Below are 113,776 nucleotides of genomic sequence, written 5' to 3' on the forward strand. Positions count from 1 at the left end.
CGCAGCGGCCGCAGCGTCGGCGCAGGCCAGCGGTGGCGGTGGCGGCGGCCAGACCTGGGCCAGCATCGATACCGATGGCAACGGCACCATCAGCAAGGCCGAGGCGCAGGTGAACGCGGGCCTGGCCCAGGTGTTCGATCAGGCCGATGCCAACAAGGACGGGGAACTGAGCCCCGATGAGTACAAGGCCTACGTGGCGGCCCAGCAGGGCGCCGCGGCCGGCGGCAACGCCGCGCCGGGCCGCTGATCCAACACCGTCGGGACAACCGGTGCATGGGGACCCGGGCGGCTTCGGCCGCCCGGGTTTTTTCTGCGTGCCGGGGGCCTGTATCCTTGTGCGATGAACACTTCCATGCCCGCGCCGTCGCGCGCTATTGGCCTGGTCGGTTTTGACGGTGACGATACGCTGTGGAAGAGCGAGGACTACTACCGCAAGGCCGAGCAGGATTATCTGGACCTGCTGTCGCGCTACATCGACGTGCACGACACCCGCACCGCGCGCCACCTGCTGGAAGTACAGCAGCGCAACCTGGGCGTGTTCGGTTACGGGGTAAAGGGCATGGCGCTGTCGATGATCGAAGCGGCCATCGACATCACCGGCCAGCGCATCGAAGCCAAGGACATCCAGCGCATCCTGGACATCGGCCATGACACCCTGCGCCACCCGGTCGAACTGATCGACGGCGTGCGCGAATCGGTGGCGGCCATCGCCGAACACTACCCGGTGGTGCTGATCACCAAGGGCGATCTTTTCCACCAGGAAGCGAAGATCGATGTCGCCCGCCTGCACGATCTGTTCCCGCGCATCGAGATCGTGTCCGAGAAGGACCCGCAGACCTACGCCCGCGTGCTGGCCGAATTCGAACTGCCGATCTCGCAGTTCGTGATGGTCGGCAACTCGCTGCGCTCGGATATCGAGCCGGTGGTCACCCTGGGTGGCTGGGGCATCCATACCCCGTACGCGGTTACCTGGGCCCACGAAACCGAGCACGGCGTGGCCGAGGACGAGCCGCGCATGGTCACCGCCGATACCGCCTGGGACTGGCCGGCTGCGCTGGCCGCCATTGAGGCCAAGGCCGCAGCGGCCTGACAGGGCGCTGCGGCTGCGGCAGAATCGGGGCATGAACCTGATCCTGCGCGCGCTGCTGTCGATTCTGCTGCTGGTGCCGGCCACCGTGCTGGCCCAGCAGACCGCCGAACGTTCGGCGGCCTATGAAGTGAACAGCGGCGACAGCTGGCTGGATGCCCAGCTTCAGGACATCAACCATTACGCCGAGCGCTACCCCGACGCCTTCCTGGACGAAGTCTCGCGCTATGCCGACGTGCCGCGCGCCTACGTCAGCGCGCTGTTCACCGCCCACGGCTGGCAGGCTGGCGACATCTACTTCGCCTGCTTCTGGGCCAGGGCCAGCGGCCAGACCTGCCGCGACAGCGTGCGCGCCTTCAGCCAGAACCCGGAAGGCGGCTGGGAAGCGGTGGTCGAGCGCATGCCGGTGAAGCCGACCAATCTGCACCTGCGCGCCGTGCGCCACGCCGTAGTGGCCAGCTTCGAGCACTGGGACCGGCCGATCACCCTCGATACCACCCTGAAGCGCCAGCTCGGCCGGTAGCGCCGGGCCGTGCCCGGTGGGGGTCTGGTAGGCGCGAACCTCGGTTCGCACGTCTTTGCCCCGGCCCCTGCCAGATCGGTGCGAACCAAGGTTCGCACCTACCAAAGCAGTCCCCGGCTGCTGCCATGCCCGGCAGTTGCCCGGTAGGTGCGAACCTTGGTTCGCACGTCTTTGCCCCGGCTGCTGCCATGCCCGGCAGTTGCCCGGTAGGTGCGAACCTTGGTTCGCACGCCCCTATCCGTCATGCTGCTGTGCGTCTCGCCGCGGCCACGCGCTGCGGCGACAATAGGGATTCGCGTTGTTCCCCGTTCCCGTGATCGAGTAACCGATGAGCGCCTCTTTCGTTTCGCCTGATCTGATCCGCCGCCTGTTCGCCCAGGCCATGTCCCGCATGTACCGCACCGAAGTGCCGCTGTACGGCGCGCTGGTGGACCTGGTGGAGCGCATCAACTCGCAGGTTCTGGAAAGCGACCCCGCGCTGGCCGCGCAGCTGCAGCGCAACGATGAACGTGCGCGCCTGGACGAAGAGCGCCATGGCGCCATCCGCGTCGGCACCGTGCAGGAACTGGCCACCCTGCGCCGCCTGTTCGCGGTGATGGGCATGTACCCGGTGGGTTACTACGACCTGTCGGTGGCCGGCGTGCCGGTGCATTCCACTGCCTTCCGTCCGCTGACCGCTGCCGCGTTGGCGCAGAACCCGTTCCGCGTGTTCACCTCGCTGCTGCGGCTGGAACTGATCGAAGACGAAACCCTGCGCGCCGAATCCGCGCGCATCCTCGAGCGCCGCCGTATCTTCACCGACGGCGTGCTGGCGCTGATCGACCAGGCCGAGCGTGACGGTGGCCTGTCGCAGGCCGATGCCGAACGCTTCGTGGCCGAGGCACTGGAAACCTTCCGCTGGCACGGCGATGCCACCGTGGATCTGCCCACCTACCACGCCCTGCACAACGCGCACCGCTTGGTAGCGGACGTGGTCAGCTTCCGTGGCCCGCATATCAACCACCTGACCCCGCGCACGCTGGATATCGACGCCGCACAGGGCGCGATGATCGAACAGGGCATGGCCGCCAAGGCGGTGATCGAGGGCCCACCGCGCCGCGCCTGCCCGATCCTGCTGCGGCAGACCAGCTTCAAGGCGCTGGAAGAGGCCGTGCATTTCCCGGATGCGGAAGGCGGCGACGCCGGCACCCATACCGCGCGCTTCGGCGAGATCGAGCAGCGCGGTCTGGCGCTGACCCCGAAGGGCCGCGCGCTGTACGACCAGCTGCTGGCGCAGGCGCGCGATGCCGGCGGTGCCGGCAGCACCGGCGACGACTACGGCCAGCGCCTGCAGGCGGTGTTCGCCAGCTTCCCCGACGACCATGACACGCTGCGCCAGGAAGGCCTGGGCTACTACCGCTACCAGCTGACCGAGGCCGGGCGTGCCGCGCCGGAGCGCGTGGCCGATCTACCGGCCGAAGTGCTGGTGGCGGCGGGCCTGGCCACCGCCGACCCGATCGTCTACGAAGATTTCCTGCCGGTCAGTGCGGCAGGCATCTTCCAGTCGAACCTGGGCGGCGAAGAACAGCGCGCCTACGCCGCGCACGCCAACCGCGAAGCCTTCGAACAGGCGCTGGGCGTAGCGGTGAATGACGAGTTCGAGATCTACGAGCGGCTGCAGGCTGAATCGCTGGCGGCGTTGCGCGGTTGATGCAGGGGTGGGGTCAGAGCCCTTTCCGTTGGAAAGGGATCCGACCCCGACGCGGGCCATGACCGGGGTCAGCCCTTCATCGTGCCGGTATCCAGCCAGCGCTGGTGCCACGACAGCGCTTCGGGCAACAGGTGCGGGGTGTGCTTGCCGTAGCTTTCGCGGCTGGCACGGTCGAAGTAATCCTGCAGCTGCGGGCGGAAATCCGGGTGCGCGCAGTTGTCGATCAGTACCTGCGCGCGCTTGCGCGGGGTCAGCCCACGCAGGTCGGCCAAGCCCTGTTCGGTCACGATCACCGACACGTCGTGCTCGGTGTGGTCCACGTGGCTGGCCATCGGCACGATCGCCGAAATGCTGCCGTTCTTCGCCGTGGACGGGCTCAGGAACGCCGACAGGAAGCCATTGCGGGCGAAATCACCCGAACCGCCAATGCCGTTCATGATGCGCGTGCCCATCACGTGGGTGGAATTCACGTTGCCGTAGATATCCACCTCAATCATGCCGTTCATGCCAATGCAGCCCAGGCGGCGCACCAGTTCGGGGTGGTTGGAGATTTCCTGCGTGCGCATGATGATGCGCTCGCGGTAGAAATCGATGTGTTCCTTGAACGTCTCGTTGGCCTGCGGGCTGAGCGCGAAGCCGGTGCACGAGGCATAGCTCAGCACGCCGTCACGCAGCAGGTCCAGCATGCCGTCCTGGATCACTTCGGTGAACGCGGCCAGATCGCGGAAGCCACTCCTGGCCAGCCCGGCCAGCACGGCGTTGGGAATATTGCCCACGCCCGATTGCAGCGGCAGCAGGTTCGGCGGCAGCCGGCCCTTCTTCACTTCATGCTTCAGGAATTCGATCAGGTGCGAGGCGATCTGCTCGCTGGTGGCATCGATCGGGCTGAACGGGCTGTTGCGGTCCGGGCCGTTGGTGCGCACCACGGCCACGATCTTGTCCGGGTCACAGCGCAGCGCGGTATCGCCAATGCGGTCGTTGGCGTTCACCAGCGGAATCGGCTTGCGGTGCGGCGGCAGGGCGGTGCCGTAGTAGATGTCATGCATGCCATCCACGCCGGCCGGCTGCCACTCGTTCACCTCGACGATCACCTTCTTCGCCAGGTCCAGCCAGGTCTTGTTGTTGCCCACCGAAGTGGACGGCACCAGCGAACCATCTTCGCGGATGGCCGACACTTCGATCACCGCGGTATCGATCTCGCCGTAGAAACCGAACCACACGTGCTGGGCCACGTGGCTCAGGTGGATGTCGATGTAATCCAGCTTGCCCTCGTTGATGCGGTTGCGCGCATCCGGGTCGCTCTGGAAGGGCATGCGCATGGCGATGCCATCGGCCTTGGCCAGCGCGCCATCCAGCTCCGGCGCGGTGGAGGCGCCGGTCATCAGCTTGATCTGGAAGGGATGGCCCTGGGCGTGCACCGCTTCGATGCGGCGGGCCAGTTCCACGGGAACGGCCTTGGGGTAACCGGAGCCGGTGAAGCCGCTCATGGCCACGGTTTCACCGGGCTGGATCAGCGCGGCTGCGGCCTCGGCAGAGACCACGCGGTCACGAAGACGCGCGTTGGCGATGCGATCAACAGACATGACGACAGTGTTTCTGGGGGGAAAGCTCGATTATCGGCCATCCCCCCCGGTACGGGGCGTTCTACCTTCGTGGAATGGCTTTTCCGGGGCCGCGTTCACCATACCCAGCAGTTTTGTTTTGCAGTGCAGCGTGCATTGTCCGTCCGCAGCCCGCACGATGGCCCTGCATCCCGACGTGGGGGAGGGAGCAGAGCCCGCTGGCAGTTCGCTGCAAGCGGGCTTTTTTATTGCCCGTCGCCCAAGCTGAATACGCGAAGGCGGGGGTCGGATCCTTTTGCCAACGGCAAACGGCTCCGACCCCACCGCAACCCTCGGCCCCTTGGGGTCAGAGCCCTTTGCCGCTGGCAAAGGGATCCGACCCCGCTGCCATGCCAGCCGTTGGCAAAGGCATCCGGCCCCGCGAGAATCGGGGCATGACCGTTGCCCCCGCCGAAGTGCCCGCCTCCCTGCAGCCCCTGGTAGACCGCGCGCTGGCGCGCCTGGCCCAGGCCGTGCCCGAACCCATTGCCGCCGAACGGCTGCCGTTCCTGGCGCAACTGGCGGTGGCCAGCGATTTCGCCCTGGACACGCTGGTGCGCCAGCCCGGCCTGCTGGCGCAGCTGGCCGCGCCGGGCTGCCCGCCGGTGCCGGCGCCGGTGCTCGACCCGCTGCAGCCCAGCGACTGGCCGGCGCAGCTGCGGCGCTGGCGCACCGCCATGTCCACCCGGTTGATCTGGCGCGACCTGGCCGGCCTGGACGACGTGCCGCAGACCTTGGCCGGCGCCACCGTGCTGGCCGAAGACTGCCTGCGGCTGGCCCTGCAGGCGCTGCAGCAGGAATTCGCCCAGCGCCACGGCGTGGTGCGCGATGCCGATGGCCAGCCGCTGCAGCTGGTGGTGTTCGGCCTGGGCAAGCTGGGCGGCGGCGAACTCAACTTCAGTTCGGATATCGACCTGGTCTACGCCTACCCGCACGGCGGCGAATCGGACGGCCCACGCCCGCTGGCCGCCGAGGAATACTTCGCCCGCCTTGGCCAGCGCCTGGCCAAGCTGCTGGACGACACCACCGTTGATGGCTTCAGCCACCGCGTGGACCTGCGCCTGCGCCCGTTCGGCAGTGCTGGCCGGGTCGCGCTGTCCTTCGCCGCCATGGACCAGTATTTCCAGCGCGAAGGCCGCGACTGGGAACGCTACGCCTGGCTGAAGGCGCGCACCGTGGCCGGCGATATCGCTGCCGGCGAGGCCTGGCTGCAGAGCCTGCGCCCGTTCGTGTACCGGCGTTACCTGGATTTCACCGCGCTGGACGGCCTACGCGAGATGAAGGCGGCGATCACCGCCGAAGTCGCCCGGCGCGAGCTGCACGAAGACATCAAGCGCGGTGCCGGAGGCATCCGCGAAATCGAATTCCTGTGCCAGGCGTTGCAGTTGATCCGCGGTGGCCGCGAGCCGGTGCTGCGCGAGCGCCGCCTGCTGGTGGCGCTGCAGGCACTGGTGAACGCCGGGCAGATTGCCCCCGACGATGGCGCGGCGCTGCGCGAGGCTTACCTGTTCCTGCGCCGGCTGGAAAACCGCCTGCAGATGCTGCGCGACGCCCAGACCCACGTGCTGCCCGGCGACCCGCTGGACCGCGAGCGCATCGCCACGGGCCTGGGCTACCCGCATTGGGACGCACTGCGCGCCGCGCTGGCCAAACAGCAGCAGCGGGTCAGCACCGAATTCGCCGCCTTGCTGGCGCCGCGCCAGGGCCAGGCCGCGCCCGATGCGCTGGCCAGCTACTGGCGCAGCCTGCCCGAGGGCAGCAATGCCGAACTGCTGGCCGACGCCGGCTTCTTCGATGCCAACGGCGCCGACCAGTCGCTGCGCGATTTCGCCCAGAGCACCGGGGTGAAGGCGCTCTCTGACAACGCCCGCGCGCGCCTGGATCGCGTGCTGCCGGCGCTGCTGCATGCCGCCACCCGTTCGCCGCAGCCCGATGCCGCACTGAAGCGCGTGCTGGGATTGCTGCAGGCGGTCCTGCGCCGCACCAGCTACCTGGCACTGCTGGACGAACAACCCAGCGCGCTGGCACGCCTGGTCGATGTGCTGGCACGCAGCGCCCTGCTGGCCGAACGCTTGGCCGCCTATCCGCTGCTGCTGGACGAACTGCTGGATGTGCGCGTGTCTGGGCCGATGCCCGCCTTCACCGGCATGCTGGCCGAATGCCGGCAGGTGCTGCCGGTGGAAGACCCCGAATCGCAGCTGCGCTGGTTGAACGAAACGCGCCTGGCGCTCAGTTTCCGCATGGCCATGGCCACGCTGGATGGCCGCCAGGGCGCGGTGGACAGCACCCGGCAACTGGCCGAACTGGCGCAGGCGGTGGTGATGACCGTGCTGGCCCTGGCCGAGGCGGATATGCACGCCGCGCACGGGCAGGTGCCCGGCGGGCGCTTTGCCATCATCGGCTACGGCAGCCTGGGCGGGCTGGAACTGGGCTTCGGTTCCGATCTTGACCTGGTGTTCCTGCACGACCACCCGGCCGGCGTGGAGGCCAGCGATGGCCCGCGCCCGCTGGAACCGGGGCGTTGGTATGCGCGCCTGGCGCAGAAGGTGATGGCGTTGCTGGGGGCGGTCACCGCCGCCGGCCGCCTGTACGACATCGACGTGCGCCTGCGTCCCGATGGCGGCAAGGGCTCACTGGTGTCCTCGCTGGCCAGCTACACCGAATACCAGCGCGAGCGCGCATGGACCTGGGAACACCAGGCCCTGGTGCGTGCGCGCGGCGTGGCCGGCGATGCCAGCCTGCTGGCCGATTTCGAACAGGTGCGCGCACAGACCCTGGGCCGCGTGCGCGACCCGGATACGCTGTATGCCGACGTGCTGAAGATGCGCGGGCGCATGCGCAGCGAACTGGACCGCAGCGATGCCGGCCGCTTCGACCTGAAGCAGGGGCGCGGCGGTGTGGTGGATCTGGAGTTCCTGCTGCAGACCGGCGTACTGGCGCGCAGCGCACAGGTGCCAGCGCTGCTGGAACCGCGCGACACGCCGTCGCTGATCGACGCACTGGCCGTGGCGGAATTCCTGCCTGCCGGTACCGCGCAGCAACTGCAGGGCGCGCATGCAGCGCTGCTGGATGTCGGCCTGGCCTGCACGCTGGATCGCCGCCCCCGCCTGGCCCCGCCCACCCCCGCGATTGAAGACGCCTGCAGCGTGATTACCGCCGCGTGCGTGGCCGCCGGATTGCCGTTCGCGTGATGCGCGCCCGGGCGGGAACCCGCTTTGGGGAACCCGCGCTTGGTAGGTGCCAACCTTGGTTGGCACACGGAGACCCCGCAGGCCAACCAAGGTTGGCCACTACCGGGTCATGCGGGCGGCCGGAAACCCGCTTTGGGGTGGCCGTTACCGGGCTATGTGGCCGGCCGGGAATGCGCTCTTGGTAGGTGCCAACCTTGGTTGCCACACGGACAACCCGCAGGCCAACCAAGGTTGGCCACTACCGGGTCATGCGGGCGGCCGGAAACCCGCTTTGGGGTGGCCGTTACCGGGTCATGCGGCCGGCCGGGAATGCGCTCTTGGTAGTTGCCAACCTTGGTTGGCACACGGAAAACCCGCAGGCCAACCAAGGTTGGCCACTACCGGGTCATGCGGCCGGCCGGGAACCCGCTTTTGGTAGGTGCCAACCTTGGTTGGCACACGGAGACCCCGCAGGCCAACCAAGGTTGGCCACTACCGGGTCATGCGGGCGGCCGGGAATGCGCTCTTGGTAGGTGCCAACCTTGGTTGGCACACGGAAAACCCGCAGGCCAACCAAGGGCGGCCACTACCGGGTCATGCGGCCGGCCGGGAACCCGCTTTTGGTAGGTGCCAACCTTGGTTGGCACACGGAGACCCCGCAGGCCAACCAAGGTTGGCCACTACCGGGTCATGCGGCCGGCCGGGAACCCGCGCTCAGCGCAGCTCGCTGCGCAGCGGGGCCATCTTCCACAGCAGTGCGCGGAACGGGGCCAGCAGGCACACGCCGATGGCCAGCTTCACGGCCAGGTCGCCGGCGGCCCAGCTCACCCACGGCAGGGTGGAACCGGCGAAGGCGATCGACCAGAAAATGGTGGTGTCCACCGTGGCGCTGCAGGTGGTGGCCACCATCGGGGCGCGCCACCAGCTGCCACGGCGCAGGCGGTCGAACACGGTGATGTCCAGCAGCTGCGCCACGATGAACGCCGAGCACGAGGCAATGGCAATGCGCGGGGTGGCCACCCACACCGACAGCACCACCGCCACCAGGAAACCGATCCACGCCACGCGGCGCGCCGGGCCCGGGCCGAAGCGGCGGTTGATCAGGTTGCTGACCAGGAACGCCACCGGGTAGCTGAAGGCACCCCAGGTCAGCCAGTCATTGATGGGGTACTGCACCAGTACGTTGGACAGCAGCACCACCGCGCCCATGGCCAGCACGGCCAGCACCAGGGCGCGCGGGGTCAGGGGAGCAAACACGGGGGCAGGACGCACGGACATGGCGGGCGGGAAGTAAATAAGTAATCGGCCATTATCCCCCCGTACCCACGTAACGCCAAAAACCGCCGTTCAGGCGGCGCGGCAGCCTCAGTACTGCGGGCTTAGTACTGGGTGCTCAATACTGCGTGTTCCAGCCCTGCGATGCCGGCGCCGGTTCGGGAATATGGGTCAGCGGGCGGCCCTGCGCGTCACGCGCCATCAGCCCCTTTCGGCCTTCGGACGGGGTGTGGTCGAACTGCACCTGCTGCCCCACATGGAACAGCACCGACGGGTCACCCACCTGGTTCGGCCAGCGCACCGCAGCGGTATTACCCGGCTGCCCCGGCTGCTGCAGCAGGACCTCGCGTTCGCCATCCACGTTGGTGCCGATGGACACCACCTGCATCGGCGGCGGCGCGCCATTGGACGGAGGCGTGGGCGCCTGGCCCGGCGGCGGGTTGCGTGCGGCTTCGTCGGCAGCGGCCATGCTGGCCACCAGGCCGGGCGAAACATCCAGGCGCACCGGTTCCGGCGTGTTTTCCACGATGCGGTAAACGCGCCGCGCATCGGCAGAGGCGGTGGCCAGCAGGCCCATGGCCAGTGCCAGGGCGGCGGCAGTGCAGGGCAGGGTACGCATCGTCTGTTCCTCCATGGAGCGAGCGGGCGCGGGGTGGCCCCGCGTGGCCGATCATACCCAATGCCCGTGGCGGCGTTGTGCGGCCGGCACGGGCGCGCCCAGGGTCAGCCCAGCCCCAGCCGGGCCTTCACTTCGGCCGCCACCCGCGCGGTTTCGCGCAGCGGCTCGATGGTCGCGCACTGCCAGTCCAGCCAGCGCGGTTGCAGCCGCCCGCGTTCGCGCAGCTGCTGCTGGAAGCGCGCCAACCGGCCCTGCGCGGTATCGGCCAGCGCCACCGCCACCGGCAGCCGCGTGGCGCAGGCCTCAGAGAGCAGGTTCACCGAATCGGGCGACACCACCACCCGCTGTGCCCAGCCCAGCAGGCCGGCGTAGGGGTTCACGCCATCGCCGCCGTCGCCCCAGATCACATGCGGCAGGTCAGCGAAGATCGCGCGCAGGGTCTCGGCCAGTGCTGGCGGTGTGCGCCGCGAGGTGGTGGCCAGCAGGCTGCCGCCTTCGCTGCGCAGCTGTTCGGCCAGGGCCTGGAACACGCGCACCATGCCGGCTTCGTCCCACGGCGCCAGCGGCGTCGGCCCGCCCACCAGCAGCGCGGTGCGCGGGCCGGGCAGGGCATGGAAATCGGCGAAGGCGGCGCGGCCCAGGCTAAGCCAGTCATCGTCCACCGGGTTCAGGCTGCCCAGCAGGGTCAGCACATTGCTGCCGCGCAAGGCATCGTGTTCGGGCACCACCAGCAGGTCCCAATGGCGGGCGGCAATGCGCGGGTCCAGGATCTGCACCACCTTGCTGCCACGTGCACGCAGCACACGCAGCGCGCCGGCGGCCTGGCGGCCACAGCCGATCGCCAGCGGCGGCGGCTCGGCAGCCAATGTCGCCAACGCCTCACCGTAGCCGTGCACATCCCCCGGCAGGCGGCGCGGCGACATCCAGCGCCAAGGTGCGCGCGGCTGCAATACCAGCGGGCGGTGGGTGCCCAGGCGCAGCGCCGAAGCCAGCGCCACGGCCTGGCGCACATTGCCTGCACGGCCGTCGGTGATCGTCCACGGCGCGCTCGATCGTTTCACCATTGGCATTAATTCGTTTCAGCCCTGCTGGGTGTTGCAACAGTCGCGACACTCTACACTGCGGCTCATTGTTTCGCGCCGCAGCCCCTGCGCTGCTTCGCCCCTTTCCCTGTTGCTGCCCTGGAGATCCACGATGTCCCACGCGCTTGACGCTGCTGCACTGGACCAGCTGTTCCGCACCGCCCGCACCCAGAATGCATTCACCGACACGCCGGTGGACGACAGCCAGCTGCACGCGCTGTACGAACTGCTGAAGTGGGGCCCCACCGCCGCCAACGGCAGCCCGGCGCGTTTCGTGTTCGTGAAGTCGGCCGAAGCCAAGGCCAAGCTGGCCCCGGCGCTGTCCGAAGGCAACCATGACAAGACTCTGGCCGCGCCGGTCACCGTCATCGTCGCTTTCGACCAGGATTTCCACGAAAAGCTGCCGTACCTGTTCCCGCACACCGATGCCAAGGCCTGGTTCGACGGCCCGCGTGAAGGCCGCCACGAAGGCGCGTTCCGCAACGGCAGCCTGCAGGGTGCGTACCTGATCCTGGCCGCGCGCGCGCTGGGCCTGGATGCCGGCCCGATGTCCGGCTTCGACAATGCCAAAGTGGACGAAGCGTTCTTCGCCGGCACCAGCATCAAGTCGAATTTCCTGGTCAACCTGGGTTACGGTGACCCCTCGGGCCTGTTCCCCCGTCTGCCGCGTCTGTCGTTCGACGAAGCGGCGCGCATCGCGTAAGTCGCTGTCTCGGTTTCGGCCCAGCCACCTTGGCGGGCCCCTGCTGCACCGTGTATCCACCCTACGATCCGGAGAGTTTCCTGATGAGCGCCACCCGTAAACTGCTGCTGCCGCTGGCCCTGACCCTGGCCATTGCCGCCTGCTCGAAGCCGGCCGACACCGCTGCCCCGGCCGCCGATGCCGCCGCCCCGGCCACCACCGAACAGGCTGCCACCCCGGCTGCCGACGCCGCTGCTGCGGCCCCGGCTGCCGAAGCGATCCAGATCGCCTCGGGCACCTACAAGCTGGACCCGAGCCACACCGACGTGCTGGCCCAGTGGAGCCACTTCGGCTTCTCCAACCCCAGCGCCCATTTCGGCAACGTGGAAGGCACCCTGGTGTACGACGCCGCCGACGTGACCAAGAGCACCGTGGAAGTGAAGCTGCCGCTGAGCGGCCTGAACAGCTTCACCGCCAAGTTCGACGAACACCTGAAGAGCGCTGATTTCTTCGACGCCGCCAAGTTCGCCGATGCCACCTTCAAGAGCACCAAGGTTGAAGCGGCCGGCACCAACAAGCTGACCGTCACCGGCGACCTGACCATCAAGGGCATCACCAAGCCGGTCACCCTGGACGTGACCGTCAACGGCGGTGGCGAGCACCCGATGGCCAAGGTGCCGGCGGCGGGCTTCGACGCCACCACCACCCTGAAGCGCAGCGACTTCGGCGTGGGCGCGTACGCCCCGAACGTCAGCGATGAAGTGAAGATCCGCATCACCACCGAAGCCACCGGCGAAAAGCCGGCGGCTTGATGTAACCCGCTCACTCGTCGTGAGAAGGCAGAAGGCCCGCTGAAAAGCGGGCCTTCTTTTTTGGGGAAACCGCTTTGGTAGGTGCCAACCTTGGTTGGCACGCCGGTATTTCCGCGGGCCAACCAAGGTTGGCCCCTACCGGGTCATGGCCGCCGGAACCCGCTTTGGTAGGTGCCAACCTCGGTTGGCACGCCGGTAATCCCGCGGGCCAACCAAGGTTGGTCCCTACCGGGTCATGGCCGCCGAAACCCGCTTTGGCACGCGCGCCATGTCATGGCCGCCGGAATCGCTTTGGTAGGTGCCAACCTTGGTTGGCACGCCGGTAATTCCGTGGGCCAACCAAGTTTGGCCCCTACCGGGTCATGGCCGCCGAAACCCGCCTCGGCACGCGCGCCATGTCATGGCCGCCGGAATTCGCTTTGGTAGGTGCCAACCTTGGTTGGCATGCCGGTAGTTCCGTGGGCCAACCAAGGTTGGCCCCTACCGGGTCATGGCCGCCGAAACCCGCTTTGGCACGCGCGCCATGTCATGGCCGCCGTACCGCTGCAATCACCGTTGCGCGATCAACCACGCGGCGCATGCGTCGCTGGGGCTCTGCTTGGCCTTCACCGCCATGCCGCTTACCCGCACAAAGGTCTGCGCGGCCTGGGCCACCACGTTGCGGGCGATCAGGGCGGCCTGCTTGGTGGCGGCCTGCTGCTTGCGCAACTGCACGATGTGCACCGACGGGCGGCCCACCGGTGCGTACTTCTGGTCGCGGCGCAGTACATCGGCCACCTGGGCGACTTCGAATTCGGCCTGCAGGTAGCGGTGCTCGGCGTCCAGCAGTTCGCGCAGCGGCGCGCGCAGGGCGGCGGCGTCGGCGAAGGCGGCCAGGGCGGCATCGCAGGCGGCGTCATCGGCGAAACGGGTACGCAGCTTGTCGATGCCGGCCAGGGTCAGTTTGCCCATGGTGGGCCTCACAGGTGCGGGAAAGGAGCGCGATTGTGGCAGAGATCGTGGCGATGCGTTTCTGTAGCGACGAGCCGTGCTCGACTCCGTCGAACAGCAGTCGAGCATGGCTCGACTCTACAGAACGGCGGCAGTCGAGCATGGCTCGACTCTACAGAACGGCGGCAGTCGAGCATGGCTCGACTCTACAGAACAGCAGCAGTCGAGCATGGCTCGACTCTACAGAACAGCGGCAGTCGAGCATGGCTCGACGCTACAGAACGGCGGCAGTCGAGCATGGCTCGACGCTACAGAACGGCAGGGATCAATCGCCGTCGGTTTCGTCCGGGTGGGCCTTCCAGTAGCCGGTGGAACGAATCCAGTCGCGCGGTACGCCCAGGTGGCCTTCCAGGAACTTGCGCATCATGCGGGCGCGGCGCGATTCGGTGGCGATCCAGTAGAAGGTGTCACCGTCGGGGGCTTCGAAATCGGTGAACTGGTCTTCCAGCAGGGTGCTGGTGGCCGCCGGGAAGCCGTTGCGCTCCAGCCAGTGGATGCGCACGTTTTCGTACTGCGGCAGGTCCTGGCGCTCGTCTTCGTCGCTCACTTCAATCCATGCCTGCACTTGCGCGTGCTCGGGCAGCACGTCCAGCCAGCGGGCGATGGCCGGCAGCGCGGTTTCATCGCCAATCAGCACGTAGGCATCGTAGGTGTCGGCCACCACGAACGAGCCGCGCGGGCCGCCGATGGCCAGGGTGTCGCCCGGCTGCGCGCGCTGTGCCCACGGCCCGGCAATGCCCTGGTCGTGCAGCACGAAGTCAATGGCCAGCTCGCCGGTTTCGTGGTCCCACCAGCGCGGGGTGTAATCGCGCGCCGGCGAATGTTCCTTGCCCTCTGGGTAGCGCGGGCCCTCGGCGGTCATGGTGGGCAGCACCATCTCGCCACTGCTGTTGGGGAAGAACAGCTTGATGTGGTCGTCGGCGCCGGGCGAATCGAAGCCGGCCAGGTCGGCACCGCCCAGCACCACGCGGCGCATGTGCGGGGTTACGGTTTCGGTGCGCAGCACGGTCAGCTGGCGGAAGCGCACATCCAGGCGCAGTCGCTTGTTTTCATGGTCGGTCATGTCAGTACCTGTAGCGGTAAGGTCGCGCGGGGCGCGCGGCAAAGGGGGAAGACCTGGCGGGCGTCAGTCTGGCTCGGTCGGGGTGATCGGCAGCGGTCCATCGCCCAGCGATCCGTTCAACAGCGCAGCGGCGTGCTGCAGGTGGGCGGCCACCTGTTCGGCCTCGCCTACGCTCCAGCGGCCGTGGTGGCGCACCAGCGCCTGCTTGAACTCGCGCAGGGCCGAAGCCAGCGGCGCCGGCAGCGAGGCCTTGGTGATCTCGCGGGCACGGTCGAACGCGCGGCGCTGGGCCAGCCGCACCTGCGGCCGCTGCACCTTCAGTTCGAATTCGCCAGCGGCGGTGATGCGGAACACGCGGCGACCGTCTTCCTCGTGCGATTCCACCCAGCCGGCCTGCTCGAAGCTGGCCAGCAGCGGGTACATGGTGCCGGCACTGGGCGTGTAGGCCTGCATGAACAAGCCGCTGATGTGCTGGATCAGCTCGTAGCCGTGGCGCGGCTGCTCGCCAATCAGGGCCAGCACCAGCAGGCGCAGGTCGCCGCGGCTCAGCACGCGTGGCTGGCCATTGCGGCGGGGCACTTCGGGGGACGGGGCCGGGCGGGCCCGCAGGGTAGCGGATCGGCTCATTTCGATATATCGGTAACGAGTGCGCAAACGATATATCGATAAGCCGGACTGGACAAGTCCAGATTCGGCCCAAACCCATGCTGCATTCAGGCCACGGCGGCCCCAACGAGAGAACCCACCGCAAAGCTGCGGTGGGTTCTGGGCGAAGCAGCTGCGGCGCCAGGTGGCGGGCGCCGCAGGGGAAGGGGCTGCCTGCGCGGTGCAGCTTCCCGCCCCACCCAGGGGCAATCCAGAGGCAGGCGCGACATGTTGGCGGCGGTTCATCGTCAGCCGCCAGAACGCCCCTACAGCAGCGCAGGCCTTGCCCTACAACGGTCATCGCCAGCGGTAACACTGCGTCCTGCCGATGCACCCAGCGGTGCAGAAGCGACACCGGAGCAGGGGTCCCGCCGCCCGCAGGTGCCTGAAAAACCAGACTGTCCGGCGCCGGGACAGCCCGGGACAGGCCTTGCGGACACAGGTCAAACGCCTCCATACGGCAGCGTAGCGAAGTGACGAAAGCCCTTGGTGCGCTACACTTTGCGGTCTAGAAATCTATACAACAGTCGCGCGCGTGCGTGCGGTAATGGGAGCGCTAATGAACTGGTTGAACGAAGTGCTGAACAACGACACCAATCCTGTGGAAACCCAGGAGTGGATCGAGTCGTTGAAGGCCGTCATTGATGTCGAGGGCCCCGAGCGCGCGCATCAGCTGCTGGAAGGCATGGTGGAACTGACCCGTCGTTCGGGTGCGTACCTGCCGTTCTCTCCCACTACCGAGTACGTGAACACCATCGAGCCGCAGCTGGAGGCCAAGAGCCCCGGCAATGCCGAGCTGGAATGGCGCATCCGTTCCATCATCCGCTGGAATGCGATGGCCACCGTGGTGCGCGCCAACCGCAAGCCGGGCGACCTGGGCGGCCACATTGCCTCGTTCGCGTCCGGTGCCACCCTGTACGACGTGGGCTTCAACCACTTCTGGCGCGCCCCCAGCGACAGCCACCCGGGCGACCTGCTGTTCATCCAGGGCCACAGCGCCCCGGGCATCTACGCGCGTTCCTTCCTGGAAGGCCGCATCAGCGAAGAGCAGCTGGACAAGTTCCGCATGGAAGTGGACGGCGGCGGTCTGTCGTCGTACCCGCACCCGTGGCTGATGCCCGATTACTGGCAGACCCCCACCGTGTCGATGGGCCTGGGCCCGCTGGCCGCCATCTACCAGGCGCAGTTCATGCGCTACCTGGAAAACCGTGGCCTGATCGAAAAGAGCGACCGCAAGGTGTGGTGCTTCATCGGCGACGGCGAGAGCGACGAGCCGGAAACCCTGGGCGCCATTGCGCTGGCCGGCCGTGAAGGCCTGGACAATCTGATCTTCGTGGTGAACTGCAACCTGCAGCGCCTGGACGGCCCGGTGCGCGGCAACGGCAAGATCATCCAGGAACTGGAAGGCGTGTTCCGTGGCGGCGGCTGGAACGTGATCAAGCTGCTGTGGGGCGGTTACTGGGATGCCCTGCTGGCCAAGGACACCGACGGCGTTCTGAAGAAGCTGATGATGGAAACCGTCGACGGCGAATACCAGAACTGCAAGGCCTTCGGTGGCGCGTATACCCGCGAACACTTCTTCGGCAAGTACCCGGAAACCGCCGCCATGGTGGCCGGTCTTTCCGACGACGACATCTGGCGCCTGAACCGTGGTGGCCACGACCCGCACAAGGTGTACGCCGCCTACCACCAGGCCGTGAACACCAAGGGCATGCCCACCGTCATCCTGGCCAAGACCGTGAAGGGTTACGGCATGGGCAGCGCCGGTGAAGCGCTGAACCCGACCCACCAGACCAAGAAGCTGGACGACGAAGCGGTGCGCCACTTCCGCGACCGCTTCAACATTCCGGTGACCGACGCGCAGCTGGCCGACGGCCAGGTGCCGTTCTACCACCCGGGCCCGGATTCGCCGGAAGTGCAGTACCTGCAGGAACGCCGTGCCGCGCTGGGTGGTTACCTGCCGCAGCGCCGCCGCAAGGCCGAAAAGAGCTTCAACGCACCGAAGCTGGAAACCTACGAGCGCCTGCTGAAGAGCAGCGGCGAGCGCAGCTATTCCACCACCATGGCCTTCGTGCAGAGCCTGAACATCACCCTGCGTGACAAGGAACTGGGCCCGCACATCGTGCCGATCGTGGCCGACGAAGCCCGTACCTTCGGTATGGAAGGCCTGTTCCGCCAGATCGGCATCTACGCGCCGTTCGGCCAGAAGTACAAGCCGGTCGACGCCGACCAGCTGATGTTCTACCGCGAAGACCAGAGCGGCCAGGTGCTGCAGCAGGGTATCAGCGAGCCGGGCGCGATCAGCTCGTGGATGGCCGCCGGCACCAGCTACTCGGTCAGCAACGTGCCGATGCTGCCGTTCTACATCTACTACAGCATGTTCGGCTTCCAGCGCGTGGGCGACATTGCCTGGCAGGCCGCCGACATGCGTACCCGCGGCTTCCTGCTGGGCGGCACCGCCGGCCGCACCACGCTGAACGGTGAAGGCCTGCAGCACGAAGATGGCTTCAGCCATCTGGTGGCCGGTGGCATTCCGAACGTGCGCAGCTATGACCCGACCTTCGGCTTCGAAGTGACGGTGATCCTGCAGCACGGCACCAAGCGCATGATGGAAGACCAGGTAGACGAGTACTACTACCTGACCCTGATGAACGAAAACTACACCCATCCGGAAATGCCGGAAGGTGCAGCCGAAGGCATCGTGAAGGGCATGTACCTGCTGACCGACGCCGGCAAGCCGAAGAAGGGCGACCTGCGCGTGCAGCTGCTGGGTTCGGGCACGATTCTGCGTGAAGTGATTGCCGCCGCCGAGCTGCTGGACAAGGACTTCGGCGTGACCGCCGATATCTGGAGCTGCCCGAGCTTCAACGAACTGCGTCGCGATGGTTTCGACGTGGAACGTGCCAACCGCCTGCACCCGGAAGGTGAGCAGCGCAAGGCCTACGTGACCGAGCTGCTGGACGGCCGCCAGGGCCCGGCGATTGCCGCCACCGACTACGTGCGTGCGTATGCGGACCAGATTCGTGCGTTCGTGCCGATGTCTTATACGGTGCTGGGTACGGATGGCTTCGGCCGTTCCGATACCCGTGCGAACCTGCGTCGGTTCTTTGAAGTTGACCGGTACTACATCGCGCATGCCGCGATTGCGGCGCTGGCCAAGGATGGGAAGATGACGGCCAAGGATGTGGCGCGGGCGATCAAGCAGTACAAGATTGATCCGGAGAAGGCTAACCCTGTTGGGGTTTGATTAGTCGGTTTATTGATGCGAGAGAGGGCGACCTAGGGTCGCCCTCTCTTTTGGAGATCTAATCGATTGAAGAATCTTGTTTACTACAGTCATTACGCTGTCGCCGCTTCGTCGGCGCCTGCAGCAAGGATGTTCTCAAGATTCAGGAAATGATTCTTGTATTCGATAATCTTCAATCTCAGCGCAGTTCCGATGTCTTCATCGAAAATGTACTCGCGCTCGCGATGGGTGAACTTAATGACCCCTCTCTCAAGGATGGTTGGTAGGCCGTGAGCCAGGAAGTTTCTTGGCCTTAGAATGTCTGTTGGAAAGTCTCCGAGGGTGATGGTTTGCAGCGCTCCAACATGCCGCTTAACTCTATTGAAATTCTGCCAAAGTTTATTGCTGTCGCACAGCTCTAGCATACAGCGCGCGGTTGGCGCCGCCCTAAAGTTTTCAAGTGCCGCTAGTTGGCCGCCGTGAAACTCCTTCCCGGCATTATAAAAGCCTTCAAATATTATTGACTGGGCTTCTGGTGCAAGAAGTTCCATTGACGATACAACCACTCTAGCGATGGAAAGGTCAAGGTCACCCACTTCGGCCATGACAATTCCACGCATGTTCTCAAGGTCGAGAACTTTCCTGAGTGATTGCTTTCCTACGCTAATTACTCGAGCAATGATGCTTCCGCGGTTCGCAACAAATATTCCCTCTAGCTTATTGCTTCTGACCTCATCCCACAGTTCTTCGGTGCTGTTAGATGAGTAAAAAATAATCTCCGTGAAAACCTGTTGATCTCGAACATTCGCAATGAAGTCTTGGCCCTCTCCAATCCCATCGAGATGGTAGTCCACAACTAATAAGTCATAGTCTGAGTAGGGGGCCTCAGCGTGGAACTCTTGACCAGTGGTCACGAACTTGACGTCTGGAACGAATCCCCACGAGGATATGGTGCCTTTCAAGTAGTCGAGGTCGAGCGAGTTGAAAAAATCAGCGTTATCGTCGAACCACAGTACTCTGTAAGTCAGCTTCATTTCATTAGCTCCAATCTAAACTCCATGCCGCGAGGGCTATTGCGGAATGCGCTGATGGTTCCGTACATAGATTCGACAATTCGTCTGGCGTGATACAGTCCGAGACCCGATCCCGCTGTAGTCGTTACGCCAATCTCAAATATAGACTCCGTGTCTTCAACTTCTTTGGACAGGCCATTGCCGTCGTCCCTGAATGATATGGATATCCGATTCTCACCTGTCTGGGAAATCTCAACGTCCAGCTTCTTCGCTAGGGCTTTGACAGAATTGGATATAATATTATCAATCAAGATCGAGAGCTCGATCCTGCTCGCCTTAATCTCAAAGGGTTCTTTTGCATTGCTGGTCACACTTAACTTTAGTGACGCTGCGGTAAAGTCCTTTGCGATATTTAGAAGGTACTGCTCGAAGAATGCAGCAACGTCGGTTAATTCCTTTTTTAGTCCGGATCGGAAGTTTGCCTTGCTTGCAAACTGAGCGACGGAAGATATGCGGCTGTTTGCAAGGGTGGCCTTCTCAAGTGCCTCAAGTGCTCTGTTACTGCCATCCACTCCCCTGAGTGAGTTAATCGCTTTTCCGATGTAGTTTCCGAGTATTACTGAGTCTTGGCTTATTTGATGATGGAATGACAGTAAATCCTTAACTTCCGTCGGAGCAACAGATTGCATGAACAGGGTTTGCGCGCGGTAGGTCTCCTTCTCCCTGCTTAGCTGCTCTACCTCCTGCTTCTTGACTGCAATCTCGACCTTCAGAGCAGCTGACTCCCTTCTGGCCGAGCGTGCAGCCTCCTCCTTCTCCTGCAGAATAGTTCTGATTCTCGAGAGGTCGGAAATCAAACTGCCTTCCGCCTTGCCTGGGTCTGACTTCTCGATGTCAGCCAGCAGAACCTTGACGTCTTCGCTCCGGGCATCGGTTACCGAATCGACTAGGCTGGGGTTGAACCAGAACTTAATTGTTCTAGCAGGGTTCGCACCCATCAAGCTCATGATGGAGAGGGCTATGCGCTGTTGCTTCTTCTCTCGCGATTCGACATAAGACTCTGCAGTGTTCTCCCAATCCAGGCCCTCCGCGCCACGCAACTCTTCGCGAACGCCCCTGGGCACACTGTCCCAATCGAGCCCGTCTACAACAAATCTCTCGAGTTTCCTCAAGGTGTCCAGAAAGAAGCCGTCTTTCAGAGACCGAAACGCCTCCGTATTCTTCAGGCCTTCTCTGCTCGAAACAGGTTCAAAGGAATTTCCACTGTCCGATATCTCTATGCGGCCGACAATGTCGCGACTGGACAAATAGCGAGTTGTGCCCTGAGTCTTTCGAACATCCAGCCCAAGCCAGTCATCGCCTCGGTCGCCATATGGTGCAATTCGAAATCCGTTAAGAAAAAGGAAAATGGATCCGAATTCAATTGATCTAATTCCGGTTTGGCGGGTGAAATACGCTTTCTTATATGGGTTCAGATAGTAGACAACAACTTTCGCATCCTCTAGATCAGGATAGGAAGAGTTGGACTCGGTTAGCCTAAATACAAGCTCGCCTTCGTGGTGTAGTTCAGTAACAATCTGCGAATCTTTGACAGATATTCTTGAGTCGATATAGGTTGTGTTGAACTTTAACTTCTCAAAAACTTGATTTTGAACATCGCCATTGACAGAGTTGTGGTAGGATTGGCCTGAATCTCGTTTTATTAGATCCTTTGCGATGAGGCTGACTTTGAATCTATTATTCTGGAACAGCTGATTCGGATTTAGGAATTTTTCGAGCGAGCGCTTGAGGTCGAGCAGGCGTTCTCTATCCCAGCTGCTGCGAAGTTTCGATATTACTAGTACCGTTCCGTTTCGAGGAAATGACGGCGCGTTGGACAGGCTTTCAGCCTCGGCGTCGGACACGACCTCTGGGAATAAGGGTATGTCCTGAATAACAAGGTCCTTATTGCCCTCAACTTCAAAATCTTCCCAATCAATTGGAAGATGTATCAGATCTCCGTTCTTCGCCCGAGTCAAAAGATCAAGTTTTGCCCCGAGACGGTCGCAAGAGAATCGCCCGACGCCCTTATTGCCAGCGTAGTAGTTTCCTTTTCCTGGGCTAGCGTTCTTTTTCTCTGAGTAGGCGATATTCAGCCATTTGTCATTTATGTCCTCGAGGGACATTCCTATCCCGCTGTCAGTAATGATGATCTTTGAGTTCTCGTCGCTCGTTCCTGAAGAGTTGAGTCCGGAGAATTCTACGGTCACAGCCGGGGATGACGCGTCGTACGAGTTCTTAACCAACTCGACTATGGCGATGTTGTCATCATTGATCAGGTCCTTTCCGACAAGATTCTTTAGTAGAGTATTGGTTCTGAAGCTAAGGGTTTTCTTCATGGCAGTTTGGCGATCTTCTTGAGTGTTCGTCCGAGAGCTTCTGCAAAAAGTGGAGGTACGGCGTTTCCAATTTGCGTATATCTCGGACACTCGTTCTTTCTATTTTTGCCGCCAGTAGTGTATTTTCCAGTAAATTTGAAGTAATCAGGGAATGATTGGAGTCGGGCATTCTCCCGTGCCGTTAGAATTCTTGCCTCAGAATAATGGATTATGTCATCCGGCAGTGTTGTGATCGTCGCTGACGGCCTATTGGGATGCAGTGGTGTTATGGCGTGTTTCTTTATTCCGAGGCGCGATCGGTCGTCCAAGCTGATAGTTCGACCCGGCGCGCAAGTTTTCATTATTAGCTGGAAATTAAATCTTGTGTTATCTGAATGTCTGGGCAGTCTCAGGCTGTCTGGGGTATAGGAAATTCCCTTTCGCATAAGCCTGATATACGCGCTTGCAAATGCCCCAGTGGAGGCAATTCGCTTGAAGGTAGAATTGCCAGTTGCGGACTCATAGGGAATGAGTGAACTGCCGGAAATCTCCAGATCCCCAATGGCTTCGCGCACCGTGACTTGGCGATCCGTCGGAAGGCATTTGCTGGAAAGGAACTTCTTCCGCTCCTTTTCTAGAAGGTCGAACGGAGTACTGCAACCAAGTTTGGAAAGCGCGGGGTCACCCTTGAGTATCGCTATCAATATGAAACGCTTCCGGGTCTGTGGAACGCCATACCGACTGAGATCTATAAGTGAAGTGAAAACTTTATACCCGCAATCGTCGAGCTTTTGAGCCACTCGCTCTGAATACGCGGACTCTTTCTCATCTCCCCCGTTCTTCTTGAAGGGAAGAGTGAAGCCGCGAACATTCTCAATTAAGAGAATCCTTGGCTTCGTAATATTGACTAGTCGTATATACTCTTCGGTCAGTCTATTCCTTGGATCGGACTGATTCCTTCGCCCAGCAAGCGAAAAGCCCTGGCATGGGGGGCCGCCCGCCAGAAGAGTTAGTTTTCCCTTGAGGCTGGAAATGTCTCCCCCGTAGCTGTCAAGGAAGGTCGATATATCTATCGCCTCCTTAGGGAGCCATTCGGGCCAATCGAATCTTCGGCTCTTTCGGCTTACAGAGATCAAGTTCTCGGAGAGGGTTGAGAATGCATCATGACTTCTCTCCACTGCGAATTTGCCATGCCACCCCGAGTTTAGTAACCCAAGTGAAAGGCCTCCACAGCCCGCGAACACATCAACGAATGTAAGTCTGCTATTGCTATCCACTATTGCTCCCCTGAGCGTCCCTGCCTGCCTATCTGTAAGAAGCATGCATAAGTTCGTAGTACTAGTCCATACCATTTGCGACTTGTGCAAGGGTTTGGGATGTCTGAGCTGCCACACCATGTGCAGTAGGTGTACAAGGCGCTTCGGATCGTTGCTTCTGGGGGACTCTGGTTACCAATTACAATGGAATCTGTGCCAGTCGAGCGATGCCGCGCTGGTCATTTGGTCTGGCAAGCAAGGGGCCGCAAGGCCGGCTCCTTGGAGGCTCTTGTAGGCAGACCCCATCAGCGATGGAGCAACGGTGATCTGGCGCTGCGCCGAATCAACGCCTATGAGATAGAGGTCAAAAAGGGTGTGGATGTCAGCTCGAAGCAAAAGTCCATTCGAGACATCATTGCTCGCCGAGTTTCGGTAGGGGATGATGTGGGCGGCTTCCAGCGCGTCAACCGCATCGCAACCCGTCATTGCGCATCTCCCGCCGAAAGCTCCTATCAGTGCGCGGCGGAACTCCGGCTGGCCGCGGCGGCGCACGATGGCCGCAAGTACACGCTCCCGTTCATCAACCTCATCCCCAGGGGTGAATGCGCCAGTGTTCTGTGCAGTCCTGGCCTCCTGTTCAAGCAGCTCCCTCGTGGGCCCGTAGACAGCTGTAGGAGCATCGTTAGTGCGCGCTAGCAGCCGAGCCAACTGCGTCTCAACCTTTGCGCCGACGTTCGCGGCCGGGCGAAGCCCTGGAAGCCAGGATTCACCAGCCTGCTCGAGCACATGAGAAATATTCTGCATGCGGTACTCCCACGCCTTGATCGAGCGGCCGTGGCGGGCTGAAAGTTCTCGGTAGACCTTGGCCTTTTCCAGATCCGACCCGCCTGACAGACGTGCCCCCATCTGACGATAGGCATCAACGGCTGCTACCAATTCGTCCTCAGTCCATCTGCTCACAGCTTTCCCCTGTCCATGAGCGCACGTGGCGTATCAGAGGAAAGTATGCCTTAAACGACACTCTGGGCCGCTAATGACCTAACCCTCGAGGGAGTTTCAGGGCGTCCAGTTGGCTACGCCCTGGGCCTGCCGCAGATGAGCCTAGTGCGGCATCGATCACGGATCACACGGTAGTCTCCGCAGAGCGCCCTCAGATGCTTCTGGACCGCAAGGGGGGGCGGGCAATCCCGTGCGATGAAGCATCGGCGGAAGGGGCGGGGAGGGGCGGCAACGGTGTGCTCCTGGCACACCCCTCAGCCGAAACGCATCTAACGCCCCCGCTCCCAATCCGGCCGCGTTCGCACCCGCCATTGCTCCCGCAACTCCCGCAGATCCGGAGCCCGCTCTCCCGCATCCCCAGCAACCATCACCACCAGTTGCATCGAGGAGTTATCCACCAGCATCACTGGCTGCCCGGCGGCGTGCAGTACGAAGTACCGCTCACTCCCATCCCCCGGGCTCTCCTCCAACCGGACGCCACCACGCGCCTCCGCAAACGCCTCAGCCTCTTGCCGCATGACCCCGAAGGAGTAATCCGACAGGCTGCGGTAGGCCTTCACCTCCAGCGTCGCTTGGGGAAGGTAGTAGTCCGAGATCACCAGACCCATCACCATGAGCGTGCTGGTTACAACAACGGGCGGCACCCTCATGGGCCGCGCTGCAGCATCTCAACCGCAGCGCACCAGACCCACATCGCAGGCACTACCCACGCACCTGCAGGCACGCGGTGGCCTGCGCGGTCAGCGCCACGCACGCCAGCATCAGCCCTTCCATCGTGCGGTCGCCCAGGTACTGCGCGGGTTCTCCGTTCTGTCGCGCGCGCTCTCCGGCCAACAGCATCTCCTGCACCACGCGCAGGCCTGCCAGGGCGCAGTCGGCGTCGGCCAGGGCCATGCGCCGGCCTGGTGCGGCCGAGCGCTCCGGCCAGGGCTGGCCATCGGCAGCGGCGCCGCTCTGGACGCGCCGCAGTGTGGCGAGGAAGGCGGTAGGATCTGCCCCGCTGTCCAATTCGGGCTCGGCATTGGCCGGGTCGGTGGCAGCGTGCAGGGGGCGGAATTCCGATGCGTTCATGGCAGTGCTCCGTACAGGACAGACGGCAGCGCCACCCCGAAGGGCGGCGGACGATGCGTGGCTCGAAAACCGGTAAGTACCAGACCGGCGGGCTCGAAAGCCCCCACGCACCGCCCGCCATGGAACGCGAACGGATTGCCAGCCGGCGCCACTCGAAGGTGACGCCGGCTGACAAGCGTAAACATCTGGTACTTACACGGGTTTTCGACGCCCGTACCACCCTTTTCCGGTGGCACGCAAAGGTGTACCCGCACAGATGTCCAATGCCAAGAAACCACAGCCAAAAAGGCCGTCAGTTCTGACGCTTCCAGCATTGTGACACGGCAGAAAATGCGCGAAACCCGTTGCAGCACAGTGGTTGCGGCGAAAGTTAAGCTGCAGCCGCTACGTCGAACGCGGAGCGCACTTCTCGCAGCAACAGATGCTTAATTGCGACACACCCTCATCCAGCGCCCACGATAAAAACAGGCCAATTGCGTCACTTACTTAACACTGACTCCCAACCCACGGCGTGGCCAGAGCGCATCGTCGCGCTCCAGATCGTAGTCACTGCCAAACGCCAGCGCTGCCTCGCTCGGGAGCAGATTGGCGTAGCAACAGGAAACCCACGCGCGGCCGGTCGGTCCGAGCTGGCGTGAGGGGGCCGCGCCAGAAAACCTAAGCCGGCCCTACCCACATTCGCAGCATCTCCTGGAGCTCATCAGGGCCCTGGTCAGGCGACAGAATATGCACGCCAGTTCGGTGGCTGGCGTGGAATGCCACATCCTCCAACCACGGGGCTCCACCGGCACGTGGCACCAGCAGTAGTGAGCAGTCGGGGCGCTGCCCATTCCAACGCAGCGCATCCTGGTAGACGTGCGCGGACCGCATAGCGTCCAGCACGTTATTCCGCGAAGTTCGGTACTTGGCATCCAGCACCAGCATCTTTTTGTCTGCTCCAATCTCGGTGGTTACCAGAATGTCAGGCTTCAACTGCAGCGAAACGCTGCTCATGCCCGATGTGCTCTGCTCCGCTGTGGAGAAGGTTCGCTGCAACAGAACTTCTACGCGAGTCCCCTCGCATGTGCCCACGTGCCGGACGATATCTACCGTCGCGCTGCGCTTGCACGTCCATGTCAGCCCGGGGAAGAGGGCGCGAACTGCTTGAACGACCTGCACGAAGCACCAGCGTTCATAGATCTCCCAGGTAGGACTCAGCCATAGCGATTCGTCTCGATCCGGTCCATCCACGCCCGGGCGAAGCGCTGCCCATCCCAGGCGGTACGCTCTTGCATAGGTGGGGTTGGCGGAGATTGCAGTCAGTCCCGATGCATCGACCTCTGCGCGCGCGACTGCAGCATACGGATCGCGCATTGCCAGGCTGCGCAGTCGCGCGGAGAAAGCATTCAGAAACATCAACTTTCTACCCATGCGAGTAGCCAGCGGCGTGCGAGCGCCTTCGGCGTCCTCGTGCTGTGCTATCCGCCGAAGGGCCTCTTCCACGTTGCTGCAGCGCAGACGCAACGCGGCCAACGAGCGGGCAAGCGCACGGTTCGCGGGGTTGTCCAGATGCTCGTAGGAGTGCATCACCTCCATGGGAGGTGCGCACGCATCCAACCCTGGCTGCCGGCGGAGAACGGCGCCAGCATCTGGATGACGCATCATCCTTCGCGCTGATGTGGCATCGATGCGCTTTACCTGGTGAAAAGGGATCCGCCGGCGCTCGTGCCGTAGCCGGGTAAGAGGGCGCTCGGCTACTGCTGTGAAGGCGGCAAGTGCGGCATCAGCATGGCGCCTCAGGCGCGCGTACTGCAGCAACACCGTTGTCAGATCGCCAGTCACGCCGATCGCAGACTGGGCGGCCTCGGTGCCAAGAACCAGTGCAGGATCGAACGCGTAAAGGTCGTCCAACATGCCTTGGAACACGTCGGACCCCAGCTTTCCTTCGTCAGGTGCCACATCCAGGTGGTACGTGGCCAGCCGGTGGCCGGCCCTATCCACAAGCTCGACAGACACCTGGCCTGCATAAAAGCCGGGGCACCACTGCAGCATCGGTCCGCTGCTGGTACTCACCGTATCCAGCAACGCCTCGTCAATATAGAGCAAGGCGTTTGCCGGAACTGCCGGGAATTGGTAGACCCCCCGCTCACGAAAGCCGCCGCAGACGGCGCCAGGAACCAGGTGGAATTCGACGCCCGACTGGTCAAGGCAGATCAGTGCTGTCATCGCATTAGCGCCAGAATCGCGCGCTTCCCTGCTCGCGCAGATCCGCACAGAGTTCACGTGCCTTGCCGGCAGACTTGCTCAACCCATGGCTTTCCAGCACGCCTGCGACCGCATCAAAGGCATCGCGTAGCCGCTTGGTGTCTTCGCCACGCAGCTTGGGCAGGATCTTGGCATACACAGAGTGATCCAAGGCTTGGGCCGCAGTGAGAGCGCCCCCTTCCACGCCGGCTTCCACGTAGCCCAGCACATCAGCAATAGTGCGCCAGCCGAAGTGCAGTCGAACGGCACGCAGCGGCGTCATCAGTGCGTTCAGTACAGCTTTTACCTGTGCCAGTGCCTCTGCTCCCAGCACCGAAGATGTCCAGCCGGGGTAGTCGTCCACCGGTATGTCCCAGAACTCGATCACGGCACTGCGGTCCAGCACCTTGTCACTCAGCCCATGGGTGGTCTCGTCCATGTTCACCGTGCCGATGATGACCAGGTTGGACGGATAGTCGATGTGTCCGGGCACATCGCCAACTTCATCCCCAAGCGCATGCAGCTCAACCGCATCGCCGCTCTCCATGGCCGACAGCAGGGGCGCCAGGTACTGCTCGGGATGGGAGAGATTCATCTCATCCAACAGCACAACGTAGGGACGGTCAGGATCTGCAATCGCACGCAGCAGGAACTCCAGGAAGCCGGTGCGCATGTACACATCGGTGTCGATCGGATTGACATAGCCAAGCAGGCTGCTCGGGTCATGCCACCCCGGTTGTACGGCAACAATGTGGTACCCACGCTGCCCTGGATCGGCCTCAGCCACGCCAGCCCACAGTGCCTTGGCATAGCCCAGAGCAAGTTGTGTCTTGCCGGCGCCGCTCAACCCGGTCAATACGGCGAAGTGGCGGCGCGGGTGTCTGCGGTTCCACAGCCCGGCGTGCAATTGCGCAATAAGACTGGGATCGAAAGCCAGATCGGCGGGGAACGATGCGGTGATCTCGCTAAGCGAGGGCAGGTTCGACCAGAGGTCCTCAACTTCATCGACGGGCGAATCCGTCCGTACCTCGTCGGCATCCTTCACTACGGGGGACAGCTCGCCAGGTGTCCAATGGATACGGGACGCCCACGCACGCCCCCGCTGGGTCAGGTGCAGGACCTTCCCGGCATCCAGCTCGGCCAGTTCCATCCCCTTGATCCAGTTGATGAGCACGGTCGGGGCGAAGTTGCTGGTCCAGCCAGGATTGACCTTCTGTAGACGGCTGATCGCCTGCTTCTGCGGAAGGGGGGCCTGGTTGAGCATGTAAAGGAGATTGTCGAAGCCCAGGATCTGGGTGAGCAGCCAGTCAGAGACCTCCTCTGTTTCGCCCGATTCCAGGAAGGCCTCGCCTCGCGGTGTCAGGAACAGATCGTCGCCAGACGAGCGCAATGCACCCCATTCAGCGATCAACGCGTTCAAGTTGGTACCCAGCGAGTTGGTCGCCAGCTTTGGATTCACCGAGCGGATATGTTCAAGGAAGTCCGCACGCTTGCGCCCTCCCTTGGCAAACTCCAGCATCGCCAGCACGCTGGCAACCGATCCGTTGATGGCCAGCATGCCGCGCCGGCGGCGGCCGGCGGGTAGCGGGTTGAGCCGAAGGTCACCAGCGGACTCGCTGGGAAGCTCAGTCGCCTCGCTGCCATTCTCCTGAACGTAGTGCACGTACAGGACCCACGGAAGGGTCATGCGTTCCTCGCGGCTGCGGAATACGATGCCAGCGCTATCCAGCCGCTGCAGGATACGTTGATGCAGCTCGGTGCGGTGGTCGGAGCCAATGCTCAGCCCCAACGCTCTGGCTAGGCTTTTCAGCTTCTGATAGTGCGCAACGGTGGTGAAGTCCTGCGGCCACAGCGAGGCGAAAACACGGTACTGCTTCAGTCTGGGCTTGCGGTCAGTAAGCGCTACGACCATCGCGCTAACTTCTTCCCACGCCGCGCCCAGCCAAGCAACACGCTCGCTGAAGGAGTCGGGCAACTTGGCTTGCTTGAGTGACCAGAGCTTCTCGGCGATTTCCTTGTTGGCAATGACGGCAGACACATCAATGTGGCCCTGCCCGGTAGCCGCGATGGTCTGGACTTCCCAGAGTTGGTGTTGGAAGTCGCGCCCGACGAACGTGTCGTAGTCAGCGGCTTCCACATGAACAAGCCATTCGGCTACGCGCGAGATCCAGCTATCCAGGCTGTGCCCATTCCGGTGTAGCTCCAGCGCTCGTGCGCTAGCTTCTCGCAGTCCGGCGTCACTAATCACATCAAAGGCCATTGCAGCCATCCCCTTGGCAGATCGAACAGAATTCACAAAAAGGCCCGTGCGCGCTCATGCCCGCAGCAGGCGTGCGTACTCGGAATCCAGGTACTCATCAACGGCGTCGTGATCAAGGCTGCCGGCGGCGATGAGTGCCTTCGTTTCAGTCAACGACACACACCCGAAGCGCACCCATGCCACCATGTTTCCTCTAAGTAGGAAGCCAATGATGTCGCCGCCAGAGCGTAGTGCTGCGTCGCCGACATCCACCAGGCAGAGGCTGCCATGGCTGACGAGCAGCATTCTCCGAAGCTCGGGAATGCTGCCAAATGGCATGCACTGCGACAGCGGGCGGTTATGCACCGCCCACTGCTTAACCACCCAGGTAATGCGGGTTAAAACTTCGGTCAGCATCACCGGTACTGCCATCGCCAGGCCGTGGCGGAAATCATAGCCCTGCTCGAAAACCCTGACCGCGATGGTGGCGAAGGTCTGCCTGTCTTTACCGAAGCTTCCTACATTCACAAACTGAAGAAGAGAATAGAACGGCATCGGAATGCCGGACCCGCGCCCCTGCGCCCCAGATGACCCGGCAACATCAGAGAACAAGTGGCCGATCCAGTTGACGAAACCGGCGAAGATCTTTGCCGAAAGCGTTCGGCCTTTCAGCTCGAAGGTCTCCGTATCCACCGAGACCAACTTCCCATCGGAAACGAAGTGCGCGGTGCTGCAGAACTGATCAAGGATGGAAAAGAACAGGCCGACCAGGTCAGGCGAATGACCAAGGCTCTTGATGTGGTGGTTGCGGGTGCTCATCTTGAACAGACCGCCAACATCGCCACCATGTCGGTGGTCATAGTTGATACCAAAGGTCCGCTCAAGCCAGCCTATCGCGCTTCTTGTAGGATCGCTGCCTTCGGCGGGGCCCTGCCAGCCCATCAGGCGGGCAAATTGCCGTACCGCCGCGTCAACAAAGGAGTCAGCTGCCTCGCCCAGTGGGCTGGCATCCGCGCCTCCTGTTGCGCTTGCCGCTCCCACAAAAAGCACATCGACAAGGCCGCCGATTACGCCGCAAGCACCTGCCAGCATGTAGTCGTACTTGTCACAGTCCGCGGCCTTCAACGAGAAGTCCTCGAGCACCATCTTCTCGAATGCCACGCGTTGACTGGGTGTCATCAGGTTTGCGAACGGATCTTCCTTTAGGTCGATCCTGTTCCGTGCCGCATAGGCAATCAACTGCGCCTCGTACTCCTCGTCGGAAGTGTCGGCAGAGATCAAAATGCCATCGATCAACGAGAGCGGCGCTATTGTTCCGGGCTGGGCATCGGGTTCGCAATGCAACTCGGCATGAATGTTGAGTGCGAGCTCTGTATCTTGCCCGGGGAAAAGCACAGAGGCATCGGCACTGGCAAGCATTGCTTCTGCCAGCGCAATGGCGTCGTCCAGCAGAATGTCCTGCTCGACCTGGGCCAACGCCATGGTATCCAGCACAGACGAGATGTTGCCGAGCTGTGCGTCGATTTCGGCGACCTGGTGCAGCTGGACACGCACGCGATTGCCGTGCGCATCCAGCTCTTCGTCCGGAGTCATGACCACAGGTTGGAAATGCCCCGGGTGGCCTTGCTGGCAAGATCTGTCACCTTGCCGGCAACCACATCGGACACACTGAAGTAACCAATCGCCTGGAACGACTGGGCGAGATCCTCCAACTCCCGAACGCCGTAGTCTGCCTTCAGTACAAGTCGTTCCACCTCGACGGTGGTCTCGTCCTTGGTCTCCTGCACCATGTGGGGCTCATAGTGGCTGATGATCCATTCCCCCAACTCCTGTCGGGTGGGGTCGCGTGTGAGGCTGCGAACCCGTTCCTCATCAAGATAGCGGGCGCAACTAAGCTTTGTTGCGCTGCTCTGTGCGGCCTCAGAACGCTCGTTAAGCACTTTGCCTGCGCCTGTAAGCTGGGTCATCAGCCGCATCAGCTTCTCGATCTTGTCGCTTTGCGCGCCGTGCATTTTGATCTGGTCATTCAGCCGAAGCGTGACGCTGTTAATGTCCGATACGAGCAGCGAAAGGGTCAGCTGGGTCTGCTTGATGACTTCCGCAAGCATCAGGCCCCTTCGCTTGAATCGGGTCAGTTCATTGGCCCCGGTCAGCTTGCGGATACCTGCGTACGTCCCGACGCCAATGAGTACAGCCACGCCAATGCCGGTGGCCATGCTGGAAAGGCCAAGGATGCCGCCCAAGCCCAGCGTGGCCAGCCCGGATGTCATGCCAGCCGCAGACATGCCAATGACAGACCCGGACAGATACACAGCAGCCAAGGGCGTGCCGACCGCGGCGGCCTTGGCTGACAGAAGCTTCATGGTTTCTGTCAGCTGATCGTCGGTGACATCCTCCTTCAGCATGTCGTGCTCGCTTTTGATCGCGAGTACAACCAGTTCAATGTCTGCCGCGGAGACGCGGAACAGCTGCTGGTGTAGATCGAGGAAGGCGAACTGATCTCGATAGCGCCCGGTCATGCAGTGATGAAGGTTGATGAGCTCCTTCACCAAAGAAACGTGGACCAGGTGAATCTGGCCATCCGGGCAGGCCTGGTCGAGGTCTGCAACCAGCTTTTCGACGAGCTCGCGCTGGTCGCTTGCAGCGATGTACACGCGTACAGCCATGCGCGATTCTTCGCTGAGATTCAGGCGCGTCATCAGCAGCATGAGCTCAGCGAACACTTTGTGGCCGAGCTCCTGCCGGTTCTCGTAGGCCGCGTTCACTGCAATCTTGACGTATGCCACCTTCAGCGACTCTGCCATGTCCTCGATGGGAATGGACTGGGCCTCTTCCTGGTGGTTCTCGAAGTTGCTGATGGCTTGCTGGAGAATATCGGCAAGCGGCGGCAGATTCAGGTAGGCGCCGCGGATATCGATACTGGCGCCATTGACCTGCGAAAGGCGGACCAGCTTATCCACCTTCCCGGCCTTGCCTTCAATGGCGACCTCGAGATACTGCGCGCTCAGCAGGTCGGAGTAGGGGAACCGCTGGGGCTTGCCCAACAGGGGGCGGTAGATGACTTGTTCGCCAGTGAACAAGAGGCCTTCCTTTGCGCTGCCGAGCAGGGTGTCGTCGTAGACCGCGACCACATTTCCCGGCTTTCCTGCGTAGTCAAAGGCGCCGATGGCGTTGTTGAGCTTCTTCTCTTCGATGTTCGGTGCGATGTAAATCCGCTTCGCGGAGATCTCCACAAGGCGTTCCCGAAGGAATACGTTGATGTTGCCCATATAAGCCCCTGTTGCGACAGATGATCTACCTGGCAGGGGGCGCTCATCCGAGCAGGGAGAGCAGGACCCGGCCTGGCCCCGTCAAGAGTGTGACGTGTTGCTCATCTTTAGAACATCAGATTTGTCTGATGTGGTGTCGGGATTAGCCTGACATCCATCAGGCTGCGGCCGGGGTTTGCTGACAGTGGGCGATCAGCCCATCCGCATGGAATACGATGGGGCCTCCTGGGCGCGTGCATCTTGGCTCTGCTGCTCCTTCTGCATCGCCAGCGCACGTTCCTGGCCGTCAACACGAAGCCCCTCAAGCTGCTGCATGGACTGCTCGACCGGCGTCTGTACCGCCAGCGCTGTCGGCATGGCCGCGCGAAGATGGGCCGGGTCTGCCGGGTCGCCCTGGATGGCGAAGACCGTGTGGCCAGCGGGGGCCTGGTGAGTGGCATTGCTGAGGGCGACGTGGTCCACCCGATGCATGCCCGCCTCGACGGCCTTCACGGTCAGGCTCGCCGCCAGCCTTTCGCTGGTTTCATCGAAGGGGCGGCCCAGCCCGGCGTCGATTTCGGCAACATGCTGCTTAATCTGCTGATGCAGTGCGGCGTTCTCGTGCCTCGTCGGCAGGCCTTGGGCGCTTGCCAAGGAGTCCTCGCGCAGGGGGACCTGTTCGGATGCCAAGGTCACCGGGCTCTTCATGATCGTCCGGTGCGGATCGTCGGGATGGAACGCATGCGACTTCTGCTGACGCTCGAGGCGGAGTTCCCGTGTCTCATTGAGCCGATCAATGGTCTGTCGATCGGTTTCCTCAATCGTGATCTGCCCCAGTGCACGGGCGACGGGGCTGCTTGCCTTTACGGCTTCACCCGCGCCCACCCGCCATTGGTCCTGTTCCGGCGAGTATTCATGCATCCGGATCTTGCTGCCGATGTGATTCGGGTCGACGCTCGCTTCGCTGATGCTGGCCAACGCGCCTGCCCTCAGCAGACTAGCACTGTAGGCCGCAGCGTCTGCAGGCTCCATGTACTGAGCAACGTTGACCACGGTGTCCTTACCGCGGATGACGCCATACGTAGAGTTGTCCAGCATGCTCTTCCAGATGGCCTGTGTCGCCTCCGTGCCACCCTTTGCATAGGCGGCCTCAAGCAGAAGTCGGGGTGTCCAGCAGTTTGGGTCGAGCTTGTGATCCTTGAACGCATCGTCATGCGCTTGCTGCACGCGTGCTACTGGCAGATTGAGGGCGAGGTCAGGCCGGTTCTCCTCCATCATCTTCTGACGCTGTTCCAGGTCCCTCAACAGCAGCGTTTGACCGAAGTCGTCCCACTGCCTTTCGCTCAGAACGCGGTTAGCGAAGCCGCTGCCCTTGCCGTGCTGGTCCGCTGCAAACTCCTGGGCATAGCTGTTGGCGGTGGCGCCGGGCATGTTGTCGTTGCGCACCACGCCCAAGGCCAGCTTTCCGTATCCATCTGACCCTTCATGCTGTGCCAGGTAGTTCCAGTAGAGCTCGCGATTTCCAGACTTCGCGTAGGCGGTCAGAACATCAATATCGCGTTGGCTCAGGCCGGGGGCGCCAGTTCTTCCTTGAGCGTTCATTGTCAGGACCTCTTGTATTTGGCAAGGGCGGTGCGCACAGCAGACTCGATGCGCTTCCAGTCTTTCAGGATGACCCGCGGATAGGTTGCAGTGATCGAGATGCTGTCCTCAACATCCACGAAGTAGTGAATGCAGCCGGCTACCCGGCTGTCTTCCGTGTCGGCCAGTCGATCACCGGAGATGGTGAGGCCGTCGGGGAAGTGAGCTTCGCTCTCGCACTTGATGAAGGTGGTAAGTTCGCCATCGCCATTTCGAGCGACGTACCAATCCTTCTCCATGCGCAGATTGCGGGGCTGGGGCATCTTCGTTTCCTGCTCCAGTGTCTTCTGGAACGCAGGCATCAATGCTTCGTTGATTGCGTAGGGCACCAGGCCGAAGCGCTCTGGCTGGGGTATCCGCAGGTCAAGCCGTTCGGTTGGGTCGTTGCGCAGTACCGATGTCGGCGTCGAGGTTTGCTCCGTGCTGGCATAGCGCTCCAACAAGCCTCTGATAGGGGTGCGATCAATATGCTGCAGGCCAATGACCACAGAGCGCTGGAAGTCTTCCATCGAACGATCCGGGCGGGTGCCCGGTGGGGCGGGGCCCAGGTCGGGCCACAGAACGGTCAGCCCAACGCTGCCATCAAAGTACGGGCCGATCTGGTTGTCGTAGTAATTGGCGGGGAACATGAATCGGTGCGGACCGATCCTGGCCTCCACAGGTTCAGTGGTATACGTGTGCCCTTTGATCGTGCGGCGCACGCTGGGATCTTCGCTCATTTGAGCCTCCTTGCTTTGCGTTTCCATGGATGAGGAATTCATACATCCGCCGGCGCCCAGTGCCAGCACTACCGTGACAGCACAGCGTAAGCTGAAAGCAGCAATCTTCATGGAGTCAATCCATCGCTCATCTAGCTGAGAAATATACGTGCCGTGCGGTCGGCGCGTCGACCACTATCGACATGATTTCTCTTTCAATGGATTCCAGATGAGGTCGAAGGAATTCAGTTATCCATTCAGCAAGCCGATTGCGTCACTTTTTTAACACTGACGCCCAACCCAGGGCGCGGCCAAAGCGCATCGTCTCGCTCCAGGTCGTAGTCACTGCCAAACGCCAACGCCGCCTCGCGCGGCGGCAGATCGGCGTAGCAGCCCAATAGAGAGGCATCCATGCCAGCATCCTGGTGGTCGATGGCGAACAGGTAGCGAAGCTCGGCATCGAAGGCGGCCAGCCAAGTGGGGTCGATGGGTGTCATGGTCATGGTCGAAGAGGTGGGCCCCCAGCATCGGTGAGGCCCGTCTCGTGGGCCAGGACTGGGCTCGTCTAGCCCCGTTACGCTCAATTGCGGAACCCCATCCGATCAGCGATGCTTCACGCAGGACAGGGACGAAGGGGGATTTCCATGGAAGGCATCGTCAACAAGCTGGTCGATCTTGCTGGCGACCAGTTTCTGGTGCCCGTCGCCCTCTGCGCGGTGTTGGTATTAATCTTCAGATGGCTGTCGGGCTTGAATCATCAGCGTACTTCAGCCCGGAAGGACTTCCTTGAGTTGTTCCGTGAGGAGAGTGCCAAGGATGACCTCTGGCTCTCCGTTGCCATCAGGCACCACTGCGGCGTCTATCTGCCGGTCTCCGTCATCCGCAAGCTGTGCGCGCTAGATCAACCCGCACTTGCCATCGTGGATGTTGCCAACGCTTGGGACCTTGTTGAGATTGATGACGCTACAGTCGAGATTCGTTGGCGCCGGGAATGGTTCGGTAATCCCAAGACCAGAAAGATCATTGCCGTAGTGCTTATGGCTGGTTACGGCGTAGCCGCCATGGTGGCCTTCCTGCTTGGCTACATCCTCGTTATAGGCAAGGTGACCGCCAGCGCTTCTTTTGGCTATTGGCTCTGGGTGATTATTGGCGTTGCCGTGGCATGGCGGTGCCTTTCTCAATCCGATCTTCTGCTCAATGGCGGTAAGAGCTTGGAGCGTTGGCTGGGGATGACATCACGTTCATAGCAGGACGTGATGTTCAGATAGCGCTCAGTGCGGCCTGGTCCGTGCTCCGGTCGGTCGACTGTTGCCCCTTCAGGCATCGCTACTCGGCCCAGGGAAATGTAGGGACTCAGCATGACGGAACATTTGCTCAACCGATCTGCATTGCTTCGGCAGGCACTGCTCGCAACCGTGGACTACCCACTGGCCGACAACGGCGTGAGGTTCCGGACTTCACTGGATGCGACGGTACTGAGCCTGCAGCATGCAGACGCGGTCCGCCTGCTGATGGAGGAGAGGCTTGAGTCCTCCGCGGCTGCGATGTTGCGCTGTCAGTTCGAGGCATTCGTCCGCGGCGTTTGGCTGCTTCACTGCGCATCCGACGATCAAGTTCAGCTTCTTTCATCATCGCCCCAAGAAGATCAGGGCGAGGGCAAGGCACTTCCGATGCTGAGCAAGATGTTCGAATCGCTAGCCCAAATGCCCGAAGTGGCCAATCTTGTTCCATTGCTGGAGGAACTGAAGAAACATGCGTGGGACGCGCTGAACTCATTCATTCACGCCGGTGTGCACGCGGTTGATCGAAGCCGCGCAGGTTTCCCATTGGAGCTGGCCGTGAATGTCGTGCGTTACAGCAACAATCTGCTGATGATGGCAGGACAGCACATGGCCATCCTCACCGGGGTCCCCGGCCTGCAGGGCGAGGTTCGCAGGCTCAGCGACGTGTATGCCGACTGCCTGTTGCTGGATGAAGGGCGTCGCCGAGCCGCCGAAGCAGCAGCGTCAGCGCCACGGTCCTAACGAGCCTTCGTTGGCGCTACAGCGACGGCGAGGAGACTCGCTGCTGCTGATCTTGCGCCCGCTGCATCTCGGCGGCCTGCTCCCGCTCCTGCCGCTGGCCAAGCGCCTCCACCTGGCTCATGCTTTCCTGCACAGGCCGCTGTGCAGCCTCTGCGGTGGCGACATGCGTGCGCATGGCAGCGGGGTTGGTCAGGTCACCCTGCACCACAAAGATGTTATGTGCGCCTGGTAAGTTCTCAGTCTGTTTGCTCAGCAGGATATGGTCTGCACGCGTGATTCCGGCGCCTTTGGCCGCAGCCAACAAACTGGCTGACAGGCGTTCACTAGTTTCGTCGAACGTGCGGCCGTTTGCTCTATCCAGAGTCTCGACCTTGCCGCGTATCTGGTCAAACAACGCCTGGTCGCCTGCACTCAGTAGACCTGGGGATCGAGGTGCTTCGCCCACAGCACGGTCAGCCTTCTCCCCTGGAACTCGCGTCAGACTACTGGTGTTGTTCAGCTCGATCCGGCCATATCCGTCTTTGCCGAGGTCGATGATCGGAAACACCTTCATCTTGCCAAGGTCCAGGCCATTGCGCTCCAGCTGACGTGGGTCCAGCCCTAGCTCACGTAGATCTACCCGGATCTCGGCAGGGGGCCTGCCTTTCCAAAGCGCTTCGTAGCCTAGTGCAATCGAGGAAATCGCTGAGGCGCCGTAGTAGTTCCGGTAGTCCGAATCCCCCTTTCTGCCCAGACTCGCCGGTCCGTCATAGAAGCATTTCTCAACTGCAGGCGTAAGGTTCGGGCCATCCTTATGGGGCAGCGTTGCCAGATCCTCGTAGCTGATGCCTGCGGCCAGTTGCGGAGCGTGTCCGGATCGATCAATGCAGCGCGATGTTGAACTTCGAGCTAGTACGAGTTCCAGTTCAGCGTCTGATGCACCGGGAGAGAAGTTCCTGATCCGGCTGTTGAGGGACCGTAAGCCACTGATCTCGGCCATCGCCTCTTCCTTTCGCCCCCAGTCAAGATACGGTCGTGCCTCTGCAGTTACATCGACACGCTCATCAAAATTTTGACGCGCCCGGGTCATCGCGGCGCCATAAGCAAGCCTGAAATTGGAGAGCGCCTCATCGCGATAGGGAGTCAGAACGCCATGCATGGCCTCGTGGCCCAGCACTTCGGTAACCACACCTAGACGGGCAGGTCCACTCCATTCGGTGAAATTGGTTGCACTAATGTAGACGGTACCAGGTTGACCATCCTTGCCGGCCTCAAAATGACCGCCGTTGTGTTCGCCATGGGAGACCTTGATCGCACCAATCTGACTCTTTTCAGCAGCGTCACCCAGGAGCGCATGAAGATAGGGAGATTCGACGATGGCCTGGCGAATGACATCCTCCGCCCCCTTCGGTAGTCGAGGATCCCTGGAAAGATTGCTGAGCAAGGGTTCTACGCGTGCATCAACTGCCTTCATGGCACATCTCCCGTGAACTGTACTTCGTAGACACACGTCTCATGCGTGGGTGCGCCTGCAGAGTAGGTCAGTAGATCAGCATAGAAAACCGTGCCGCCGTCAGACGAAGTGCGGCGGTATTGCTGTAGGCGCCCTCTCTGGAAGGCGCGCTCGCCTCCACGCGTATAACCGCTCTCCAACAGTGCTTTTCCTGCAGCAGCGGAGGTCCAGAAGCATGGAGCGTGCGGGTCATCCGTGAGAGGCTTCCCGCCGGGTCTGAAAACGGAAACCCCGTGATAGGGCACTTTCATGCCGGCCGCCAGGCCGACATAGCTGGCGTAGAACGCATAGCCGTCAGCCATCGGTTGATTCTCAGCCTTGCCGCCCGCGCGCCCCGGCTCGAACGGCGTTAGCGTGATCTTCATGGCCTTGGCGAACGCATCCTCCGAAGCATCGGCGGTTTCACGCAGCGATGCTGCGTAGGCAACGAGGCGCTGTTGCAAGGTGGCGGCATCGAGCGGCTGCGATAGTGCGTGCGCGCTTAGTGCCTGCCTTGTAACCGGTGAGACGCTCGCTGTATGGGCCGTTGTGTCAGCTGCGGGGGTACAGGCGGTGACCATGGTGGCCAGGGCAGAAAGGCCTGTAGCACCAACGTAGCGGAGGGCCCACGCCGATGTGTGCCGGCTGCAAGCCCAGCTGCGCGGCTTCGAAACCAGGGCAGGCAGAGATTTCATCCAGAGGCGTCCAGCGTGCATCAGCGCGTCCCATGCGGTGGTCGCCCTCACTATAGGGGGCGTTTAGCACGTGGTTCCAGAGCAGCCGTGCACACTTCTACGCTGAATACGCAGGTCTGTTTGTGAGACCGGTCGGAAACATGAAACGGTGCGGGGCTGTTGGTGTCCTTGAGCATGGTGCCGATATCGTCACACTACTCAGCTGTGCAGCACCAATCCCGGCATCGGCCACAGCAATGGCGTCCGGGCCAGATCGTAGTCATTGCCGTAGGCCATCGCCGCCTCGCGCGGCTCCAGATCGGCATAGCAACTCAGCAGGTAGGCATCCATGCCCGCCTCGCGGTGGTTGGTGGCAAACAGGCTCAGCAGGGCGTGATCAAATTCTTCCAGCCACTCGGCGTCGATCGGGGTCATGGTCATCCTCCTTGGGGGAGGGGAGGATGACGTGGCGGTGTCTCATGGGCTGGGACGGGGACCTGCCGAGGGTCCTGGTCAGTCCACTCCGGGCTCAACCTTGAATGCAAATTGCAACGTGATCTTGTGACTGCGCAGCAGCGCCCGAACGGCTGATTCAAGACGCTGCCAGTCACGCAGCATCACGCGTGCATAGCCCATCTCAATGGTGATGTTGTCGTCCATGTCCACCATGGAGTGGCGGCACATTGCGATCCGCTCTGCACCTGTAGATTCCAGTGCGCTGCCTTGCACCGACAACCCGTCGGGCACCCGATCGGCGGGGTCACAACTGATGAACGTGGTCAGTCTTCCATCGGTCGAGCGCGCTACATACCAATCGGGCTCCAGCGCCGGCTTACGCCGATAAGGCACGCCAAGTTCAGCCTCCGAATCCTTCACGTAGGCATCCATCAGTGCGGGATTGATCGCATAGGGCGTCAGCCCCCAACGCTCGGCTTGGGCGTCCCGCAATTCCAGGCGTTGGGCCGGGTTGCGGCTGCGCAGTGAACCCGCTTCGGCCGTGGCATCGTTGCTGGAGCGTCGGCCGAGGTAGTCAGCGATCGGCACGCGATCCAGGTAGTTCAACTCGATCAGCACCTGCCGCTGGCTGTCCTCCACCGAACGTACCGGGCGGTTGCCCGGGGGCGCGGCACCGAAGTCAGGCCAGAACACGGTCAGCATCACCCCGCCATCGGGGTGCGGACCGGTCTGGTCGTAATACAGGTTGGCCGGGAACATGAAACGATGGGGGCCCAGTCGGGCCTCTACCGGCTGCGTCGTGTAGGTGTGGCCGCCTACGGTACGTGAGCTCGATGCGTCTTGAGACAGGGTGCCGTCGGAATCCCTTTCCGTGGATGGTGCCTTGGCACACGCGGCGGCGCCGAGGGCGGCCACCAACGCGGCGCAGGCAAGCCGGCGAACCGGTACGTTGCTCATGGGCGAGTTCTTTGCGCTCGATCGTGACCATTATGGAGAGTGCTTCGCTCCATGGCGACTAGACAGGTGTGACGGGCGTCTGGATATCCCTGCATGCGGGAATGCACTGTCGAAAATAGCGCAACCATTCTTCACCGAGGTGTATAAGAGATCGTCAGGCATAGCCCTGGTAGCCATTTGATGCAGCAACGAGGGACCGCAATGCTTCCACAAGGAAGAACACTGCTCTGCTTGGCCATGACCGTGTGCATGGCATTCGTCGCCGGTTGCAAGTCCGAATACCGGCCCCAAGCGGAAGCCCATTCAGCAGCGGCCCGGTTGGACCAGGCGCCGCTGGTCAGACCGTTCCCGCTGGTGGCAATGGATAACCCAATGGTGGTCGAATTCACGTTGCCCCCCCCCCTGGGAACAGTGGGTCATCCACCTTGTTGCTTGGCATTCGTGTGCGCGGAGAGGATGGACTGAAGTCCCTCGATGCCGATAGCGAAGTGCGCGACCTCGGGCTGCCTGCCCAATTGAAGCTGGAGCGTCTGGACGGACTGCAGCCCACGGTAGTTCCGTTGGTGCGAGTGGAATCGGTGGCAGGTGGACCAGCTCGGATTGAGCCTATTGGGCCCACGGGCCACGTCGCCGGCGGCTGGTTGGATAACGTCGATCATCAGTCTCTGCAATCTGCGGGACTGCAGCCCGCTGGCAGCCACTACACCCAGGTGGCATTGGCTTGGGCCCAAGGACAAGCACCCGGGAGGTACCGGTTGAGCATCCAGCTGCTTGCGCCCGACCGGAGGTTGTCATCGACGCCGGCCGAGCTGCTGGTGGCCTATGTAAACAAGTCGAAGTAGGAGAGATTCATGGACGACAAGTACACCGTAACGATCTACGTCGCTGCGCCGGGAACGCCATTGTTGGCGGGTGGAACTGGGCCGGCCAGAATTTCGTAGACGCCTCAGCGGCACTTCAGCCAACCTCGACTTGCTGCTGCGGAACAAAAAGACGGGCCAGGAGTACAACTCCATTGCGTAGCTGCAGGCTGTCTTCAGGTATCGCGATGCCGAGTTGCATCAATGAATCAGCCCGGGAAACAGCGGCGTAAAGAATGCTCTCAAAAGTGCTGGGTTGATTGGAGAACACGTTCAGCAGTCCCTGGGCGACAGCGCGGATGAAGGGTACGGGATCGTCTGAATTCTCGATCCTCTCCTTGAAGCGCAAGATGGACTCCAGTACTTCACTGGCGCCAAGTTCCAGTGTGTAAATGCGCTCGTGTCCGCTGCTCTGAACCGAAAGCGCTTCGGTGCCGAGGATGCCGAGCGAAGCAAGCCGCTCTCCGCCACGACGGAAGGTGTATTGGTACTCAATGGCTTCGCTTCCGTCGGGCAGGGTTGCCGGCAGAACCCGTGGAAGGCCTATTCTTACCCCAGTCGATGGATCGAATGCGGAGTTGGAATCCGGCACGAACTCAATGGACATTCGATCTCTCTGTGGGTGACGGTTGTATCGCGGCTTCACTCTGCCAGCGTCCGCCTGCAGGCAGTGTCGCTGCCCAGCGTCCGGTTTCACGTCATGGGCCGCAATGCCGATGCTCGCGAGGACGGTGGTCTTCACAAGATTATCGACGATGAACTCGCTCATGGCATAGCACCTCAGTTGCCGAGCACAGGAACGTCGATACTGGCCAGTACAATGGAACCGTCGTCTCCCTCAGTGAAGTTTGCAGGCGCCGGGACGTGCGACTCCATCAGTGCCTGTCGGCTGGTCACCGCCAGGTACCGTAGGACCTCATCATTGTCAGTACGACCGGCGAATGACATTGCGAAGCCTTGTGCAAGGCCTTGGAGATAGGTGAAATCGTCATCAAGGCTACCTAACCTCTGCTTGTAGCTCAGCATGGCGTGGATGACCTGAGGTTGCCTGAGGTCAAAAACGAAAGAGTGGACCGGGCCACCCGAATCTTGGGACGTTTCATTCCACCCATTGAAGCCTACCCCGCCAACCCGCGTCTCGCCTCGATAGATGGCGAACTGATACTCGGTTCCGCGCCGGCCGTCTGCCAGGACAGTCGGTTCGATTCTTGGGCGAGGGATCCTCGTTTCGCTGACCGGATCGAGCGAAGAGTAGGGGTTGGCATGGAAGTGGAAGGGCATCTCAGTTCCTGCGTTCCGTGGGGGACTACCGACAATGATCCGTCGAAGGGACCAATTCTCGTACACAAGCATAAGCAGGGCGTCGGCATCGAGACCTGCCCGGCCGCCCTTGATGCGGAGTTACGAAGCGTACCTGCTGTACCCCGCACTCCGGCTCGCGGGCGCACTGGACTGCTCCCTGGTCCACACATTCAGCCAGCCATTGCCTGGCACGGACTGCCTCCGCCTGCCTGCTAACGCATCCATGTGATCATCCGGCCAGGACTGCAGTGCGAAACGGGGACGGCCCCCGCATCACGCCCCCGCCGGCAGCGTAATCGACTTGATGTTGACGAATTCCTTCAGACCCTCCGGCCCATGCTCACGCCCGTAGCCCGATGCCTTCACCCCGCCGAAGGGCAGGGTGGGGCCGGCCACGTTGAAGCCGTTGATGCAGACCATGCCGGTATCGAAGTACGTGGTGGCCAGCTCACGCGCGCGCTTCACATTGCGGCTGAAGATGCCGCCGCCCAGCCCGTAGCGGCTGTCGTTGGCAATGCGCATGGCGTCATCATCGTCCTTGGCCTTGATGATGGCCGCAGCGGGCCCAAACAGCTCGTCCTCATACGCCACCTGGCCCGGCGCAACATCGGCCAGCACCGTGGCCGGGTAGAACCAGCCGGTCTTGGCCGGCACATCGCCACCCACCACCAGCCGCGCGCCCTGGGCAACGCTCTTGCTCACCTGCTCATGCAGGGTGTCACGCTGGGCCTTGGACACCATCGGACCGAGCTGGGTCTTGCTGTCGTTCGGGTCGCCCATGCGGATCTGCTCGAACTGCTTTGCGTACGCCTCAACAAACGCGTCGTAGTTTTTCTCGGTCACGATGAAGCGCTTGGCATTGACGCAGGTCTGGCCGTTGTTGAACAGGCGCCCCTTCACGCAGGTCTTTACCGCCAGTTCCAGGTCGGCATCGTCCAGCACCAGATAGGCATCGTTGGAACCGAGTTCGAGCATGGTCTTCTTCAGTGCCTTGCCGGCCTTCTCCGCGACCGTGCGCCCGGCCTTTTCACTACCGGTAAGCGTTACCGCGCGCACCAGGTCGTGGTCGATGATGGCATCGGACTGGTCATGGCTGATCAGCAGCACGCCGAACAGCCCCTTGGGCAGGCCGGCTTCCTCGTACAGGTCGCGCAGGAACAAGCCGCTGCCGGTGCAGCTTTCGGCATGCTTCAGCAGCACGCCGTTGCCGGCCATCAGGCTGGCGACGGAGTAACGCACCGCCTGGTAGGCCGGGAAATTCCACGGCTGGATGCCGTACACCACGCCGATGGGCGAATGGGTCACGATGCCCACGCCATTGGCCGAGGGACGCTCCTCATCGGCCAGCACCGTCGGGCCCTGCTCGGCGGTGTACTCGCAGATGGCCACGCACAGATCCACCTCGCTGCGGCTGTCACCGATCAGCTTGCCCACTTCGTTGGTCATCAGCTGGGCAAAGGCTTCCTTCTTCTCTTCCAGCTTGCGGGCAATGGCGGCCACCACCGCGGCGCGCTCTGCCAGGCTGCGCAGGCGCCACTGCAGGAAAGCCTCGTGGCAGGCCTTGACGGTGTCCGCTGCCTGCGCGTCGGACATGTAGGCGTAGGTATCCAGCACCTGTTCGGTAAGCGGGTTGATGGTCGTGAGCTGTTGCTTGGTCATGGTCAGGTCCACCTTGTCTTGGGGAAGGGAGGGCGAGGGTAGTAGGGGCGTCAGCCGTAGCGACGGCGATGGCGGTGCAGCGCACCCTGCAGGTTGTGCAGGGCCTTCAGCATTTCGTCGCGCCAGCCATGGGCGGGCAGCTCGCGCACCGCCGAATGGGCGGCACAGACGAACGGGGTGCCCGCCCAGCGCTCGGCCAATGCGCGGGCCCAGCGATCAAACGCATCAGCGGCACCGGCGCGGGCCTGCAGGGCACGCGGCAGCGTGGGGTGGAACTTCAGGCGCGACTGCGGCAGCCACCTGCCCAGCGCGCCGGGCGCTGCCAGCACGTTCAGCGTGTCATCCACGTGGACAATGCCGCTGTGGCGGTGGCGGACCAGCACCGAACCGGCGTGCACGCTGTCACTGGCCGGCATCAGATCCAGACCCGCAGGAATAGAGAAATCCAGGTCGTCGGCAAAGTCGGCCTGGGTGGACACGTCCTCGATCACGTGCGGATCCCACGGCAGGTGCGGCGCCCGCTGCAGATGACGGCGGGTGCCGATCAGGCGGCCAGCGGGCAGCAGCCGGTGCAGCGGCTCGCAGTGCAGGGTGTGGAACGGATGCACGTTGATGATCGCGTCCACCAGTGTGCCGCCGGCGGTAAGGCCGAGCAGGGCCTGACGCTGGGCGTCACTGGGGGTGTAGCTGTCCAGCACCAAGAAGCGGCCATTGCTGCGGCGGAGTACGGAAAGCTGCGTACCTACGTCGAGCAGCCCGGCGACCTTGAAGGTGCCGCGCAGGTTCCAGAAATCGGGGGCGAGTTGCTGCATCAGGATCAGATGGCGAGGCTTTGGAGGCCATCGCTGGGGTCTGCTTGGGGGTGTGACTGATCGTGCGCAGGCTGCGATTCCAGCGGCGTGAAAGCGGGTGATGGGGATGTCAGGGGCGGCGGGGGCTTTGGGGTTCGCCCCCTTTTCATAGACGCATACCAAGGGCGCCTTGCCGGGCCCTTGAGGCGTTTCGTCCTCAATCCCTTGGCGGAATCTCCAGGCTGGCGAGAAGCAGGTAGCTGTCCAGCGAATCCAGCACGTGATGCGCGTTCGCGCGCACCCCCGCGCCGGCCAAGGCATCGTGGGTGGTCAAGGCGACGTAGCGAACGGTGATCGGTGAGCTGACGCCGGAGCCAGCAGCCGCTAGCAGCGCATGAACGATCCTGCGCAGAAACGAAAAATCGTCCTCGGTGCTACCCAGTGCTGATTTCTTGCTGAGCAAGCATTTCAATGACTGCGGATGTGTGAAATCGAGCGAGTAAATTTTCTCCCGACCCCCCTCTTCGCTGAAGGGCCAATCAAGTCCTCCTTCCGCCCCCGCGACCCCTCCGCGCTCGTCGTTGCGGGAGAACACATACCAATATTCTGCAGGTGATGGCCCGCCGCCCTGCAGGCGGGAGAGGCTGACCCTTACCACGTTCTGCATCTCGGCTTCTGATTTCGCATCTGGATAGAACGTACTTGGCATGTTTTGATCCTTCATGGTCGTTGATGCGGTGCCGGCGACTATCGCCGCATCCAACTGAGCATCTGGAAGCATCCTGGGTCGGAAGATAGAGATTCCGCTCCGTTCTACTACGGTGGACTTTCTCGGGCTTCGAAGTTGAACGGCATGACAGTGTCCATCATCAGGTCCATTCCAGTGATGGAGCCACTATACGGATACGAACAGGTCTCCTCCCACCGCTCACGCTTCTCACGAGTCGCGATTGGCTCGGATCAGGTCGATCCGTCGACACGTTCCAAGGCAGAGAGACCCTTCGCGTACGAGTAACAGAGACGCAGCGCTCAGTCCCTGCCGTTCGGAGGCATCCTTCAGGCGTTCCACGGCATTGGGGTGTATAAACAAGCCGCGCGTTATGTTCGCGATGTATCTCCCCGGTCTGAGGTGAGGATGAGGAACCTGTTCAAGCAATGGATGCTGCCCTTGCCGCTGCTACTGGCCGCGTGCGGTGGCAAGCAACCTCCTGTCTATGGCGATGGTTTCCCGGTCGCCAAGCCGATGGATCTTGTTCACGCAGGCGCCGCAGTGGAGGCGCGGTTCGAGCTGCCGCCGCCTTGGGAAGATGACCCCCGGCCTCGGACATTCCTGATTGGCTTCCGCACGGGCGGCCCACCGGGGCGCCCAGACATGAAGCCCGGCGATGCGGATTTCCTGGACAAGGCGGAGCTGCCCCTACGAGTGCAGTTGTGGAAGGTGGATGGGAGCGATGAGACGCCGGTGGTCCTGCATCGGCTCAACCCCTCGCCAGTGCCCGGAAGCCCCGTCTTCATTCAAGCAAAAAGTGACGTTTTTCCGCTGCGCTCGCCGACAGGAGCCGATTCAAACAGCTTGGTAAAGGTCGGAAAATACGACATGTCCATGGCCTATCGCCAATTCGAGGTGGCCAGTGCGACAGCCGGGAGCTTGTCGCCTGGACGATACCGTCTGCAGGTGACAAACCTGCAGGAGAATCCGCGCATCGCACATCTGAAGGTTGAGCTTCTTGTTGCCAACTACAACGTGAAGTAAGACATGGAGAGTCAAATGCAGAACTCATCCCAGGCTGGTACCGGTGGCGTGGCACACGCTGGAGAGGGCAAGGGCCCCTATACCGTGACTGTGTATCTGGCAGCGCCGGGTACCACGGTGGCGAACCAGGACGGATCGCTCCATTCCTCCTCCGCTGGCCACGCGTACTTCATGGTATCCAATTCGAAAGACAAGCATGGCTATGGATTCTCTCCAATCAGTACCGGCGTCATGGGTCCCGGCCAGGTCGTAAAGGACGAATACAAGACGTATCAGAATCCGCGCTACGCCTATCGGTTGGAGATCACCGAGGAGCAGTATGAGAAGTTGAAGGCGTACGGCGAGGCTGGAATCAATAGAAACGAGAGACAGTTTGGCTTGTACTACAACGGAGCATCGAACAGCTGCGTCGACTTCGTATGGACGGGCCTGCGTCAAGCGGGACTTCGGCCAAAGCTCGACAGTCCGGACCGGGACTTCGATGGGACGATGAAGGTGCTGCCTAATTTGGATGCGCTGAAGAGCATTCCCAAGCCATTCCCCAGTAGCACGCTCAACACGCTTGAGGAGAATCCGCTTCCGAAGAAGCCAACGCGCTTGCAAAGGCTGTTGACCGAGGTGGAAGGTCAGCAGTCTCCTGAGCGAATTGCACTCTCGAAGGACTCGCAACAACTGTTTGATCGCATGCGCTCAGAGCTGGCGACCACCGTTAGTGATGAGCAGGTGCTTTCTGCCGTCAACGCGGCAAGGGAAGCCGGCATACAGAAACCAGATCAGTTGCGTGAGGCGGTGCTTCACGACGGGAAGGTTTTTGTCATGGGCACGACACCCGGATATCGGGCGATGGTCGATCTAAGCCAGCCGCAGCAGATGTTTGCCGACGAAGTGAATCGCAGCCAGCAGATCGATGTGCAATTGGCTGAGCAACGTCAGCAGGAGAGCCAGCAGCGCGATGCAGGCGTGCAGACGGCGGGAGGCATGCGCGTGGGGTGAGCGAACTGAAAGGCTGGCGTGGTTTGGTCGTGAGGTTCTCAATTTTCAGGTGCAGTGTAGAGATTGCGTGACCTGCGGTGGTTGGGCTCAATGTCTACCTCGACCCCCATGGTGCGCGCCAGCTGCCTCACCTGCGGGTCCAGGCTTCTGGCCAGTTCCGCATCGCCCTCGATCATGATCAGCACGCGGTTTTCGCCGGGAAAGCCCGAGATGCCTGTCACCCCTGGAATCAAGCTGAAGATCAGCGGATTGTTCCGTTTCAGTATCCGACTGAACTCCGCTTCCGTGTGCACGTTCCCGGTCTCGAACACCACGCGCGTGCTTCCGCTTTCGGTCTTCACTACCCGGTTAGGCACCGGCTCAGTTCCGGTCAGTTCCACGAAGATGTGCTGATCGGGTGCATGCCGCAACGAAAGGGAGGACAGGCGGACCGCGAACTCGTCCCTGAGCGCTTCGAACGTGGGATTGAGTTCGCCTTGGATGGCGAGCCGTGTGATGGCGTCATCGATCGAAACGCTGGGGTTTTCAGTGATGTAGTTGCGGGTAACGATTTCCATTTCCGCGTCCAAATCTGCAGCGGCAGCGGCGGCGGAGGTCTGGGCATGGGTTGTTCCGCAGAACAGCGCGAGGGTAGTTGCCCATATCAGTTGTCTTCCTTGCATGTTGAACTCCTTGAAATTCCTGGCCTTTGCTGGGGGCTATGGCCCCATCCGCAAGGCCAGAGTACCTTCCGGCGCTGGACAGGGTTGTGTTCGAGTTCTCAGGCCGGTTACTTGAACAGGGGGAGCTGTTCGATATGAATACCTCTTCCAGCAACTTCCAGCTGCAATTAGGCTGGAAGCCGGTATTCAGGGGAAGATGAGAAGTATGGAGCCATCGAAGTCAAACCTGCCCAAGCGTGGGGAGTTTTTCCTGCTGATGCCTGACACAACTCGTGGCGGGAGGGGGCATGGCGTGGTGTTCGAGAATGTCAAAAACCTTAGGGTTCCTCCACGGCTTGTTCTCCGTCCTGAGGGAGGGGGATTTCCTCCGTTGATCGAAAAGCCGCTACTCGTCTATTCGCCCAAGAAGGGTGAACCTCCGGAGGACCTCGAGGGGGGAATGAGTGGCTACTGGCTGGTCTCGGCCCGCCTACGTGACGTTTTCGTCTCATTCGACCCGGACGCATTTGAATTTGTGGCGTGCGACTACAGGCTTGCTGATGCCTCCAAGGGGCCAAGCTACTTCCTATGTGATGTTACTCGCGTCTTGGACGCGGTCGATGAAGACGCTTCAACATTTCATGTTGTTCGAGACCAAGGCTATCCAGGAGGCAAGTTCTACGACCTTCGAGGAGGAAGCTCTTTGGCGTTCCGCAAGGATGTGATTGGAGCCTCGCATATTTTCCGGACGCCTTACTCAGGAAATCTGGTGTTCTGCGACAGCGCACTGCGGATTGCGGTTCTGGCCGCTGGAATCGGTGGCGGGGAAATATCCCGAGGGCTGTGGTTTACGGACGCAACAGATATCTGAAGCTGCAAGAAGAACTCTGGCCTCCGCCGGGGGCGATGGCCCCCAGCCGCAAGGCCCGAGTACCTCCCTGTGCTGGGCACGGCTGTGTTCGAGTTCTTAGGCCGGTGCCTTGGAGACCTGGCCCGGTGATGGGTTCCCCGCCGTGGCGGGCGCGGGGTGTGACGCAGGTCCGTTCCATATAGGATTTCATTGCATTCCGATTGCCCGAAGGCCCAGCCCCGAGTAAAAAGAGGCCGTTGCTGGCCATCTTGCCGGGTGCCCATTGGAAGGGAGAAGCATGTCCAATAGTGATGAACAGGAAGGGCTGTTCGACCTGCAGCTGATCATTGGGCCGACCATCGTTGCCGGCAGCCCACTGCTTCGGCGTCTGGACGTGGCCGGAGCCTTCGATATGAATGCCTCGCAGAACCGGCTCTACCTGCCTGCCGAGGCGGCCGCGGTCGCACGGGCAGTGGGCGCTGTGCGGGACTTGCAGGACATTATGAAAGTCGCGCTGATCAATGGGGATCTGGTGCTGGCCGTATAGAAGCGGGTTGCAGCGCTACAGGGATGCCAAGGAGGCACGCGATGGAGCCCACAGGCAATGGCCTGGCCGAGACGGGAGAGTACTTCCTCTTCGCGCCTGATCTGGAGACGAATCATCCTTTTCGAGGTACCGTCTTCGACAATGTGCAGGCGCTGCTTACGCCGCCCCGACTCATCCTGCGTCCGGAGGATGGTGGCTTTCCCGAGTTGCGCGAAACGCCGCGCATCATCTTTGACGCGTCTCTAGGGCCCACGCCGCGCGATCTGGAGGGTGGCTTCGATGGCTATTGGCTTGTATCCGAGCGTCTACGCAATGCCATGTGCGCAGTCGACCCGAAAGCGTTTGCATTTGTGGAGTGTGAGATCCGCATGCCGGACGGCGTGCGGGGACCGCGTTACTTCCTATGCGATGTCGTGCGTGAGCTGGACGCACTCGATGAGGAAAAATCCCGGCTGGACATAGAAGTGGGCGACGACTTCGTGAATGGAAAGTTCTACTCGATCACCGGTGGGGCGAGCGTGGCTTTCAACAGGAGCGCCCTGAGTGGCGCACACGTGTTCCTTACGCCGCTCAGTACGTTTGTCATCGCCGACCGCCGCTTCGTCGACGCCATCCGGGCGGCGGGGATTCCCAAGGCCACAAGGCTGAGCGGGATCTCCATCATCGATGCAGCACGCATCTGATCATCGTGGAGCGGGAATTAATGATGATCTGCATGGAATGGAGCCTTCGCGCATGAGTCAGACTGAGTGGTGCGAGTTCGTCCTCCTGATGCAGGATGCCAGCCGACGGGGAAGGGGGCATCGTGTGGCATTTGAGAACCTTCCAAGCCTGCGCACGCTTCCGCGCTTGATCCTGCGTCTAAAGGGCGGTGGCTTCCAAGCCATGGCAGAGGCGGCACTACTTAGGCGCTCGCCTGGAGCTTTGGTAGCCCTGTCCTCTGAAGTCGATGACTGTGTGATGAGGTTGTCGGAGTGCAATATGGCTGTCGCGATGCGACGAAAGTTCTATGCTTCAATGATGCTGCGCATACCTAGATTGTCATCCTTTAGCCTTCAAAGGTTGCCGGCGTCGTCGCTTGGATCGCTTCGCCTGACGGATTTCGATCTATATTGAGTTCTCCTCTGGTGCATCCAGGTTGGCGGTAAGCTTTTCTCTCTCGATTATTAGCTAGGACACCCCCATGACATCGAATGTTCCGAAGAAGGGCGAGTACTTCGAGTTGCGGCCAGATGCAAGGCGTCGCGGCAAGGGGCATGGCGTGATTTTTGTGAATGAATCGGAACTCAAGACGCCTCCACACTTTCTGCTGCGTCCGGATAGCGGTGGCTTCCCGGCTCTCCGCGAAGTTCCTCGTCTCGTGTACTACGAGAAGGAGGGGTGGCCGCCTCAGGATCTTGAGGCAGGCATGAGTGGGTATTGGCTTGTCTCAGCACGGCTTCGACATGTCATGGAGACGGTGGATCCCGCGGCATTTGCGTTCAACGAAACCGATTACCGCTTCGCCGACGGAGCAAGCGGAGATTCGTACTTTCTATGTGACGTTGTAAGAACGTTGGACGCGCTGGACGAAGAGTCATCTCAGTTGAAGATCATTGTCAGCGATGACTACGAAGAGGGTAAATACTATGGACTTACCGGCGATGTGCGTTTGGCGTTCAAACGGGAGGTCATTGGCGATGCACACGTGTTCCGCCTCCCGTACTACGAAGGTGTGTTCTGTGATCGCGTCTTCAAGGAGGCGGTAGAAGCCGCCGGAATAGTCACCAAGAGCTCCTCAAATGGACTCTGGTTCTACGACGCAGTGAACTGCTGATAGCCGCCTGAAGTAGGCCAAGGAGGGTTTGTGGCTGGACACACTACTCATCTGCAGGATCATCACGCGATCGAGCAGCAGACGCTAAGGCACAGCCCTCTGCTGGCAAAGTTGCAAGAGGCTGGTCGCTTCGACATCCATGCTCAAGAGAATCGTCTGTTTCTTCCTGCAAATCCTGCATATGCAGACGCTATGGGTATTACACCGCACAGCGGTGGACCGTTGGGCGAATACCAGAACGGCATGATTCGCCGTCTCAATGAGATCCAACGGTCACGAGACGGTAGGGCTGCCCTGTTGAATGATGCTGATGCCCTTGACAGAGTTTCGGCGCGCGTGGAGGCACTACGGGATACCGTGAAAGTCGGCCTCATCAATGGCGACCTGAACACAAATACCCCGGTGGGGGGAACCTCATCACTGACGAACCAGCGCGTTCGTGATTTTTTTGATGCTATCCCTGAGTACTACCAGAAGCACTCCACCCAGATTCAAGCGCTGAAAGGTTTGTCTGGGATCGATCTGGGGTGGGCAGCTGTCACGCATTCCGAAGGAGGAATCGTCACCACGCTTGATCGCATCGAGCATGACTCCAGGCCCCTGATTCGTGGGGGAAACATCGAGCTTCAGCGCAGCGGCTTGTCGCTGGCCATAGCTAACGCGCATCACGATGGTCGGGTTGTGATGACCGAGCCGAGTATTCTCATGGTGGAGCGTGTGCTGGGTGAAGATGCTGGATACCGCATCCGAACACCGCGATCTCAGCAAGGCGGCTTCGTAACCCTCGACCTCCTGATAGGCGAAGCCTCCGCCAGCCAGCTCGTCCGCTCCGGCGGTCTCCTCGCCTCCGGCGTGGACGCGATCCTGACCACCCAACGCATTTCCGAGCACCTGCAGCAGGGCAATGGCACCGCCGCCCAGTCCGAGTTCAACCACACACTCGCACGCAGTGGCGGGGGCTGGTTGGGCGGCATGGCCACGGCATCGCTCATCGGCACATCCAGCTTCGTGCCGGCGGCGGTGGTGGCGGCCGACGCGCTGTTCATGAGCAAGGCCTTCGACAAGGGCGCCGATCTGCTCGACAACCGTGCGGTGTATCAGCAGGAAGACGCGGCGGGTGTGCCTTGGAAGTTCGACGGGCTGAACTGGCAGCGCCACGCGAGGCTGGAGAATGCCGCCGAACGTTCGCCCAACGCTGTCGAGTTCAGCGTGGGTGCCAGCTATGAAAAGGCGCGTGAGCTGGGTGCCAAGGCCAGCGTGCGTGCGGTCGAGTTGGCACTGGGCAAGGCGCCCGAGCCGCAGAACCCTTTCAACCTTCCCGCTGGCCCGCAGGATGTGAACGGTCTGGATAACCAGAACTGGCAGCGCGATCCGCAGACCGAGCAATGGATCCGACAGGTCAAGACAGACGTGGTGGGGGCCAACGATCGCGGCGTGTACGAAACCCAGATAGCCACCCCGGAACGTGCGGCCGAGTTGAACCGGCAGGCCGTGCAGCGCATCGAAGACAACATCGCGCATGGCAAGGCGGCCATCGCAGCCAGCTACCTGGAAGCGCGCGCGGCAAGCCGCGCCAGTGATTTCGTGCCCTTGGTGCCGGACGCCGTGGACGCGGCACGCGCCAAGCCCGATGCGATTCTTGGGTCGGACAACACCCTGTATCACCGCGATGCGGCTGGGCAATGGTCGCACCAGGGCGTAGTGGCCCAGGGCAACATGGCGTTGGAGCTGGAGCTGACCCGAACCATCCAGCAGCCATCGCTGGATGCGCTCGAGCGCAACCTTGCCGAACTGGAGGCCAGGCCGGCACCCACGAATGCGGAGATGAACCGCAACGAGGTCCGGCATAGATACGCCTCGGCCGGCATCACGCCTTCGCCGCAGTGGATGGACGCCATCGAGCTGGCAATGGAGCGTACACGCAGCCAACACGGCATCAATGGGCCCACACTGCAGCAATTGGCGCCCCCGGTGGACGGCGTTGCGGGTGAATCGCGCGCCATCACCCATTACCAGGTGGGCGAAGACGGTGTGGCCCGGCCGGTTGCCACGACAACCACCGAAGAGCTGCAGGCGGCGTGGCGTGAAGTGCGCGAGCGCGCTGGCGAGCAGGCGCCGATACCCGAGCCGCCCGAGCTGCGTATTGCCGCACTGTCGCCGCGTGAACAGGAGGCGTACCAGCAGGCGCTGCAGGAGGCGAATCGGCAGGGCGCGGCCACGGTGGATGCAGGGCAGGTGGCGTCGGCTGCTGCACAGCATACGCGGCCGGACGATCCCGCACCTGCCGACGCGCGCGACGCCGTCGCCGAAGCACAGCGCGCAGCGGAACGGCATCGCCCGCCCACGCCCGTTGAGCCGACGGCTGCAGCTGCGCCACCGGTGCTGCCAGCTGGCCCAACACGGGAGCGCGATCCCAATGCACTGCTGCCGACGGATGACCCACGAACCTCCCAGCCATCCCGGCACGTTGAGGAAGCTGCCGAGCCCACGCGGCGCACCGAAGCCGCGCAGCACCCGGCGCCGCAGGTAGAGGCCGAACGTCCCGCTACCACGCATTCCGCGCCTGGGCCTGCAGAGCCATCGCTGCAGCCGAGCCACGACACTACGCCGGAGTTACTGCCAACGCAGGCCGAGGCAGCGCCTGTCACTGCCCAGCTTGTGCGGGACGAGCCCTCTGAACGCGAGCCCATGGCCCACGCGAGCACTGCGGTCGCAGACCCGCCGCCCCCGCCCCCTGCGCCGGACGTACAGATGGAAGCTGCAGCGCCGCTGCAGAACCAACCGGAGGCGGCACAGGTTGTGCCAGAGGGATCTGCGGAGCAGCCCGCCGTCGATCGCGCCGTGGCGCCTGAGGGCGAGCAGAGCGCAGTCAAGCCTGCGCCAGCGCCCGAGGTGGTGCTTGAGGAGGCAGTGCCCGAAGCTGCGGCACCCGCATCTGCGCCCCAGCCCGGCGCTGTTGAGCCGCTGCGGGGCGCGCCTGAGGACACAACGAACCCCACGCGCCCGGGCCATGCCGACTACCCGCTTTACCAGCAGATCTGCGAGCGCGTGCAGGACCTGGACGCCCGATACGGCCGCAGCTTCGATGCAACCAGCGAGCGGGTGGCCGCCAGCCTGCTGGTGCTGGCCAAGGACAACGACCTGGAGCGGGTGGACCACGTGCTGGTCAGCAACGCCACCGCAGAGCATCCCGCTGGCCACCGGCTGTTCGTGGTGCAGGGTGATCCGGCCGACCCCGCCCACCGGCGCGCCGACATGCCCACCGAGCAGGCGGTGCAGACACCGGTGGAGGAATCGCTGCAGGCGTTCGATGCGGTCAGCCAGGAGGCGGCGCAGCGTGCAGCGGCCAATCTTGCGCAGCAGCAGCTGGAGGACGAGCGCGTGCAGCAGGACATACAGGTGCGTGCGGCCAGCGCGGGCTAGACCGCTTGCGCGGCGCGTGCGCTCAGCGCCCGCCCGAAAGTCGCCTGTCAGTCCTCCGCCAGGAACTGCACCTTCACCCGCAACTTCACCGGCACGGCCACGCCATCGATCACCACCGGCTCGAACCGCCACTGGTTGATCGCGCTGAACGCCGCACGATCCACATCACGCAGGCGGCTGGAGAGCTCCACCAACACATCGGTCACCACACCGGTGGCATCCACATCGGCCGCCACGACTATCGGCAACGGCGGTGCCTGGACACCCTCGCGCAGGCGCGGCAGCGGCGCATGCAGCGTGGCAGGGGCGTGTTCCAGCACGAAGCCGGCGTTGTCACCGGGTTCTATGAACACCTCAGTGGTAACAGCGGGCGTTTGGGCGCTGGCTGCAGCGGAAGGTGCGCCACAGGTGAGCGCCGCCAGTGCCAGCGCCAGCATCACAGTGAATCGAGACATCGGGAATCTCCGTTTCCAGTGCCAGCCAGCGTAACGCCTGGCGACACGTTTTCACTCAAAGAAAGGCCCCCGAGGCGAACCTCGGGGGCCGTGCATTACACCTGTTCCACCGTCTGCTGGCGTTGCGGCAGCTCCGGCGGGCGTGCGCCTTGGCTCATCACCTCACGCACCTGGTGTTCCTGCTGGTAGAACTGGCCGGCCCGATCCTGCGCATCGCGGCTGTAGTCCTCAAAGACGCCGAACAGGGCGCGCGATTCGTCCGGCAGCAGGTCCAGCGCGGTGATGTGGCGCTTGCCGTCACGCGCGAAGGCCACCGAGGTCACTTCAGCCACGCACACCGCCACCCGCAGCGGCCCGAAGCGCACGGCGCCCTCGGCCAGCGTGCCGTTGCCGGCGTAGGCATTGCCCGCCACGCGCTTGGCACGGTGGTAGGTGCCGCGGTAGCTGACCCGGTACACGGTGGACTGGAAGTCCACGCGGTTCCACAGCTTGTGCGCTGATGCCAGCGCGAACTGCGCCGAGGAAATGAAGCCCAGTGCGATCAGGCCCATCATGGCCGCGCCGCTGCTGCGCGCGTACAGGAAGGCGAACACCACGCCCACCAGGCCCAGCACCAGGCCGAACAGGCCCAGCGCCAGCAGCGGACGCTGCGTGTCCGAATTCCAGGCGGCAGCAAACGCTTCGGCCAAGCGCGGTGCGCTCTGGTCGGCGCGCACGCGCGGTTCGGTTTCCAGCAGCAGGTGACCGTCGAAGGCATCGCTGCTGACATCGTGGTCCTGCGCGTAGTACTGGCTGGGGTAGGGCATGCGCGTCTTCAGGCGCTCCAGCAGGCCGCTGGTCAGATCGGGCATCTGCAGATCCTCTCGCACCAGATGGCGCGCGGCCGAGGCGCTGTAGCCGCCGGTCTGGGCGATCAGCGAAACGGTGAACAACGCGCTGGCGATCAGCGCACTGCCCAGCACCGCGATGGTGGGCAGCACGACGGTGGCCACGGCAAAGGGCGGCGTCGGCACCTGTACCGGCGACAAGGTGATGGCCAGCGGGCCGGCAATGGACACCAGCAGCAGCGCCACCATCGCACCCCAGCGCGGTGCGGGCACGGTGTCGGGGGCCGCTTCCATGGCGCCGCGGCGGATGGCCGCCAGCGTGGCGAAGGGCTTCAGCAGCAGCACGGCCAGCGCGAAGTACAGGCCGGCCATCCAGGCAAAGGCCGCAGGCTGGGCGAACACCCACGCCAGCGCGAAGCTGACCAGCACACCGGCCAGATACACGGCGCGGCGCAGCTGGGTTTCGGCATGCCAGCGGATGGCCGACGGCGCGTTGATCAGGTGCGGCACCAGGCCATACAGCATGGACAGCAGCGGATCATCCGGGCGCTGGCGCACGGTGATGCCGTCATTGATGAGCCCCACCAGGTGGTTGCTGACCGAGCCGGTGCCCGACGGCACCGCAATCTGCCCGGCCTCGCCCGGCAGCACGGTGAAGCGGAAGTAGCGCATGGCCACGCCCACATGCACGCCGCCCAACAGCAGCAGGGTCAGGCCGGTCATGGCACGGCCGACCGAGCCCAGGCCCATGGCGCGTACCTGTTCGGCGTTACTGACGCCCAGCAGCAGCACCAGGCCCATCACCATGGCGAATGCGCCCAGGGTGAGGTGCAGGGTGTTGGGCAGACGCATCGGGTTGACGGTGGCGGCCTGGGACGGCGGCGTGCTGTATTCGGTGCTCATCGGGTTCTCGAACGGGCGCTTGAACGGCATTAGCGGCGGGTTCGGGAGATTCTTGAGATGCCGGCGAGGATAGCCAGACGTTGCTTGAGCAGTGGCGGATCGAACTGCTGCTGGACTGATCGGGTCGACCGTGCAGAGGGCGCATGCGCTGCCCTCTGCACGGCCCACGGACGGCTGCCGTTCCTCCTGAGCCGTGGTCGGTTACCGCAGCTTGTAGCGGGCCAGCAGGGCGCGCGTGGCGTCCTCGACGGCCTTCCAGTCCTTGAGCAGCACGCGCGGATAGATCGCACGCACCGACAACCCATCCTGCGGGTCGATGAAGGTATGCAGGCAGGTGGCCACCGGCACAGCCGGATCGTCCATCAGCGTGGTGCCCTGCAGGGTCAGGCCCTCGTTCCCATCCTGCGGCGGGTTGCAGGTAATGAAAGTTGCCAGCGCGCCCTGTGCGTCGCGGGCGATGTACCACTCCTGGTCGGTTTCGGGCGAGCGCACTGGCGGCGCGCCGCGCTGCGCGGCATAGGCCTGGGAAAACTGCGCCATGCGGGTTTCGTCGATGGCGTACGGGGTGAGCCCGAAGTGCGGCGTGCCGGCGGTGCGCAGGTCAAGCCGACGGCGCGGGTCGTCACGGTTGATCGAGCCGTCCTCGGTGGTCGCTTCGGTGCTGGTCTTGCGTGGCAGCAGCTCGGCGATGGGCACTGCGTCGATGTAGTCCAGCGACAGGCTGATGGCGCGGTGGTGGTCGGACATGCTGCGCGAGGCGCGCGTGCCCGGCGGTGCCGCCTGCAGGTCCGGCCACAGCAGGGTGAGGCCGACGCCGCCGCCCACCGCCGGACCCATCTGGTCGTCGTACAGGTTGGCGGGGAAGGCGTAGCGGTGTGGGCCCAGCGCGGCTTCCACGGGGGCAGTGGTGTAGGTGTAGCCGTCCACGGTGTGGGACTGTGCGGTACTGGTCATGGGGGTCTCCCGGTGCTCCGGTTCCTTGGAGGGAGCCTTGCTGCAGGCTGTGCTGCAAGGCGATGGCCAGGGCCAACCAGCGGCCCGGCGGTGGCAGGTTCATGCGGCCGTTCCTTGCGGTGTACGCAGCACAATATGGCAGCGTCTGCAGCGTGCGCCACGACGCCTGTCACGCTCCAAGCGGTTTTGAAAGGATGAGGGACGCAGCTGCTCGGTGGCGGCATCCTTGTCCACTGCCCAGGGCAAGGCCGCTGGTACTTGCTGGCGCTTGGCGCACGATGGTCTGGACGTGTTTCTCGTGCGTCAGTGTTCGCTGGTTCACACATTCAGCAAGCCAATTGCGCCGCCGCCCCAACCTCCACCTGCCGCTCCACCCACCTGTGCGATCATCCGGCCAGGACCGCAGTACCCAACAAGGCAAAGCAGGCATGGAGCAGGCAACACGCTATACCGTCACCGTATTCCTGGCCGCGCCGGGCACCCCGCTGAAGAGCGGCGGCAGCTCGCCGCGCGGGCAGATGTTCCTGCAGGTGGCCGCCGGTGACGAGGCCCACAGCTATGGCTTCGCGCCACCGCGCCTGCCGCCGGGCGAAATCGCCAGCGGCGTGCAGTACGCACAGGTGCGCCACGACGACGCCGACGAGCACGTGGACCCGTACTACAGCCGTACGCTGGAAATCACCGAAGAGCATTACGGCTGCCTGCGCGATTTTGCCGAGGAACCGGCCGAGTTCGAATTCGACGTGGACCGCCCGGCCACCATCAACCGCTGCAGCGATTTCGTCTGGGCCGCGCTGAACTACGCGCGCCTGCACCCGCTGCCCGCGCCGCTGGATGGTGGCAGCGACCTGGGCGAATTCGCCGTGCTGTTCAACCTGCCGGAAATCCAGTGCATTGCCGCACCGTTCCCGGACAGCGATCTGAACGCCGAGCATCACCACCCGATGCCCGAGCGCGAGGCCGAACTGCACCGCCAGGGAGTACGGCCCGACGATCAGCCGCCGCCCACGCCCATTGAAGTGGCCGGCACGCTGCTGGACCCCTCGCATCCCGACCATCGGTTGTTCGCACAGCTGATACAGAAAGTGGCCGAACTGGATGCCGCGCACGGGCGCACCTTCGATGACACCAGCCAGCGCATCAGCGCCAGCCTGCTGGTGCTGGCCAAGCAGAACAACCTGTCACGCGTGGACCACGTGCTGCTCAGTCGCCCCACCCAGGACAGCCCCGCCGCCGGCAGCATCTTCATCGTGCAGGGCGACCGCAACGACCCCGGGCACCGCCGCGCCAGTATTGCCACCCAAGTGGCGGCGCAGACCGACGTGGCCGATTCGCTGCGGTTGAAGGAGCAGTGATGCGCGCGGTGCATGCAGTTGTTGCGTCTGCGGCGCTTGCCTTGCTGGTGGGCTGCGGCAGTGGTTCGTCGCCGGAAGCGCCGAAGCTGCTCACCCGCGCCGAGGCCGACGCCCGCACCGTGGTGCCGTTCACCCGCGGCGTGCGGTTGGATAAGGCGGGGCGGATCGTGGATGTGACGTTTGATGCAGCGGAGCCTGAACAGTCCGCCACCCCAACGTTGATCATCGGACTCAGAAGCGAGGGTAGGGAGCCGGCGGAGGCACACGCAGTGACCGCGGCCATCGAGCGTGACGGGCTCAAGGCGCGCGTGGTACTGGAACGGCTGGATACCCCTTCGCCCGAGCCCGTTCCGTTGTGGAAAGTTTCCGACGACGGTCGCAGCCAGGTGAAGTTGGCAACGGACATTGTGGGTGAACGGCTATGGGGCGCGGATGTTGCAGTGAGCACCTTGGCCGAAGCGGGGCTTTACTCCCAGCAGCTGAGCTACAGGGAACTGCAGTGGGCCAGCGCGGGCCTTGGAGAGCGAGGCCGATATCGCCTGCGGATTGATCTGCTTGAGGATCGTCCTGATCTGGAAGGACTCCAGATTGATGTGATGGTCGGCTACGAACAACGTGGGAAGTAAACATGCAAAACGACTCTGCTGAACGAATCACCCTGACCGTTCACCTGGCCGCACCGGGTACGCCCTTGGTGGCGTTGGAGAACAACGAGCGGAAGCAGGTTGGCGCCTCCGATGTCGGGCACATGTTCCTGTCAATTGATCGCGTTGGCTCCGGCGAGCCGCAGCAGAGCTTTGGGTATACCCGAACGCCGGTTCCCGGTAATAGTGATCTCGGGAAGGTTGTCGATTACGACCTTCGTACGTATGAGAACCCTCGCTATCAACGCACGATCGAGATTACGCAGGAGCAGTACGACAAGATCGTCGAGTTCGCGAAAGATCCCGCCAAGCATGGCTTCGATGTAAAGAACTACAACCTCGGGTCCAACTCCTGCGTGGATTTCGCCTGGGGCGCCTTGAACCACGCCGGTATCCACGGCAACACCATTTTTGGTGAATTCAAGACGTACGAAGGCACCTTGAAGGTGTTGGACAACATCGGCCGGTGCAGAGCATCCGGCCGCAGGTGAAAGGCAGCGAGCTGGACCGGGAAGAATGGAAGCCGATGCCCGAGCAGACCAACGCAATACAGCGGTGGTCCACCGATGCCAATGATCCCGCCCGTGCAGATGCCTTGGCGTGGACCGGTACGCCCGCAGATCCCAGCCACGCCGACAACCCTCGCCTGAATCAGATCCACGAGCGTGTCGTTGCGATGGATGCCTTTGGCGCCGACAGCGCCAACGTCAGCGCCAGCCTTCTCGCACTGTCCAAGGAGCAGCAGTTCGCCCGCGTGGACGACGTGCTGCTCGGCGAGCGCCGCGGCGATGCAGCGCCCAACCTGTTCATCGTGCAGGGCGATCGCGCCGATCCAGCGCACCTGCGCGCCAGCCTGCCGGCGGATGTGGCGGCGCAGACCCCGGTGGCGGCTTCGTTCGAGCGCGTCGAACAGCTTGCCCAGGCGCAGCCGCAGCGCGACGCACAGCGGCAGCAGGAGGACCAGCAGCTGCAGCAGTCGCAAGGCCCGCGCATGGCCTGAGGCCGCCGCCCCGCCGCGCGCGGCCCATGCCCCGGCCCCACCTGCTACCATTGGCCTGCTAACCCAGCCAGCCCACCCTGCGCAGACAGATGCGGGGCGGGCCGTCGCAGTACGGCCCAGCGAGCCAGGACACCCTCCCGTGCCCTTTCAAGGATGCTCGCATGAACCGTTTGTCGCTTTTCCGCTCGGCCGCACTGGCCGTGGCCATCTCGCTCAGCGTGGGCGCGCCGTCGGCCTTCGCCGATAACGCCGCCGCCGCCACCCGAACCACCACCGCCGTGCAGCGCCAGGCCGTTGCCCAGGGCCTGTACGAGCTGGCCTACAGCCCCAGCCAGAAGGCCGTGTTCGTCGCCTCGTCCGGTGGCTTCGGCGAAAACGCCGGCCCGTCGCAGGTGCTGCGCCTGGACCCGACCACGCTGGCCGTGCAGACCCGCATTCCGCTGGAGCGCAAGGCCTTCGGTGTGGTGCTGGACGACGCCCACAACCGCCTGTACGTGGGCAACACCGTGGACACCTCGGTGACCGTGGTCGACACCGCGCAGAACAAGGCCATCGGCACCGTGCAGCTGATGGAAAAGAAGGTGGGCAAGGACGGCAAGGCCGGCTATACCCACGACCTGCGTGAGCTGGTGGTCGACAGCGCGGCCAACCGCCTGTACGTCACCGGTCATTCCGGCGAAGGCAGCGTGCTGTTCGTGGTGGACACCACCACGCTGAAGCTGATCGACACCATTCCTGGCCTGGGCAAGGCCAAGGCCCCGGGCCTGGCACTGGATGCAGCCAACAAGCGCGTGTACACCAGCAACCTGCTGGCCGATCTGGTGGTGGTGGGCACCGATTCGAAGAAGGTGGTAGCCGAGCACAAGATCGCCGCCGAGCAGCCGATGAACATCGCGGTGGACCCGGACGGCAAGCGCCTGTTCGTGACCGACCAGGGTTCGGAGATGATCCGCAACTACATGACCAAGAGCAGCGAGGGCTTCACCAGCAAGCACCCGGGCCAGCGCGTGCTGGTGCTTGACCGCAGCACCGGCAAGGAACTGGCCAGCATCCCCACCGATGCCGGCCCGCTGGGCATCCTGCTGGATGCACCGCGCAAGCGCCTGTACGTGACCAACCGCGATGGCGGCACGGTCACCGCCTTCGACAGCAACAGCTACCAGAAGGTCGCAACGTACGAAGTGCCCACGCACCCGAACAGCCTGGCCCTGGATGCGAAGAACAACGTGCTGTACGTCAGCATCAAGAATGGCGAAAAGGATGCCAAGGGCAGCGAAGAAAGCGTCGCCCGCATCCAGCTGTAACGCAGTAGCGCCGGGCCATGCCCGGCGAGAGCAAATGGTGTAGCGCCAGGCCATGCCTGGCGGCTTTCCGCAGGAAAGGCAGGGTGCAGACCCTGCCTTTCTCCTTTCCGGCCCACCGGAAAACCGTGGCCCCGGTCACCTTTCAGATTTGCCCTACAGGCGTGTTCACGGGCCTGTGCGAAGATTCCGCAATCGGCCTGGCCACACGCTGGCACGGACCCGATGGAATGCCGATCTGACCCATGGACGCCGTGATGCACATCGCCCCCGTGCCGCCCCTGCGCACCGTCGCACTGGCCATAGCCCTGCTCCTGCTGCTTGGCTGCGCTGCCCAGCCGCCACCGCCCCCGCCGAAGGTTCTGACCGCAGAGGAAGCCGCCGTGCGCACGGTGGTTCCGCTGACCCGCCCGGTTGCGTTGGACAAGGCGGGGCAGATCGTGGATCTGGAGTTTGAGCTGCCGCCTGAAGGGGTAGGTCTGGTCCCCCAGGTGTTCCTCGGCGTGCGTGTTTTCGGAGACGCGGAGGCCGTTTCAGAGGCGCAGACATTGCTCAATGGCGAGAGATTTCTGGCGAAAGTGCGCCTGTTCCGAAGGCATGACGGCACAGATCAAGAGCTACCGTTGACGCGCTACGACAGCGTCGATCGCCGGTTTGTTCCCTTGGATTCGGAAGGGCTGGTACCAGAAACGTTTGCAATCAGTCCTGCGCTTGCGCCTTTGGAGGCAGCCGGGCTGATCGATTCCAGCTTGCACTACAGGGCGCTGAGTCTGGCGCTTCTTCCAGAGGCACGTCCTGGCATGTACAGGCTGACGATCGAGTTGCTTGAGGATCGACCTGACTTGACGAAGATGAATGTTGAACTGTTGGTTGGCTACATGGGGAGATCAAAGTAATGGACAAGGAAGAGCGACACACCCTTACCATCTATGTTGCTGCGCCGGGAACAGAACTGGCCAACAGCACGCAGCGATCTCTCTCGGGGCATATGTACCTGGAGACGGCCTTGGGCAAAGACCGAGTGAGTCACGGGTTTCAACCGGTCACCCCGCCTGCCGGGTACGAGCAGCGGTGGTACGACATGACGGTACCCGGTGGCATCGTAGAGACTGACGTTCAGAACTATGTAGATCCCTACTATTCCAGGACCATCGAGATCAGCAAGGATCAGTTCGACCGGATCCGGGAGTTTGCAAGCAATCCGGAGAAGTACGGATTCTCGAAGAACTACGAGATGTTCACCAATAGCTGCACGGACTTCGCGTGGGCGGCAATGAAGCATGCCGGGATCCATGACGCCAAAATTCTGCGTACTGTTGATTTCGAAGGTGACATCAAGCCGATCTACAACGTCAAACCCATCCAGATGATCAAACCGCCGTACCCGGACAGCGATTTGAACAAGGAGCATTTCAACGAGATGCCCAATCAGAAGTTGCGCGAGAAAATCTTTTCTGAGAACGACGCGCCCACGCTGTCACCCGAGCGCGCGCTGGCAGCTGCAGGCGCGGATGTCAGCCATCTCAACGATCCGATGCTGGCGCAGATCAATCAAGGCGTAGCCGCGCTGGACGCACAGAACGGCCGCACGTTCGACGCCACCAGCGAGAACATCAGTGCCAGCTTGTACGCCCTGGCCAAGGCCAATGGCCTGACCCACGTCGATCATGTGCTGTTGAGCAACCGCACGGCGCAAGCCGATGCCGCGCAGAACATCTTCATCGTCCAAGGCGAACCGAGTGACCCCGCGCATCTGCGCGCGAGCATGGCAACCGCGGTAGCCGCGCAGACGCCCGCGGAAACGTCGTTCGAGCGAGCCCAGGAGCTGTCGCAAGCCGCACAGGCACGCTCGCAGGACGAGCTGCAGCAGCGCCAGGTGCAGGAACAGTCCGGGCCGCGCATGGGGTGATCCAAGCATGGTCGATTCCGTTCTACGACTCTTCTGATTGCAGTGCCGGGTATTGGCGGCTACGGTTGGATCCAGTGGCAGGGAGCCGAGAGGCCTGAATCATGCGATGGATGCACCATTGGCTTTGTGCGGTTCTAATCACCACGATGGCTTCTGCCCTTGGCGCCTGCAGTAGTCGCCTGCCGGACGCCCCCGAGCCACTGGACCTGATCCAGCCGATCGACATCACCCGGCCTGACCAGGCGGTGCGGTTCGAGTTCGAGACGAATGCCCGCAACTTCTATCCCGGTCGACCCTATGTGCTGGAACTTGAAGTGCAGCGACATGGGCCGGAGCATGGTAGAGCGCCCGACATGCGTAGTGCTCACGTTCCATTTGAAGTGTCCCTGCAGCGCTGGGTAGCCGGCGCCTGGCAGGACGTGGCTACCTCTGACATCTATCAGGCCAGGGCACACAACCTGGAAGAGCCTCTCCCTGAATGGCATGCATCGCCGGATTGGCGCTATGCAATGCACATATCGATGGACGCCCAGCGGTACAGATTGAGCATTGTCACTCTGCCGATGGAGACGAGCGCCCGGTACCGTGTGGATGTGCGCACAGTACAGCCGAGTGTAATGCTACGGGGTTACCCGGCGCAGCTTCGGATACATGCTGACCCTCTCTCTGGAAAGTAGCCAACCACGACGAGTGGTCGGAATGATGCGACCTATCTGATTCGGGTTGATCAAGTGCCTTCAGGACTTCAATGGCAGCCGATCAATGAAGTCGGCAAGGGTGGAAATTGCGATGCAAACGCGCTGGCGGAGCGCGGGGTGCTACGACCAAGGCAAGACGGTATTGGGGCGACGACGCTTGATGCGGTGAGGCAGGAATGTGCAGCTGATTGAGGTTGTTTCAACGAATCGATCGAGGTCGTCGCCCGCATGGATGCCGAGCGTGGCAAGGCAAAGGGCGAGAGAGGCCTGATTCTTCGCATCGGGTGCATGCCGCATCCCGGCATCAAAAGACCCGCAAGCCTAACGCTTACGGCGCTGTCAGCAGCACTGGGCACTCAGCCCAAACGCTGCCCCGGGTTCTGCTGCTGCTCCTGCTCGCGCGCCTGCTGTTCCGGCTGCAGCCCCACGGCCGGCTGCTGCGGGGCAATGCCCAGCTTCTGCAACGATTGCTCGGCCGGCACCTGCGCCGCTTCGGCGGTGGGCAGCATGGCGCGCAGATGGGCCGGGTTGGCCGGGTCGCCCTGCACCACGAAGATGTTGTGTCCGGCCGGGTGCTGGGCCGTGGCATTGCTCACCACCACGTGGTCGGCGCGCTCCAGGCCCTGTTCGCGGGCCTTCACGGTCAGGCTGGCGGTCAGGTTTTCACTGGTGGTGTCGAAGCTGCGGCCATGCTTTTCGTCCAGCGCGGCCACGCCCTGGCGGATCTGCTGGTGAAGGGTGTAATCGGGGTGGTCGGGGGTCATGGGGTGCTCCGTGCGGCCGCATCTGGATCTGGACGGGCAGTGTAGAACGCCTGTGGCTGCGTGGGTAACCGATTTATTGCTAGCCTGTGTGCCTGCGGCGCAGGGGCTGGCGCGCGCAGGTTTACCAGGATGCTTCGGGGAGAACGGCACGATGGACGTGCACACATTCAGGCGCTGGCTGCTGGGCATGGGGATGCTGGCACTGGCCGGTTCGGGGCATGCGCAGGCGATGCCGGCCGAGGGCGATGACCCCAGTTGCCCGGCACAGGACTTCGCGCTGTTCCTGCGCCATTTCACCGATCCGGCCGATGACCGGGTGCGCATGCGCTACACCACCGATCCGCTGGAATACGAGACGCCCGCCTACGGCGTGGCCAGCCAGGGCGGCCCGGTGGCTACCGAAGTGCACCGGGAAGCGGGGCCGGCGCGGTTGCGCCGCCTGCGGGGCGCCACGCTGCGTGCCACCCCGGCCATCACGCCGCTGGCCGACGGTGGGCAGCAGGTACGCCTGGGCGACGATGGGCAGGCCGAGCAGTACACCTTCGCGCGCCGCTATGGCTGCTGGATGCTGACCCGGGTGGCCCGCCCGCAAGGCTGAGCCGGGGCCGCGTAGGCGGGGGCGACCGGTGCTACCGTGCGCCCATCGCACCCTCACCATGACGACGGGGTACTGGATGGACACGGAACGGTCGCTTCCCGCAGTTGCGCGAGTCCTGCGCATCGGCCTGCTGCTGGCGGCCGCGCTGGTGCTGCCGGGGTGTGTGCCGATACTGAAGTTCATCCAGTGCCAGCACCTGTACCCGTACTTGAGCGACGCTGAGCGCCAGAACGAGGTGCTTCGCTGGGCCGACCAGCATGTGCTGGGGCATGCATCCAGCGAGTTCCGGCGCGGCATCGGAAGCGCGGTCGGACCGGGCAGGGACGTGCTGCGTGGCCTGCCGCCGTTGCCGCAGGATCTGCTGGGCAACGAAGTGCGCCTGGTCGCCGAGCAGGCCGACGGCATTTTCATCATCTTCATTGGCGGGCGTTCCTACCAGGGCCTGTGGATCAGCCGCACGCCGATGCCGGGTGCGGTGGAATCGGTGCCCGGCTTGTCGGACCAGTTCTTGCAAACCCGGTACGCTGGGCGCGTGGCGGTGCAGTGCTATCACCAGCGCTGACGGAGCGGACAGGAAGGCGATGGCAACGGAACTGGCGTACAGCGAGCAATTCCACGATGTGATCAATGCCGAGCGCGCCCATGAGCTGTACTGGGCGGGGGTGATCAGCGACAGGCGGGCGTTCGCCTGCCCGCAGGATGGCTGCCCGGCGCGCTATACCTGCGTCAACCTGGAAACCGATGCGCTGAACCTGCAGGTGCAACCGCATTACCGTGTGCTCCACAAGGGGCCGGCACACGCCGAAGGCTGTCCGTATGCGTCCGAGCGCGAAGCGCAGCAGGGAAGCGGCGCAGGCGAGGGCCAGACCCACGCAGTGGGCACGCCGCCGCCGGATCGGTTCCTGTTCGAGCGACCGGCCGATTACTTCACCGTGCGTGATGCGGCGCCCACCGCAGGGGGGGGCAGTGGCAGCACGCACGGCGGTGGTGGTGATGCGGCGGGCCTGCGCAGCCGTCGCACCGATTTCTATTCGGTGGCCGCGCTGGTGTCGCGCTGGTTGAAGGCTCGCCGGGACGGTACGGACGATACCCAGACGCTGACCGCGGGCGCGACCTCGGCGCTGAGCTACCGTGACATGTTCGAGAATTTTTCGCCCCGCCGGGCCCGTCTGTCCGGACAGGCACGGGTGTACTGGGGCAAGGCGAAGATCGCGCAGACGCCCGACGGTTACCGCATCCGCTTCATGACGCGCGTCGATACGCTGGGTGAGCAGGTGCTGGACCCGCCGCAGGCACCCACGGCGATGGTCTGGAACAGCGCGCTGAATGCTTCGAAGATGGGTGCGCTGCATATCAAGCGCCTGCAGCGCTTCGCCGCCAGCGGTGAGGCCTGCGTGGTGTTCATCTTCGGTACGCCCACGCTGGATACCTCGCGCAAGGACCAGCGCACTTACCTGAACTTCAAGGTGACCCGCGTCGACCACGTGGATGTGCAGGCCGATGATGTCTATGACCGCATGAAGCGCCCGCAGGGCTGACGGCCCGGCCTGCGCCGTGCACGCGGTGTCACGGCCGCGGCCGATTCCCTCACGGCGGCTATCGGTGGGCCTGCCTAGGGTAGGTGCCTCCTTTCCCACGGGAGCTGCCATGACTGCCCCTTCCATTCGCCTGCACGTTGAAGACACCGGCGGTACCGGCCGCCCGGTCATCCTGATCCATGGCTGGCCGCTGTCAGCCGAAGCCTGGAAGGCCCAGGTGCCGGTGCTGCGCGATGCCGGCTACCGGGTGATCAGTTACGACCGGCGTGGCTTCGGCCGCTCGGAGAAGCCCGCCGAAGGCTTCGACTACGACACGCTGGCCGCCGACCTTGCATCGATCATCGACACGCGGGATCTGCGGGAGGTCACCCTGGTTGGATTCTCGATGGGTGGCGGCGAGGTGGCCCGCTACATCGCCAACCATGGCCAGGATCGCCTGCACAGCGTGGTATTCGCCGCGGCGGTGCCGCCTTATCTGCTGAAGACCGACGACAACCCGAACGGTCCGCTCAGCCAGGAAAACGCCGATGCGATGCGCGAAGGGCTGCAGGCCAACCGGGAGACGTTCTTCGAGGGCTTCACCCGCGATTTCTTCAGCGCCAACGGCCAGCTGATGGTGACCGAAGAGACCCGCCAGGCCGCCATCGCCCTGTGCCACCAGTCCGACCCACGCGCGGCGCTGGGCTGCATGCAGGCCTTCGCCACTACCGACTTCCGCGCGGACCTGGACAAGGTGAGCGTGCCCACCCTGGTACTGCACGGTGACAGCGATGCAACGGTACCGCTGGAAGGCTCGGGGGCGCGCACCCACAAGGCGATCGAGGGCAGCGAGCTGGTGGTGCTGCAGAATGCGCCGCACGGCTGCAATACGAGCCATGCCGATGATTTCAACCTGGCCCTGCTGAACTTCCTGAAGAAGTAGAGCGCCACAGGCATACTGCCGCCATGGCCAGCCCCCGTACCCCGCCCTGGAAGAAGCCCAACCCGAAGGGGCAGAAGAAGCAGCCGCTGTCGCCGGCGCAGAAAGACGCCGCGCGGCAGCGGGCCGAGGAGAACGGCCGCCGATACCCGAACCTGGTGGACAACATGTGGGCGGCGAAGCTTCCACGCGGTTGAGGGGCGGGCTCAGTGCATACTGCAGAGCGAAGCCACGCCGCGGCCGATTTACTGAGCTACGCGCGGCCCCCAGGCCCGCCAGCCGATTTCCCGCCAGGGTGCCACCGAGCGCTCTGAAATCTGCACGGCGGGCGCGGCGGCCGGCGTGAGGGTGGCCAGTGCTGCACGCAAGCGCTCGGCCTGCACCGGCTGGCCCGTGGCAATCTGCAGGCGGTTGCCCTGGCGACGCACCTGCACGGCAATGACGGCGTGGGAATCGGTCGGTGGGCCGTAGCGGCCGCGCCGGTAGCGCATGCTGACCGGGCGCGCCGCCTGCATCAGCACGGGGCTCCAGGCCTGCAGCAGCGCATCCTGTTGCTGTTCGTCGATGGCAATGTCGATGACCGTGGACGGGTAACCCACGGCACTTTCCACCATCACCTGGAAGCGTGCGCCCTCCGGTGTCAGCGCAGCCGCGCCAAACGCGGCAAGAATGACCACGGCTACCGTGATCCACAGCCAGTGCCGCGGTGCCTGCGGCGGCCCCTGGAAGTGTGTCAGGTTCGGCCTGCGCCGACGCATGCGGCGGTAGCGGCGCTTTGCAGCTGGGCTGTCCAGCAGACTCTCGGCAGGCAGCGCAATCTGCTGCGCAGGGCGCTTGGCCAGGCGCGCGTTGATCCAGCGCGACGCAAGCAGCGCGACCAGGCCGCCCAGCAGCAGCGGGCCCACCAAGCGAACGAACAGATACAGCCCCAGCATCGGCATCCCTCCTGTGCAGGACGCACATGATGGCGGAGATTCGCGCCGATGTCGCATCTGCCAGCCGACAGCGGCGATGGGCTTGGCTAGCATTCGCCTTCTTCGATGCAACCACGCAGGTGGCCGATGACCGCTTTCTTCGGCCGTGTTTTCGGGCCTGGTTTGATGCTGTTGATACTGCAGTGCGTGTCACTGCTGGCGGTGGGGCTGGAGGTGGGCTACTTCCATCACCGCGTTGCATTGCTGCTTGAGCCGCTGTCACCGGCCTGCGGAGGCGAGGACGCCACCGAGCGCATGCGCGTGGCCGAACATCTGCTGGCCCGCGCCAACGCGCTGGATGACTGGGATCCGCTGGCCTGGGTGCCGGCCACCACGCTGCTGCTGGCATTGGCGGGCGCACTGGCCGCTTCGGTGGAACAGTGGCGACGCAGCAGCCCGGCGTGCCGGGTCAGCGCCGGTCGCCTGGTGGCGCTGCAGGTTGGCGCGCTTGCCCTGGGCGGTACGATGCTGCACGCCTTCGATCGCGTCTGGCAGGCCTATATCACCCTGCTGCCCGCGGCCTGCATGACCGACGCACTGACGCGCGAGGACACCTCGCTTGTGGCGTCAATGGGCTGGACCTTCCAGGTGTTCGACGCTGCGCGGGTGATGCCACCGCACGCGCCGGATGTGATGGCCATCGTGCTGATCGGTCAGCTGCTGGCGTCGATGGCGGTGGGCATCTGGCTGTGGCGGCAGCCCGCGGCGTCGATCGTGGCATGACGCCCTGCCAAGGTCGGGGTTGGCATCGTGTGGTCGGCTACGGCACGCTATGCACATGGACAAGGATGTTTCTCTGACCCGGGCCAGCAAGTTCCTGAGCCTGGTACTGCGGCACGAGCCGCAGAAGATTGGCCTGCAGCTCGATGCGCAGGGGTGGGCCGACATTGCCGACCTGTTGCAGCGGCTGGCCGAACACGGGCATGCGCTCGATCGCGCGGACCTGCAGCGGCTGGTGCAGACCAACGACAAACAGCGTTTCGCGCTCAGTGAAGACGGCCTGCGCATCCGCGCCAGTCAGGGGCATTCGATTGCGGTGGACCTGGGGCTGCAGCCGCTGGAACCGCCGCCGTGGCTGTACCACGGCACCGTGCCGCGCTTCCTGGAAGCCATCGCCACGCAGGGGCTGCGGCCGGGTGAGCGCCAGCACGTGCACCTGTCGCTGGACCGACAGACCGCGCAGCAGGTGGGCGCGCGCCGCGGCGCGCCGGTCATCCTGAGCGTGGATGCCGGCCGCATGCATGCCGAGGGCCATCGCTTCTACCGTTCGGCCAATGGCGTGTGGCTGACCGACCACGTGCCACCGAAGTACATCGCCGGATGAAGCGTTCGGCACTGACGACCGGTCGAGGCCCTGGGCTGTTCGTGTTGCCGGTGCTGGCCCTTCTGGCGCTGGCCCTGGCCGAGGCCGGCCTGCATCTGCGCGTGCAGTACGTGCTGGAGCCCGCCGCCGGCGCCTGTGCCCATCCCGATCTGGCCGCGCGCACGGCAGTGATGATGGCGATGCTGGAACGCGCGCAGGCGCTGCAGCTCTGGCAAGAGCTTCGCTGGTTGCCGATCGCCGGGGTGCTGCTGGCCCTGCTGTCTGCGCTGTGGGTGGGGCTGTCGGCGCTGCGCGGCGCCACGGGCCAGGTGTGGCGCATGGCCACCACCTATGTGCTGCTGCAGGTCGGCGCGCTGGGCCTGGCCGCGTGGACCCTGTTCCGGCAGGAGCGCGCGTGGGCCAGCGTGAAGCAGCTTGCGCCAGTGGTCTGTGCGCTGGATTCCAGTGATCCATCGGTGCCGATGGCGCAGGCCCCGCAGCTCGCCTTCAATCTGTTCCTGGGACGCAGTGCCGCGCTGCTGCACAACCCGGGGCAGTTGGCGATGGTGTTGGCCGCCGTGCTGCTGGTGGGCGTGGTGCTGGGGCTGTGGTTGTGGCGGGGCGCGCGCAGGTAGAGTGGCGGTTCCTGCCCGAACAAGGATGGATGGATGCGTTCGTTGCTGCGTGCCGTACCGTTGTTGCTGCTTTCGCTGGTGGCCCACGCCGCCGAGGCGGACCGCCGTATTGCAGTCACCATCGATGACCTGCCGTGGGCGCGGGTGGATGAGATCGTGCCGGCCGATCTGCAGCAGCGCCATGCCGCACTGATGGCGCAGCTTCACCAGGCCAACGTGCCGGTGGTCGGCTTCGTGAATGAGAACAAGCTGGAAGTGGATGGCCAGGTGCAGCCGCAGCGCGTGCAGATGCTGCGCGACTGGCGCGATGCCGGCTACGAACTGGGCAACCACACCTATTCGCACATGGATCTGAATGCCAAGGGCGTGGTGGCCTTCCAGCAGGATTTCCTGCGCGGCGAGCAGACGCTGCGGCCGCTGCTGGCCGAGCGCGGCCAGGTGCCACAGTGGATGCGCCACCCCTACCTGCGCGCAGGGCGAACCGCTGAAGAGCGGGCGCAGATGGACGTATTTTTCCAGCAGCATGGCTACCGCGTGGCGCCGGTGACCGTGGACAACGGCGAATGGGTCTGGGCGTTCGCCTATGCCAACGTAATGAACGAGCAGGCCGATTCACCGGCGCGCGAGGCGCTGCTGCAGCGCCTGCGGCGGGGCTACGTGCCGTACATGTTGAACAAGGTGGATTATTACGAACGGCAATCGCAGGCGCTGCTGGGTTACGCGTTGCCGCAGGTGTGGCTGATGCATGCCAACGAGCTCAATGCAGCCACCTTCGCCGAGCTGGTGGCTGCCACCCAGCGGCGGGGCTATCGCTTCGTGTCGCTGCAGGAGGCGCTGCAGGACCCGGCCTACGCGCGCGGTGCCGAAGGCTACAACGGCCGCTACGGCCCCAGCTGGCTGCACCGCTGGGCCATGGCCGAGAAGAAGCCCAAGGACTTCTTCGCCGGTGAACCGGTGGTGCCGCAGTGGGTGAAGCAGTTGGCGAAGGTGAATTACGAGTGAGTGTCAGCGGCGCACGGCCAGCACGCCGTCCAGCGCCAGCTCGGCCTTGAAGCCGGCCTTCTCCAGGCGCTTGGCCACTTCACGCGGCACATCGCGGCCGCTGGTGAGCTTGTTCGGCGCGCCGGTGTAATGGAACAGCCGGCCGCCCTTGCGGATGACGCGGGCCAAGTGGTCGTAGAACACCTGCGAATACAGTTCGCCGGCAATACCGAAGCGCGGCGGATCGTGCAGGATGGCATCGACGCTGTTGCTGGGCACCTGTTCGATCTGCTGCGAGACGTCGCCATGGCTGAACTGCAGGCGCCCGCCTGCGGCGGCCGATTCCGGGTCGGGCGACCACGGATTCAGCGTGCGCAGCCACATCACGTCGGCGTTCTTTTCGAACGAACGGATCTGCCCGACACCGGCTTCCAACGCACAGGCGGCGAAGTAGCCCAGACCGCCGCAGGTATCCAGGATGACTTTGCCGGCCGGCGCCACCAGTTCCACCTTGCGCCGCGCATCTTCGAACGGCGACAGCTTGGAGGTCGGCAGCATCTTGATACCGTCGATCTCGAACGTCGGCGCGCCCCATTCGGTGGGCACCAGCTTGATGAGTGAACCGCTGTAGCGGGAAATGGGCGCGAAGTCCTCGCCATCCCAGTAGTACAGGGTGCGGTCCTTCAGTTTGCCCGGCCAGGGGTAGTGCTGGCCGCGGAACTGGAAGCCCTCTGCACCGAGGGTGACGGCTTCGTCGCTGCGGCCCAGGTCCAGCGAGCCCTGCCAGTCGCCTGCTCCCTTGTCGTGCGCGCGCTGCAGCGCCTGCGCGCTGTCGCGGGTAAGCAGGGGTCCGGAGTAATGGGGCACGGGCGGTACCGGGGGGCAGGTGGGGGAGGGCATGGTACCTGACCGGCCGTGAGTGCGTGGCGGGCGCACACCCGCCTACGCTGGCGCTAGGGTGGTTGCGTGGCGAGCCGCGTACGGACCGACGTGCAGGAGAAGCCGTGGGTGGTCGCCTCACCGCCCAACCAGGACGTTCCGTCGCCGGCCACCATGCCGTTTCTCGCGCAGGCGCGCTGATGCGCTGCACGGGTGGCGTCTGGCTGGCGATCAAGTTCGTAGCGCATTCGGCCATCGTCCTCCAGCACCCAGTGCACGGTCACCCGCTCGCTCGCGTCCCCGTCGATAGGCCAATCGATCGTGCGCAGTACCAGCGTTTCACCTTCGGCAGTGGTGAGTATCTGATCGAAGGCGCCCTGCGTGGCGGGCGTTGCGGCGGCGAGCAGAAGACTGAGCAGCATGGGGGTGCCCCGGCAAAGCTTCAGACTGGGGCGCGTTGTGCGGCGGCGCCATCAGGAACCTTGCAGATCACTCACACTTCACCGCGTACACGGGCCCGGCGCCGATCAGCAGCAGGGCCATGTAGTCGCTGTCGCGGGCCTTGGCTTTCAGCGCGGCGCCGTCCTTTGCGTGGAACAGGCCGAAACCGCCGGCGCTGCGGATCAGGGCGCTGTCGATCTGCTGGGCATCGTCGGGGAAGTATTGGCTGATGTCGCTGCGGCTGGCCTTGTACAGCGCGTTCGGTTCACGCTGCCAGCTGCCGTTGCGCTCGAAGGAGACGAAGTACTGGCCGCCTTCCTTGTCGATGCGGAACTCGGCGGCGCGGCGGGTGCTGGTCGCGAAGCAGCCCAGCAGGGGATCGCTGGAGAACGGCAGGTGGGTGTCGCCGCTGCAGGCGGCGAGCAACAGGGCACCGGGCAGCAGCAGGTGGAGCGTGCGCATGGGATGTCCCCACAGGGCAGGTGCGGCTAGTGTAGGCAGCAGCCGGGCGCGGCCCGTGCAGATAATCGGCAAGAACGAGGGAGTGGCGATGGCACAGGGCAGGGCACCGTGGTGTGGGTTGGCGAGCTGGCTGGGGCTGGTGGCCGGCTGGGGCGCGGGTTGGCTGGCGGCATGGGCATTCGGCGCCAGCGCGCCGGTGGCGGGGCTGGCGGTGGCCGTGCTGGCATCGGTGCTGGTGGGCGGCGGGTTTGCGGTGGCCGCGCGGGAGCGCGGGGAGCGCCATGCGTGGCTGGGGATTGGCGGCGCAGCGCTGAGTGCCTTGCCGCTGGCGGCGTATCTGCTGCGGATGATGTTGCGGTTGTGATTGCCTCAGATCTTTGTAGAGTCGAGCCATGCTCGACTGCCTTGCACTGGAGCAGTCGAGCATGGCTCGACTCTACGAGGGCAGCGCGCATCTGTAGAGTCGAGCCATGCTCGACTGGCTCTGCTGCGGTGCGTTACGCGGTGCGGTGGATTTCCAGGGTGATGTGTACCAGCTCCTCGTGCACGCCCAGGGCCGCGCGCAGGGTGTCGGCGTCCAGGGCGGCATCGTGGGTGACCACACTGGCGGCCACCGCGTACTCGCCACGCCCCACCTGCCAGACATGCAGGTCGGCCAGCCGCGCTTGCCACGGCCCCTGCTCGATGACCTCGCGCACTTCGGCCACTACCGGCGCATCCATCTGCGCATCCAGCAGGATGCGTCCACTGTCGCGCAGCAGGCCGATGGCCCACACGGTCACCAGCACTGCGCCCACCAGGCCCATCACCGGGTCCAGCCATGCCACGCCCCACAGCTTGCCGCCCAGCAGGGCGACGATGGCCAGTACCGAGGTGGCCGCATCGGCCAGCACGTGGATGTAGGCCGAGCGCAGGTTCAGATCGTGCCCGTGCGCGTGGTCATGAGCGTGATCGTGACTGTGACCATGGTGATGGTGGGCATGGCCCGGGCTGTCATGCAGCCACCACGCGCACAGCAGGTTCACGCCCAGGCCCACGGCAGCGATGGCAATGGCTTCGTCGTAGTGGATGGGCGCCGGTACCCACAGCCGCTGCAGCGATTGCACCGCCATCAGGGCGGCCACACCCAACAGGGCGATGGCACTGGTGTAGCCGGCAAGGATCTCGATCTTCCAGGTGCCGAAGGCGAAGCGCGGGTCATGGGCGTAGCGGCGCGCACAGCGGTACGCGAACACCGACAGGCCCAACGCCAGCGCATGCGAACTCATATGCCAGCCATCGGCCAGTACGGCCATGGAGTTGAACCACCAGCCGCCGACGATTTCCACCAGCATCATGCCGACGGTCAGCCACAGGGCGCGGCGGGTATTGCGTTCGGCCAGTGGGTTGCCGTCGTCGAAGCGATGGTCGTGGCGGCGTGCGGCGGCGAGGGCGTCCAGCTGCATGGCGGTGGAGAGTCTTTTGGGATACCCCCATAGGGTATATGATTCGCGCATGGCACATGTACACACACAGAGGAAACAATTGCTGGCCCGGGTGCGCCGTATCGGCGGCCAGGTGGCGGCGTTGGAGCAGGCCCTGGATCGGCCTGAGGGAGAACCCGGCGATTGCGCCGGCGTGCTGGTGCAGGTGGCGGCCGTGCGCGGCGCCGCCCATGGGCTGCTGATGGAACTGCTGCACGAGCACCTGCAGGAACACGTGGTGGCCGCTGAAGACCCGCAGCAGCGCGCCGCCGAGGCCGAGGTGCTGGTGGAACTGCTGCGCCGCTACGGCAAGTAGCGCCGGGCCATGCCCGGAGGCGGCACTGTGGATGGATCTAGAAATGTTATACAGTAACATTTCCATCCGCAGCCTCCCGCCCCGCATGAACCCTGTTTCCCGCGCCGACCGCCGCCTGCCGGTCACCGTCCTGTCCGGCTTCCTGGGGGCTGGCAAGACCACCTTGCTCAACCAGATTCTGCGCAACCGCGAGGGCCTGCGGGTGGCGGTGATCGTGAACGACATGAGCGAGGTCAACATCGATGCGCAATTGGTGCGCGACGGTGGCGCCGCGCTGCGCCGTACCGAAGAAACGCTGGTGGAATTCAGCAACGGCTGCATCTGCTGCACCCTGCGCGACGATCTGCTGCAGGAAGTGCGGCGCCTGGCCGACAGCGGTCGCTATGACTACCTGCTGATCGAATCGACCGGCATCGGTGAACCCATGCCGGTGGCGGCCACCTTCGCCGTGCGTGATGAGCACGGCTTCAGCCTGGGCGACATCGCGCGCCTGGATACGATGGTGACTGTGGTGGATGGCAGCGCCTTCCTGGCCGACTTCGGTTCCACCCTGCGCCTGGCCGAGCGCGGCCAGCAGGCCGGCCCGGACGATGACCGCGGCGTGGTGGACCTGCTGTGCGAGCAGGTGGAATTCGCCGATGTGATCGTGGTCAGCAAGGTGGACCAGACCGACGATGACGTGCTGCAGGACACGCTGGCCGTGCTGCGCGGCTTGAACCGCGAGGCGAAGCTGGTGTTGTCGCGCTTCGGCGATGTGCCCTTGACCGAACTGCTGGATACCGGCCGGTTCGATTTCGAGCGTGCGCAGCAGGCACCCGGCTGGGTGAAGGAGCTGCGTGGCGAGCACACGCCGGAAACCGAGGAATACGGCATTGGCAGCTTCGTCTACCGCTCGCGCCGGCCGTTCCACCCGGGCCGCTTCGCACGCGCGCTGCAGCAGGGCATGCCGGGGGTGATCCGCAGCAAGGGCTGGTTCTGGCTGGCCAACCGCATGGACTGGGTGGGCGAACTGAGCAGCGTGGGGGCGGCGACCCGTACCCAGGCGGCCGGGTTCTGGTATGCGGCGCGCGAGCGTGTGCGCGCAGGCGACGAAGACACTACGCCGCTGCTGCCGCCCACGCCGCTACCGTACAGCGATCTGGGCTGGGCGCGGCAGCAGGCCGATTGCTGGAGCGCGCCGCTGCCCGGCGTGGAGGCGTTTGCGGATGACGCCGAGCATGCGGCCATGGCGCGGCTGTGGCACCCGCTATGGGGTGACCGCCGGCAGGAGCTGGTAGTGATAGGCGTGCACATGGACGAACGCGCGGTGCGCGCTACCTTGGATGCCTGCCTGTTGAACGACCAGGAACTGCGCGCCGGGCCGCTGCTGTGGCAGCAGCTGCCGCAGGCGTTTCCGGTGTGGAAGCGTTGAAGCAACAGCACCCACGCCATGCGTGGATGGCGGCCGGCTCGGTGGGGTCAGAGCCCTTCTGCGTTGCAAAAGGGATCTGACCCCGTCTGCGGGTCGCGCCACTGCCAGCCGTCGCCGCTTGCGTGCAGTATCTGCGTGGGCCGCAGTGCCTGCAGCAGATGTGCGTCGTGGCTGACCATCATCAACGCGCCTGGCCATGCGGCCAGCAGCGATTCCAATGCGTCCAGCGCGGCCAGGTCCAGTGCGTTGCCGGGCTCGTCCAGCAGCAGGACCTGCGGCGCGGGATCGGCGTACAGCACGCTGGCCAGTGCGCCTTTCACCCGCTCGCCATCGCTCAGGCTGCTGGCCGGGCGTTGGATGCGCTGCGCATCCAGGCCCAGCAGGGCCAGGCGCGTGCGCAGCTCTGCCGGGTCCGCACCGGCGTTGGCGGCCTGCACGGTCTGCAGGATGCTGCGATCACCGGCCAGCCCCAGCAGCTGCTGGTCCAGCAGCGCGACCGGCGCGTGGCGCTGCACCTGGCCGGTGCGCGCCGCCAGCTGTCCCGCCAGCACCCGCAGCAAGGTCGATTTACCGGTGCCGTTGTCGCCCACCACGGCGATGCGCTGGCCGCGACGCAGCGACAGCTGCAGCGGCGCCGTGCAGCCATGCGGCAGCACGAGATCCTGTGCCTGCAGCAGACGCGCGCTGCCACGCTCGCCGGCACCAGCAAACAAGGCCAGTTCGGGCGCCGCCTGCACGCCTGCCGCTGCCGTGCGCAGCTGGTCGGCGCTGGTCTGCAGGCGCGCCTCCTGGATCTGCCGCGAGCGGCCCAGGCTGCCTTCGGCACGTTGCTTCTGCCCGCCCAACAGGATGGGCGCCTGGTTGGCCTGCCTGGCATCGCGCGCGCCACGGGCCTGGCGCTGCTGTTGGCGTTCGTGCTGTTCGCGTGCGCTGCGCTGTTGCTGGCGATGCTGTGCGCGCGCATGGTCCAGCGCCGCGGCCGCCGCTTCGCGCTCGGCGGCACGCGCCTGGGCGTAGTGCTGCCACGGTCCGCTGTAGCGGTGCAGACCCTGCGCATCCAGTTCCACGATCTGCTGCATGTGACCCAATAGATCGCGGTCATGGCTGACGACCAGCAGGCCGCCACGCCACTGCTGCAACTGTGCCTGCAGTTGGCGGCGATGCTGGGCGTCCAGGTGGTTGCTGGGCTCGTCCAGGATCAGCCAGTCGGCGCCGCTGGCCCACGCACCGGACAGCGCGACGCGCATGGCCTGGCCGCCACTGAGCCGCGCCGCCGGCTGGCCGACGTGCAGATCATCGGGCAGGCCCATGGACTGCCACTGTTGCTGCAGGCGTTCGCGCAGGTCCCAGCGGTCGCCCACGCAGGCGAAATCCTGCTCATCGATGCTGCCGGCCTCGATACGGGCCAATGCGGCCAGCACCTTTCCGACGCCTGCCAGTTCGCCCACGGTGCCACGTGGCGGATAGCCGGGCGTGGGCAGCAGGAACACACGCCCACTGCTGCGTATCTGGCCGCTGTCGGGCTGCAGCTGGCCGGCGAGCAGGCGCGCCAGCACGCTCTTGCCCACGCCATTGCCGCCCACCAGCCCGGTGGCCAGCGGTTCGAAGGAAAACGACAGATCGGAAAACAACGGACGGCCATCGGCCAACCGATACGACACGCGATCAAGCGTGAGGGAATGCGAAGTCATGCGACCTCCAGGCAACGCCATGTCTCCCCTGCGCGCAGGGGCGGGAAGAGTCAGGCCGTCCGGTTTGCAGACGGCGGCATTACTGGCGCATGGGTCGCGAGCCTCTTGGGGGAATGATTGGACATTGTAGCGCCCGCAGGGCGCGCGGGTTGTAGAGTCGAGCCATGCTCGACTGCCTGGTGCAGAGCAGTCGAGCATGGCTCGACTCTACGGGGGAGCGTGGAGCAGTCGAGCATGGCTCGACTCTACGGGGGAGCGTGGAGCAGTCGAGCATGGCTCGACTCTACGGGGTAGCGTGGAGCAGTCGAGCATGGCTCGACTCTACGGGGGAGCGTGGAGCAGTCGAGCATGGCTCGACTCTACAGAAAGGTGGTCAGGGCACGGTTTCCAGGCGGGCGCTGACGAAATCGATGAAGGCGCGCAGCTTGGGCAGTACGTGGCGGCCGGACGGCCACAGCAGGTGGAAGATGCCGCAGGAATGCACGTGCTCGTCGAGCACGGTGACCAGGCGACCGTCGGCCAGCGCTTGGCGCACGGAGTGCACGGGCACGAAGGCCAGCCCGCCATCGCGCAGTGCCATGGCCACGCGCGCTTCAATGGTATTGGCCACCATGTTCACCGGCAGTTCCTGCGCGACTTCATCGTCGGGCCACTGCACCGGCCACGCTTCCAGCTTGCCGGTACTGGGAAAGCGATAGTGCAGCAGGCGGTGCTGCAGCATGTCCGTGGGCGTGCGCGGTATACCGTGGCGTTGCAGATATGCCGGCGAGGCCACCACGCGGCGCGGGAATATGCCCAGGCGCCGTGCGTTCATGCGTGAATCGCTGGGCTCGCCCACGCGCAGCACCGCATCGAAGCCTTCTTCGATCACATCGACCAGGCGGTCGCTGAAATCCAGTTCCAGGCGGATATCCGGATAGGCGGCCATGAAGTCGGCCAGCAGCGGCAAGGTCAGGTCGCCCACCAGCGGCAGGCTGATGCGCAGGGTGCCGCTGGGCGAGGCGCTCTGCTGGGCCAGTTCGGTACGGGCCGCATCGCGTTCGTGCAGGATCCGCCGGCAGCGTGCCAGGAACAACTGGCCTTCGGCGGTGAGGGTGATGCTGCGCGTGCTGCGATGGAACAGGCGCACGCCCAGCGCATGTTCCAGCCGGGCCACGCATTTGCCCGCCGCCGATGCGGAAATGCCCTGCAGGCGGCCGGTTTCCACGAAGCTGCGGGTTTCAGCGGCATGGATGAAGGTCTGCAGGTTGGCCAGGTTGTCGAGCACGGACATGGCGGGCGTTCCGGGGGTATGGCGGTAGTGTGGGTCCGCCCATGGTGCCGATTGCGGACCGGGCAGTCCACGATGTAGGGAGCGCGACGTGGGTTTTTCCCGCGGGTGGCGGGTTCTAACGTGGCGGCCCTCCCACCCAAGGATCGCCGTGATGAATGCACTCCCCACGTTGGCGCCGGACCCGGTGCTTCCTTCCGTGCAGCGCGTGCTGCAGCGGGCCCACCCCGGCCAGATCGTGGGGGCGGTGGTGCTGGTGCGCCAGCACGGTGCGTGGCGCCACGCCAGCGCCAGCGGGTTGGCCGACCGGGAACAGGGCCTGCCCATGCAGCGCGACCAGCTGTTCCGCTTGGCGTCGGTCAGCAAGCTGCTGCTGACGGTGGTGGTGCTGCGCCTGGTGCAGCAGGGCGTGCTGGATCTGGATGCACCGGTGCAGCGCTGGCTGCCGCAGTTCCGGCCGGCATTGGCGAGCGGGGAGACGCCGGACATCAGCCTGCGCCAGCTGCTGAGCCACAGCAGCGGACTGAGCTACCGCTTCCTGGAAGCTGACGCGCAGGGGCCTTATGCGCGGGCAGGGGTGAGCGATGGCATGGATGCCTGCCCGATCACCCTGGCCGAGAACATACGGCGGATTGGCCAGGTGCCGCTGCAGTTCGCCCCCGGTACGCAATGGCTGTATTCGCTGGGCGTGGACGTGGCCGGTGCCGTGGCCGAGGCTGCCACCGGGCAGCGCCTGCAGGCCCTGTTCGAGCAGCAGCTGGCGCGGCCACTGGGGCTGCTCGATACCGGCTTTTCCACCGCTGAGGCGCAACGCCTGGCCGTGCCCTATGTGGACGATCTGCCGCAGCCGCGCCGGCTGGGCGAAGGCGAGACCGTGCCGGTCTACGCGGACACCGTGGGCATTGCCTACAGCCCGGCGCGTGCCACCGATGCTACGCGCTTCCCTTCGGCCGGGGCGGGCCTGGTGGGCTGCGCCGACGATCTGATGGCGGTGCTGGAAGCCCTGCGCGATGTCGATCATTCGCAGCTGCTGGCGCCGGCGTTGGCCGCGCAGATGGTCAGCCTGCAGGTCGGCCGTGCCGGCCCTCCCGATCCGGCGGGGTGGGGCTTCGGTCTGGGCGCGGCGGTGTTGTTTGACCCCGCTGCCGCCGCTACGCCGCAGGCCATGGGCACCTGGCGCTGGGGCGGTGCCTACGGCCACAGTTGGTTTGTCGATCCGCAGCGGGGCCTGAGTGTGGTCGCGCTGACCAACACGCTGTATGCCGGGATGCACGGGCCGTTCGTGGATGCGCTGCGCGATGCGATCTACGCCGACCTGGGCGGTGCGCGATGAGCGGCCATGCAGCGGCAGACGCCTTGCCCGCAGGTGCGGCAACGCGGCTGCCGTGGCCGGCCCTGCTGGCCCTGGCCGGCGGCGGCTTCATCACCCTGTTGACTGAAACCCTGCCGGCCGGTGTGCTGCGGCCGATTGGAACCAGTCTGGGTGTGAGCGATGCGGCGGCCGGCCAGCTGGTGAGCGTGTACGCGCTGGGGTCGCTGCTGGCGGCCCTGCCGATGACCGCGCTGACCCAGCGGCTGCCGCGCCGCCCGCTGCTGCTGGCGGCCATTGCCGGCTTCGTGTTGGTGAACACACTGACCGCGCTGAGCAGCAGCTACCCGCTGATCCTGGTGGCGCGCTTCCTGGCCGGTGTGTGCGCGGGCCTGCTGTGGTCGCTGGTGGCCGGCTATGCCGCGCGCATGGTGGTGCCGTCGCTGCAGGGCCGGGCCATTGCCGTGGCCATGGTGGGGTCGCCGCTGGCGCTGTCGCTGGGCGTGCCGGCGGGCACGCTGCTGGGGCAGCAGATCGGCTGGCGCTGGGTGTTCGCACTGATGAGCGTGCTGGCCGTGGCCCTGCTGGGCTACGCGCGCTGGGCGTTGCCGGACCTGCCGGCCACAGGCAGCGGCAAACGCACGCCGTTGGCAGCGGTATGGCGCCTGCCCGGCGTGCGCAGCACCTTGCTGGTGATGGCGCTGTACGTGCTGGCGCACAACGTGCTGTACACCTACATCGAGCCGCTGGCCCTGCTGGCCCGCGCCGGCGCCTGGCTTGACCGCCTGCTGCTGGTGTTCGGCGTATCGGCCATTGCCGGCATTGCAGTGGCCGCGTGGGGCGTGGACCAGCATCTGCGCGCCCTGGTCTGGGCGGCGGTGCTGGGCTTTGCCGCTGCTGCGCTGGCCTTGCTGCTGTGGCCTGGCAGGCCGCAGGTGCTGCTGCTGGCAACGGCGCTGTGGGGGCTGGCGTTCGGCGCGGTACCGGCGCTGTTCCAGACGGCGCTGGCGCGCCGCGCCGGTGCTGCTGCCGATCTTGCCCAGTCGATGCTGGTGACCGGGTGGAACCTGGCCATTGCCGCCGGTGGCGTGGCCGGCGGACTGCTGCTGCAGACCGGCGGTGCGCAGCAGTTGGCGTGGCTGCCGCTGGGCCTGCTGCTGGTTTGCGGGGCCTGGCTGCTGGCCCGGCCGCGGGCCTGGGGCTGACGGTCAGGTGTCTGAGAACTCGCGCTCGACCGGCACGCTGCGCGGGTTCTGCATGTGCTCGCGCGCGGCACCGTACTGCTGCTGGCGCCGATGGTGGAAGGCCACGAACTCATCGCGTGGCAACGGCCGCGAGAACAGCCAGCCCTGGCCGAACTGCACATGCTGGCTGTGCAGGTAGGCCAGCTGTGCCTCGGTTTCCACGCCTTCGGCCACCACCCACAGGCCCAGTTCGCGGGCCATCTCGATGATGTGCGGGGTGACCGGCGTGGTGGCGCTTTCGGTGCCGATCGCATCGATGAAGGACTTGTCGATCTTCAGCGCATCCAGTGGCAACTGCTCCAGGTACTGCAGGCTGGAATAGCCGACGCCGAAATCATCGATGGCGATGCTGTGGCCGGCGCGGCGTGCGGCGGCCATCATGGTGCGGGCGCGGTCGATATCCAGGAAGCCGCGTTCGGTGGCTTCCAGCCAGATCTGCTGCGGCAGGATGCCGCTGCCGGCCATGCGTGCGGACACTACCTTCAGTGCACGGCCGCTGCTGATGTCATCCGGTGCCAGGTTGATGGCGATGTGCGCGCTGCGGTCGGACACCAGCAGCTCGCGCATGTCCTTCACCACGTTTTCGATCACCACATCGGTGAGTGCCTGGATCAGACCGTGTTCCTCGGCCAGCGGAATGAAGATGTCCGGGCGTACCTGGGTGCCGTCGGGATGCTGCCAGCGCACCAGTGCTTCGGCGCCCACGCAGATGCCGGTATCCAGTTCGATGATGGGCTGGTAGTGCAGGTACAGTTCGCGGCGGCGGATGGCGGTGGCCAGTTCACCGCGCATGGACAGGCGCCGCTGCGACAACCACACCACCAGGCCCACGCCCAGGGCGGCCAGCAGCAGGCCCACTGGCACGAACAGCCAGGCCTGCTGGCGGAACGTGGCCGCCAGGGCGGTGCGCGGCGCGGTGGCGATGGCCAGCCATTGTTCGCTGCGCGCGCTGGCATACAGGGTGTCGTCGTCCAGGCCTTCGCCCGGGTCGCGCAGCAGCCTCAGCAGCAGGGCCTGGTCAATGCCGCTCTGGCGGCTCAGCAGACGTCCATCCGGGCTGGCCAGGGCCAGGCGCACATCCGGGTCGGCGATGATGCCGACGAAGTGGCGCGGGTCCACCAGCACATCGTAGGAACCGTACAGCACGGCCAGCACCTTGCGCCCGCCGGTGGCGGCCGGGCGGATGTCCACGGCGATGCCGGCGCCATCGCTGGTGACATGGTCGGCGCGGGGATGTTCCACGTTGCCTTCGAAGGCACCCCACGAGGTGCAACGCAGCCGGCCGCCCTCGAAATAGCCCATCTGGTCGATGGACGGGGTGGTCATCACCAGGGTCTGCATGCGCCGGATGTGCTCGCTGCTGCACGGGGCCATCGCGCTGGCTTCGGCCGTTTTGAGTGCAGCCAGTGCTTCCTGGTAGGACAGGTCGGCCCGCCGCAGGGTGCGTTCGGCAATGCCATGCAGCCGCTTCTGCTCCACCTCCACGGCGCTGTGCCAGGTGGCATAGACCATGGCGGCAATGGGCACGATGGCGGCCAGCAGGGCCGCAAGGACGCCGAGGATGATGACCCGCAGGCGGTTCATGGCCGGTACTCCGGGCGGGCGGGCAGGGCTGCGGGCATGGCGGCCGATCCTTGGACGGATGCTCTATCTGAGCATGTTGGCCGCCTGTGCGGAATGGGGCAGGATCGATAATCCGTCACATTGTGGCAATTGCGACAACCGATGACGGCAGCGATCCAGCTGAGACTGGCGCTCCGGGCCGCACAGGTCTACCGTCAGGGGCTTCACCCGCCCCTTCCAGCGCCCGTCCATGACCGAACCCGCCGCACCCCCGGAGCACCTGCGCCGCAGCCTGTCCAACCGCCACCTGCAACTGATCGCCATCGGCGGTGCCATCGGCACCGGCCTGTTCATGGGCTCGGGCAAGACCATCAGCCTGGCGGGCCCGTCCATCATCTTCGTCTACCTGATCATCGGCGCGATGCTGTTCTTCGTGATGCGGGCGATGGGCGAGCTGCTGCTGTCCAATCTGAACTACAAATCCTTCATTGATTTTTCCACCGACCTGCTGGGCCCTTGGGCCGGTTTCTTCTGCGGCTGGACGTACTGGTTCTGCTGGATCGTGACCGCCATTGCCGATGTGATCGCGATCGCCGCCTATGCGCAGTTCTGGTTCCCCGAACTGGCCGCATGGATACCCGCGCTGTTGTGCGTGCTGCTGTTGCTGGGCCTGAACCTGGTGACGGTGAAGCTGTTCGGCGAAATGGAATTCTGGTTCGCGCTGATCAAGATCGTGGCCATCTGCGCGCTGATCATCACGGGCGCCGGACTGGTGGCCTGGGGCTTTACCTCGCCCAGCGGCCACACCGCCTCGCTGTCGAACCTGTGGAATGACGGCGGCATGTTCCCGATGGGGCTGGTCGGCTTCTTCGCCGGCTTCCAGATCGCGGTGTTCGCCTTCGTTGGCATCGAACTGGTGGGCACCACCGCCGCGGAAACCGCCAACCCGGAGCGCAACCTGCCCAAGGCGATCAATTCCATTCCGGTGCGCATCATCATCTTCTACGTGCTGGCGCTGATCGCGATCATGGCGGTGACGCCGTGGCGCCAGGTGGTGCCGGACAAGAGCCCGTTCGTGCAGCTGTTCGTGCTGGCCGGCATTCCCGCCGCCGCCAGCCTGATCAACTTCGTGGTGCTGACCTCGGCCACTTCGTCGGCCAACAGCGGCATCTTCTCCACCAGCCGCATGTTGTACGGCCTGGCCGAAGAAGGGCACGCGCCGCGTGGACTTTCCAAGTTGTCGCGCGCGGCGGTGCCGGCACGTGGATTGCTGTTCTCGTGCCTGTGCCTGCTGGGCGGCACGCTGCTGATCTACCTGATTCCCAACCTGGTGACCGCCTTTACCCTGGTGACCACGCTGGCCACCGTGCTGTTCATCTTCGTCTGGTCGCTGATCCTGGTGGCCTACATGGTCTACCGCCGCCGCTACCCGGAACGGCATGCGGCATCGATCTTCAAGATGCCCGGCGGCGTGGTCATGTGCTGGGCCTGCCTGCTGTTCTTCGCCGCTGTGCTGGTGCTGCTGAGCCTGCAGGCCGACACCCGCCAGGCGCTGCTGGCCAGCCCGGCCTGGTTCGTGCTGCTGGGCGTGGGGTATTGGCTGCGCCGCGGGCGTTTCTCGATCTGATCGGAGAGCAGTCGGCCAACGGTCTACCCCATTCACCCGGATTTAGCGGGCGCGGCCGGATCATCCGGCCGCCATGTTCGCCCGCCGTGCCACCGTTGCGCTGTCGCTGCTGCTGGGCCTGTGGCCTGGCCTGGTGGCGGCGCGCACGGTGTACCGCTGCGTGCAGGGCAACACGGTCAGCCTGGCCACCGCGCCCGAGCCGGGCTCGCGCTGTACGGCAAAACAGATTGACGACAGCGCGGTGCAGACGCCCAACCTGTGGGGCAACATGGGGGTGTTCAGCGGCGTGCTGTACGAGCGCGAGCAGGACGGCACTCTGGTCTATTCCACCCGCAACCTGCCCGGCTCGCGGGTTTACCTGAAGTTCACCGTGGCCACGCCGCCGGGCGAGCCGGCACATGAAGGCCTGGGCAAGGTCGGCGCGCCACAGCTCGCGCCCCATGCAACGCAGTTCAAGGCAGCGGCCAAGGCCACCGGCGTGGATGACGCCTGGCTGCGTGCGATCGCCCATGCCGAAAGCAACTTCGATGCGCTTGCGGTTTCGCGCAAAGGCGCGCAGGGCGTCATGCAGCTGATGCCTGAAACCGCGGTGGAGTACGGCGTGCGCGATCCCTTCTCGCCGCAGCAATCGATCGACGGGGGCGCGCGCTACATGCGCAGCCTGCTGCGCCGCTACAACGGCGACCGCCCATTGGCGGCGGCAGCCTACAACGCCGGCATCGGTGCGGTGGCCCGTTACAACGGCGTGCCGCCGTACGCGGAAACCCTGGCCTACGTGGAGAAAGTGATGGCGCTGTACGCGCGCTACCGCCAGGCGATGGGCATCCGTAGCGAAGTGCCGGCGAAGTAGAGTGGTTCAGCGCGAAGACGCGTTTCCATACAGCGCGTAGCGCTCCACCCGGCCCACCTTGGCGATGGCCGCGCGCACATCGGCACGCTGCTTCAGCTGCCGCCAGCGAGCATCGCTCTCCACTTCGGTAGGCAGCGACGGGTAGACACGCATATCCTGCAGATCCAGCAGCACCTCGGTCCGGTCATCGGGCGACTGCAACTGGCCGATCAGCGCAGCGGCTGCACCGTCCAGATCGCCTTCTTCCAGCAGCATCTCCCGGTGGAAGGTCCGGGCCGTGTCGCGGTTGCGTACCAGGGTGGCCCGCGCGCTGGCTTCGGCGGCGGCGTCGCCACGCTTGCGTGCGGCCAGGAAGCCCACCAGCGCCTGCGCCGATTCGCCATAGGGGCTGAGGTCCTCCAGCCGTGCCAGCACCGACACTGCTTCGTCCAGCTGGTCGGTGGCAGCCAGCATGAAGGCCAGGTTGATGATGTGGTCGACATGGTCCGGCCCGCGTGCACCCACTTTCTCGGCCAGCCGAGCCGTGGCCACGGAATCGTCCAGGCGATCCAGCCGGCGCAGCGCGATCATCCGGTTGCTCATCAGCCAGGCCAGCCATTGCGCCTCTGGGCCGCGGGGCAGGTTGCCCTCGGCCACGAGTCTGGCCATGCCGTCGGTGAACTGCACGACCTGCTCGTTTTCGCCCAGCATCAACTGGGTGGAACTGAAATCGACCAGCGCGGCGTCCAGATTGCGATCGAGCAGGCTGGAAACACGCAGCTCGTCCAGGTACTGGCGCGCTGCGCGCTGCGGGTCATAGCGTGGGTCATTGCGATCGACGTAGCGGTCGAAGCGTTTGTCGCTGCGCAGGGTGATCAGTTCCAGCGGTGTACGGACGCGTTCAAGCGTGGCCGCTACATCCCGGCCCGAATCGGTGTCGATCTGCAGGCTGGCCAGCAGCACCCAGAAGGCGCCCGGTTCCAGCCCATCACTCTTCCAGCCGTTGTCGAACAGGGCCTTGAGCACCTCGCGCCGACGCGCAGGCTGGTCGCGCAGCGTGTGCTGCAGGAAGCCGATCACCTGGGTGTCGAATTCGAGCGGCTCGCGCGCATGCGCCGTGGCCTGCAGCAGATGGGTGACGGCCAGGTCGTTCTGGTCTTCGCTCAGGTCGACCGACACCAGCGGCATCAAGGCCTCTATGTCGCCCGGGTCGACCGCCAGCGCCATCTGCAGGTAGCGGCGGGCCAGAGGGTTGTCATGCTGCAGGTACGCGGTCATGCCGCCAACCCGCGCGCCCTCGGCACGTACTTCGGGGGCGAGCGTTGCCAACTGCGGATCGTCGATCAGTTTCTCGAATTCGATCATCGCGCCCAACGTGTTGCCGCTGGTGGCGGTGGTCTGCGCGTTCTCCCAGCGCTGCTGGAACGTGGTGGCGGTGCTGTCGGCAGCCCACGCAGAAAAAGGCGCAGCCAGCAGGACGGCGGACAGCGCAAGTGGCAGCAGGCGGGCAGGGGACATGGCGGTTCCATCCTTGGCGTGAGCGCTGATTGAAACCCGCCGCGCGATTGGCGGCAAGCAAAGGCCGGGTAGCCGGCGCCGCAGGTGGTGGCACAACAACAGTGCAGCGACTATCGTCGTGGGCTGAAATCGGCAGGGATGATGCGTAGCGATGGCACAGCGGCAGTGGTGGGTGGTGGGCGTGGCGGTGGTGACCGCGGCGGCGTTGGCCGCCACTTGGTGGCCTGGCCCGGCCCCCGAGATATCCGCACCCGCTGGGCCGCAACCCACGCCCCTGGCCTGGACGGCGCAGATCGAAACGCTGGCCGGCGATGGCCATCCCGGCAATCGTGATGGCGCGGCCGCGCAGGCGCGCTTTGCCGACCCCTACGCGGTGGTGCGCACGGCGCAGGGTGCGGTGTACTTCACCGATGCCGGCGACAACAACCGTATCCGCCGCTGGTGGCCCGATGGCCGCGTGCAGACCGTGGCCGGGCAGGGCGAGGGGCGCGTGGACGGCCCGGCGCTGCAGGCCAGCTTCCACACGCCTTCGGGCATTGCCGCCGATGCGCAGGGCAACCTGTACGTGGCCGACACCGGCAACCACGCGATCCGGCGTATTTCTGTCGACGGCCAGGTGACCACGCTGGCCGGCGGCGAGCAGGGGTATGCCGATGGCCCCGCCGCACAGTCACGCTTCGATGGGCCGATGGGCATCGCCGTGGATGCGCAGGGCCAGGTGTTCGTGGCCGATACCTGGAACGACCGCATCCGCGTGATCGGCACCGACGGCCAGGTGCGGACCCTGGCCGGTGGCGACCGCCCGGGGTTCACCGATGCGATCGGCGGCGAAGCGCGGTTCGATACCCCGGTGGCGCTGGCCTTCGATGCGCATGGCGCGCTGCTGGTGGCCGATCTGTTCAACAACGCAGTGCGCCGCGTGGGCGCCGACGGCACGGTCAGTACGGTGGTGAGCAGTGGTGGGGTGATGAACGCCCCGCTGTCGTTGGCCACGACCCACGATGGCGTGCTGTACGTAGGCGACCTGGATGGGCGCGTGCTGCAGATCACCCCGCAGGGCCACCAGATCGCGCTGCTGGGCAACGACCGCCTGCCCCGGCTGGCGCGCCCCAGTGGTCTGGCCGTGGATGCCGATGGCAGCGTGCTGGTGGCCGACTCCACTGCCTACCGCCTGCATCGCCTGCGCCCGCTGCCAGTGGGCGAGCTTCCTGCACCGGCCCTGGTGGGTCCGGCCGCCGATGGCGGGTTGCCCGATACGGGCGGACGCTGGCCGCTGGCACCGCAGGAGGGCTGGCACGAAGTGGTGGGCACGCTGGGCGAAGTCCGTGGCACCTTCAAGGGCGAGAGCCGCCACCACCTGCACGGCGGCTTCGATGTGCGCGGTGACGTGGGGCAGACCGTGCTGTCCATTGCCGAGGGCAAGATCAGCAGCCCGATCGCCGCCTGGAGCCTGGGCGGGCAGGGCGAAGGTCTGGCGGTGGATCGCCTGAAATACATCCACATGCGCGTGGGCCGCACGCCCCGCGGTGAACCCTTCGATGCACGCTGGCAGCCGTTGTATGCCGACGACGGAACGCTGGAGCGCATCCGCGTTCGCCGAGGCACGCGCATCCACGTGGGTGACCGTCTGGGCAGCATCAACAGCCAGGCGCACGTGCACCTGGCGCTGGGCACCGGTGGCTTCGAGACCAATGCGGTGGCACTGGGCTTCCACAACTACGCCGACCATTTCGCCCCGCGCATCACCGACGTGGCCCTGCTGGACGACAACGACCAACCCATGGCGCCGGGCAGCGATGGCGTGGTGATGGTGGCGCGGCAGGGGCGTGGCGTGCAGATCGTGGTGGAAGCGTGGGACCAGGTGGACAACAACCTGCCACGCCGCCGGCTGGGGCCGTACCAAGTGGGTTATCAGATCCTGGATGGCAACGGCCAGGCGTTGCAGGGCTACGAGCAGCCGCGCTGGAACATCGTGTTCAACCGCATGCCGCCGCAGAACCTGGCGGCGAAGGTGGCCTATGCGCCGGACAGCGGCATTACCGTGCACGGCAGCGCGGTCACCCGCTTCCGCTACCTGGTGACCAACACGGTGCGCGATGGCCTGATGGAAACCGGGCGCTGGCAGCCAGCGGCGCTGCCGCCGGGCGAGTACATCGTGCGTGCCAGTGCGCGTGACTACAGTGGCAACGAAGGCGTTGGCCGACGCGAGGTCAGGGTGCGGCTGCTGCCGTAGCGGCGGGCGCGCCGCAGCGTTCGCGTTCGGCGTCCATGTCTTCCAGCGGCCGCACTTCGATGCTGCCGAAGCGTGCCCAGGGGAAGTCGCGGGCGATGGCCATGGCTTCGTCGCGGTTGCGCGCCACGATCAGGTTGAAGCCGGCCAGCAGTTCGCGGGTTTCGGCGAAGGGGCCATCGAGCACGCGGGCGTGGCCGTCGCGCACGCGCAGGGTTTGTGCGGTGTCCACGGGCTGCAGTTTCTGTGCGGCCAGCAGGGTGCCTTCGGCCTGCAGTTGGTCGGCGTGGGCCAGGCAGTCGCGCATCAGCGCGTTGAACTCTTCGGTGGGCAGGGCCTGCAGCAGGGCGGGCTCGATGTAGATCAGGAGCAGGTACTGCTCCATGGGGTGGTCCTGGTGTAGCGGGCGGGGTGACCATGATGGCGCAGGTCTGCGCGGAATCATGCTGCAGCGCGAGAAGCGCGCCTTCGGCGGGGAACGGCGAACGGCGGAGCCCCTCCGTGGTGGGGCATTTTTTCAGGCGCGCTGGCTGGGCCGGTGGGGGTGGGGCCGCGGGACACGCCGTGAATCCATCCATGGAGGCTCGTAGGCGCCATCCATGGCGCCTGCGGTCCCGCGGCCCCACCCCCACCGGCCCAACCCAGAAACCCCAGCTTTACGCGACCAACCCCACCCCACCACGGAGGGGCTCCGCCGTTCGCCGACCCCCGCCGAAGGCGCGCTCTCCGCGAGAAAAACAATCTGCAAGGAACGTGTCGATTCCCGGCTGTGCTTTTGCTTTCGCCTTTCTCTCTTGATCTCCCGTGGCGGGACAGCCGCGTGAACCTGTCTGGGGCCGGGCGGGTGGGGTTGGCGGGGTATCCGCGCCATGGATGGCGCGGCTAAGCCTCCACGGACGGATTCACGGCGTCCCCGCCAACCCCACCCGCCCGGCTCTCTCGCAGAAAGCCCAGCTTTCCGCGACCAAGCACCCCACCACGGAGGGGCTCCGCCGTTCGCCGGCCCCCGCCGAAGGCGCGCTCTCCGCGAAAGAAATAATTTCCAGGAACCTGTCGATCCCCGTCCTCCTCGTTCGTTGTAAGAGTGAAGGGCGCGCCACTGCCGCCCACCGGAGACCGACATGAAAGTGATGGTGATCGTCAAAGCCAGCGCCGATTCCGAAGCCGGGCGCATGCCCAGCGCAGCGGAACTGACCGCCATGGGCGCCTACAACGAACAACTGGTCGCCGCCGGCATCATGCTCGCCGGCGAAGGCCTGCACGCCACCGCTCGCGGCCATCGCATTCAGTTCGGTGAGGGCGCGCCGGCCGTGCAGGCCGGCCCGTTCGGCCCGGCCGAGCAGCAGATCGCCGGCTTCTGGCTGTGGGACGTGCGGTCGCTGGACGAAGCCATCGAATGGGCGCGGCGCGCACCGTTCAAGCCCGGTGATGCCCTGGAACTGCGCCCGCTGATCACCGCCGAGGACTTCGGCGAGGCTTTCACTCCCGAATTACAGCAACAGGAACAGCGTCTGCGCGAACAGCTGGAGAACTGACCCACCGCCGGGTATGACCCGGCGCTACCCGCACCCCGGCCGCCGGAACGCCCCGGCGCCACCACCCAACGGAGCATTGCCATGAAACTGATTCCCTTCCTTGGCTTCAGCGGCCAGACCCACGATGCCATGGCGTTCTACGCCAAGGCGCTGGGCGGCCAGGTCACCTCGGAAATGAAGTACCGCGACATGCCGCCCTCCGATGAGCCCGGTTGCAGCGAAATGCCGCCGGAAACGCTGGACCACGTGGCACACAGCCAGCTGGAAATCGGTGCGGCGATCCTGATGGCCGCCGATGGTCCGGGCGGTGAAGGTGGCAGCGCCACCACCATCAACGTGGACGTGGACAGCATCGAAGAGGCCGAACGCGTGTTCGCCGCGCTGGCCGAAGGTGGCCAGGTGCAGATGCCGATTGCCGAAACCTTCTGGGCGCACCGCTGGGGTATGTTGATCGACCGCTTCGGCAAGCCGTGGATGGTCAACTGCATGAAGCAGCCGTAACCAGCCCTCTGTTCAACCCAAGGGAAGCAGACCATGAGTGCAGCACAACCGCAGATGATCTTCGTCAACCTGCCCGTGCAGGATCTGGAGGCGTCCAAGACGTTCTTCAGCGCCCTGGGCTACCAGTTCAATCCCGCGTTCACCGACGAGAACGCGGCCTGCATGGTCATCAGCGAAAGCATCTTCGTGATGCTGCTGGTGAAGCCGTTCTTCCAGCAGTTCACCACCAAGGCCATTGCCGATGCACAGGCCAGCACCGAGGTGATCACCTGCCTGTCGGCGGACAGCCGCAAGGCGGTGGATGCGCTGGTGGACAAGGCGCTGGCGGCCGGTGCCAGCGAACCGCAGCCGGCGCGCGATTACGGCTTCATGTACCAGCGTGGCTTCCAGGACCTGGATGGCCATCTGTGGGAGATCGCGCACATGGACGGTGAACCGGGGTGAGCGGCACGCTTGTGGGGCCCGGCCGTTGATGCTGTGATCGGCACATGGCCGAGCCCACCCTGACCCAGCGCATGGACACCCTGTGGCGAATGGAATCGCCCGTGCTGATTGCGCGCCTGGCACGGCTGCTGGGCGGTGACGTGGGCCGTGCCGAAGAGCTGGCCCAAGACACCTGGCTGGCCGCGCTGGAGCGCTGGCCGGCGCAGGGCATGCCGGACAACCCGGGGGCCTGGTTGATGACCACCGCACGCAACCGTGCCATCGATGTGCTGCGCCAGCACCAGCGCGTGGCCCAGCAGCACGCGCAGTGGGGCGAGCTGCTGCACCCGGCCGCGCTGCCCGCGCCCGATGACAACCCGATGCTGGAAGACGACCTGGGCGACGATCTGCTGCGGTTGATGTTCGTGGCCTGCCACCCGCTGCTGCCGGCCGATGCCCGGGTGGCGCTGACCCTGCGGCTGCTCGGTGGCCTGACCACGGTGGAGATCGCCCGCGCGTTCCTGCAGCCGGAGCCCACCATCGCCCAGCGCATCGTGCGTGCCAAGCGCACGCTGGCGCAGAAGCAGGTGCCGTATGAAGTGCCGCGCGCCGACGCGCTGCCGGAGCGGCTTGGTTCGGTACTGGAAGCGATCTACCTGATCTTCAACGAGGGCTACGCGGCCAGCGCCGGTGATGACTGGATGCGCCCGGCGCTGTGCGAGGAAGCCCTGCGACTGGCGCGCATCCTGGCCCATCGCATGCCGGCACCGCCGGTGCTGGGGCTGTTGGCGCTGATGGAACTGCAGGCCTCGCGCGCGGCTGCGCGGGTGGATGCGCAGGGGGCGCCGGTGCTGCTGGACCAGCAGAACCGCGCGCACTGGGACTGGCTGCAGATCTCCCGTGGACAGCAGGCGCTGGCGCAGGCCGTGGCCGCCGGTGGCCAGCACGATGTCTACGTGCTGCAGGCGCAGATTGCCGCCTGCCATGCCGCCGCGCGGCAGGCCGCAGACACCGACTGGGCACGCATCGCGGCGTTGTACGCACAGCTGCTGCAGGTGATGCCTTCGCCGGTGGTGGCACTGAACCGCGTGGTGGCGGTATCGCGCAGCGACGGCGCGTTCGCGGCATGGGCGCTGCTGCAGCCGCTGCTGGTGGATGCTCGGCTGCAGGGCTATGCGCCGCTGCAGGTGGTGCGCGGCGAGCTGCTGCTGCAGTTGGGGCGGGAGGCGGATGCGCGTGACGCATTTGCCACGGCGGCGGCACAGACCCCCAATGCCGCCGAGCGCGCCGTGTTGCGGGAAAGGGCCGGCCACGCCCCGGAAAACTGAAGCCGACCACGGCAGCACTTGTCGGCTGGCGCCTGAGCGGCTATGTTTCGCGCCCAGCGAGCGTGAACGCGTTCGCATTCCGTGTGTAGACCCAGGAGCGGTTGGATGTTTTCAAGGACGAAGAGCGCGCCGCGCGCTTTTGCGCGCCTGCTTGCCTATGTGTTGTGCCTGGCCGTGTGGCCGCTGGCAACCCAGGCCGCAGAGAAATCACAACAGGCCTACTGGGCCGGTTTCGCCTATACCGCCGATGCCGCTGCCGTGAAGGCGACCACGCCGCACGCGCAGGCCGTGCTGGAATCGCGCGGCCTGCTGCCGTTGAACCAGACCCTGTGGCAGGCACTGCAACGCCGCAAGCCGGCGCAGCTGGAGCTGATCGACCAGCCGGTGGCCATGCTGGACGGCACCACCAGCGCTACCGTGCTGGCCGCCGCCCTGGACCGCGAACTGGTGTCGGTCGAGCCGATCGGCAACCAGTACAAGGTGCTGGTGGAGGTGGCCCTGCAGGCGCTGTTCTTCGACTTCCGCGAGCGCCAGGTGATTGCGTCCTATCCGCTCACCCTGCAGCGCATTGACGTGCAGGATTACCGCCCGGACCGCGACGATATCGACGCGATCGTGGCCGACCTGCTGTACGGCAGTGCCGATACCAGCCTGTCACAGGTGCTGGCCCAGGCCCTGGCCCAGGCCAGGTTGCCGGAAGCGGCCACGCGCCGCCTGCAGGTGGGCGCGGTCACCCTGTCCGATGCCACGCTGGCCAAGCTGCCGGACCCGAAGTGGGCCGACACGCTGCGCGCCACCCTGGCCCACGAGCTGTCCAAGACGCTGTCGTCCAACACCGGCGTCGGCCTGCTGCCGCCAGCCTCGGGCCAGGCGATCGGCGGCGCCATGGCCGCGCGGTTTGCCGACGGCAAGGTCTACCAGCTGAAGATTCCCGAGGCCGATTACCTGATCAGCGTGCAGGTGGATGCGCTGAAGAACGGCGTGATCGAAGAAACCCCGGCGATGAAGACGATGCTGTTCGGCGCGTTCTTCACCGCGAAGGTGACCGAGCCGTTCTCGGGCAAGGTCTATTTCGAACAGCCGCTGCGCAAGGGCGCCACCAAGGTGGTGCCGGTCACGCAGTGGCAGGTTGACCAGTGGTCGGCCAGCTACGAAACCCTGCTGGCGGGCTTTGATGCCTTCGCCGGCGCCGCCGCCAAGCGTGCCGATTCACGCACCTGGCTGGACGAACAGAAGCCGGGCGGCCGCCCGTTGCAGCAGCAGACCCAAGCCCTCCAGGAGTTGATCAAATCATGTCGTTGATGCGTACCATCCTGCTCATCCTCATCGCCCTGGCGGTGGCTTCGCCGGTCGCGGCGCAGTCCGCCAGCTCGCGCGGCACCGGTTCGGCCAGCTACAGCCTGCGCCTGAGCGCCGGCACCCGCGCCGAAGCCCTGGAAAAAGCCAAGGTGAATGCACTGGAGGCGTACATCGCCGAAACCGGTGCAGCCAAACTGCGCCTGTTCGAAGCGCGCCGCGCCGAGTTCATCGGTGAAATCGACCGCTACGTGCTCAGCGCCGTGCAGCTGTCGGACAACGAAGACAAGAAGGCCAAGACCTACAGCGTGACCGTGCGTGCGGAAATCAACACCACGCTGCTGCAGACCAAGTTGGACGCGGGCTCGGCCGTGGCCGGCGCCACCGCGGCCCAGCGTTCCCTGCTCACCTTCCTGTTCATGGCGCGCTCGCAGGACACCGTGCAGTCGTTCCAGGACAAGGAATACCGCCGCGCCGACGTAAGCACCAGCTACAGCGAGAACACCCGCGAAGGTGATTCGTTCCGTGGCAACTCGGTCAGCACCAACGGCAGCATCAACCAGAACGGCTCGATGTCGGTCACCACCGGCGGCAGCACCACCGCACGCAGCGACAACATCAGCTGGAAGGTGGCCAATGCGGCTGAAGTGAACACCGCCATGACCGGTGCCTTCAGCGCCGCCGGCTATGAAGTGGTGGAAGCGGAGTACGTGGAAGGTGAGTCGCGCGGCCTGCTGAACATCGAACGCATCCGCAAGGATTTCAGCACCGGCAACGATCTGGCCCCGGCCACCCTGCGCGATACCGCCAATGGCATCCGCGCGGCCAACATTCCGTACATCGCGGTGGGCACGCTGGACGTGGGCATGCGCGATCGCGATCCGGCCAGCGGCAACACCCGCGTGTTCGTCACCGTTACCGGCAAGGTGCTGGACGTGACCGGTCGCTTCCCGCGCACCGTGTCTTCGGTCGGCCCGGTGCAGTACTCCGGTACCGGCCCGAACGAAACCGTGGCCCGTACCAACGCGCTGCAGCTGGCAGCCGAAAAGGCCGCGCAGCAGATGATCAACGAACTGAACGTCAAGGCGGTTCGCTGATCCGCCACCCCGGTGGGTGCCGAGCGTGCTCGGCATCGCCCCGGGGCTACCGATTCCCCACGTGCCGCACTGCGGCCGTCTCTCTCATAAAGGAACTCCCATGATCCGCACTACCGCTCTTGCCGTGGCCATTGCCGCCGCCACCCTGTCGATGCCGGCCCACGCTGGCCTGGGCAAGCTGAAGGACCTGGCCGGTGCCGCCACCGGCACCTCCGCCAGCGCCTCCAGCGCCGCCGCACCGGATGAAGCTGCGCAGGAAGCGCTGGTGCGCCGTTTCGTCAGCTCGCAGTCGCATTCGCTGCAGGCGCAGACCTCGTTCGCCCGCGCCTTCGGCCTGGCCGAGCAGGTGCAGTTGCTGGAAGCCGAGCGCCAGGCGCTGTCGTCCGGTTCGGTGAGCGTGGATGCCATGAAGAAGTCCGTCTCGGTGAGCGAGTCGGCCCAGGCCGCCATCGATGAGCGCGTGGCCGCGCAGCCCGAACTGAGCGCCGAATCGAAGCAGCACTACGCCGAAGGCCTGGTGTCGATGCTGGCCTCGGCCGCCGAAGCACAGAAGCTGGGCGGCGAAGCCAGCAACTTCACTGCCGGCATGAAGAACCTGGGCGCCACCCAGCTGGCCACCGTGGGCCGCAAGCTGGCTGCCGGTGCGTGGGTGGCCAAGGAATCGCCGGGCTTCATCAAGGGCCTGTACAGCTCGTCCAAGTCGGCTGTGACCTTCGCCAAGAAGAGCAAGGTGAAGGTGCCGTCCAACGCCGATTCGCTGCTCGACAGCCTCTGATAGCAGGTCCATGTCCATGCGCACCACCACCCGACTGATCGGCCTGGGCCTGGCCGCTGCCTTGCTGGCGGCCTGTGGCGACAAGGAAGCCCCGGCGGCAGACACCGCGCCGGCCCCCGCCAAGGAGAAGGCAGCCAGCGCGCTGGCCAGCAACGCACCGGCCGACGACGCGCCGTTGCGCGGCACGCCGGATTTCGGCGGCACTACCCAGGTCGCGCGCGAGGCCGATGGCATCGGCAGCACGCCGGAACTGGCGGTGCTGGCCGCCCTGCAGTCGGCGGTGGCGCAGGTCAATGGCGTGCGCGTGGCCAGCCAGATGCAGGGCCTGCGCGCAGGCCTGCATGTGGACGTGGATGGGGAACACGTCGGCGATATCCGCGCCGACGCGTTCACCCAGCAGATGATTGCCGGCTCGCAGGGCGCGGTGCTGGGCTATGAAATCCTGTCGCAGGACGAAGTGCGGCAGCTGGATGAAGAAACCATTGCCCGCGTGCGCGCCAGCGATGAAGGCTGGAGCTTCAAGGGCTCGGCCTCGGCCAGCGCGTCGGGCCAGGCCTCGGCGAAGGCCTCCGGCGGCGGTGGTTCGGCCGAAGCCAGCTACAAGGAAAACTACGAAGAGAACGTGCAGGTGGACGCCAAGCGCGGCGCCAGTTCGTTCGATTCGGACGTGACCCACCGCAGCATGCGCAGCTACTGGAAGGTGCGCGTGCGTGCGCAGATTGCCCAGTACCGCGCGCCGGACGAGCAGGGCAAGCCGAAGATCGTGGTGGCCCTGCCGCGCACCAAGTCGGGCAGCTACGCCGTGGGCGATGGTCGCGTGGATGCCGGCGAAGTGGCCGATGCCATTCGCGCGCGGCTGTCCGATACGCTGACCCAGACCCAGCGCTTCATCGTGCTGGACCGCGAATTTGGCGATGAACTGCAGGCCGAGATCGACCACATCAACAGCGGCAACGTGCGCCTGCAGGACACCGCACGCATCGGCCAGCAGTTGGCGACCGATCTGATCCTGATTCCCACCATCGAACGCTTCGAGTACCCGCGCAGCGTGCGCAACCTGCGCATGTCCGATCGCCAGGTCACCTCGTACTCCGGTGGCGGCCGCATCACCCTGCGCCTGGTCAACGCCACCACCGGCCAGGTGGTGATGTCCGACAGCTTCGACCACCAGCTGGCCTCGACCGGCCCCAGCACGCTGCCGCGCGTGGTCAATGGCCGCAACATGGCCGCCTCGATGATGGAGTCGTTGTCCGGGCAGATCGGCACGACCATCGTCACCACGCTGTTCCCGGTGTCGGTGGTGTCGGTGGATGGTGACCAGGTGGTGCTGAGCCAGGGCGGTGAAACGCTGCAGGCCGGCCAGCGCTGGCAGGCGGTGCGTCTGGGCGAAGAACTGAAGGACCCGCAGACCGGTCGTTCGCTGGGCCGCAGCGAGCACCCGTGCTGCACCATCCGCATCGATCGCGTGGCCGCGCAGACCTCGTACGGCACCATCGAAGACGGCGTGGACGCAACCCGCGGTGGCTTCCGCCCCGGCCAGATCGAGCTGCGGCAGAAGCTGGGCAGCAAGCCGGCCGCCGCTGCCACGGCAAGCGCATCGGCGGCACCGGCCGCCAGCGCACGCCCGGCCGCCAAGCCCAAGCCCAAGGCCGCTGCGGCACCGGCAGAAGACCCGAACTGGTAACACCTCGCGCGGGGTCAGATCCCTTTCCCACCGGGAAGGGCTCTGACCCCTTGGTGTCTGTGTCCGTGTCGACCAAGGTCGACACCTGCCATCAGTACCGCGAATCTGTCGAAGGCGGGGTGGGTCCGGTTGCGGGGGACGCTGCAAGTACGTCCCTGTAAGCTCGGTCGCCGCATCCATGCGGCTCACGCCCCCGCAACCGGACCCACCCCGCCTATCCTCAGGAAGCCCGCTGTTGCTTCTGCTGTTGCCCTGGCTTCGGCGGGTGCAGGGCGCAGCCCTGCCGAACCCCTTACACTCCGGTAGGTTTGTCCTGCTGGAGAGAGCAATGAAACGAGTGGCACTGGGCCTGCTGGCCCTGTCGGTGAGCAGCGCATTGATGGCGGCCACGCCGAAGTTCGATGGCGCGCGTATTTCCGCCGATGTGAAGGAGCTGGCCTCCGACGCGTATGAAGGCCGCTCGCCGGCCACCGCCGGCGAAGAGAAGACCATCGCCTACCTCAGCAAGCAGTTCGCCGACGCCGGCCTGCAGCCGGGCGGCGACCTGAAGGACGGCAAGCGCCTGTGGACCCAGGCCGTGCCGCTGCTCAAGGGCGATATCGTCGGCGCGCCGCAGCTGGCGCTGCACCAGGGCGGCAAGACCGTGGCGCTGCAGCAGGGCAAGCAGATTGCCGTGCGCGCGGCCATGAACGGCGCCAGCGCGGTGGATATCAGCAAGGCACCGCTGGTGTTCCTGGGCTATGGCGTGAAAGCGCCGGAACGCAACTGGGACGACTTCAAGGGCGTGGACCTGAAGGGCAAGATCGCCGTGGTGCTGATCAACGACCCCGACTTCGAGACCGGCAAGGGCGACTTCGACGGCAAGGGCATGACCTGGTACGGCCGCTGGCCGTACAAGTACGAAGAGGGTGCCCGCCAGGGTGCGCTGGGCGTGCTGATCGTGCATGAGACCGCGCCGGCATCCTACGGCTGGGCCACCGTGGCTGGTTCCAACACCAACACCATGTTCGACGTGGTGCGTGACAACCCGGCCGACACCCACCCGACGCTGGAAGGCTGGATCCAGCGCGATCTGGCGGTGGAGCTGTTCCGCTCGGCCGGTCTGGATTTCGAGGCGCTGAAGAAGAAAGCGCAGCAGCGCGACTTCACCCCGGTGCCGCTGACCGGCGCCAGCCTGGATGCGAAGTACGCGGTGAAGACCGAAGTAATCACCTCGCACAACGTGGCCGCGCGCCTGGAAGGCAGCCGCTACCCGGACGAGACCATCGTCTACAGTGCGCACTGGGACCACATCGGCGTGGGTGAGCCCGATGCCCGCGGCGACCGCATCTTCAACGGTGCGCTGGACAACGCCAGCGGCACCGCCTCGCTGCTGGAACTGGCCCGTGGCTTCGCCAAGGGCAAGCGCCCGGAACGTTCGGTGCTGTTCCTGGCGGTCACCGCCGAGGAAAAGGGCCTGCTGGGTTCGGAGTACTACGCCACCCATCCGCTGTACCCGCTGGAAAAGACCGTGGCGATGATCAACATGGACGGCATGGCGCCGTTCGGTCCGTCGCGCGATTTCGGCATCTACGGCACCGCCCGCTTCGAGCTGCTGGACCAGTTGAAGGACGTGGCCAAGGGCTGGGACATCCGCTACACGCCCGACCCGAAGCCGGAAGCGGGCCTGTTCTTCCGTTCCGACCACTTCTCGTTCGCCAAGCGCGGCGTGCCGGCGCTGTCCTGGTCGGCCGGCCAGGACTGGGTGGACGGTGGCGTGGCGGCGGGCAAGAAGGCGTCCGACGATTACACCGCCAAGCGTTACCACCAGCAGGGCGACGAGTGGCAGCCGGATTGGGTGTTCGCCGGTGCGGCACGCGACCTGGAAGTGCTCTACACGCTGGGCAGCCAGCTGGCCAACTCGCGCAGCTGGCCGAACTGGAGCACCGACGAGTCGTTCCGCGCCGTGCGTGACGCCAGCGCCGACCAGCGCAAGTAAGGCAAGGCGGGGCGCTGCCCCGCCACCTGCCGGTAGCGCCGGGCCATGCCCGGCGTTGCTGTAACACCTTCCATCCCCACTTTCCGGGGGTTCGTCGCAGGCCGCTTGTCTGCCCGGTGCGCCGGCCTATGCTCGGCTCACCCCTTCCCACCAAGGCACTGCCGTGTTCGCCAGCCTTACTCTCATCGTTCGTCATCTGTTGGCCTGGGCCGTGGCGCTGCTGGTGGCAGGCATGGTCTGGAGCGGCATCTTCAGCGGCATGAACGATGGCCCGGGCTGGATCTTCGGCCTGCTGGCGATGTTCCTGATGATTACTGCGCTGGGCAGCGCCATTACCCATGTGCGCCGGGTGTGGATGGTGGCCGGCAAGCTGGACGGCAGTACCTTGTCCGGCCGCCAGCGGCGCCAGGTGGAACTGCCCATGGACGCCGGCCAGGCCTACGCGGTGGTCGAGGCGGCGGTGGCCGAGCTGCCGCGCGTGGAAGACGTGGAAAATTCGGCCGGCAGCCTGCAGGTGCGCGCCTACGTGCGCCGCGTGGACCCCTGGAACGGCCGCCAGCCCTCGCGCTGGAACCTGCCGGCACGGCTGGCGATCAAGCGCAACAGCGTGCAGGCCACGGTCACTCCGGGGCAGGGCACCAGCACGGTCACCCTGCTGTTCGAACCCGATGCGGGCTGGTGGGCCGATCTGCTGGCGCTGGATGAAGGCAGCAATTACGAGAACGCTGAAGCGGTGACCCGCGCGATCAGCCGCCGGGTGGCCGACCAGCGCCGCGACGAACAGGCCGCCGCCGAGCAGACCCAGGTGGAGAAGGAACTGTCGGTGGCGCGGCTGAACCTGCTGCACGCACAGGTGGAACCGCACTTCCTGTACAACACGCTGGCCAATGCGCAGGTGCTGACCCGCACCGATCCAGGCCGCGCCGAGCAGATGCTGGGGCACTTGATCCAGTACCTGCGCAGTTCGCTGCCGCAGGTGGATGAATCGGTGTCGACCCTGGGCGTGGAGCTGGAACGCACGCGCGCCTATCTGGAAATCCTGCGCATCCGCATGGGCGCGCGGTTGGCAGTGGAAGTGCAGGTGCCCAACGAACTGCACGGCGTGCATCTGCCGGCGATGGCCCTGCAGACGCTGGTGGAAAACGCGATCAAGCACGGCCTGGAGCCCAAGCCGGGTGGCGGCACGATCTGGATCCTGGCGCGTGGCTTCGACGACCACGTGACCGTAACGGTGGCCGATGATGGGCTGGGCTTCGGCCACGGCACCAGCGGCACCGGTATCGGCCTGAAGAACCTGCGCGAGCGCCTGCGCTTGACCTGCGGCGAGCAGGCCGGCGTGGCGATCGTGGCCAACTTCCCCTCGGGCGTGGCCGCTACCATGACCCTGCCGCAGCCGGCCAAGGAGCGCACCCATGCCGCTTGAAGCCCTGATTGCCGAAGACGAAGAACTGCTGCGCCAGGCACTGGTGGAACAACTGGCGCGGCTGTGGCCGGAACTGAAGCTGGTGGCCGCGTGCGAGGACGGCGCCAGTGCGTTGGAACAACTGGCCGAGAAACAGCCGGACATCGCCTTCCTGGATATCCGCATGCCGGGCATCAGCGGCATCGAAGTGGCCCGTTCGCTGTCCGAACTGAGCCCGCGCACGCAGGTGGTGTTCGTGACCGCCTACGACCAGTACGCCATCGATGCGTTCGAACAGGGCGCGATGGACTACCTGCTGAAGCCGGTCAGCGATGAGCGGCTGCTGGCCACGCGCGAACGCATCCTGTCGCGCCTGCCATCCACGCGCCAGGACGATGCCGTTCTTGAACGGCTGCTGCAGCGACTGGGCCCGTCGCAGACGCAGCCCGAGCGTCCGCCGCTGGCCTGGATCACCGCCAGCAATGGCCGCGAAACGCAGCTGATCATGCTGGACGACGTGGTCTACTTCCGCGCCGACAACAAATACACCACCGTGGTGACCGCCGAGGGAGAAAGCCTGCTGCGCACGCCGCTGCGCGAACTGCTGGAGGCGCTGGACCCGCAGCAGTTCCGGCAGATCCACCGTTCCACCATCGTGCACATGAAGGCGGTGGCGGCGGTCAGCCGCGACGATACCGGCAGGGGCGTGCTGCGCCTGCGCCAGCGCCCGGAAACGCTGGTGGTCAGCCAGCCGTTCATGAGCCTGTTCCGCGGCATGTAGCTGGCGCCAGAAAGAACAATGCCACCGTGGCAGTGCACGGTGGCATTGTGGCTCCCCCCGCTTTCCGGGTGATCAGAACGCCGGTTGCAGCGTCATGTCGTGGTGGTGTTCGGTCTCGCCCACATGGTTCAGGCGGCCCACCAGTTCCGAGTGCTGCTTCATGCGCCCGATCTCGGTCATGATGCGGATGTCTTCATGGCGCAGTTCGCGCCGGGCGGTGACCGCCTGCTTGTAGTCCAGCACTTCCGGGTAGTGCTCGGCCAGGTCCAGCGCTTCGGCCACGCATTCCACGCTGTCGGCACTGGAGCTGATGCGCGCGCGGCTGTTGAAGGCCTTCATCCAGCGTTCGAAGCCGGCGGTGTGGTCGAACATGTTGGCCATGAACCAGATGACGAACAGGATCGACACCCACGAACCGAACACGATCACCACGCGGGTGAAAGTGATATGGAAGTCGTCGCGCCACAGGTAGTTGGCGATCAGGCCCAGGATCAGCAGCGACGCTGCCTGCCAACCGACGATGGAAGCCATCAGCCACTGGCACTTCGCCTTGGCCAGCACGGCCACCTCGTCGCGGATCTGCTGCTCGCTCAGGTTGCGCCAGTGCGCGACCTGTTTTTCGAACGGGCTGCTGTACAGCTCGTTGTCCCGCAGCAGCATTCCCAAACCCTTGAACAAAGCAATCATGGCTGGCTCCTTTCTGGAACGTGCGTCGATCAGCATTGGACGATGTGGCGGATTCAGTTCTAGCACTTCCAGCGGCCGGTGCAATGGGCGCAAAGCGAAGGGGCGCAAGGGTTTTGCCTGAATGCGTGAAGATTGGTGCGGCGCATCATCGCGTTCGGAGGCTGCGACAAGATGTCGCAGGGTGAATCGTGCTGCGTGCGCACATGCTGCCGCCGCGCGGCTGCCGGGCTCGCCGCAGGGCGCCGGATCGCCCAGAATCAAGCCGGACCGCGCAGAACCCGGTCGATTCCGCCACCCACTGGACCCCGTATGCCGCCGTTGCTGCACCGCTTGACCCGCCCGGTTACCGCGCCCATCCGCCGCTGGGTGCTCGACGCCTTCCCGCGTGGCCAGAGCGGCATCGATTACGACCACCCGCAGGGCGATCCCGGCTGGTTCGGGCCGGACAGCATCACATGGCGCGTGCATGCCGAGCTGCCGTCCATGCTGGCCGGCGGGCTGTGCGCGCTGATGCTGCAGACCCTGCACCCGCGCGCGCTGGCCGGTGTGTATGACCACTCCAATTTCCGCCAGGACCTGGTGGGGCGCTTGCGCCGCACCACGGCCTTCGTGGCCGGCACCAGCTACGCGCCCAGTGGCGAAGTGGAAACGCTGGTGGCCAAGGTGCGCCACATCCATGCGCAGATCCGCGGCCGCACCGCGCAGGGCCAGGCGTATGCGGCTGATGATCCGCACCTGCTGACGTGGGTGCACGTGACCGAGGCCTACGGCTTCCTGCAGGGCTACCGCCGCTATGGGCGCGAGGTTCCCGAAGCCATTGCTGACCGCTACTACGACGAGTACCGCTGCGTGGCCGAGGCGCTGGGCGCGGTGGACGTGCCGCGCAGCGAGGCGGAAGTGGCGGCGTATTTCTGTGCGCGCCAGCCCGAGTTGATGGCCGATGCGCGTTCGCGCGAAGTGCTGGACGTGCTGTCTGCGGTGAACCTGCCGGTGCCGGTCCCGGGGCTGTCACGCGCGGTGTTCCTGGGCGCCGGCGCAGCGCTGTTGCCGGACTGGGCCGAGGCGATGCTGGAACGCACGACTGCCCAGCGTGCGCAGGCGGCGGCTTCGGCAAAGCTGATGCAGGGCATGGCGCCGCTGTTCCGCCGCGCATTGCCCGATGGCCTGGCTACGCGGGCGTGCGCACGCATGGGCGTGCCGGTGGAAGTATTGCGCGAGTGGCCGGCAGCGCGGTGATCCACACTACGCGTGGATGGCACCCGGCGCACTGCCCTTGGTAGGTGCCAACCTTGGTTGGCACAGACAGGCAGCGGCCATCACCCATCTGGAGCCCGGGTGCCGGACGGATCGTGCCAACCCAGGTTGGCACCCACCAGGGCATCCCGCCCCCCGCAAACGAAACGGGCGCCTTTCGGCGCCCGTTCGCATTACATCACCACACCTTGACCCGCTTTTCCGGGGCCAGGTACAGCTTCTGGCCATCCTTCACTTCAAACGCCGGGTACCAGGCGTCGATGTTGCGCACGGTCAGCGCACGGAACTGGCCCGGTGCGTGCACGTCGGTCAGCAGCGAATTGCGCAGCGCCTGCTCGCGGCTCTTGCTGCGCCAGGCCTGGGCGAAGCCCAGGAAGAAGCGCTGGTCCGGGGTGAAGCCTTCCAGGGTCTGGCCCGGCTTGCCCTGCAACGACAGCTGGTAGGCATCGTAGGCGGTGCCCAGGCCGGCCACGTCGGCGATGTTCTCGCCCAGGGTCAGCTTGCCGTTCACGTGCACGCCCGGGAACGGTTCGTAGCTGCTGAACTGCGCGGCCAGCGCATCACCGGCGGCGTTGAACTGCTTCAGGTCTTCGGCGGTCCACCAGTTGTGCAGCTTGCCGGTGGCATCGAACAGCGCGCCGGCGTTGTCGAAGCCATGGCTGATCTCGTGGCCGATCACCGCGCCGATCGCACCGTAGTTCACCGCATCGTCGGCGGCACCGTCGAAGAACGGCGGCTGCAGGATCGCGGCCGGGAACACCAGGCGGTTTTCCAGCGGCACGTTCATCGCGTTGATGGTCTGCGGCAGCATGGCCCACTCGCTGTGGTCCACCGGCTTGCCCAGCTTGGCGATGTTGCGCTCGTACTCGAAGCGTTCGGCACGCTGCGCATTGCCCAGCGGATCGTCGCGGCGGATCTCCAGGCCGGTGTAGTCACGCCACTTGTCCGGGTAACCCATGCCCACGGTCAGGCCGGCCACCTTGGCCTTGGCGCTGGCCTTGGTCTGCGGTGACATCCAGGCCAGTGCATCGATGCGCTTGGCGAAGGCGGCAATGATGTTCTTTGCCATCTCGTCGGCGCGTTCCTTGGTCTTCGCGTCGAAGTGCTTTTCCACGTAGCGCTTGCCGATGGCTTCGCCGACGGCGTGGTTGGCATCGTCCACCGCGCGCTTCCAGCGATCGCTCTGCTGCGGGGTGCCGCTGAGTGCGGTGCCGTGGAAGGCGAAGCGGGCGTCGGCGAAGGTCTTGGGCAGGTAGCTGGCGGCACGGTCCAGGGCGTGGAAGGTCATGTAGTCCTTCCAGGCATCCAGCGGCTCGGTGGCCACCAGCTTGGACAGGCCGGCCACGGCCTTGGGCTGCCAGACGATGAAGTCCTGCTGCTGGCCCAGCTTGGCCGCTTCCAGGAACGCGGCCCAGTCCATGCCCGGCGCCTTGGCGCTGAAATCGGCCTGGGTCCAGGGGTTGGCGCCCTTGGTCACATCGTTGGTTTCTTCCTGGGTGGCATGCGCCTGGGCGATCTTGGTTTCCAGCGCCAGGATGCGCTGCGCCTTGCCGGCCGGGTCGGCCACGCCGGCCAGCTGCAGCACCTTGGCGATGTAGGCCTGGTACTGCTTGCGCAGTTCGGCCATGCGGCCATCGCCCAGGTAGAAGTCACGGTCGGGCATGCCCAGGCCGCCCTGCACCAGGTACGGCGCGGTGCGGTCGGGCTGCAGCAGATCCACCGACACCCACAGGCCGAACAGACGGTCGGTGTAGAAATTGGTGGCGTTCAGCAGGTCCACGTCGGCGCGCATGTCATCGCCCAGTGCACGGGCCAGGCCGGCCTTGTCGGTGATCGCACCGATGGCCTGCAGCTGCGGCTGCACCGGGGCCACGCCGCGCTTTTCAATGCCGGCTTCATCCATGTAAGCGGCGTAGTAATCGCCGATCAGCTTGTCATCGCCGCTGGCCTGCGCATTGCCGGCCGCACCTTCCAGGATGGCGCGGGTATCGGCCTGGGTCTTTTCGGCAATCACGTTGAAGCTGCCAAAGCGCGAACGGTCGGCCGGAATCTCGGTGTTCTTCACCCAGCTGCCATTGGCGAAACCGAAGAAGTCATCGCCGGCGGCGATGCTGCGGTCCATGCCGCTGGCATCGAAGCCGAAGCTGCCCAGCATCGGCTTGGCGGCAGCCGGCGCGGCGTCGGCGGGGGCGGCCGTACCTGCCGCCGGCTCGGCCGGGCGATCGCAGGCGGCCAGGGACAGGCTGGCGAGAATGGCCAGCGCCAGGGTGGGACGGCGCAGCTTGGACATGGACTTCTCTTGCGACGGAAAACCCCAAGTCTAATCCCCTGCGGCAGCGCCGGACGCGCGCCAGCACGGGTTCGGGTGTGCGCGATCTGGCTGAACACGCGCCGCCGCGCTTCACGCAGTCATCGCGCTGGTGCATGCTGCGGGGTAGGGACCCACACAGGGAATGGCCCGCGGAGCAGGTGCAGGCGTCAAGAATGCCGCGCTGCGGCCGCTCTGGTCGGGGATGTGGAGGAATCGTTCGCGCATGAAGCCAGCTGTCTGCACAGGGAATACCGACCGATGCCCGCGCTGAAACGGGCGCTGGCCCGGCCGTTGCGTGCCATCACCTGGGGCGGCGTGGTGCTGGGCGTGCTGCTGGCCGTGGGCATGGCGGCCATGCTGGCCAACGACCACCAGCGCCGGCTGGAGGCCGCGCAGCGGCAGAGCCGGGCGCTGGCAGTGGGCAGCGAACGCCTGCTGGCGCTGGAACTGCGCAACCTGGAACGGGCGCTGGCCGGGATCGCCGGCGATGCCGCCGAACTGTTCAGCAACGTGCCGGCGCAGGCGCCGAAGCTGCTGGATGCGGCCATTGCCGGGGTACTGCAGCGGCACGCCGAACTGCACAGCATCGTGGTGGTCGATGCCTACGGGCGCGCGCTGACCGGCGGTGCCGACGAACTGAAACTGCCGCTGTGGGCCGACCCGCAGCGGCGCGGGCAGGGCAGCGCGCTGTACCTGGGGCCGCCGCAGCGGGCCGACGATGGAACCTGGGTGGTGCCACTGGCCCTGCCCATGGCCGACGACCGCTGGCTGCTGGCGCGGCTGCGCTGTGGCGAGCTGCAGCGCATCATCGGCGGCCTGGACGTGGGCCCCAACGGCATGGTGTCGATCACCGATGCCGACGGCTTCATGCTGGCGCGCGTGCCCGATCCGTATGGCACGGTGGGCCGCCGCTACACCCTGCCATACCGCAACCTGTTGGGGGGACCGGCGGTGGTGGAGCTGGGCAGCTTCCCCGGCGTGGTCGACCAGATTCCGCGCATGTCCACCATCAGCACGCTGGAACGCAGCCCGCTGGCGGTGCAGGTGGGGCTGGCCGACGCCGATGTGCTGGCCGCGTGGTGGCCTTACCTGCATGCGGCGGTGGCGATCCTGCTGACCTACGTGCTGGTGCTGCTGGGCCTGCTGTTCGCAATGCGCCGCAGCACCCGCAGCCAGCAGTGGATGGCGGCCGAACTGCGCACCGGCCATACCGAACTGCGCATGGCCCACCAGGTGGGCCGGGTCTGCACTTGGTACGTGGACGAAGACGCCGCGCTGCTGCACTGGTCGCCGCTGGCGCGCGAGATCTTCGGCGTGCAGACCGATGCCCTGCCGGTGGCGGAATTCTTCTGGCGCGTACACCGCGAAGATGCCGAACGGCTGCAGCACGCGTTCCATGAAGCGTTCGCGCGCGGCGCGGTGCTGGATGAAATGTTCCGCCTGGTGCTGCCCGGCGGCGATGTGCGCTGGGTGTCCGCGCGTGGGCAGCGGGTGGAACTGGCCGACAGCCAGCGGCGCATGATCGGTGCGTTGACCGACGTGAGCGAGCGCCACCTGGCGCAGGAGCAGATGAACCAGGTCGAGCGCCGGTTCCGTCTGCTGTTCGACCGCAACCCGGCGCCGTTCTGGGTGTTCGATCCCGATACGCTGCGCTTCCTGGAAGTAAACGAAGCGGCGGTGCTGCAGTACGGCTACACGCGCGAGGAATTCCTCGGCATGAGCATCCTGGACATCCGCCCGCGCGAAGGCTGGGAGGAAGTAAAGGGCGCCATTGCCCGCGCCCGCGTGGGCGAACTGCAGGATGCGGCCGTGCGCATGCACCGGCGCAAGGATGGCACCGTGTTCGAGGTGCGCGCGCACCTGTCCAGGCTGGATTTCGACGGCCAGCCCGCCTGCCTGGTGCTGGCCGAAGACGTGAGCGAGCGCCTGGCCTACGAGCGTGACCTGGCCTACCGCGCGCGGCACAACCCGGCCACCGGGCTGTTGAACGTGCGCGCCCTGAGCGAACAGCTGGACAGCCAGGATCGCGGCTACACCATCGCCTACGTGCAGCTGCGCGGCCTGCAGCTGGTGGCCGATACGCTGGGGCGTGACATCGGCGATGCCATCCTGCAGTCGATGGCCGCGCGCCTGGGTGGGCTGGGCGCGCGCTTCGGCACGCTGGCCTTCCAGCCAGCCGAAGACTTCGTGCTGGCCATCGCCCCGCAGCACAACACCCAGTCGGTGCTGGACGATCTGCTGCAGATCGTGTCGGCGCCGATGCGCGGCAAGGATTCGCTGCACCAGTTCGAGCCGCGCATCGGCGTGGCCGTGCGCGAGGAGGGCGATGCGCTGCGCGCCGAGCAGGTGGTGGGCATGGCCGCGCAGGCGGCACATGCGGGCCGCGTGGAAGGCAACGTGGTGGCTTGGTTCGATGCGGCCGTGTCGACCCGCCTGGCCGATCGCCTGCGCCTGGCCGGGCGCATCCATGCGGCCATCGACAACGAGTTCCAGCTGTATTTCCAGCCCATCCGCCATGCCAGCGATGGCAGCCCGGCGGCGCTGGAAGCGCTGCTGCGCTGGCCGCAACCGGACGGCAGCTTCATTCCGCCCAGCGAGTTCATCCAGCTGTGCGAAGACACCGGACTGATCCTGGCGCTGGGCCGCTGGGTGATCCGCGCCGCCGCACAGGCACAGCGCCAACTGATGGATGCCGGCTGGGGCGAGCTGCCGATCGCGGTGAATGTTTCGGCGGTGCAGTTCTTCAACAGCGACCTGGTGGCCGAATTCGCCCGCGCACAGGAAGATTTCGGCCTGGCCCGCGGCGCACTGCACGTGGAGCTGACCGAGAGCAGCCTGATGCGCAAGCCGGCGCAGGCCATGCAGACCATGCGCCGCCTGCACGAGCAGGGCATCTGTGTGTCGCTGGATGATTTCGGTACCGGCTATTCCAGCATGTCCTACCTGCAGCACCTGCCGCTGGACATCCTGAAGATCGATCGCAGCTTCGTGGCCGACGTGGAGACCAACCCGCGCAATGCCTCCATCTGCCGCGCGCTGCTGTCGCTGGGCCACAGCATGGGCCTGACCATCATTGCCGAAGGCGTGGAAACCCCGGGCCAGCTGGACTGGCTGGCCGCGCATGGCTGTGACCAGGTGCAGGGCTACCTGCTGGGGCGGCCGGCGCCGCTGGAAAGAATCATCCAGGCGCTGGACGAAGTGGTCGCCTGACCGTGGAAACCCGCCGGGCCATGCCCGGCGGAGGGCCTTACACCCCGGCGTCCACCAGGTAATCGATGAAACTGCGCACCTTCGGTGCCAGATGGCTGCGGCTGGTGTATACGGCGAAGATGCCGATCGGCGGCACTTCCCAGTCGGGCAGCACGCGCACCAGGCGGCCATCGGCCAGTGCCTGTTCCAGCAGGAAATCGGGCTGCAGGATCACGCCCAGGCCGGCGATGGCGGCTTCGCGCAGCACGTCGCCGTTGTTGGCCTGCAGGATGCTGTTCACCGCCACCCGAACTTCGCCGCCCGGCCCCTGCAGCGGCCACTGGTTGCCCGAGGCCCAGTAGCTGTAGCCCAGGCAGTCGTGCGCCACCAGATCCTGCGGCGTGGCTGGCGTGCCGCGCGCGGCCAGGTACGCCGGTGCCGCGCACAGGGTGATGCGGGCCTGGCCCAGGCGCCGGGCGATCAGCGTCGGGCTGGGTTCGCGGGTAATGCGCAGGGCCACGTCGTAGCCTTCTTCCACCATGTCCACCAGGCGGTCGGACAGGGCCAAGTCCAGTTCCACCTGCGGGTAGCGTTGCCGGTAGCCGGCCAGCAGCGGCCCCAGCCGGGCGATGCCCCAGCTGACCGGTGCGTTGATGCGCTGCGTGCCCGACGGTTCCAGCGCCTGCGCCCCGACACTGGCTTCCAGCGCGTCGAATTCGGCCAGCAGGCGCACGCACTGGGCGTAGTAGGCGGCGCCGGCGCTGGTCGGGCTGACCCGGCGGGTGGTGCGGTGGAGCAGCCGGGTGGACAGGCGCTTTTCCAGCGCGGCCACCTGCCGGGTGACCCCGGCGGTGGACACGCCCAGCGCTTCGGCGGCGGCGCTGAAGCCGTTGCGCTCGACCACGGCCACGAACACGCGCATGGCGTCCAGAGTGTCCATTGTTGCGCCTTCTGAAATAAATACGGTCGTTCCATCGTATTTATCGGCTGGTGGCTGCGCAATAACCTGTACGCACTCTCCCTGAGGTACGCCCCCATGAAAACCTCCGCCGCTGCCGTTTCGCCGCTGGCCCCGTATGCCGCCACCGTGCTGCGCGTGGCCCTGGGCGGCCTGTTCCTGGTGCACGCGCTGACCAAGCTGCTGGTGTTCACCCCCGCCGGTACCGCCGCGTTCTTTGCATCGCTGGGCCTGCCGGGCGCGCTGGGCTACCTGACCATCGTGGTCGAGCTGGCCATCGCGGCGGCCCTGCTGCTGGGCGTGTACGCGCGCTGGGTGGGCCTGCTGGGCGTTCCGCTACTGCTGGGCACAATCGTGACCGTGCATGGCGCCAACGGTTTCGGCTTCGCCAACGCCGGCGGTGGCTGGGAATACCCGGCGTTCTGGGCGCTGGCGCTGGTGGTGCTGTTCCTGCTGGGCGATGGCCGCTGGACCCTGCGTTCGCGCTGATTGCCGCTTCCCCCCGTATCTGGAGAACCCCATGTCCCGCCTGCCTTCGCTGTACATCTCCCACGGCTCGCCGATGACCGCCCTGCACCCAGGGCAGGTGGGCGTGCGGCTGGCCGAACTGGCCCGTGACCTGCCGACTCCGCGTGCCATCGTGATGGCATCGGCACACTGGCTGGCGCGCCAACCGCTGGTTGGCGCGCATCCGCAGCCGCCCACCATCCACGATTTCGGCGGCTTCCCGCGCGCGCTGTTCGAGCTGCAGTACCCGGCGCCGGGCGACCCTGCGCTGGCCGAAGAAGTGGCCGGGCGCATCGCCGCGGCCGGCCTGCCGGCGGCGCTGGATGCGCAGCGCGGGCTGGACCATGGCGCCTGGGTGCCGCTGCGGCTGCTGCGCCCGCAGGCCGATATTCCGGTGGTGCCGCTGTCGATCCAGCCGATGCTGGGGCCGCAGCACCAGTTCGCGCTGGGCCGTGCGTTGGCGCCGCTGCGTGAGCAGGGCGTGCTGCTGGTCGGCTCGGGCAGCATCACCCACAACCTGCATGACTGGCGCGATTACCAGGACGGCAAGGAAGCGCCCTACGTGCGCCCGTTCATTGAATGGGTGGAACAGCGCCTGGCCGCCAACGATCGCGATGCGCTGTTCGACTACC

At 64.9% G+C, this 113,776-nt stretch carries 103 protein-coding genes (2 of these 103 only partly in view); 56 read left to right on the forward strand and 47 right to left on the reverse strand.

Annotated elements, in window-relative coordinates; all coding sequences use genetic code 11:
• The 4 genes from C1922_RS02115 to C1922_RS02130 form a co-directional block, all read left to right on the forward strand.
• A protein-coding gene (locus tag C1922_RS02115) for an EF-hand domain-containing protein (RefSeq protein ID WP_108748269.1) crosses the window boundary here: on the forward strand, positions 1-247 show its 3' portion. Its footprint begins 176 nt before the window's first position; only the last 247 of its 423 coding nucleotides appear in the window; the start codon falls outside the window, past its left edge; its stop codon occupies positions 245-247.
• A 93-nt stretch (positions 248-340) separates the two neighbouring features.
• Positions 341-1,090: an HAD family hydrolase gene (locus C1922_RS02120; RefSeq protein WP_108748270.1), complete on the forward strand. Its 750-nt coding sequence runs from the start codon at positions 341-343 to the stop codon at positions 1,088-1,090.
• A gap of 31 nt (positions 1,091-1,121) precedes the next feature.
• Positions 1,122-1,610: a hypothetical protein gene (locus C1922_RS02125; RefSeq protein WP_108748271.1), complete on the forward strand. Its 489-nt coding sequence runs from the start codon at positions 1,122-1,124 to the stop codon at positions 1,608-1,610.
• A 328-nt stretch (positions 1,611-1,938) separates the two neighbouring features.
• On the forward strand, positions 1,939-3,300 hold the full coding sequence (locus C1922_RS02130; protein ID WP_108748272.1) for a VOC family protein: 1,362 nt from the start codon (positions 1,939-1,941) through the stop codon (positions 3,298-3,300).
• Positions 3,301-3,368: 68 nt separating this feature from the next.
• Here the strand turns inward: C1922_RS02130 and C1922_RS02135 are convergent, their stop codons facing one another.
• A complete protein-coding gene (locus tag C1922_RS02135; protein WP_108748273.1) occupies positions 3,369-4,883 on the reverse strand; it encodes an acetyl-CoA hydrolase/transferase family protein in 1,515 nt (504 codons plus the stop codon).
• Between the two features lie 413 nt (positions 4,884-5,296).
• On the opposite strand from C1922_RS02135, the gene glnE reads away from it, so the two are divergent.
• Positions 5,297-8,092: a bifunctional [glutamate--ammonia ligase]-adenylyl-L-tyrosine phosphorylase/[glutamate--ammonia-ligase] adenylyltransferase gene (glnE, locus tag C1922_RS02140; protein WP_108748274.1), complete on the forward strand. Its 2,796-nt coding sequence runs from the start codon at positions 5,297-5,299 to the stop codon at positions 8,090-8,092.
• A 693-nt stretch (positions 8,093-8,785) separates the two neighbouring features.
• Here glnE and C1922_RS02145 read toward each other — a convergent pair.
• From C1922_RS02145 to C1922_RS02155, 3 genes are all read right to left on the reverse strand, one after another.
• On the reverse strand, positions 8,786-9,349 hold the full coding sequence (locus tag C1922_RS02145) for a queuosine precursor transporter (RefSeq protein ID WP_108748275.1): 564 nt from the start codon (positions 9,347-9,349) through the stop codon (positions 8,786-8,788).
• A 115-nt stretch (positions 9,350-9,464) separates the two neighbouring features.
• Positions 9,465-9,965 carry a hypothetical protein gene (locus tag C1922_RS02150; RefSeq protein WP_108748276.1) on the reverse strand — a complete coding sequence of 167 codons (501 nt, stop codon included), beginning with the start codon at positions 9,963-9,965 and terminating at the stop codon, positions 9,465-9,467.
• Positions 9,966-10,069: 104 nt separating this feature from the next.
• Positions 10,070-11,029: a mitochondrial fission ELM1 family protein gene (locus tag C1922_RS02155; protein WP_108748277.1), complete on the reverse strand. Its 960-nt coding sequence runs from the start codon at positions 11,027-11,029 to the stop codon at positions 10,070-10,072.
• Between the two features lie 130 nt (positions 11,030-11,159).
• Here C1922_RS02155 and C1922_RS02160 point away from each other — a divergent pair, with 130 nt between their 5' ends.
• Both C1922_RS02160 and C1922_RS02165 read left to right on the forward strand, forming a co-directional pair.
• A complete protein-coding gene (locus C1922_RS02160) occupies positions 11,160-11,750 on the forward strand; it encodes a malonic semialdehyde reductase (protein ID WP_108748278.1) in 591 nt (196 codons plus the stop codon).
• A gap of 83 nt (positions 11,751-11,833) precedes the next feature.
• Positions 11,834-12,541, forward strand: a complete 708-nt coding sequence (locus C1922_RS02165; protein WP_108748279.1) for a YceI family protein — start codon at positions 11,834-11,836, stop codon at positions 12,539-12,541.
• 549 nt (positions 12,542-13,090) lie between these two features.
• Here C1922_RS02165 and C1922_RS02170 read toward each other — a convergent pair.
• From C1922_RS02170 to C1922_RS02180, 3 genes are all read right to left on the reverse strand, one after another.
• Positions 13,091-13,492, reverse strand: coding sequence for a hypothetical protein (locus tag C1922_RS02170; RefSeq protein WP_108748280.1), 402 nt, complete (start codon positions 13,490-13,492; stop codon positions 13,091-13,093).
• Positions 13,493-13,796: 304 nt separating this feature from the next.
• Positions 13,797-14,594 carry a siderophore-interacting protein gene (locus C1922_RS02175; protein ID WP_108748281.1) on the reverse strand — a complete coding sequence of 266 codons (798 nt, stop codon included), beginning with the start codon at positions 14,592-14,594 and terminating at the stop codon, positions 13,797-13,799.
• Positions 14,595-14,657: 63 nt separating this feature from the next.
• Positions 14,658-15,221: a PadR family transcriptional regulator gene (locus C1922_RS02180; protein ID WP_108748282.1), complete on the reverse strand. Its 564-nt coding sequence runs from the start codon at positions 15,219-15,221 to the stop codon at positions 14,658-14,660.
• A 577-nt stretch (positions 15,222-15,798) separates the two neighbouring features.
• Between C1922_RS02180 and aceE the strand changes: the two genes are divergently transcribed.
• The gene (gene aceE, locus C1922_RS02185; protein ID WP_108748283.1) at positions 15,799-18,486 is read left to right on the forward strand and encodes a pyruvate dehydrogenase (acetyl-transferring), homodimeric type; all 2,688 of its coding nucleotides are present in this window, start codon (positions 15,799-15,801) and stop codon (positions 18,484-18,486) included.
• Positions 18,487-18,578: 92 nt separating this feature from the next.
• Here aceE and C1922_RS02190 read toward each other — a convergent pair whose 3' ends face one another.
• From C1922_RS02190 to C1922_RS02250, 13 genes are all read right to left on the reverse strand, one after another.
• Entirely contained in the window at positions 18,579-19,499 is a 921-nt protein-coding gene (locus tag C1922_RS02190) for a response regulator (protein WP_108748284.1), read from the reverse strand.
• A complete protein-coding gene (locus tag C1922_RS02195) occupies positions 19,496-21,856 on the reverse strand; it encodes a sensor histidine kinase (RefSeq protein ID WP_108748285.1) in 2,361 nt (786 codons plus the stop codon). The genes C1922_RS02190 and C1922_RS02195 overlap by 4 nt, the downstream gene beginning before the upstream one ends.
• A complete protein-coding gene (locus C1922_RS02200; RefSeq protein WP_108748286.1) occupies positions 21,853-23,157 on the reverse strand; it encodes a DNA cytosine methyltransferase in 1,305 nt (434 codons plus the stop codon). The genes C1922_RS02195 and C1922_RS02200 overlap by 4 nt, the downstream gene beginning before the upstream one ends.
• A gap of 126 nt (positions 23,158-23,283) precedes the next feature.
• A complete protein-coding gene (locus tag C1922_RS02205; RefSeq protein ID WP_199912215.1) occupies positions 23,284-24,051 on the reverse strand; it encodes an HNH endonuclease in 768 nt (255 codons plus the stop codon).
• 308 nt (positions 24,052-24,359) lie between these two features.
• On the reverse strand, positions 24,360-24,740 hold the full coding sequence (locus C1922_RS02210; RefSeq protein WP_159091837.1) for a hypothetical protein: 381 nt from the start codon (positions 24,738-24,740) through the stop codon (positions 24,360-24,362).
• 52 nt (positions 24,741-24,792) lie between these two features.
• Complete coding sequence (locus C1922_RS02215; protein WP_108748289.1) at positions 24,793-25,161, reverse strand: hypothetical protein; 369 nt, start codon at positions 25,159-25,161, stop codon at positions 24,793-24,795.
• A 657-nt stretch (positions 25,162-25,818) separates the two neighbouring features.
• Positions 25,819-27,366, reverse strand: coding sequence for a nuclease domain-containing protein (locus C1922_RS02220; RefSeq protein ID WP_108748290.1), 1,548 nt, complete (start codon positions 27,364-27,366; stop codon positions 25,819-25,821).
• Positions 27,367-27,370: 4 nt separating this feature from the next.
• Complete coding sequence (locus C1922_RS02225) at positions 27,371-29,644, reverse strand: hypothetical protein (RefSeq protein ID WP_199912216.1); 2,274 nt, start codon at positions 29,642-29,644, stop codon at positions 27,371-27,373.
• Positions 29,645-29,698: 54 nt separating this feature from the next.
• Positions 29,699-31,216 (reverse strand): hypothetical protein, encoded by a 1,518-nt coding sequence (locus tag C1922_RS02230; protein WP_108748292.1) that lies wholly within the window; start codon positions 31,214-31,216, stop codon positions 29,699-29,701.
• The gene (locus C1922_RS02235) at positions 31,213-32,892 is read right to left on the reverse strand and encodes a hypothetical protein (RefSeq protein WP_108748293.1); all 1,680 of its coding nucleotides are present in this window, start codon (positions 32,890-32,892) and stop codon (positions 31,213-31,215) included. Before C1922_RS02235 ends, C1922_RS02230 begins: the two co-directional genes overlap by 4 nt.
• Before the next feature lie 192 nt (positions 32,893-33,084).
• A complete protein-coding gene (locus C1922_RS02240) occupies positions 33,085-34,473 on the reverse strand; it encodes an XVIPCD domain-containing protein (RefSeq protein WP_108748294.1) in 1,389 nt (462 codons plus the stop codon).
• 2 nt (positions 34,474-34,475) lie between these two features.
• A complete protein-coding gene (locus tag C1922_RS02245; RefSeq protein ID WP_234413442.1) occupies positions 34,476-35,342 on the reverse strand; it encodes a hypothetical protein in 867 nt (288 codons plus the stop codon).
• A gap of 125 nt (positions 35,343-35,467) precedes the next feature.
• Entirely contained in the window at positions 35,468-35,707 is a 240-nt protein-coding gene (locus tag C1922_RS02250) for a hypothetical protein (RefSeq protein WP_199912217.1), read from the reverse strand.
• Positions 35,708-35,854: 147 nt separating this feature from the next.
• Here C1922_RS02250 and C1922_RS02255 point away from each other — a divergent pair, with 147 nt between their 5' ends.
• Both C1922_RS02255 and C1922_RS02260 read left to right on the forward strand, forming a co-directional pair.
• Entirely contained in the window at positions 35,855-36,457 is a 603-nt protein-coding gene (locus C1922_RS02255) for a hypothetical protein (protein ID WP_108748297.1), read from the forward strand.
• Between the two features lie 111 nt (positions 36,458-36,568).
• Entirely contained in the window at positions 36,569-37,234 is a 666-nt protein-coding gene (locus C1922_RS02260; protein ID WP_108748298.1) for a hypothetical protein, read from the forward strand.
• Between the two features lie 16 nt (positions 37,235-37,250).
• Here the strand turns inward: C1922_RS02260 and C1922_RS02265 are convergent, their stop codons facing one another.
• The 9 genes from C1922_RS02265 to C1922_RS02305 all read right to left on the reverse strand — a co-directional run bounded on the left by C1922_RS02265 (position 37,251) and on the right by C1922_RS02305 (position 46,113).
• On the reverse strand, positions 37,251-38,687 hold the full coding sequence (locus C1922_RS02265) for an XVIPCD domain-containing protein (RefSeq protein ID WP_108748299.1): 1,437 nt from the start codon (positions 38,685-38,687) through the stop codon (positions 37,251-37,253).
• Positions 38,684-39,169: a hypothetical protein gene (locus C1922_RS20330; protein WP_159091839.1), complete on the reverse strand. Its 486-nt coding sequence runs from the start codon at positions 39,167-39,169 to the stop codon at positions 38,684-38,686. The genes C1922_RS02265 and C1922_RS20330 overlap by 4 nt, the downstream gene beginning before the upstream one ends.
• Positions 39,170-39,598: 429 nt before the next feature.
• Complete coding sequence (locus C1922_RS02270) at positions 39,599-39,814, reverse strand: hypothetical protein (protein WP_199912218.1); 216 nt, start codon at positions 39,812-39,814, stop codon at positions 39,599-39,601.
• Between the two features lie 78 nt (positions 39,815-39,892).
• A complete protein-coding gene (locus C1922_RS02275) occupies positions 39,893-40,792 on the reverse strand; it encodes a hypothetical protein (RefSeq protein ID WP_108748301.1) in 900 nt (299 codons plus the stop codon).
• Between the two features lie 957 nt (positions 40,793-41,749).
• Complete coding sequence (locus C1922_RS02285) at positions 41,750-42,421, reverse strand: hypothetical protein (RefSeq protein WP_108748303.1); 672 nt, start codon at positions 42,419-42,421, stop codon at positions 41,750-41,752.
• 11 nt (positions 42,422-42,432) lie between these two features.
• A complete protein-coding gene (locus C1922_RS02290) occupies positions 42,433-42,933 on the reverse strand; it encodes a hypothetical protein (RefSeq protein WP_108748304.1) in 501 nt (166 codons plus the stop codon).
• Positions 42,934-43,227: 294 nt separating this feature from the next.
• Positions 43,228-44,613, reverse strand: coding sequence for an NAD-dependent succinate-semialdehyde dehydrogenase (locus tag C1922_RS02295; protein WP_108748305.1), 1,386 nt, complete (start codon positions 44,611-44,613; stop codon positions 43,228-43,230).
• Between the two features lie 50 nt (positions 44,614-44,663).
• On the reverse strand, positions 44,664-45,425 hold the full coding sequence (locus C1922_RS02300) for a hypothetical protein (protein WP_108748306.1): 762 nt from the start codon (positions 45,423-45,425) through the stop codon (positions 44,664-44,666).
• 196 nt (positions 45,426-45,621) lie between these two features.
• Entirely contained in the window at positions 45,622-46,113 is a 492-nt protein-coding gene (locus C1922_RS02305) for a hypothetical protein (protein WP_108748307.1), read from the reverse strand.
• A gap of 426 nt (positions 46,114-46,539) precedes the next feature.
• Here C1922_RS02305 and C1922_RS02310 point away from each other — a divergent pair, with 426 nt between their 5' ends.
• Entirely contained in the window at positions 46,540-47,157 is a 618-nt protein-coding gene (locus C1922_RS02310) for a hypothetical protein (RefSeq protein WP_234413444.1), read from the forward strand.
• A gap of 15 nt (positions 47,158-47,172) precedes the next feature.
• The gene (locus tag C1922_RS02315; protein WP_234413446.1) at positions 47,173-48,150 is read left to right on the forward strand and encodes a lytic enzyme; all 978 of its coding nucleotides are present in this window, start codon (positions 47,173-47,175) and stop codon (positions 48,148-48,150) included.
• A 38-nt stretch (positions 48,151-48,188) separates the two neighbouring features.
• On the opposite strand, the gene C1922_RS02320 is transcribed toward C1922_RS02315, so the two are convergent.
• Positions 48,189-48,812, reverse strand: a complete 624-nt coding sequence (locus tag C1922_RS02320; protein WP_108748309.1) for a hypothetical protein — start codon at positions 48,810-48,812, stop codon at positions 48,189-48,191.
• 205 nt (positions 48,813-49,017) lie between these two features.
• Between C1922_RS02320 and C1922_RS02325 the strand changes: the two genes are divergently transcribed.
• The 5 genes from C1922_RS02325 to C1922_RS02345 all read left to right on the forward strand — a co-directional run bounded on the left by C1922_RS02325 (position 49,018) and on the right by C1922_RS02345 (position 55,427).
• Complete coding sequence (locus C1922_RS02325) at positions 49,018-49,662, forward strand: DUF1629 domain-containing protein (RefSeq protein ID WP_108748310.1); 645 nt, start codon at positions 49,018-49,020, stop codon at positions 49,660-49,662.
• A gap of 277 nt (positions 49,663-49,939) precedes the next feature.
• Positions 49,940-50,188 (forward strand): hypothetical protein, encoded by a 249-nt coding sequence (locus tag C1922_RS02330; protein ID WP_108748311.1) that lies wholly within the window; start codon positions 49,940-49,942, stop codon positions 50,186-50,188.
• Between the two features lie 41 nt (positions 50,189-50,229).
• Entirely contained in the window at positions 50,230-50,871 is a 642-nt protein-coding gene (locus C1922_RS02335; RefSeq protein WP_108748312.1) for a DUF1629 domain-containing protein, read from the forward strand.
• Between the two features lie 500 nt (positions 50,872-51,371).
• Positions 51,372-52,004, forward strand: coding sequence for a DUF1629 domain-containing protein (locus C1922_RS02340; protein WP_108748313.1), 633 nt, complete (start codon positions 51,372-51,374; stop codon positions 52,002-52,004).
• A gap of 30 nt (positions 52,005-52,034) precedes the next feature.
• Positions 52,035-55,427 carry an XVIPCD domain-containing protein gene (locus C1922_RS02345; RefSeq protein ID WP_325051578.1) on the forward strand — a complete coding sequence of 1,131 codons (3,393 nt, stop codon included), beginning with the start codon at positions 52,035-52,037 and terminating at the stop codon, positions 55,425-55,427.
• A 47-nt stretch (positions 55,428-55,474) separates the two neighbouring features.
• Here the strand turns inward: C1922_RS02345 and C1922_RS02350 are convergent, their stop codons facing one another.
• The 3 genes from C1922_RS02350 to C1922_RS02360 all read right to left on the reverse strand — a co-directional run bounded on the left by C1922_RS02350 (position 55,475) and on the right by C1922_RS02360 (position 58,566).
• Entirely contained in the window at positions 55,475-55,882 is a 408-nt protein-coding gene (locus C1922_RS02350; RefSeq protein WP_108748315.1) for a TonB family protein, read from the reverse strand.
• A 95-nt stretch (positions 55,883-55,977) separates the two neighbouring features.
• A complete protein-coding gene (locus C1922_RS02355; protein WP_108748316.1) occupies positions 55,978-57,642 on the reverse strand; it encodes a hypothetical protein in 1,665 nt (554 codons plus the stop codon).
• 171 nt (positions 57,643-57,813) lie between these two features.
• A complete protein-coding gene (locus C1922_RS02360) occupies positions 57,814-58,566 on the reverse strand; it encodes a hypothetical protein (RefSeq protein ID WP_234413447.1) in 753 nt (250 codons plus the stop codon).
• A gap of 428 nt (positions 58,567-58,994) precedes the next feature.
• Here C1922_RS02360 and C1922_RS02365 point away from each other — a divergent pair, with 428 nt between their 5' ends.
• The 7 genes from C1922_RS02365 to C1922_RS02390 all read left to right on the forward strand — a co-directional run bounded on the left by C1922_RS02365 (position 58,995) and on the right by C1922_RS02390 (position 64,775).
• Positions 58,995-59,921: an XVIPCD domain-containing protein gene (locus C1922_RS02365; RefSeq protein ID WP_108748317.1), complete on the forward strand. Its 927-nt coding sequence runs from the start codon at positions 58,995-58,997 to the stop codon at positions 59,919-59,921.
• Entirely contained in the window at positions 59,921-60,547 is a 627-nt protein-coding gene (locus tag C1922_RS02370; protein ID WP_108748318.1) for a hypothetical protein, read from the forward strand. Before C1922_RS02365 ends, C1922_RS02370 begins: the two co-directional genes overlap by 1 nt.
• A gap of 2 nt (positions 60,548-60,549) precedes the next feature.
• Positions 60,550-61,056: a hypothetical protein gene (locus C1922_RS20615; RefSeq protein WP_234413449.1), complete on the forward strand. Its 507-nt coding sequence runs from the start codon at positions 60,550-60,552 to the stop codon at positions 61,054-61,056.
• Entirely contained in the window at positions 61,032-61,565 is a 534-nt protein-coding gene (locus C1922_RS20620; protein ID WP_234413451.1) for an XVIPCD domain-containing protein, read from the forward strand. The genes C1922_RS20615 and C1922_RS20620 overlap by 25 nt, the downstream gene beginning before the upstream one ends.
• A gap of 161 nt (positions 61,566-61,726) precedes the next feature.
• A complete protein-coding gene (locus tag C1922_RS02380) occupies positions 61,727-62,869 on the forward strand; it encodes a YncE family protein (protein WP_108748319.1) in 1,143 nt (380 codons plus the stop codon).
• A gap of 254 nt (positions 62,870-63,123) precedes the next feature.
• Positions 63,124-63,762, forward strand: coding sequence for a hypothetical protein (locus C1922_RS02385; protein ID WP_159091842.1), 639 nt, complete (start codon positions 63,124-63,126; stop codon positions 63,760-63,762).
• The gene (locus C1922_RS02390) at positions 63,762-64,775 is read left to right on the forward strand and encodes an XVIPCD domain-containing protein (RefSeq protein WP_234413452.1); all 1,014 of its coding nucleotides are present in this window, start codon (positions 63,762-63,764) and stop codon (positions 64,773-64,775) included. The genes C1922_RS02385 and C1922_RS02390 overlap by 1 nt, the downstream gene beginning before the upstream one ends.
• A 1,054-nt stretch (positions 64,776-65,829) precedes the next feature.
• On the opposite strand, the gene C1922_RS02400 is transcribed toward C1922_RS02390, so the two are convergent.
• Complete coding sequence (locus tag C1922_RS02400) at positions 65,830-66,237, reverse strand: XVIPCD domain-containing protein (RefSeq protein ID WP_108748322.1); 408 nt, start codon at positions 66,235-66,237, stop codon at positions 65,830-65,832.
• 151 nt (positions 66,238-66,388) lie between these two features.
• Between C1922_RS02400 and C1922_RS02405 the strand changes: the two genes are divergently transcribed.
• The 5 genes from C1922_RS02405 to C1922_RS20490 all read left to right on the forward strand — a co-directional run bounded on the left by C1922_RS02405 (position 66,389) and on the right by C1922_RS20490 (position 69,489).
• Positions 66,389-66,835 (forward strand): hypothetical protein, encoded by a 447-nt coding sequence (locus tag C1922_RS02405; protein WP_108748323.1) that lies wholly within the window; start codon positions 66,389-66,391, stop codon positions 66,833-66,835.
• 76 nt (positions 66,836-66,911) lie between these two features.
• Positions 66,912-67,397 carry a hypothetical protein gene (locus C1922_RS02410; protein WP_108748324.1) on the forward strand — a complete coding sequence of 162 codons (486 nt, stop codon included), beginning with the start codon at positions 66,912-66,914 and terminating at the stop codon, positions 67,395-67,397.
• A gap of 19 nt (positions 67,398-67,416) precedes the next feature.
• Positions 67,417-68,373 (forward strand): hypothetical protein, encoded by a 957-nt coding sequence (locus tag C1922_RS02415; protein WP_108748325.1) that lies wholly within the window; start codon positions 67,417-67,419, stop codon positions 68,371-68,373.
• Positions 68,374-68,482: 109 nt separating this feature from the next.
• Positions 68,483-69,295: an alpha/beta hydrolase gene (locus C1922_RS02420; protein WP_108748326.1), complete on the forward strand. Its 813-nt coding sequence runs from the start codon at positions 68,483-68,485 to the stop codon at positions 69,293-69,295.
• Between the two features lie 23 nt (positions 69,296-69,318).
• Positions 69,319-69,489 carry a hypothetical protein gene (locus C1922_RS20490; protein ID WP_199911406.1) on the forward strand — a complete coding sequence of 57 codons (171 nt, stop codon included), beginning with the start codon at positions 69,319-69,321 and terminating at the stop codon, positions 69,487-69,489.
• Between the two features lie 48 nt (positions 69,490-69,537).
• Here C1922_RS20490 and C1922_RS02425 read toward each other — a convergent pair whose 3' ends face one another.
• Positions 69,538-70,227 carry a hypothetical protein gene (locus C1922_RS02425; protein ID WP_108748327.1) on the reverse strand — a complete coding sequence of 230 codons (690 nt, stop codon included), beginning with the start codon at positions 70,225-70,227 and terminating at the stop codon, positions 69,538-69,540.
• A 165-nt stretch (positions 70,228-70,392) separates the two neighbouring features.
• On the opposite strand from C1922_RS02425, the gene C1922_RS02430 reads away from it, so the two are divergent.
• From C1922_RS02430 to C1922_RS02445, 4 genes are read left to right on the forward strand one after another with little or no spacing between them, the layout of a single operon-like run.
• A complete protein-coding gene (locus tag C1922_RS02430; RefSeq protein ID WP_108748328.1) occupies positions 70,393-70,989 on the forward strand; it encodes a hypothetical protein in 597 nt (198 codons plus the stop codon).
• A gap of 49 nt (positions 70,990-71,038) precedes the next feature.
• A complete protein-coding gene (locus C1922_RS02435) occupies positions 71,039-71,590 on the forward strand; it encodes an RNA 2'-phosphotransferase (protein ID WP_108748329.1) in 552 nt (183 codons plus the stop codon).
• Complete coding sequence (locus C1922_RS02440; protein ID WP_108748330.1) at positions 71,587-72,204, forward strand: hypothetical protein; 618 nt, start codon at positions 71,587-71,589, stop codon at positions 72,202-72,204. The genes C1922_RS02435 and C1922_RS02440 overlap by 4 nt, the downstream gene beginning before the upstream one ends.
• A 33-nt stretch (positions 72,205-72,237) precedes the next feature.
• Positions 72,238-73,206 carry a polysaccharide deacetylase family protein gene (locus C1922_RS02445; protein WP_108748331.1) on the forward strand — a complete coding sequence of 323 codons (969 nt, stop codon included), beginning with the start codon at positions 72,238-72,240 and terminating at the stop codon, positions 73,204-73,206.
• 3 nt (positions 73,207-73,209) lie between these two features.
• Here C1922_RS02445 and C1922_RS02450 read toward each other — a convergent pair whose 3' ends face one another.
• The 3 genes from C1922_RS02450 to C1922_RS02460 all read right to left on the reverse strand — a co-directional run bounded on the left by C1922_RS02450 (position 73,210) and on the right by C1922_RS02460 (position 74,967).
• Complete coding sequence (locus C1922_RS02450; protein ID WP_199912219.1) at positions 73,210-74,085, reverse strand: MnmC family methyltransferase; 876 nt, start codon at positions 74,083-74,085, stop codon at positions 73,210-73,212.
• Between the two features lie 53 nt (positions 74,086-74,138).
• Positions 74,139-74,486 carry a hypothetical protein gene (locus C1922_RS02455; RefSeq protein ID WP_108748333.1) on the reverse strand — a complete coding sequence of 116 codons (348 nt, stop codon included), beginning with the start codon at positions 74,484-74,486 and terminating at the stop codon, positions 74,139-74,141.
• Between the two features lie 67 nt (positions 74,487-74,553).
• The gene (locus C1922_RS02460; protein WP_108748334.1) at positions 74,554-74,967 is read right to left on the reverse strand and encodes a hypothetical protein; all 414 of its coding nucleotides are present in this window, start codon (positions 74,965-74,967) and stop codon (positions 74,554-74,556) included.
• An 88-nt stretch (positions 74,968-75,055) separates the two neighbouring features.
• On the opposite strand from C1922_RS02460, the gene C1922_RS02465 reads away from it, so the two are divergent.
• The gene (locus C1922_RS02465) at positions 75,056-75,331 is read left to right on the forward strand and encodes a hypothetical protein (protein WP_108748335.1); all 276 of its coding nucleotides are present in this window, start codon (positions 75,056-75,058) and stop codon (positions 75,329-75,331) included.
• A gap of 133 nt (positions 75,332-75,464) precedes the next feature.
• Here C1922_RS02465 and dmeF read toward each other — a convergent pair whose 3' ends face one another.
• Entirely contained in the window at positions 75,465-76,412 is a 948-nt protein-coding gene (dmeF, locus tag C1922_RS02470) for a CDF family Co(II)/Ni(II) efflux transporter DmeF (RefSeq protein ID WP_108748336.1), read from the reverse strand.
• Positions 76,413-76,461: 49 nt separating this feature from the next.
• On the opposite strand from dmeF, the gene C1922_RS02475 reads away from it, so the two are divergent.
• Together C1922_RS02475 and C1922_RS02480 are read left to right on the forward strand one after the other, a co-directional pair.
• The gene (locus tag C1922_RS02475) at positions 76,462-76,746 is read left to right on the forward strand and encodes a metal-sensing transcriptional repressor (RefSeq protein ID WP_108748337.1); all 285 of its coding nucleotides are present in this window, start codon (positions 76,462-76,464) and stop codon (positions 76,744-76,746) included.
• Between the two features lie 85 nt (positions 76,747-76,831).
• Positions 76,832-78,157, forward strand: coding sequence for a GTP-binding protein (locus C1922_RS02480; RefSeq protein WP_108748338.1), 1,326 nt, complete (start codon positions 76,832-76,834; stop codon positions 78,155-78,157).
• A gap of 47 nt (positions 78,158-78,204) precedes the next feature.
• On the opposite strand, the gene C1922_RS02485 is transcribed toward C1922_RS02480, so the two are convergent.
• Positions 78,205-79,848: an ATP-binding cassette domain-containing protein gene (locus C1922_RS02485; RefSeq protein WP_108748339.1), complete on the reverse strand. Its 1,644-nt coding sequence runs from the start codon at positions 79,846-79,848 to the stop codon at positions 78,205-78,207.
• Between the two features lie 373 nt (positions 79,849-80,221).
• Positions 80,222-81,121: a LysR family transcriptional regulator gene (locus tag C1922_RS02490; protein WP_108748340.1), complete on the reverse strand. Its 900-nt coding sequence runs from the start codon at positions 81,119-81,121 to the stop codon at positions 80,222-80,224.
• A gap of 151 nt (positions 81,122-81,272) precedes the next feature.
• On the opposite strand from C1922_RS02490, the gene C1922_RS02495 reads away from it, so the two are divergent.
• Together C1922_RS02495 and C1922_RS02500 are read left to right on the forward strand one after the other, a co-directional pair.
• Entirely contained in the window at positions 81,273-82,451 is a 1,179-nt protein-coding gene (locus C1922_RS02495) for a serine hydrolase domain-containing protein (protein WP_108748341.1), read from the forward strand.
• Complete coding sequence (locus C1922_RS02500) at positions 82,448-83,632, forward strand: MFS transporter (protein ID WP_108748342.1); 1,185 nt, start codon at positions 82,448-82,450, stop codon at positions 83,630-83,632. Before C1922_RS02495 ends, C1922_RS02500 begins: the two co-directional genes overlap by 4 nt.
• A gap of 3 nt (positions 83,633-83,635) precedes the next feature.
• Here C1922_RS02500 and C1922_RS02505 read toward each other — a convergent pair whose 3' ends face one another.
• Positions 83,636-85,255 (reverse strand): EAL domain-containing protein, encoded by a 1,620-nt coding sequence (locus C1922_RS02505; protein WP_108748343.1) that lies wholly within the window; start codon positions 85,253-85,255, stop codon positions 83,636-83,638.
• A 229-nt stretch (positions 85,256-85,484) separates the two neighbouring features.
• Here C1922_RS02505 and cycA point away from each other — a divergent pair, with 229 nt between their 5' ends.
• Entirely contained in the window at positions 85,485-86,861 is a 1,377-nt protein-coding gene (cycA, locus tag C1922_RS02510; protein WP_108748344.1) for a D-serine/D-alanine/glycine transporter, read from the forward strand.
• A 73-nt stretch (positions 86,862-86,934) separates the two neighbouring features.
• Positions 86,935-87,711, forward strand: a complete 777-nt coding sequence (locus tag C1922_RS02515; protein ID WP_108748345.1) for a lytic transglycosylase domain-containing protein — start codon at positions 86,935-86,937, stop codon at positions 87,709-87,711.
• 6 nt (positions 87,712-87,717) lie between these two features.
• Here C1922_RS02515 and C1922_RS02520 read toward each other — a convergent pair whose 3' ends face one another.
• The gene (locus C1922_RS02520; RefSeq protein ID WP_108748346.1) at positions 87,718-89,208 is read right to left on the reverse strand and encodes a hypothetical protein; all 1,491 of its coding nucleotides are present in this window, start codon (positions 89,206-89,208) and stop codon (positions 87,718-87,720) included.
• A 151-nt stretch (positions 89,209-89,359) separates the two neighbouring features.
• Between C1922_RS02520 and C1922_RS02525 the strand changes: the two genes are divergently transcribed.
• Positions 89,360-91,441 carry an SMP-30/gluconolactonase/LRE family protein gene (locus C1922_RS02525; RefSeq protein ID WP_108748347.1) on the forward strand — a complete coding sequence of 694 codons (2,082 nt, stop codon included), beginning with the start codon at positions 89,360-89,362 and terminating at the stop codon, positions 91,439-91,441.
• Here the strand turns inward: C1922_RS02525 and C1922_RS02530 are convergent.
• A complete protein-coding gene (locus C1922_RS02530) occupies positions 91,419-91,823 on the reverse strand; it encodes a YciI family protein (RefSeq protein WP_108748348.1) in 405 nt (134 codons plus the stop codon). The genes C1922_RS02525 and C1922_RS02530 overlap by 23 nt on opposite strands.
• A 736-nt stretch (positions 91,824-92,559) precedes the next feature.
• On the opposite strand from C1922_RS02530, the gene C1922_RS02535 reads away from it, so the two are divergent.
• From C1922_RS02535 to C1922_RS02585, 11 genes are all read left to right on the forward strand, one after another.
• Positions 92,560-92,973, forward strand: coding sequence for a YciI family protein (locus C1922_RS02535; protein WP_108748349.1), 414 nt, complete (start codon positions 92,560-92,562; stop codon positions 92,971-92,973).
• An 81-nt stretch (positions 92,974-93,054) separates the two neighbouring features.
• The gene (locus C1922_RS02540) at positions 93,055-93,474 is read left to right on the forward strand and encodes a VOC family protein (protein ID WP_108748350.1); all 420 of its coding nucleotides are present in this window, start codon (positions 93,055-93,057) and stop codon (positions 93,472-93,474) included.
• Between the two features lie 33 nt (positions 93,475-93,507).
• A complete protein-coding gene (locus C1922_RS02545) occupies positions 93,508-93,918 on the forward strand; it encodes a VOC family protein (RefSeq protein WP_108748351.1) in 411 nt (136 codons plus the stop codon).
• Between the two features lie 44 nt (positions 93,919-93,962).
• Complete coding sequence (locus C1922_RS02550; protein WP_108748352.1) at positions 93,963-95,225, forward strand: sigma-70 family RNA polymerase sigma factor; 1,263 nt, start codon at positions 93,963-93,965, stop codon at positions 95,223-95,225.
• A gap of 105 nt (positions 95,226-95,330) precedes the next feature.
• Positions 95,331-96,527, forward strand: coding sequence for a hypothetical protein (locus C1922_RS02555; RefSeq protein ID WP_108748353.1), 1,197 nt, complete (start codon positions 95,331-95,333; stop codon positions 96,525-96,527).
• A complete protein-coding gene (locus C1922_RS02560) occupies positions 96,518-97,618 on the forward strand; it encodes a hypothetical protein (RefSeq protein ID WP_108748354.1) in 1,101 nt (366 codons plus the stop codon). The genes C1922_RS02555 and C1922_RS02560 overlap by 10 nt, the downstream gene beginning before the upstream one ends.
• Before the next feature lie 100 nt (positions 97,619-97,718).
• Entirely contained in the window at positions 97,719-98,393 is a 675-nt protein-coding gene (locus tag C1922_RS02565) for a hypothetical protein (protein WP_108748355.1), read from the forward strand.
• Between the two features lie 16 nt (positions 98,394-98,409).
• Positions 98,410-100,077 carry a CsgG/HfaB family protein gene (locus C1922_RS02570; protein WP_108748356.1) on the forward strand — a complete coding sequence of 556 codons (1,668 nt, stop codon included), beginning with the start codon at positions 98,410-98,412 and terminating at the stop codon, positions 100,075-100,077.
• 328 nt (positions 100,078-100,405) lie between these two features.
• Positions 100,406-102,055, forward strand: a complete 1,650-nt coding sequence (locus tag C1922_RS02575) for a M28 family metallopeptidase (RefSeq protein WP_108748357.1) — start codon at positions 100,406-100,408, stop codon at positions 102,053-102,055.
• A 163-nt stretch (positions 102,056-102,218) separates the two neighbouring features.
• Entirely contained in the window at positions 102,219-103,478 is a 1,260-nt protein-coding gene (locus tag C1922_RS02580; RefSeq protein WP_108748358.1) for a histidine kinase, read from the forward strand.
• Positions 103,468-104,238 (forward strand): LytTR family DNA-binding domain-containing protein, encoded by a 771-nt coding sequence (locus tag C1922_RS02585; protein ID WP_108748359.1) that lies wholly within the window; start codon positions 103,468-103,470, stop codon positions 104,236-104,238. The genes C1922_RS02580 and C1922_RS02585 overlap by 11 nt, the downstream gene beginning before the upstream one ends.
• 72 nt (positions 104,239-104,310) lie before the next feature.
• Here C1922_RS02585 and C1922_RS02590 read toward each other — a convergent pair whose 3' ends face one another.
• Positions 104,311-104,925 carry a hypothetical protein gene (locus C1922_RS02590; protein WP_108748360.1) on the reverse strand — a complete coding sequence of 205 codons (615 nt, stop codon included), beginning with the start codon at positions 104,923-104,925 and terminating at the stop codon, positions 104,311-104,313.
• Positions 104,926-105,234: 309 nt separating this feature from the next.
• On the opposite strand from C1922_RS02590, the gene C1922_RS02595 reads away from it, so the two are divergent.
• Entirely contained in the window at positions 105,235-106,161 is a 927-nt protein-coding gene (locus tag C1922_RS02595) for an oxygenase MpaB family protein (RefSeq protein WP_108748361.1), read from the forward strand.
• Positions 106,162-106,357: 196 nt separating this feature from the next.
• Here C1922_RS02595 and C1922_RS02600 read toward each other — a convergent pair whose 3' ends face one another.
• Positions 106,358-108,469: a M13 family metallopeptidase gene (locus tag C1922_RS02600; protein WP_108748362.1), complete on the reverse strand. Its 2,112-nt coding sequence runs from the start codon at positions 108,467-108,469 to the stop codon at positions 106,358-106,360.
• Between the two features lie 279 nt (positions 108,470-108,748).
• Between C1922_RS02600 and C1922_RS02605 the strand changes: the two genes are divergently transcribed.
• Entirely contained in the window at positions 108,749-111,700 is a 2,952-nt protein-coding gene (locus tag C1922_RS02605; protein ID WP_234413453.1) for an EAL domain-containing protein, read from the forward strand.
• A 37-nt stretch (positions 111,701-111,737) separates the two neighbouring features.
• Here the strand turns inward: C1922_RS02605 and C1922_RS02610 are convergent, their stop codons facing one another.
• Positions 111,738-112,619: a LysR family transcriptional regulator gene (locus C1922_RS02610; protein ID WP_108748364.1), complete on the reverse strand. Its 882-nt coding sequence runs from the start codon at positions 112,617-112,619 to the stop codon at positions 111,738-111,740.
• Positions 112,620-112,715: 96 nt separating this feature from the next.
• Here C1922_RS02610 and C1922_RS02615 point away from each other — a divergent pair, with 96 nt between their 5' ends.
• Together C1922_RS02615 and C1922_RS02620 are read left to right on the forward strand one after the other, a co-directional pair.
• The gene (locus C1922_RS02615; RefSeq protein ID WP_108748365.1) at positions 112,716-113,126 is read left to right on the forward strand and encodes a DoxX family protein; all 411 of its coding nucleotides are present in this window, start codon (positions 112,716-112,718) and stop codon (positions 113,124-113,126) included.
• A 31-nt stretch (positions 113,127-113,157) separates the two neighbouring features.
• A protein-coding gene (locus C1922_RS02620) for a class III extradiol ring-cleavage dioxygenase (RefSeq protein ID WP_108748366.1) crosses the window boundary here: on the forward strand, positions 113,158-113,776 show its 5' portion. 191 nt of this gene lie beyond the right edge of the window; only the first 619 of its 810 coding nucleotides appear in the window; the start codon lies at positions 113,158-113,160; the stop codon falls past the right edge of the window.

Source organism: Stenotrophomonas sp. ZAC14D2_NAIMI4_7 (assembly GCF_003086675.1).
GTDB lineage: Bacteria > Pseudomonadota > Gammaproteobacteria > Xanthomonadales > Xanthomonadaceae > Stenotrophomonas.

Excerpts from the sequence above, each read along its gene's own strand:
- C1922_RS02435 (WP_108748329.1), top strand. The coding sequence starts at position 71,039 with ATGCACATGGACAAGGATGTTTCTCTGACCCGGGCCAGCAAGTTCCTG.
- C1922_RS02500 (WP_108748342.1), top strand. The coding sequence starts at position 82,448 with ATGAGCGGCCATGCAGCGGCAGACGCCTTGCCCGCAGGTGCGGCAACG.
- C1922_RS02540 (WP_108748350.1), top strand. The coding sequence starts at position 93,055 with ATGAAACTGATTCCCTTCCTTGGCTTCAGCGGCCAGACCCACGATGCC.
- C1922_RS02460 (WP_108748334.1), bottom strand. The coding sequence starts at position 74,967 with ATGCGCACGCTCCACCTGCTGCTGCCCGGTGCCCTGTTGCTCGCCGCC.
- C1922_RS02590 (WP_108748360.1), bottom strand. The coding sequence starts at position 104,925 with ATGATTGCTTTGTTCAAGGGTTTGGGAATGCTGCTGCGGGACAACGAG.
- C1922_RS02125 (WP_108748271.1), top strand. The coding sequence starts at position 1,122 with ATGAACCTGATCCTGCGCGCGCTGCTGTCGATTCTGCTGCTGGTGCCG.
- C1922_RS02450 (WP_199912219.1), bottom strand. The coding sequence starts at position 74,085 with ATGCCCTCCCCCACCTGCCCCCCGGTACCGCCCGTGCCCCATTACTCC.
- C1922_RS02465 (WP_108748335.1), top strand. The coding sequence starts at position 75,056 with ATGGCACAGGGCAGGGCACCGTGGTGTGGGTTGGCGAGCTGGCTGGGG.
- C1922_RS02390 (WP_234413452.1), top strand. The coding sequence starts at position 63,762 with ATGGACAAGGAAGAGCGACACACCCTTACCATCTATGTTGCTGCGCCG.
- C1922_RS02530 (WP_108748348.1), bottom strand. The coding sequence starts at position 91,823 with ATGGAGCAGTACCTGCTCCTGATCTACATCGAGCCCGCCCTGCTGCAG.
- C1922_RS02490 (WP_108748340.1), bottom strand. The coding sequence starts at position 81,121 with ATGTCCGTGCTCGACAACCTGGCCAACCTGCAGACCTTCATCCATGCC.
- C1922_RS02365 (WP_108748317.1), top strand. The coding sequence starts at position 58,995 with ATGGAGCAGGCAACACGCTATACCGTCACCGTATTCCTGGCCGCGCCG.
- C1922_RS02320 (WP_108748309.1), bottom strand. The coding sequence starts at position 48,812 with ATGCAAGGAAGACAACTGATATGGGCAACTACCCTCGCGCTGTTCTGC.
- C1922_RS02410 (WP_108748324.1), top strand. The coding sequence starts at position 66,912 with ATGGACACGGAACGGTCGCTTCCCGCAGTTGCGCGAGTCCTGCGCATC.
- C1922_RS02210 (WP_159091837.1), bottom strand. The coding sequence starts at position 24,740 with ATGAGGGTGCCGCCCGTTGTTGTAACCAGCACGCTCATGGTGATGGGT.
- C1922_RS02370 (WP_108748318.1), top strand. The coding sequence starts at position 59,921 with ATGCGCGCGGTGCATGCAGTTGTTGCGTCTGCGGCGCTTGCCTTGCTG.
- C1922_RS02215 (WP_108748289.1), bottom strand. The coding sequence starts at position 25,161 with ATGAACGCATCGGAATTCCGCCCCCTGCACGCTGCCACCGACCCGGCC.
- C1922_RS02145 (WP_108748275.1), bottom strand. The coding sequence starts at position 9,349 with ATGTCCGTGCGTCCTGCCCCCGTGTTTGCTCCCCTGACCCCGCGCGCC.
- C1922_RS02445 (WP_108748331.1), top strand. The coding sequence starts at position 72,238 with ATGCGTTCGTTGCTGCGTGCCGTACCGTTGTTGCTGCTTTCGCTGGTG.
- C1922_RS02615 (WP_108748365.1), top strand. The coding sequence starts at position 112,716 with ATGAAAACCTCCGCCGCTGCCGTTTCGCCGCTGGCCCCGTATGCCGCC.
- C1922_RS02155 (WP_108748277.1), bottom strand. The coding sequence starts at position 11,029 with ATGGTGAAACGATCGAGCGCGCCGTGGACGATCACCGACGGCCGTGCA.
- C1922_RS02600 (WP_108748362.1), bottom strand. The coding sequence starts at position 108,469 with ATGTCCAAGCTGCGCCGTCCCACCCTGGCGCTGGCCATTCTCGCCAGC.
- C1922_RS02405 (WP_108748323.1), top strand. The coding sequence starts at position 66,389 with ATGGACGTGCACACATTCAGGCGCTGGCTGCTGGGCATGGGGATGCTG.
- C1922_RS02285 (WP_108748303.1), bottom strand. The coding sequence starts at position 42,421 with ATGAGCGAGTTCATCGTCGATAATCTTGTGAAGACCACCGTCCTCGCG.
- C1922_RS02325 (WP_108748310.1), top strand. The coding sequence starts at position 49,018 with ATGGAGCCATCGAAGTCAAACCTGCCCAAGCGTGGGGAGTTTTTCCTG.
- C1922_RS02400 (WP_108748322.1), bottom strand. The coding sequence starts at position 66,237 with ATGACCCCCGACCACCCCGATTACACCCTTCACCAGCAGATCCGCCAG.
- C1922_RS02385 (WP_159091842.1), top strand. The coding sequence starts at position 63,124 with ATGCACATCGCCCCCGTGCCGCCCCTGCGCACCGTCGCACTGGCCATA.
- C1922_RS02480 (WP_108748338.1), top strand. The coding sequence starts at position 76,832 with ATGAACCCTGTTTCCCGCGCCGACCGCCGCCTGCCGGTCACCGTCCTG.
- C1922_RS02520 (WP_108748346.1), bottom strand. The coding sequence starts at position 89,208 with ATGTCCCCTGCCCGCCTGCTGCCACTTGCGCTGTCCGCCGTCCTGCTG.
- C1922_RS02610 (WP_108748364.1), bottom strand. The coding sequence starts at position 112,619 with ATGGACACTCTGGACGCCATGCGCGTGTTCGTGGCCGTGGTCGAGCGC.
- C1922_RS02260 (WP_108748298.1), top strand. The coding sequence starts at position 36,569 with ATGACGGAACATTTGCTCAACCGATCTGCATTGCTTCGGCAGGCACTG.
- C1922_RS20615 (WP_234413449.1), top strand. The coding sequence starts at position 60,550 with ATGCAAAACGACTCTGCTGAACGAATCACCCTGACCGTTCACCTGGCC.
- C1922_RS02305 (WP_108748307.1), bottom strand. The coding sequence starts at position 46,113 with ATGCCAAGTACGTTCTATCCAGATGCGAAATCAGAAGCCGAGATGCAG.
- C1922_RS02160 (WP_108748278.1), top strand. The coding sequence starts at position 11,160 with ATGTCCCACGCGCTTGACGCTGCTGCACTGGACCAGCTGTTCCGCACC.
- C1922_RS02555 (WP_108748353.1), top strand. The coding sequence starts at position 95,331 with ATGTTTTCAAGGACGAAGAGCGCGCCGCGCGCTTTTGCGCGCCTGCTT.
- C1922_RS02250 (WP_199912217.1), bottom strand. The coding sequence starts at position 35,707 with ATGACACCCATCGACCCCACTTGGCTGGCCGCCTTCGATGCCGAGCTT.
- C1922_RS02380 (WP_108748319.1), top strand. The coding sequence starts at position 61,727 with ATGAACCGTTTGTCGCTTTTCCGCTCGGCCGCACTGGCCGTGGCCATC.
- C1922_RS02245 (WP_234413442.1), bottom strand. The coding sequence starts at position 35,342 with ATGAAGATTGCTGCTTTCAGCTTACGCTGTGCTGTCACGGTAGTGCTG.
- C1922_RS02300 (WP_108748306.1), bottom strand. The coding sequence starts at position 45,425 with ATGCAGCAACTCGCCCCCGATTTCTGGAACCTGCGCGGCACCTTCAAG.
- C1922_RS02360 (WP_234413447.1), bottom strand. The coding sequence starts at position 58,566 with ATGACCAGTACCGCACAGTCCCACACCGTGGACGGCTACACCTACACC.
- C1922_RS20490 (WP_199911406.1), top strand. The coding sequence starts at position 69,319 with ATGGCCAGCCCCCGTACCCCGCCCTGGAAGAAGCCCAACCCGAAGGGG.
- C1922_RS02495 (WP_108748341.1), top strand. The coding sequence starts at position 81,273 with ATGAATGCACTCCCCACGTTGGCGCCGGACCCGGTGCTTCCTTCCGTG.
- C1922_RS02240 (WP_108748294.1), bottom strand. The coding sequence starts at position 34,473 with ATGAACGCTCAAGGAAGAACTGGCGCCCCCGGCCTGAGCCAACGCGAT.
- C1922_RS02355 (WP_108748316.1), bottom strand. The coding sequence starts at position 57,642 with ATGCCGTTCAAGCGCCCGTTCGAGAACCCGATGAGCACCGAATACAGC.
- C1922_RS02315 (WP_234413446.1), top strand. The coding sequence starts at position 47,173 with ATGCAGAACTCATCCCAGGCTGGTACCGGTGGCGTGGCACACGCTGGA.
- C1922_RS02335 (WP_108748312.1), top strand. The coding sequence starts at position 50,230 with ATGGAGCCCACAGGCAATGGCCTGGCCGAGACGGGAGAGTACTTCCTC.
- dmeF (WP_108748336.1), bottom strand. The coding sequence starts at position 76,412 with ATGCAGCTGGACGCCCTCGCCGCCGCACGCCGCCACGACCATCGCTTC.
- C1922_RS02120 (WP_108748270.1), top strand. The coding sequence starts at position 341 with ATGAACACTTCCATGCCCGCGCCGTCGCGCGCTATTGGCCTGGTCGGT.
- C1922_RS02525 (WP_108748347.1), top strand. The coding sequence starts at position 89,360 with ATGGCACAGCGGCAGTGGTGGGTGGTGGGCGTGGCGGTGGTGACCGCG.
- C1922_RS02255 (WP_108748297.1), top strand. The coding sequence starts at position 35,855 with ATGGAAGGCATCGTCAACAAGCTGGTCGATCTTGCTGGCGACCAGTTT.
- C1922_RS02505 (WP_108748343.1), bottom strand. The coding sequence starts at position 85,255 with ATGAACCGCCTGCGGGTCATCATCCTCGGCGTCCTTGCGGCCCTGCTG.
- C1922_RS02165 (WP_108748279.1), top strand. The coding sequence starts at position 11,834 with ATGAGCGCCACCCGTAAACTGCTGCTGCCGCTGGCCCTGACCCTGGCC.
- C1922_RS02425 (WP_108748327.1), bottom strand. The coding sequence starts at position 70,227 with ATGCTGGGGCTGTATCTGTTCGTTCGCTTGGTGGGCCCGCTGCTGCTG.
- C1922_RS02180 (WP_108748282.1), bottom strand. The coding sequence starts at position 15,221 with ATGAGCCGATCCGCTACCCTGCGGGCCCGCCCGGCCCCGTCCCCCGAA.
- C1922_RS02485 (WP_108748339.1), bottom strand. The coding sequence starts at position 79,848 with ATGACTTCGCATTCCCTCACGCTTGATCGCGTGTCGTATCGGTTGGCC.
- C1922_RS02420 (WP_108748326.1), top strand. The coding sequence starts at position 68,483 with ATGACTGCCCCTTCCATTCGCCTGCACGTTGAAGACACCGGCGGTACC.
- C1922_RS02130 (WP_108748272.1), top strand. The coding sequence starts at position 1,939 with ATGAGCGCCTCTTTCGTTTCGCCTGATCTGATCCGCCGCCTGTTCGCC.
- C1922_RS02550 (WP_108748352.1), top strand. The coding sequence starts at position 93,963 with ATGGCCGAGCCCACCCTGACCCAGCGCATGGACACCCTGTGGCGAATG.
- C1922_RS02350 (WP_108748315.1), bottom strand. The coding sequence starts at position 55,882 with ATGTCTCGATTCACTGTGATGCTGGCGCTGGCACTGGCGGCGCTCACC.
- cycA (WP_108748344.1), top strand. The coding sequence starts at position 85,485 with ATGACCGAACCCGCCGCACCCCCGGAGCACCTGCGCCGCAGCCTGTCC.
- C1922_RS02515 (WP_108748345.1), top strand. The coding sequence starts at position 86,935 with ATGTTCGCCCGCCGTGCCACCGTTGCGCTGTCGCTGCTGCTGGGCCTG.
- C1922_RS02135 (WP_108748273.1), bottom strand. The coding sequence starts at position 4,883 with ATGTCTGTTGATCGCATCGCCAACGCGCGTCTTCGTGACCGCGTGGTC.
- C1922_RS02565 (WP_108748355.1), top strand. The coding sequence starts at position 97,719 with ATGATCCGCACTACCGCTCTTGCCGTGGCCATTGCCGCCGCCACCCTG.
- C1922_RS02560 (WP_108748354.1), top strand. The coding sequence starts at position 96,518 with ATGTCGTTGATGCGTACCATCCTGCTCATCCTCATCGCCCTGGCGGTG.
- C1922_RS02295 (WP_108748305.1), bottom strand. The coding sequence starts at position 44,613 with ATGACCAAGCAACAGCTCACGACCATCAACCCGCTTACCGAACAGGTG.
- C1922_RS02150 (WP_108748276.1), bottom strand. The coding sequence starts at position 9,965 with ATGCGTACCCTGCCCTGCACTGCCGCCGCCCTGGCACTGGCCATGGGC.
- C1922_RS02595 (WP_108748361.1), top strand. The coding sequence starts at position 105,235 with ATGCCGCCGTTGCTGCACCGCTTGACCCGCCCGGTTACCGCGCCCATC.
- C1922_RS02175 (WP_108748281.1), bottom strand. The coding sequence starts at position 14,594 with ATGACCGACCATGAAAACAAGCGACTGCGCCTGGATGTGCGCTTCCGC.
- C1922_RS02190 (WP_108748284.1), bottom strand. The coding sequence starts at position 19,499 with ATGAAGCTGACTTACAGAGTACTGTGGTTCGACGATAACGCTGATTTT.
- C1922_RS02290 (WP_108748304.1), bottom strand. The coding sequence starts at position 42,933 with ATGCCCTTCCACTTCCATGCCAACCCCTACTCTTCGCTCGATCCGGTC.
- C1922_RS02330 (WP_108748311.1), top strand. The coding sequence starts at position 49,940 with ATGTCCAATAGTGATGAACAGGAAGGGCTGTTCGACCTGCAGCTGATC.
- C1922_RS02230 (WP_108748292.1), bottom strand. The coding sequence starts at position 31,216 with ATGACTCCGGACGAAGAGCTGGATGCGCACGGCAATCGCGTGCGTGTC.
- C1922_RS02235 (WP_108748293.1), bottom strand. The coding sequence starts at position 32,892 with ATGGGCAACATCAACGTATTCCTTCGGGAACGCCTTGTGGAGATCTCC.
- C1922_RS02275 (WP_108748301.1), bottom strand. The coding sequence starts at position 40,792 with ATGAGCAACGTACCGGTTCGCCGGCTTGCCTGCGCCGCGTTGGTGGCC.
- C1922_RS02575 (WP_108748357.1), top strand. The coding sequence starts at position 100,406 with ATGAAACGAGTGGCACTGGGCCTGCTGGCCCTGTCGGTGAGCAGCGCA.
- C1922_RS02200 (WP_108748286.1), bottom strand. The coding sequence starts at position 23,157 with ATGCTTCTTACAGATAGGCAGGCAGGGACGCTCAGGGGAGCAATAGTG.
- C1922_RS02545 (WP_108748351.1), top strand. The coding sequence starts at position 93,508 with ATGAGTGCAGCACAACCGCAGATGATCTTCGTCAACCTGCCCGTGCAG.
- C1922_RS02585 (WP_108748359.1), top strand. The coding sequence starts at position 103,468 with ATGCCGCTTGAAGCCCTGATTGCCGAAGACGAAGAACTGCTGCGCCAG.
- C1922_RS02270 (WP_199912218.1), bottom strand. The coding sequence starts at position 39,814 with ATGACCCCGATCGACGCCGAGTGGCTGGAAGAATTTGATCACGCCCTG.
- C1922_RS02430 (WP_108748328.1), top strand. The coding sequence starts at position 70,393 with ATGCTGTTGATACTGCAGTGCGTGTCACTGCTGGCGGTGGGGCTGGAG.
- C1922_RS02225 (WP_199912216.1), bottom strand. The coding sequence starts at position 29,644 with ATGGCCTTTGATGTGATTAGTGACGCCGGACTGCGAGAAGCTAGCGCA.
- C1922_RS02440 (WP_108748330.1), top strand. The coding sequence starts at position 71,587 with ATGAAGCGTTCGGCACTGACGACCGGTCGAGGCCCTGGGCTGTTCGTG.
- C1922_RS02475 (WP_108748337.1), top strand. The coding sequence starts at position 76,462 with ATGGCACATGTACACACACAGAGGAAACAATTGCTGGCCCGGGTGCGC.
- C1922_RS02455 (WP_108748333.1), bottom strand. The coding sequence starts at position 74,486 with ATGCTGCTCAGTCTTCTGCTCGCCGCCGCAACGCCCGCCACGCAGGGC.
- C1922_RS02415 (WP_108748325.1), top strand. The coding sequence starts at position 67,417 with ATGGCAACGGAACTGGCGTACAGCGAGCAATTCCACGATGTGATCAAT.
- aceE (WP_108748283.1), top strand. The coding sequence starts at position 15,799 with ATGAACTGGTTGAACGAAGTGCTGAACAACGACACCAATCCTGTGGAA.
- C1922_RS02535 (WP_108748349.1), top strand. The coding sequence starts at position 92,560 with ATGAAAGTGATGGTGATCGTCAAAGCCAGCGCCGATTCCGAAGCCGGG.
- C1922_RS02170 (WP_108748280.1), bottom strand. The coding sequence starts at position 13,492 with ATGGGCAAACTGACCCTGGCCGGCATCGACAAGCTGCGTACCCGTTTC.
- C1922_RS02570 (WP_108748356.1), top strand. The coding sequence starts at position 98,410 with ATGCGCACCACCACCCGACTGATCGGCCTGGGCCTGGCCGCTGCCTTG.
- C1922_RS02310 (WP_234413444.1), top strand. The coding sequence starts at position 46,540 with ATGAGGAACCTGTTCAAGCAATGGATGCTGCCCTTGCCGCTGCTACTG.
- C1922_RS02220 (WP_108748290.1), bottom strand. The coding sequence starts at position 27,366 with ATGACAGCACTGATCTGCCTTGACCAGTCGGGCGTCGAATTCCACCTG.
- C1922_RS02340 (WP_108748313.1), top strand. The coding sequence starts at position 51,372 with ATGACATCGAATGTTCCGAAGAAGGGCGAGTACTTCGAGTTGCGGCCA.
- C1922_RS02605 (WP_234413453.1), top strand. The coding sequence starts at position 108,749 with ATGCCCGCGCTGAAACGGGCGCTGGCCCGGCCGTTGCGTGCCATCACC.
- C1922_RS02265 (WP_108748299.1), bottom strand. The coding sequence starts at position 38,687 with ATGAAGGCAGTTGATGCACGCGTAGAACCCTTGCTCAGCAATCTTTCC.
- C1922_RS02195 (WP_108748285.1), bottom strand. The coding sequence starts at position 21,856 with ATGAAGAAAACCCTTAGCTTCAGAACCAATACTCTACTAAAGAATCTT.
- glnE (WP_108748274.1), top strand. The coding sequence starts at position 5,297 with ATGACCGTTGCCCCCGCCGAAGTGCCCGCCTCCCTGCAGCCCCTGGTA.